A 95,418-nucleotide genomic window follows, 5' to 3' on the forward strand; every position below is an offset into this window, starting at 1 on the left:
TCGTAGTCGGAGAGCGCGGTGCCGTCCTCGACCCGCCCCGCCCTGTTCACCGCGCCCGTCGTCAGCGCGAGCGCCTCCACCAGCGTCGTCTTGCCGGAACCGCTGTGGCCGACCAGTACCACGTTGCGTACCGACGCGGGGTGGTCGGCCGTCCGCGCCCTGCCCGCGGCCCCGGACTGTGTGTGCGTCTTGTCGCCCATGCCCTGCCTCCCGGTCGCACTCGGGTTCTGAGTGGCTCTCGATGGCGCAGGCACGCTGGGCCGCGTTCCGTGGCGGCTACGGCGACGCCCGCGGTTCGCTTTCGAGCTTTGCACTCGCGCCATGCTGCGTCCATACGTCGTACGGGAACCCGACGGCCTCGGGTGCCCGTCGGCCGCCCGGCGGCGGCCGTGGCTACGATGGGCCATCCGGCGGCCGCGAAAGGGCCGCCAAGGGCTGTCCCGTGATCCACGGCGGATCAGCGCGCGGCGTCAGATGCGGTGCATCGCAAGGCGGAGGAACGTCCGCATACTGCTGGTATGCGGGCGTTGCGGCAACGCGGCGAGGTGCCGTAGCTGGGGGTACCTCCCGGCCGAGGGCCGGGGGAGCGTCGCGCGCCCGCCGGGGACCGCGGAACAGCCCTAAGGGCTCACGAACCCCCGGGAAGGCCATGCTGAACAAGTACGCGCGTGCGTTTTTCACGCGTGTCCTCACACCGTTCGCCGCGTTTCTCATCCGCCGCGGGGTCAGCCCCGACACGGTCACGCTGCTGGGCACGGCGGGCGTGGTGGCGGGCGCGCTGGTCTTCTACCCCCGGGGCGAGTTCTTCTGGGGCACCGTCGTCATCACCCTCTTCGTCTTCTCCGACCTGGTCGACGGCAACATGGCCCGCCAGCTCGGCCGCTCCAGCCGCTGGGGCGCCTTCCTCGACTCCACCCTCGACCGGGTCGCCGACGGCGCCGTCTTCGGCGGCCTCGCGCTCTGGTACGCGGGCCGCGGCGACGACAACATGCTCTGCGCCGTCACCCTGTTCTGCCTGGCCAGCGGCCAGGTCGTGTCCTACACCAAGGCGCGCGGCGAGGCCATCGGGCTGCCCGTCGCCGTGAACGGCCTGGTGGAGCGCGCGGAGCGGCTGGTGATCTCGCTGGTCGCCGCCGGGTTCTCCGGGCTGCACAAGTTCGGCGTGCCCGGCATCCAGGTGCTGCTGCCGATCGCGCTGTGGATCGTCGCCGTGGGCAGCCTCGTCACCCTGGTGCAGCGCGTCGTCACGATCCGCAGGGAGGCCGCCGAGGCCGAGGCGGCGGCGGAGACCTCCCCGCAGGGCACCGGGGCCGCCTCGTGAGCGAGCCGGAGCACTCGGGGGACCCGACCCCCGACGCGCCCACGGAACGGGCAGCGGCCGCCACCGGCGCCGACACGGCGCGGGACACGCCCGGGGCGCCGCCGTCTGCGCCGCAGCCGGAGCCGCGGCCGCAGCAGGGCGATCCTGGCGCCGGCAAGGCCGACCCGGATGCTCCGGAGGCCGATCCGGGCGCCTCCGAGGCAGTGCCGGGCCCTCCCAAGGCCGCCTCGGATACTCAGGAGGCCGCTCCGGAGGCTCCCAAGGCGGCCCAGGGCGCGCCCAAGCCCGCCGGGAAAGACGCCCCCGCCGCCGACGGCGGGGGAGTGGGCGAGCGGGTCACCGACGTCCTCTACGGGCTCGGCTGGGGCACCGTGAAACGCCTCCCGGAACCCGTCGCCGCCGGCCTCGGCCGCACCATCGCCGACACCGTGTGGCGCCGCCGCGGCAAGGGCGTCCTGCGCCTTGAGGGCAACCTCGCGCGCGTGGTGCCCGACGCCGGCCCGCGCCGCCTCACCGAACTCTCCAGGGCCGGCATGCGCTCGTACATGCGCTACTGGATGGAGTCCTTCAGGCTGCCCGCCTGGCGCGAGGACCGCGTCAGGACCGGCTTCGACCCCGCGGGCCTGCACCACCTCACCGACGGCCTCGAATCCGGCCGTGGCGTCATCCTCGCCCTGCCCCACCTCGCCAACTGGGACCTCGCGGGCGCCTGGGTCACCACCAGGCTCGGCGTGCCCTTCACCACCGTCATGGAACGCCTCAAGCCGGAGTCGCTCTACGACCGCTTCGTCGCCTACCGCGCGGGACTCGGCATGGAGGTCCTGCCGCACACCGGCGGCACCGCCTTCGGCATACTCGCACGCAGACTCCGCGACGGCGGCCTCGTCTGCCTCGTCGCGGACCGCGACCTGTCCGCCTCCGGCGTCGGCGTCACCTTCTTCGGCGAGGAGGCCAGGATGCCCGCGGGCCCCGCGCTCCTCGCCCAGCGCACCGGGGCGCTCCTGCTGCCCGTCACCCTCTGGTACGACGACTCACCGGTGATGCAGGGCCGCGTACACCCCCCCATCGAGGTCCCCCGCACAGGCGACCGCGCGGAAAAGACGTCTGTCATGACACAGGCGCTGGCAGACGCCTTCGCCACCGGCATCGCCGACCACCCGGAGGACTGGCACATGCTCCAGCGCCTGTGGCTCGCCGACCTCGACCCGGCACGCCGACCCGCGCCACCCGAAGCCGGAGGCACCACGTGAGGATCGGCATCGTCTGCCCCTACTCCTGGGACGTCCCCGGCGGCGTCCAGTTCCACGTACGCGACCTCGCCGAGAACCTGATCGCCCGCGGCCACCACGTCTCCGTCCTCGCCCCCGCCGACGACGACACCCCCCTGCCCGACTACGCCGTCTCCGCAGGACGCGCCGTGCCCGTGCCCTACAACGGCTCCGTCGCCCGCCTCAACTTCGGCTTCCTGTCCGCCGCGCGAGTACGGCGCTGGCTGCACGAGGGCACCTTCGACGTCGTCCACATCCACGAACCCACCACCCCCTCACTGGGGCTGCTGACCTGCTGGGCCGCGCAGGGCCCCATCATCGCCACCTTCCACACGTCCAACCCGCGATCCCGCGCCATGATCGCCGCGTACCCGATCCTCCAGCACGCCCTGGAGAAGATCAGCGCCCGCATCGCCGTCAGCGAGTACGCCCGCCGCACCCTCGTCGAACACCTCGGCGGCGACGCCGTCGTCATCCCCAACGGCGTCGACGTCGGCTTCTTCGCCCGCGCCGAGGTACGCCCCGAGTGGCAGACCCCGCCACAGGAACGGGAACGCGGCGGCACCATCGGGTTCATAGGGCGCATCGACGAGCCCCGCAAGGGACTCCCCGTGCTCATGCGCGCCCTGCCGAAGATCCTCGCGGAACGCCCCGCCGCCCGGCTCCTCGTCGCCGGCCGCGGCGACGAGAAGGAAGCCGTCGCCGGCCTGCCCGCCGACATGCGCCCACGCGTCGAGTTCCTCGGCATGGTCAGCGACGAGGACAAGGCACGGCTGCTGCGCAGCGTCGACCTCTACGTGGCACCCAACACCGGCGGCGAGAGCTTCGGCATCATCCTCGTGGAAGCCATGTCGGCGGGCGCCCCCGTACTCGCCTCCGACCTCGACGCCTTCACCCAGGTCCTGGACCAGGGAGCGGCCGGCGAACTCTTCGCCAACGAGGACGCCGACGCCCTCGCCGCCGCCGCGCTGCGCCTCCTCGGCGACCCGGCACGCCTCGCGGAACTCACCCGGCGCGGGAGCGCCCATGTGCGGCGCTTCGACTGGTCCACCGTCGGCGCCGACATCCTCGCCGTCTACGAGACGGTCACCGACGGCACCTCGTCCGTCGCCGCCGACGACCGCCCAGGGGGCCTCCTCTCCAGACTCGGCCTCGCCAGGGACTGACACCGCGCCCACCCCACCGCGCCACACCCACCCCTTAAAGTGAGGCCGCGTGACCCTCACCCTCATCTGGATCGCGGTCGTCCTCATCGCCGTCGCCCTCTACCTGAGTTGGACCGCGGGCCGCCTCGACCGCCTCCACACCCGGATCGACGCCACCCGCGCCGCGCTCGACGCCCAACTGGTGCGCCGCGCCTCGGTGGCACAGGAACTGGCCACCTCGGGCGTCCTCGACCCGGCCGCCTCGATCGTGCTCTACGAGGCCGCCCACGCCGCACGCCAGGCCCCCAAGGAGGGCCGCGAGGTCGCCGAGAGCGAACTCAGCCAGGCGCTGCGGGCCGTCTTCGACAGCACCGCCCAGGTCGCGGCCGTACGCGAAGCGCCGGGCGGCGAGGCCGCCGTCGGCGAACTCGCCCAGGCCGTACGGCGCGTACCGATGGCACGCCGCTTCCACAACGACGCCGTCGGCGCGGCGAGGGCGCTGCGCAGGCACCGCAAGGTGCGGTGGTTCCGGCTGGCGGGGCACGCGGAGTTCCCGCTGATGTTCGAAATGGATGATGAGGGGCCGCCCTTTTTTTAAGGCTCGTTCGCCTCCGGGCCCGCTGAGTCGGTGTCCCGGGCCACCCGTGCTCACTCCGTTCCTTCGTCACTGCGCTCCGCGCGGGCGACCCGGGACACCGACGGGGCCCTTCGGCTCACTCGCCCTGCGAGGCGCCTTGCGAACAGCCATGCGTTGGGATTTCCCTGTGCCACAGGCAGGCCGCCCTGTGCCACAGGCAGGCACGAACCCCCCCCGGGCTATCGGGAGTACGGGTTTGGGGTGACCCGGGACCTCGGGCTGCCGGGAGTGCAGGTTGGGGGGGCAACCCCGGGGGCCTCCCGGGGCTGCGAAAAGTTCCACCCTCTTACCATTGGCCCTTTTCTCCTCACCGGTACCGGGGGTTTCCTCAGGGTGTCCAGGGCCGTGGATACGTCATGAGAGAGGCGTCGAGCATGTCCAGTGCAGCCGAGTCCGGTTCGTCAGTCGAGGGTTCCGCCACCGGGACCGCCCGGGTGAAGCGCGGCATGGCGGAGCAGTTGAAGGGTGGGGTGATCATGGACGTGGTCACCCCGGAGCAGGCCAAGATCGCGGAGGACGCGGGGGCCGTGGCCGTGATGGCGCTGGAGCGGGTGCCCGCGGACATCCGCAAGCACGGTGGCGTGGCCCGGATGTCCGACCCGGACATGATCGAGGGCATCATCTCCGCCGTGTCCATCCCGGTGATGGCCAAGTCCCGTATCGGACACTTCGTCGAGGCCCAGGTGCTCCAGGCGCTCGGCGTCGACTACATCGACGAGTCCGAGGTGCTGACCCCGGCCGACGAGGTCAACCACTCCGACAAGTGGGCCTTCACCACCCCCTTCGTCTGCGGCGCCACCAACCTCGGCGAGGCGCTGCGCCGGATCGCCGAGGGCGCCGCCATGATCCGCTCCAAGGGCGAGGCGGGCACGGGCAACGTCGTCGAGGCGGTGCGGCACCTGCGTCAGATCAAGGGCGAGATCGGGCGCCTGCGCTCCCTCGACAACCACGAGCTGTACGCCGCGGCCAAGGAACTGCGCGCCCCGTACGAACTGGTCAAGGAGGTCGCCGCGCTCGGCAAGCTGCCCGTCGTGCTGTTCTCCGCCGGCGGTGTCGCCACCCCCGCGGACGCCGCCCTGATGCGGCAGCTCGGCGCCGAGGGCGTCTTCGTCGGCTCCGGGATCTTCAAGTCGGGCGACCCGGCCAAGCGCGCCGCGGCGATCGTGCGGGCCACCACCTTCCACGACGACCCGAAGACCGTCGCGGACGCCTCCCGCAACCTCGGCGAGGCCATGGTCGGCATCAACATCGACACGCTCCCCGACGCCGAGCACTACGCCGACCGCGGCTGGTAGGCGGCGCCCGGACATGACCACAGGCACCACCCCCGCAGGCGCCGCACCGCTCGTCGGCGTGCTCGCCCTCCAGGGCGACACCCGGGAGCACCTGGCGGCGCTCACCGCCTGCGGCGCGCGCGCCACCGCGGTGCGCCGCCCGGAGGAACTGGCCGCCGTGGACGGCCTCGTACTGCCCGGCGGCGAGTCCACCACCATCTCCAAGCTCGCCGTGCTCTTCGGGCTGATGGAGCCGCTGCGCGCCCGGGTGCGCGAGGGCATGCCCGTCTACGGCACCTGCGCGGGCATGATCCTGCTCGCCGACAAGATCCTCGACCCGCGCTCGGGTCAGCAGACCGTCGGCGGCATCGACATGATCGTGCGCCGCAACGCCTTCGGACGGCAGAACGAGTCCTTCGAGGCGGCCGTCGGGGTCGCGGGGCTCGCGGAGCCGGTGCACGGCGTCTTCATCAGGGCGCCGTGGGCGGAGTCCGTGGGCGCCGGGGCCGACGTGCTCGCCGAGCACGACGGGCACATCGTCGCGGTCCGCCAGGGCAACGCGCTGGCCACCGCCTTCCACCCCGAGCTGACCGGCGACCACCGGCTGCACGCCCGCTTCACCGCCATGGTCCGCGCGGCCGGGTGAGCGGACGTACCCGGCGGCGCAGGACCGGCACCAGTGCGGGTCCTTGTAGGATCTCTGGCGTTCAGGCAGAGATGGGTTACGCGAAGGAGACAGGCAGATGTCCGGCCACTCTAAATGGGCCACGACGAAGCACAAGAAGGCCGTGATCGACGCCAAGCGCGGCAAGCTCTTCGCGAAGCTGATCAAGAACATCGAGGTCGCGGCCCGGATGGGCGGTGCCGACGTGGAGGGCAACCCCACGCTCTTCGACGCCATCCAGAAGGCGAAGAAGCAGTCGGTTCCGAACAAGAACATCGACTCGGCCGTCAAGCGCGGCGCGGGACTCGAAGCCGGCGGCGCCGAGTACGAGACGATCATGTACGAGGGCTACGGGCCCAACGGCGTCGCGGTGCTGATCGAGTGCCTCACCGACAACCGCAACCGCGCCGCCTCCGACGTCCGCGTCGCCATGACGCGCAACGGCGGCTCCATGGCCGACCCGGGCTCCGTGTCGTACCTCTTCAACCGCAAGGGCGTCGTGATCGTCCCCAAGGGCGAGCTGGGCGAGGACGACGTCCTCGGCGCCGTCCTCGACGCGGGCGCCGAGGAGGTCAACGACCTCGGCGAGACCTTCGAGGTGCTGAGCGAGGCGTCCGACCTGGTCGCCGTGCGCACCTCGCTCCAGGAGTCCGGCATCGACTACGACTCCGCCGAGGCCAACTTCGTCCCGACCATGCAGGTCGAGCTGGACGAGGAGGGCGCCAGGAAGATCTTCAAGCTGATCGACGCCCTGGAGGACAGCGACGACGTGCAGAACGTCTTCGCCAACTTCGACGTATCCGACGAGATCATGGAGAAGGTCGACGCCTGAGCGCCGCCGCCCGCGCCGCGGGGAGCGGCCCGCAGACCCGTGACGGACCGGAGGGGGAGACCCCGCCGGTCCGTCGTCGTACCCGCCCCGTGCCCGGTGCCGGCGGGCGCGCCCGCCCCGGCCGTGTCGTCCCCGCGATGTCGGTGGCCACCGCTAATCTGCACGAACAGGTGAACACGAGGGGCGTACGGGTGACGGCCCGACCGAGGAGGGGACGATGCGGGTACTGGGTGTCGACCCGGGGCTCACACGCTGCGGCATCGGCGTGGTCCAGGGAGCCGCAGGACGCCCGCTCGCCATGATCGGCGTCGGCGTCGTGCGCACACCCCCCGACGCCGACCTCGGCGCCCGACTCCTCGGCATCGAGCGCGGCATCGAGGGCTGGCTCGACGAGCACAGCCCCGACTGCGTCGCCGTCGAACGCGTCTTCAGCCAGCACAACGTACGCACGGTCATGGGCACCGCCCAGGCCAGCGCCGTCGCCCTGCTGTGCGCCACCCGCCGCGGCCTGCCCGTCGCCCTGCACACCCCGAGCGAGGTCAAGGCCGCCGTCACCGGCAGCGGACGCGCGGGCAAGGACCAGGTCGGCGCCATGGTCGCCCGGGTCCTGCGGCTCACGGAGCCCCCGAAGCCCGCCGACGCCGCCGACGCCCTCGCCCTCGCCATCTGCCACCTGTGGCGCGCCCCCGCGCTGAACCGACTCCAGCAGGCGCACGCCGCCGCCCGCACCGCCCGAAAGGCCCCCCGATGATCGCGTTCGTCAGCGGCCGGGTCGCCGCGCTCGCCCCCGACACCGCGGTGGTCGAGGTCGGCGGCGTGGGACTCGCCCTCCAGTGCACCCCCGACACCCTCTCCGCGCTGCGCGTCGGCGCCGAGGCCAGGCTCGCCACCTCCCTCGTCGTACGGGAGGACTCCCTCACGCTCTACGGCTTCGCCGACGACGACGAGCGCGCCACCTTCGAACTGCTCCAGACCGCGAGCGGCGTCGGCCCCCGCCTCGCCCAGGCCATGCTCGCCGTGCACAGCCCCGACGCACTGCGCCGCGCCTTCTCCACCGGCGACGAGAAGGCCCTCACCGCGGTCCCCGGCATCGGCAAGAAGGGCGCCCAGAAGCTGCTCCTCGAACTGAAGGACCGCATCGGCACCCCGCTCGGCACCGGCACCCCCCCGCCCGCCGCCGCCCCCGCGAGCTGGCGCGAACAACTGCACACCGCCCTCGTCGGTCTCGGCTACGCGCCACGCGAGGCGGACGAGGCCGTGGCCGCCGTCGCCCCCGGCGCCGAGGCCGCGGGCACCGTGCCGCAGGTGGGCCAGCTCCTCAAGGCCGCGCTCCAGACCCTGAACCGCACCCGGTGACCCCCCGGCCGCACCCGCCCCACGCCACCAGCCCGCACGACACCCCGAGGCACATCTCATGAACTGGGACGACAGCTCCCGAGCCCCCGAAGGCGCCGCGGGCGAAGGCGGCGACCCCGCGGGCGGGCGCCTCGTCGGCGCCGTCGCCGACGGCGAGGACCAGGCCGTCGAGGCCGCCCTGCGCCCCCGCGACCTCGGCGAGTTCATCGGCCAGGAGCGGGTGCGCGAACAGCTCGACCTGGTGCTGCGCGCCGCGCGCGCCCGCGGCGCCACCGCCGACCACGTCCTGCTCTCCGGCGCCCCAGGACTCGGCAAGACCACCCTCTCCATGATCATCGCCGCCGAGATGGGCGCCCCCATCCGCATCACGAGCGGCCCCGCCATCCAGCACGCGGGCGACCTAGCCGCGATCCTCTCCTCGCTCCAGGAGGGCGAGGTGCTGTTCCTCGACGAGATCCACCGGATGTCGCGGCCCGCCGAGGAGATGCTGTACATGGCCATGGAGGACTTCCGCGTCGACGTCGTCGTCGGCAAGGGCCCCGGCGCCACCGCCATCCCCCTCGAACTGCCCCCGTTCACCCTCGTCGGCGCCACCACCAGGGCCGGGCTGCTGCCGCCCCCGCTGCGCGACCGCTTCGGCTTCACCGCCCACATGGAGTTCTACGAGCCCGCCGAGCTGGAGCGCGTCGTGCACCGCTCGGCCCACCTGCTCGACGTGCCCGTGGAGGGCGAGGGCGCCGCCGAGATCGCGGGCCGCTCCCGCGGCACCCCCCGTATCGCCAACCGGCTGCTGCGCCGGGTGCGCGACTACGCCCAGGTCAAGGCGGACGGCCTCGTCACCCGGGAGATCGCGAAGGCCGCCCTGAAGGTGTACGAGGTCGACGCCCGCGGCCTCGACCGGCTCGACCGCGCCGTCCTCGGCGCCCTGCTGAAACTCTTCGGCGGCGGCCCCGTCGGCCTCTCCACGCTCTCCGTCGCGGTGGGGGAGGAGCGCGAGACCGTCGAGGAGGTCGCCGAGCCCTTCCTCGTCCGCGAGGGCCTGCTCGCGCGCACCCCGCGCGGCCGCGTCGCCACCCCCGCGGCCTGGGCACATCTCGGCCTCACCCCGCCCCAGGGCGTCCCGGGCGGCGCCGGGCAGCAGGGCCTGTTCGGATCGTGACGGCGCGGGCCCTCGCGCGGTCAGGAACTGCGGTGGGATGCTGAGCGTTGTTCCATCACAGCGGACTCGCCTAGACTCCGCCGATGCCGCCCCTCATGGACGGCTCGACCACCCCCGCCGATCAGGCCGCTCGCTCCGTGCGGTCCTATGAAGGAAGTTCCGACCCGTGAGTCTCGTCACCCTCCTCCCGTTCATCGTGCTCATCGGGGCCATGTTCCTGATGACCCGGTCTGCCAAGCGCAAGCAGTCGCAGGCCGCACAGATGCGGGACCAGATGCAGCCCGGTTCCGGCGTCCGCACGATCGGTGGCATGTACGCCACCGTCAAGGAGGTCCACGAGGACTCGGTCCTCCTTGAGGTGGCTCCGGGCACCCACGCGATCTTCGCGAAGAACGCCATCGGCACCGTCCTCGACGACGCCGAGTACAACCGCATCGTGCACGGCAGCGAGGACCCCCTGGGCCTCGACGGCCCGATCGTGCCCGACGACGCCTCCTCCCTCACCGACGACCATGTCGACCTCGACAAGTCCGAGCCGGCCGTCGACCTCGGCAAGAAGGACACCGAGCCCGAGGACGCCGCCCCCGAGCCCGGCACCGACGCCTCCGGGAAGGCCGCGGGCGCCAAGGGCGAGGACGCCGCGGAGAAGCCCGCCGCGGACAAGGCCGAGGCCGACGACGCTCCCTCCGCGGAGGCCGACGAGGCCGGGGCCACCAAGGCCGAGGGCGACACCGGGGCGAAGTGACCCCCGACCGGGCCCGCGCCGCCGCTCCGGCGCGGTGATCCCGGCGGCACCCGCACGTCGCACGGTTTCTTGAGGCCAGTCATGGCCGCCCGGCCGCATCCCGCGCCGGACGGTCGGAGAGGGAGAACGAGAAGGTGGCAGCACCCAAGAAGGGCCGCGGTCAGGGCGCGTCGGGCAGCAGGCCGGGCCGCCCGCTGGCCCTGATCCTGATCGTCCTGGTGGCGCTGGCCGGGGGAATGTTCCTTTCCGGGAACGACACCCCCCGGCTGGGGATCGACCTGGCGGGCGGTACGAGCATCACGCTCAAGGCGCAGAACCAGCCCGGCCAGAAGAACGCGATCAACAAGACCAACATGGACACCGCGGTCAACATCATCGAGCGCCGTGTCAACGGCCTCGGTGTCTCCGAGGCGGAAGTCCAGACCCAGGGCTCCAACCACATCATCGTCAACATCCCCCGCGGCACCAACGAGAAGCAGGCGCGCCAGCAGGTCGGCACGACGGCCCAGCTCTTCTTCCGCCCGGTGCTCACCCTCGCGGCCGGCGCCCCCACCCCCCAGCAGTCGGGCAGCCCCAGCCCCTCCAGCTCGGGCAGCCCGTCGGACAAGCCGTCCGCCGGCACCGACAAGCCGTCGAGCGACGCCGACAAGAGCGGTGACGAGCAGGCGACGTCCTCCGGTTCCCCGGACAGCGCCTCCTCGTCGGAGAGCCCCCAGGGCCGCGCCGTCACCGACGCGCTGAAGGCCGACGCGCCCAGCGGGGCCCCGAAGGCCGACGACAAGGCCACCACGCCGCCGCCGTCCCCGTCCCCCAGCGACAACGGCGACGCCCAGGCCGCCGCCCTCCAGGCCAAGTTCGAGAAGCTGGACTGCACCGACAAGGCCGTACGCGCCAAGACCGGCACCGGCGTCAAGCCCTCCGACACCACCCTGGCCTGCGGCAAGAACTCCGACGGCCAGTGGCAGAAGTACATCCTCGGCCCCGCCGCGGTCTCCGGCACCGACGTCGACAGCGCCAAGGCGCTCTTCGACACCCAGGGCGCCTCGGGCTGGAAGGTCACCATGGACTTCACCGGCAAGGGGTCCAAGAAGTTCGCCGACATCACCGGCCAGCTCGCCACCAAGCAGAGCCCCCAGAACCAGTTCGCGATCGTCCTCGACAACGAGGTCGTCTCCGACCCGTACGTCAAGGAGTCGCTGACCGGCGGCAGCGCCGAGATCTCCGGCAACTTCAACCAGCAGTCCGCCCAGGACCTGTCCAACATGCTCTCCTACGGCGCCCTGCCGCTCTCCTTCAAGGAGGACACGGTCACCACGGTCACCGCGGCGCTCGGCGGCGAGCAGCTACGGGCCGGGCTCATCGCGGGCGCCATCGGGCTCGCCCTGGTCATCATCTACCTGGTGGTCTACTACCGCGGCCTCGCGCTGATCGCCATCGCCTCGCTGCTGGTCTCCGCGGCCCTGGCCTACACGATCATGGCGCTGCTCGGCCCGACCATCGGCTTCGCGCTGAACCTGCCGGCGGTCTGCGGTGCGATCGTCGCCATCGGTATCACCGCGGACTCGTTCATCGTGTTCTTCGAGCGCATCAGGGACGAGATCAGAGAGGGCCGCTCGCTGCGCCCCGCCGTCGAGCGCGGCTGGCCGCGGGCCCGGCGCACCATCCTGGTCTCCGACTTCGTGTCGTTCCTCGCCGCCGCCGTGCTCTACATCGTCACTGTCGGCAAGGTGCAGGGCTTCGCGTTCACGCTGGGTCTGACCACTCTCCTCGACGTCGTCGTGGTGTTCCTCTTCACCAAGCCGCTGATGACGCTGGTGGCCCGCCGCCGCTTCTTCCACAGCGGCCACTCCTGGTCAGGACTCGACCCCAAACGCCTCGGCATGCAGCCACCCCTGCGCCGCTCGCGCCGCTCCAGCGCCCCCATCGACCCGAAGGAGGCGTGAGATGTCGAAACTCGGCACTCTCGGCGCCCGGCTCCACCGCGGCGAGATCGGCTACGACTTCGTCGCCAAGCGCCGTATCTGGTACGGCGTCTCGATCCTCGTCACCATCACGGCCATCGTCGGCCTGGTGGTACGCGGGCTCAACATGGGCATCGAGTTCGAGGGCGGCGCGGTCTTCACCACCAGCAAGACCAGCGTCTCCGCCGCCGATGCGGAGGGGTACGCCGAGGACGCCTCGGGCAAGGACGCCATCGTCCAGAAACTCGGCAACGGCACCCTGCGCATCCAGGTCAGCGGCATCGACACCGGCGAGTCCGACAGGATCAAGGACGACCTGGCCAAGGACCTCAAGGCCGACCCCGACTCGATCAACGCCGACCTGGTGGGCCCGAGTTGGGGCGAGACCATCGCCAACAAGGCGTGGACCGGCCTCGCGATCTTCATGGTCCTCGTGGTGATCTACCTGGCCATCGCCTTCGAGTGGCGGATGGCGCTCGCGGCCCTCGTCGCGCTGATCCACGACATCACCATCACCGTCGGCATCTACGCCCTGGTGGGCTTCGAGGTCACCCCCGGCACCGTCATCGGCCTGCTGACCATCCTCGGTTACTCGCTGTACGACACGGTGGTCGTCTTCGACAGCCTCAAGGAAAGCTCGAAGAACATCACCAAACAGACCCGCTTCACCTACGCCGAGATCGCCAACAGGTCGATCAACGGCACCCTGGTGCGCTCCATCAACACCACCGTCGTCGCCCTGCTGCCGGTCGCGGGCCTGCTCTTCATCGGCGGCGGCGTCCTCGGCGCCGGCACCCTGAACGACATCTCCCTCTCGCTGTTCGTCGGCCTCGCGGCCGGCGCCTACTCCTCGATCTTCATCGCCACCCCGCTGGTGGCCGACCTGAAGGAGCGGGAGCCGCAGATGAAGGCCCTCAAGCGGCGGGTGCTCGCCAAGCGCGCCCAGGCCGCGGCCAAGAACGAGGTGGGGCAGCCCGTCCCCGCCTCCGAAGGCGAGCCGGACGGCCAGGAATCCGACGAGGACGGGCCCGAGGACGCCGCACCCGCCGTGGTCGGCCCCCGCGGCAGGACCGGCTCCCGGGCCGCGGGCCCCCGCAACCAGCCCACGTCGCGGGGCCGCGGCCGGGGCCGCCCCTCGGGGAAGCGCCGATGAGCGACACCGGAGAGGCGACCGGGCTCGCCGACCTGCTGCGCGCCCGCATCCGCGACGTCCCCGACTACCCCGAGCCCGGGGTGATGTTCAAGGACATCACCCCGCTGCTCGCCGACCCGGTGGCGTTCGCCGCGCTCACCGAGGCGCTGGCGGAGACCACCACGCGGCTCGGCGCCACCAAGGTCCTCGGCCTCGAAGCGCGCGGCTTCATCCTCGGCGCGCCCGTCGCGGTCAGGGCCGGGCTCGGCTTCGTCCCCGTCCGCAAGGCGGGCAAGCTGCCAGGAGCCACCCTCACCCAGCGCTACGACCTGGAGTACGGCTCCGCCGAGATCGAGGTGCACGCGGAGGACCTCGCCCCCGACGACCGCGTCATGGTCATCGACGACGTCCTCGCCACCGGCGGCACCGCGGAGGCGTCCCTGCGCCTCGTGGGGCGCACGGGCGCGCGCGTCGTCGGCGTCGCCGTCCTCATGGAGCTGGGCTTCCTCGGCGGCAGGGCCCGGCTCGCCGGGTCCCTGGACGGCGCCCCCCTGGAGGCACTGGTCACGGTCTGAACGCCGGGCGCGCGGCCCCTGGAGGCGGCGCGCGGGGGAGCGTGAGAGGGCGCTCACCCACGGTGCGTAAGCGAGGCGGGCGGGCCCGGAGGAATCCGGCGCCCGCCCCACGCGTTACAGGGGCCACGGAGCCCGTACCCGTCGCCCGGGAGGAGCGAGCGCGGCGGGATGGCTACCATGGTCTTTCCGGCCCCATCCAGGCGGCCGGACAAGCGCACGAGGAGCGCCCTTGCCAGACGAGGCCCAGCCAGTCGCCGCCAAGCCCGATCAGCAGGACGACCGGGCGGTGGCGCCCGCCGCTCCCGTACGGCTCGCGAAGGGCGCCCCGGGCGCCCCCTCGGAGGCCGGCGCCTCCGGCGGACCCGCGCGGCAGCACCAGGCGCCCTCGTCCGCCCCGGCCCCCGCCGCGCCCGGCACGGCGCCCGAGCGCGCCACCACGGCCCCCGCGACCCGCCACACCGGCGGCCAGCCCACGCGCTCCGGCTCCTCCAACCGCGTGCGCGCCCGGCTCGCGCGCCTCGGCGTGCAACGGTCCACCCCGTACAACCCGGTCCTCGAACCCCTGCTGCGCATAGTGCGGGGCAACGACCCGAAGACCGAGACCGCCACCCTGCGCCAGGTCGAGCGGGCGTACCAGGTCGCCGAGCGCTGGCACCGCGGCCAGAAGCGCAAGAGCGGCGACCCGTACATCACCCACCCCCTCGCCGTCACCACCATCCTCGCCGAGCTGGGCATGGACCCGGCCACCCTGATGGCGGGGCTGCTGCACGACACCGTCGAGGACACCGAGTACGGGCTCGACACCCTCCGCAAGGACTTCGGCGACCAGGTCGCGTTGCTCGTGGACGGCGTGACCAAGCTGGACAAGGTCAAGTTCGGCGAGGCCGCGCAGGCCGAGACGGTGCGCAAGATGGTCGTCGCCATGGCCAAGGACCCCAGGGTCCTGGTCATCAAGCTCGCCGACCGCCTCCACAACATGCGCACGATGCGCTACCTCAAGCGGGAGAAGCAGGAGAAGAAGGCCCGCGAGACGCTGGAGATCTACGCCCCGCTCGCCCACCGGCTCGGCATGAACACCATCAAGTGGGAGCTTGAGGACCTGGCCTTCGCGATCCTCTACCCCAAGATGTACGACGAGATCGTCCGTCTCGTGGCCGAGCGCGCTCCGAAGCGGGACGAGTACCTGGCCATAGTGACCGACGAGGTGCAGTCCGACCTGCGCTCCGCGCGTATCAAGGCCACCGTCACCGGACGCCCCAAGCACTACTACAGCGTCTACCAGAAGATGATCGTCCGCGGCCGGGACTTCGCGGAGATCTACGACCTGGTGGGCATCCGCGTCCTGGTGGACACGGTGCGCGACTGCTACGCGGCCCTCGGCACGGTGCACGCGCGGTGGAACCCGGTGCCCGGCCGGTTCAAGGACTACATCGCGATGCCGAAGTTCAACATGTACCAGTCCCTGCACACCACGGTGATCGGCCCCAACGGCAAGCCCGTCGAGTTGCAGATCCGCACCTTCGACATGCACCGCAGGGCCGAGTACGGCATCGCCGCGCACTGGAAGTACAAGCAGGAGGCCGTCGCGGGCGCCTCCAAGGTGCGCACCGAGAGCACGGGCCGCGGCAGGGGCACCGGCCGCTCCGGGCGGGACGCCGACGCCGTCAACGACATGGCGTGGCTGCGCCAGCTCCTGGACTGGCAGAAGGAGACCGAGGACCCGGGCGAGTTCCTCGAATCCCTCCGCTTCGACCTCTCCCGCAACGAGGTTTTCGTCTTCACGCCCAAGGGCGATGTGATAGCGCTGCCCGCGGGCGCCACCCCCGTGGACTTCGCGTACGCGGTCCATACCGAGGTCGGCCACCGCACCATAGGGGCCCGGGTCAACGGCAGGCTGGTGCCGCTGGAGTCCACCCTGGACAATGGCGACCTGGTGGAGGTCTTCACCTCCAAGGCCGCGGGCGCGGGGCCCTCCCGGGACTGGCTGAGCTTCGTCAAGTCGCCCCGCGCCAGGAACAAGATCAGGGCCTGGTTCTCCAAGGAGCGCAGGGACGAGGCGATCGAGCAGGGCAAGGACGCCATCGTCCGGGCCATGCGCAAGCAGAACCTGCCGATCCAGCGCATCCTGACCGGGGACTCCCTGGTCACGCTGGCCCACGAGATGCGCTATCCCGACATCTCGTCGCTGTACGCGGCCATCGGCGAGGGCCATGTCGCCGCGCAGGGCGTCGTCCAGAAGCTGGTGCAGGCGCTCGGCGGCGAGGAGGCGGCCACCGAGGACATCGCGGAGAGCGCGCCCCCGTCCCGCGGCAGGTCCCGCAAGCGCAGGTCCAACGACCCCGGGGTGGTCGTCAAGGGCATGGGCTCCGACAGCGTGTGGGTGAAGCTCGCCCGCTGCTGTACCCCCGTGCCGGGCGATCCGATCATCGGCTTCGTGACCCGTGGCAACGGTGTGTCGGTCCACCGCGCCGACTGCGTCAACGTCGACTCCCTCTCCAAGCAGCCCGAGCGCATGCTGGACGTGGAGTGGGCGCCCACCCAGTCCTCGGTGTTCCTCGTCGCCATCCAGGTGGAGGCCCTCGACCGCTCCCGGCTGCTGTCCGACGTCACCCGGGTCCTCTCCGACCAGCATGTGAACATCCTCTCCGCGGCCGTACAGACCTCCCGGGACCGCGTCGCCACCTCCCGCTTCACCTTCGAGATGGGCGACCCGAAGCACCTGGGGCACGTACTGAAGGCGGTACGGGGCGTGGAGGGCGTGTACGACGTGTACCGGGTGACGTCGGCGCGCAGGCCGTAACCGCCCCGCGTCAGTCCCGGGCGGGCTGCAACTCCCCACGGGCCGCGGCCCGCCGGGTCCCCGCCCCGGGCGCCGAACGCGGCAGCACGGTGAGGGCGATCACCACGGCGGCCAGCAGCAGCGCGGCGCCGAGCAGCAGCCCGAGCGCGTACCCGGAGGTGAGGGCGCCCGGTGTCGCCGCCCCGCCGGTCCTGTGCTCCGCGGCGGTGCCGAGCGCGGCGAGCCCCAGCGAGGCGCCGATCTGCCGCGAGCTGTTCAGCAGCCCCGAGGCCGTGCCGCTCTCATGGGGCGCGACGCCCGCGGTGGCCGTGGACACGACCGGGCCGAGGCAGAGCCCGAAGCCGACGCTGGCCACGACCGAGGGGCCGAGGACGTCGGTGGCGAACGTCCCCTCGGGGCTGATCAGCCCGAACCAGGCGAAGCCCGCCGCGGTCATGAGCCCCCCGGCGGCCATCAGCGTCCGGGGCGCGAACCGGTAGCCGAGCCTGACCGCGAGCACGGAGCCCGCGACCACCCCGAGGGCGAACGGCAGGAACATGACGCCGGTCAGCGCGGGCCCCTTCCCCAGCACCCGCTGGAGGTAGAGCGAGCAGAAGTAGAAGGACCCGGCCATCGCGCCGCCGACCAGCAGGTTGTAGGCGTTGGCCGCGACCACCGAGCGGTTGGCGAACAGCCCCGGCCTGACCAGGGGCTCCCTGGCGGTGGTCCGCTCCACGTGCAGGAACGCGGCGAGCAGCGCGGCGGCCGCGGCGAGGGTCGCCAGGGTGACCGCCGACGTCCAGGCGTACTGGTCGGTGCGGACCACCCCGAACACCAGCAGGGCCGTGCCCCCCGTCCCCAGGACGGCGCCGAGCACATCGGGGCGGCCCCCGCGCGCCCCGCGTGCCGCCGGCCGGTCGACGGCGGTGCCGCGCCACGCGAGGGCCAGCGCCACGGCGGCCATCGGCACGTTCACGAACATCACCCCGCGCCAGCTCACGTACTGGGTGAGGACACCGCCCGCGAGGACGCCGAGCGCGCCGCCCGCGGCGTTCATCGCGCTCCACACCCCGAAGGCCCGTACGCGCTCCCTGCCCGTGGGGAACGCCGCCGTCAGCAGCGCGAGCGCGGCCGGGGCGAGCGCCGCGGCGCCGACCCCCTGCACGGCCCGTGCGGCGATCAGTTGGCCGGGCTCCCCGGCGAAGCCCCCCGCGAACGAGGCGAGGCCGAAGAGGCCGAGCCCGCACAGCAGGACGCGCCTGCGGCCGTATCGGTCGGCGGCCTTGCCGCCCAACAGCAGCAGTCCGCCGAAGGCGAGGGCGTACGCGTGGATCACCCAGGTCAGGCCCGCCGTGTCGAAGCCGAGGGCACCGGCGACGCGGGGGAGTCCCACGTTCACGACCGACAGGTCGAGGGACACCATGAACTGCACGACGGCCACCACGGCGAGGGTGCGCGCCGCAGGGGCGGCGGAACTCGCGGACATGGTCGACTCCCTTCCCGGCACCACGGCCGGCTACTTTAGGAACGTGTTCCGAAAGTAGCACCGGCGTCGGCCGCTGTCGACACGGGAAGGGGGAGCCCGCTGCCGAAGGGCCGGACGCGGGCGCGGCATGATGGGACGATGCCCCGACCGCACGCACCGCGGCGCCGCACCGGCCGGCCGCCCCTGACCTCACGCCCCGAGATCGTGGCCGCCGCCAGGCGGCTCATCGACCGCGAGGGCTGGGAGAAGCTGACCGTCCGCCGTCTCGCCGCGGAACTCGGCATCGGCGCCACCACGCTCTACCACCACATCCGCGACAAGGACGACCTGGCGGTCCTGCTCCTCAACGACTACGTCGCCCGGCGCGAACGCCCCGCGCTCCCCGAGGAGCCCGGGGAACGCGTCATCGCGGCCGCCACCGCGCTGCACGACGCCCTCGCCGCCTGGCCGTGGGCCGCCGAGGTCGTCACCGTGGACGGCTTCGTGGGGCTGCTGGACGAACCCGCGCTGTGGATGGTCGAGGCCATCGTCGCCGCGGCCCACGACCACGGCTGCACCCGCGACGAGGCCGTCGACGTCTTCCGCGGCATCTGGTACTACACCGTCGGGGAGATCCTGGTACGGGCACGTACGGCCCGCGGGCAGGGCGAGCCCGACCGCTCCGCCCACCGCGCCCCCGCCTTCGGGCGCTTCGACCCGTCCCAGGTGCCGCACCTGGCCGCCATCGGAGACCGGTGGCCGCTGCTCGCGGCGCGCGACACCTACCCCGAGGGGCTACGGGCCCTCACCGAGGGACTGCTCGCCGGAAAAGGCCGATGACGGCCCGAGCGGTACGACACCGATGTGCCGCACCGCCCGAACCGTCATCGAAGAACACCCCCACGCCCACCGTGGCGGGGGGCACACCCGGGGGTCAGCCGCCGAACTCCCGCAGCCCCTTCAGCGCCTGGTCCAACAGCGCCTGACGGCCCGCCAGTTCCTGCTGGAGCTTGTCGGCGCGCGCGGTGTTGCCCGCCGTGCGCGCCGTCTCGATCTGCTGGTGGAGCTTGTCGACCGCCGCCTGGAGCTGCCCGGTCAGACCCTCGGCGCGGGCCCTCGCCTCCGGGTTGGTGCGGCGCCACTCGGTCTCCTCGGAGTCCTGGAGCGCACGCTCCACCGCGTGCATCCGGCCCTCCACCTTGGGACGCGCGTCCCGCGGTACGTGGCCGATGGCCTCCCACCGCTCGTTGATGGCGCGGAACGCGGCCCGCGCCGCCTTCAGATCGCCCACCGGAAGCAGCTTCTCGGCCTCCCCGGCAAGCTCCTCCTTCAGCTTCAGGTTCTCCGTCTGCTCGGCGTCACGCTCCGCGAACACCGAGCTGCGGGCCGCGAAGAACACGTCCTGGGCGCCGCGGAAGCGGTTCCACAGATCGTCCTCGTGCTCCCGCTGGGCGCGGCCCGCCGCCTTCCAGTCCGCCATCAGCTCGCGGTAGCGGGCCGCCGTACCGCCCCAGTCCGTGGACCCCGACAGCGACTCCGCCTCCGTGACAAGCCGCTCCTTGATCCTGCGGGCCTCCTCGCGCTGCGCGTCGAGCTGCGCGAAGTGCGCCTTGCGGCGCTTGGAGAAGGACGACCTGGCGTGCGAGAAGCGGTGCCACAGCTCGTCGTCCGACTTCCGGTCGAGACGGGGCAGCCCCTTCCAGGTGTCCACGAGCGCCCGCAGCCGCTCGCCCGCCACCCGCCACTGCTCGCTGCGCGCCAGCTCCTCGGCCTCCGCGACCAGCGACTCCTTGGCCGACCTCGCCTCGTCGGACTGCCGGGCGCGCTGCGCCTTGCGCTCCTCGCGGCGGGCGTCCACCGTCTCGACGAGCTTGTCGAGACGGGTCCGCAGCGCATCCAGGTCGCCGACCGCGTGATGGGCGTCCACCTGCTCCCGCAGGTGCCCGATCGCGGTCTGCGCGTCCTTGGCGGAGAGGTCGGTGGTGCGCACCCGGCGCTCCAGCAGACCGATCTCCACGACCAGGCCCTCGTACTTCCGCTCGAAGTAGGCCAGTGCCTCGTCAGGAGAGCCCGCCTGCCAGGAGCCGACGACCCGCTCGCCGTCGGCCGTACGCACGTACACGGTGCCCGTCTCGTCGACTCGGCCCCACGGGTCGCTGCTCACAGCGCGCCTCCTCCACATGATGCGCGCGAAGGCCCCCACGGCCCCCGGGCACCGTCCACAGGTTCGTCACGGTCAATCTAGGCGAACGGCGGTTGGCTGTCCGCATCCAGCACCAGGGAACTTTCACCGGCTCCCGTTCAGGACTTCTTCACCGTCGCCTTGTCGATGACGACCGTCGCGTTCGGCGGGCCGTCGCCCTGGCCGGTGGCCTCCCCCGCCTTGGCGATCTTCGTCAGCACCTTCATCCCGTCCTTCGAGATGCTGCCGAACGGCGTGTAGTAGGGCGGCAACTGGCTGTCCTGGTAGACCAGGAAGAACTGGCTCCCCCCGGAGTTCTTGCCCTCCTTGGTCTGCGGATTGTAGGCGTTGGCCATCGCGACCGTGCCCGCCGGATACACGTTCCCCTTCAGGCGCTTGTCCTTCAGGTTCTCGTCCGGGATGGTGTAGCCGGGCCCGCCGCTGCCGTCGCCCTTCGGGTCGCCGCACTGGAGCACGTAGATGCCGTTGGTGGTGAGCCGGTGGCACTTCGTGTGGTCGAAGAAGCCCTTGTTCGCCAGGTAGTCGAACGAGTTCACCGTGTGCGGCGCCTTCGAGGCGTCCATGGTGATCGGCATGCTGCCGCAGGTGGTGTCCAGGTCGAGCGTGTAACTGGCCGACTTGTCGATCGTGACCGCCGGCTCCTTCTTGAAGCTCAGGCTCTTCGCCTTGCCCTTGGCGGGCTTGTCGCACGGGTCGGGGGCCTTGCTCGGGGAGGGCGGCGCGCTGGTGGCCTCGGCGCCTGCCGAGTCGTCCGTCTTGTCGTCCGAGCCGAACCCGCCGGTCGCCCAGGCGCTCGCGCTGCCGCCGATGACCACCACCAGGGCCGCGGCGATCGCCACGTTACGGTTGCGCGCCTTTCGCCGGGCGGACTCGCGCCGCTGCTGCTGCCGCAGGAACTTCTCCCGTGCGAGCTGGCGCTTCCGCTGCTCGTTGCTGACCACCGGGTGTCTCCTCGTACGTCTCGAATATCTGACCGCGTCCGTGTGCCCCGTACCGTATCCGGCTTCGCTGTGTAAGCGGCACCGAACACCGCACGGATTCGCCGGACGATCGGCGCCGCCGGTAGGCTCGGGGCACCGCGGCCGCTCTCCCCGGGTCTCCCGGTCCGCCGCGGGACCGCCGCGGACCCCTCCGCGAGGCGCGGAAAGCCGAGACACCGAAGGACGAACGTGCTCATTGCCGGGTTTCCCGCCGGAGCCCTCGCCGCCAACTGCTACCTGGTCGCCCCCGCCGCGGGCGAGGAGTGCGTCATCATCGACCCCGGCCAGGATGCCGCACAGGGCGTCGAGGACACCATCGCCAGGCACCGGCTCAAGCCCGTCGCCGTCCTGCTCACCCACGGCCACTTCGACCACGTCGCCTCCGTCGTCCCCGTGTGCGGCGCCCACGGCGTGCCCGCGTGGGTCCACCCCGACGACCGGGAGATGATGCGCGACCCGGAGAAGGCGTTCGGCCGCGCCCTCGGCACCCCCCTCCTCGGCGGCCTCACCGTGGGCGAGCCCGACGACGTGCGCGAGCTGTCCGACGGCGCCGCGCTCCGGCTCGCAGGACTCGACTTCACCGTCTCCCACGCCCCCGGCCATACCAAGGGGTCGGTGACGTTCGGGACACCGGAGAACAGCGGGAACGGCACCCCCGTGCCCCCCGTCCTCTTCTCCGGCGACCTGCTCTTCGCCGGCTCCATCGGCCGCACCGACCTGCCCGGCGGCAGCCACGAGGAGATCCTCAGGTCCCTGACCCGGGTCTGCCTGCCGCTCGACGACGCGACCGTGGTCCTCTCAGGACACGGCCCCCAGACGACCATCGGCCAGGAGCGCACGGCCAACCCCTTCCTGCGGCAGCTCGCCGCGGGCGGGGGCGGCACGCCGCAGGACGCTCCCCGGCGAGGAATGTGACGGGAACGAGAACTCCGTGAGCACCTTCAAGGCCCCCAAGGGCACCTACGACCTGCTGCCGCCCGCGAGCCGGCAGCACCTCGCCGTCCGCGAGGCCATCGCCGCGCCGCTCAGGACCGCCGGCTACGGCTACATCGAGACCCCCGGCTTCGAGAGCGTCGAACTGTTCGCCCGCGGCGTCGGCGAGTCCACCGACATCGTCACCAAGGAGATGTACGCCTTCGAGACCAAGGGCGGCGACCGGCTCGCCCTGCGCCCCGAGGGCACCGCCTCCGTCCTGCGCGCCGCCCTGGAGGGCGGGCTCCACAAGGCGGGCAACCTCCCCGTGAAGCTCTGGTACTCGGGCTCCTACTACCGCTACGAGCGCCCCCAGAAGGGCCGTTACCGGCACTTCGCCCAGGTCGGAGCCGAAGCGCTCGGCATCGAGGACCCGGCGGTCGACGCGGAGCTGATCATCCTCGCCGACCAGGCGTACCGCTCCCTCGGCCTGCGCACCTACCGCATCCTCCTCAACAGCCTCGGCGACCAGCGCTGCCGCCCCGCCTACCGCGCCACCCTCCAGGACTTCCTGCGCGGCCTCGACCTCGACGAGGAGACCCGCCGCCGCATCGACATCAACCCCCTGCGCGTCCTCGACGACAAGCGGGAGTCCGTGCGGCGCCAGCTCACCGGCGCCCCCCTGATCGTCGACCACCTCTGCGACGACTGCCGCGCCTACCACGACCAGGTACGCGAACTGCTCACCGCGGAGGGCGTCGCCTTCGAGGACGACCCCCGCCTCGTGCGCGGCCTCGACTACTACACCCGCACCACCTTCGAGTTCGTCCACGACGGCCTCGGCTCCCAGTCCGCGGTCGGCGGCGGCGGCCGCTACGACGGCCTCTCCGAGATGCTGGGCGGCCCCGCACTCCCCTCCGTCGGCTGGGCCCTCGGCGTCGACCGCACGGTGCTGGCCCTGGAGGCCGAGGGCGTGGAACTCCCGCTCCCCCCCACCACGAGCGTCTACGCGATCCCCCTCGGCGAGAAGGCACGCACCACGCTGTTCTCCCTGGTCACCACCCTGCGCAAGGCAGGCGTCGCGGCCGACTTCTCCTACGGCGGCCGCGGCCTCAAGGGCGCCATGAAGGCCGCCAACCGCTCCGGAGCCGCGTACACGGTGGTCGCGGGGGAACGGGACCTCGCCGAGGGCGTGGTCCAACTCAAGGACATGGAATCGGGCGAACAGGTACCGGTGCCGGTGGCAGAGGCGGCGGAGGAACTGGAGCGGAGACTCAGGGGGTGACCCGGGGCCCCACAGGGGCGGCTCCCTCTCGGAAACCCCGTGCTCTTGCGCCTGCTGACGCCTGAATGCCGGATGGCACTCCCAACGCAGTGCTGTTCGCAGGGCGCGTCGCAGGGCGAGTGAGCCGAAGGGCCCCGTCGGTGTCCCGGGTCGCCCGCGCGGAGCGCAGTGACGAAGGAGCGGAGTGAGCACGGGTGGCCCGGGACACCGACTCAGCGGGCCCGGAGGCGAACGAGCCTCCAAAAAAGAAGGCACAATTGTCCCGCCAGTCTCCCACCCCCTACACATGGAAGCGGCGTGATGAGCGAGACGACCGAAGTGAGCAGTGACGCGCCCACCTCGCCCGAGCCGTCCGGCACCCCGGCACGCCTCGGCGGGAGCAGGGCCTTCGGGATACTCCTGGTGCTCACCGGCGCGGCAGGGCTGCTCGCCGCCTGGGTGATCACGCTCGACAAGTTCCACATCCTGGAAGCCAAGGTCGCCGGCACCACGTTCACGCCCGGGTGCAGCCTGAACCCCGTGGTGTCCTGCGGCAGCGTGATGGAGAGCGACCAGGCCGCCGCCATGGGCTTCCCGAACCCGATGCTCGGGCTCGCCGCCTACGCCGTGGTGATCTGTGTGGGCATGAGCCTGCTCGCCCGGGCCAGGTACCCCCGCTGGTACTGGCTGACGTTCAACTTCGGCACCCTCTTCGGCGTCGGCTTCTGCACCTGGCTCCAGTTCCAGTCCCTGTACCGGATCAACGCGCTCTGCCTGTGGTGCTGCCTGGCCTGGGTCGCGACGATCATCATGTTCTGGTACGTGACCTCGTTCAACGTCCGTAGCGGCTTCCTCCCGGCCCCGAACTGGCTGCGCGGCTTCGCGTCGGAGTTCACCTGGGTGGTACCGGTCCTGCACATCGGCATCATCGGCATGCTGGTACTGACCCGCTGGTGGGATTTCTGGACTTCGTGATTATCTGAGGCTCGTTCGCCTCCGGGGCCGCCGAACCGGTGTCCCTTCGGCTCACTCGCCCTACGAGGCGCTTCGCAAACAGCACAGCGTGGGGAGTGCCACGGGCCTGAGGCTTTGAACCCCGGTGGCGTCCCCACCCCCGGAACCGATGGTCACCGGTGTCAGACCGGTGACATAGGCTCGGCGACGTGGAGGAGCCAGACCTGTTCACCGCTGCCGCGGAGGAGCGCCAGGAGAAGGACCCGGCGGCCAGTCCGCTGGCCGTCCGCATGCGGCCGCGCACGCTCGAAGAGGTGGTGGGGCAGCGGCACCTGCTGAAGCCGGGATCGCCGCTGCGGCGCCTGGTGGGGGAGGGCGGCGGCGGGCCCGCGGGGCCCTCCTCGGTGATCCTGTGGGGGCCGCCGGGCACCGGCAAGACCACCCTCGCGCACGTGGTGTCCAAGGCCACCAACAAGCGGTTCGTGGAGCTGTCCGCGATCACCGCGGGGGTGAAGGAGGTACGGGCCGTCATCGAGGGCGCGCGCCGCGCCACCGGCGGCTTCGGCAGGGAGACCGTCCTCTTCCTCGACGAGATCCACCGCTTCAGCAAGGCCCAGCAGGACTCCCTGCTGCCTGCGGTGGAGAACCGCTGGGTGACCCTCGTGGCCGCCACCACGGAGAACCCGTACTTCTCGGTGATCTCCCCGCTGCTCTCCCGCTCCCTGCTGCTCACCCTCGAACCGCTCACCGACGACGACATCCGCGGCCTGCTGACCCGCGCCCTCACCGAGGAGCGCGGGCTGGACGGCGCGGTGACCCTCCCCCCTGACGCCGAGGCCCACCTGCTGCGCATCGCGGGCGGCGACGCCCGCCGCGCCCTCACCGCCCTGGAGGCGGGCGCGGGCGCCGCGCTCGCCAAGAGCGAGGACACCCTCACCCTCCAGACCCTGGAGGAGGCGGTCGACCGGGCAGCCGTCAGCTACGACCGGCAGGGCGACCAGCACTACGACGTCGCCAGCGCCCTCATCAAGTCGATCCGCGGCTCCGACGTCGACGCGGCCCTGCACTACCTCGCCCGCATGATCGAGGCGGGCGAGGACCCCCGCTTCATCGCCCGCCGCCTGATGATCTCCGCCAGCGAGGACATCGGCCTCGCCGACCCCACGGCGCTGCCCACGGCCGTCGCCGCCGCCCAGGCCGTCGCCCTGATCGGCTTCCCGGAGGCCGCCCTCACCCTCGGGCACGCCACCATCGCGCTCGCCCTCGCCCCGAAGTCCAACTCGGCCACCCTCGCCATCGGCGCCGCCATGGACGACGTGCGCGCGGGCCTCGCGGGCCCCGTACCGCCGCATCTGCGCGACGGGCACTACCAGGGCGCCGCCAAGCTCGGCCACGCCCAGGGCTATGTGTACCCGCACGATGTGCCGGGCGGCATCGCCACCCAGGAGTACGCGCCCGAGGCGGTCAGCGAGAAGCGGTACTACCAGCCCACCCGCTACGGCGCCGAGGCCCGCTACGCCGACGTCGTCGAGCGGGTACGGGCCCGGCTGAAGGGGGAGCGGCCGCCCGCGGGGGAGGAGTAGCACCCTCGCCTCCGGGAGCCCCCGCCACCGGGGGGCTTGCGGTCCTTACGGGCGTGGTGGGGCGGTCCTGAGCACCTGTGGGGACCCGGTAGACTCCTCTGAGCGCTGCGTCCCGTCGTCCGGCACCGCCGGCACCACCAGAGCGGGACTGTCAGCCGGAGCCCTCCGCCCAGGCGGAAGGCCCCAGGAGCGTCGCGCACCGGCGAACGGTGTCGCGGGCAGCCCACCACCAGGCAGCACCGGTCGGTGGGCCACTCGCGTACTGCACGTATGTGCCCAGACCAGGGAAGCGGCTGCCCGCCCACGGCCCCTCGCGGCCACGGCGGGATTCCCCGGCTGCGGAGGCGACCTCCCCCAACCCTGGTGAGCCGTATCCGCGAAAGACAAGAGAGGTTCGGTTCGTGACGAACCAGTCCCGCCCCAAGGTCAAGAAGTCCCGTGCCCTCGGCATCGCGCTGACCCCGAAGGCCGTCAAGTACTTCGAGGCCCGTCCCTACCCGCCGGGCGAGCACGGCCGCGGCCGCAAGCAGAACTCGGACTACAAGGTCCGGCTGCTGGAGAAGCAGCGGCTGCGCGCCCAGTACGACGTGTCCGAGCGCCAGCTCGTGCGCGCCTACGAGCGCGCCTCGAAGGTCCAGGGCAAGACCGGCGAGGCCCTGATCATCGAGCTGGAGCGGCGCCTCGACGCGCTCGTGCTGCGCTCCGGCATCGCCAAGACGATCTACCAGGCCCGCCAGATGGTCGTCCACGGCCACATCGAGGTCAACGGCAAGAAGGTCGACAAGCCCTCCTACCGGGTCCGCCCCGACGACGTCGTGATGGTCCGCGAGCGCTCGCGCCAGAAGCCGCTGTTCGAGATCTCCCGCGCGGGCGGCTTCGCCCCCGACGGCGAGACCCCGCGCTACCTCCAGGTCAACCTCCAGGCGCTCGCCTTCCGCCTGGACCGGGACCCCAACCGCAAGGAGATCCCGGTGATCTGCGACGAGCAGCTCGTCGTCGAGTACTACGCCCGCTGATCCACCGCCGGGTGCGCCACCCGCACCCGGCACCGGCAGGCACCGCTCAGCCCTGCGGCCCGCCGTCCCCGCGTCGCACCCGTGCGCCGGAGGCGGCGGGCCGCAGGTCTTTCCCGGCACCCGCGCCGAGCGCCCGCTCCACCGCGGCGTCCGTGGGCAGCCGCGCGCCCGCCCCCAGCAGCTCCGCGTACCTGCGCTCCCCGATGCGCTCGCGCACCAGCCGCGCACACAGCCGGTGCGGCGCCCCGTAGCTGTCGGAACCGAACAGCGGCAGCCCCACCGACGGCCACATCCGGCCCGCCGCGCCCTGGAGCAGCGCCGCCTCCTCCGCGTCCCCCTCGGCCACCGTGACCAGCGCGAGCAGTTCGATCGCCAGCACCGAGCCCAGCATGTCGTGGAAGGCGTGGTCGATCGCCAGGCACTCCCCGAGCAGCCGCCGCGCCCCGGCCGTGTCGCCGCTCGCCCACGCCACGTACGCCAGCACGAACAGCGCGTACGCCAGCGTCCACCGCTCCCCGTGGTCCTCGCACACCCGCCGCACGTCACGGCACAGCTCGGCCGCCGTCGGCAGGTCGCCCTGGAACGCCACCGCCATCGCCAGCTCCACCTGCGCCATCAGCACGTTGCTGTTCAGCTCCCCGGCCTCCCGGTAGCGCCGCAGCGCCGCCCGCAGCAGCCTCTCGGCCCGCGGCAGGTCGTCCCCGACCAGCGCCACACAGCCGGTGCGGTGCACCGCGTAGGCGACGGCCGCGGTGTGCCCGCCGCGCTCCGCCGCCGACCTGCACTCGCCGAGCGCCCGCAGCGCGGGTCCCGTGTCGCCCTGGAGGACCGCCACATAGCCGAGCACCCACAGTGCCTTCAGCCATGCCTGGGTACGGCCGCGCACCGGGCCGTCCGCGCCCGGCGGCGCCCCGGTGACGGCGGCCTCCGGCACCAGCCGGGCGCACCGTTCGAGCCAGTGCCTGCCCTCCGCGAGCCGCCCGCAGCCGACCCAGTAGAACCAGAGCGTCCCCGCCAGATAGTGCCCGAGATGGGTCTCGCCCGGCTCGGAGAGGCAGTAGTCGAGCGCCGCCCGCAGATTCGGCAGCTCCGCCTCGATCCGCTCGGCCACCTCCGCCTGCCGGGGCGAGAACCAGTCCAGCTCGCCCGAGGTCGCGAGGCCCGTGTACCAGTCCCGGTGCCTGCGCCGCAGCCGCCCCGACTCGCCCGCCGCGTCGAGCCAGCCCGCCCCGTAGTCCCGTACGGCCGCCAGCATCCGGTACCGCACCGCCCCCGCGTACTCCTCGCGGGCCACGACCGACTGCGCGATCAGCTCGTCGAGCAGGTCGAGCACCGCGCCGGGCTCCAGACCCGCGCCGCCGCACACGTACTCGGCCGCCTCCAGCTCGAACGGGCCGCTGAACACCGAGAGCCTGGCCCACAGCAGCCGCTCCTCCAGGGTGCACAGCTCATGGCTCCAGCCGATGGTGGTGCGCAGCGCCCGGTGCCGGGCGGGCGCCCCCTGCCCGCCGCCGGTGAGCACCCCGAGGCCCCCGGCGTCCCGGTCGAGCCGCCCGAGCAACTGCCCGGGCGACAGCGCCCGCAGCCGCCCCGCGGCCAGCTCCACCGCCAGCGGTACGCCGTCGAGCCGCCCGCACAGCTCGTCGAGCACCCCCGGAGCGGCCTCGGGCGGGAAACCGGCGGCCGTAGCCCGCTCGCACAGCAGCGCCACCGCCTCCCGCACCGGCAGCGGCCCCAGCGGCAGCACCCGCTCGCCCTCCACCCCGAGCGGTCTGCGGCCCGCCGCGAGCACCCGGAGGCCGGGCGCCGCCCGCAGCAACTCGCCCACCAGGCAGGCGCACTCGTCCACCACGTGCTCGTAGCCGTCGAGCAGGAGCAGCGGCCGCCGCCCGGCCAGGTGCTCGCGCAGCATCTGCCGCGGCGGGCGCGACATGCGGTCCGTCAGGGCCAGCGCCTCAAGCACCGCGTACGCCACGAGGCCCGGCTCCCGCAGCCCCGACAGGTCCACCCGCCACACCCCGTCGGGCGCCGCGCGGCCGGCCGCGGCCCGCGCCGCCGTGCGGGACTTCCCGATCCCGCCGGGACCCGTCACCGTCACCAGGCGGGCCCGCGCCAGCAGCGCGGCCAGCCGCCCGAGATCGGCCTCGCGCCCCACGAAGGAGTCGAGTTCGAGGGGGAGATTGCCGCCGCCCGCGGTGGCGGTGGGGCAGCCGGAACGCCGTCCGCGGCGCAGGGACCGTCGCATGGGGCACAGAGCGTACTCACGCGTGAGCAGCCCGTAAAATCCCCTTCCGAGACACTTGCGGCTCCCGCGGAGGCCGGTGTAGCGACCGCCGCCGCGGGCCGCCAGGGCCGCGGCCCGCCCCGTCCGGGGCGCGCCAAATGCGGTACGGGCCGCCCCCGGCGGCGCGATAGGCTCGGTGCGACTTCCCGAAGTGCAGACGCGAGTCAGAAGGCGGTGGGACTGTGTCCGGAGGCGAGGTGGCCGGCATCCTCGTGGCCGTCTTCTGGGCGATCCTGGTCTCCTTCCTCGCCGTGGCCCTGGTGAGGGTGGCGCAGACGCTCAAAGCGACCACCAAGCTCGTCACGGAGGTGACGGAGCGCGCGGTGCCGCTGCTCGGGGACGCCTCGGAGGCGGTCCGCGCCGCCCAGACCCAGCTCGACCGGGTCGACGCGATCGCCACCGACGTCCAGGAGGTCACGTCGAACGCGTCGGCGCTGTCCACCACCGTCGCGTCCACCTTCGGCGGCCCCCTGGTCAAGGTCGCGGCCTTCGGATACGGCGTGCGCCGCGCCCTCGGCCGCAAGGCCACCGCACCCGAGCCCGCCGCGGCCCCCCGCACCACCGTGATCGCCGGGCGTCCCGCGCCCGCCGGGCGCCGGGGCAAGCGGCAGAAGGACTGACACCGATGTTCCGCCGTACGTTCTGGTTCACCGCGGGCGCCGCCGCCGGTGTCTGGGCCACCACCAAGGCCCAGCGCAAGCTGCGGCAGCTCGCCCCCGACTCCCTCGCGGCGCAGGCCGCGCACCGCACCATCGGCGCGGGCCGGCGGATGCGGGACTTCGCGCTCGACGTCCGCGACGGCATGCACGCGCGCGAGAACGAGCTGGGCGAGGCGCTCGGCATCGCGCCCGCGCCCCGCGAGGCGCCCGGGACCGAGGCGCCCGGGCGGCTCACGGCCGCCCCCCGCCAGGACCCGTACAGGCACGGGACGAACGACAGGCCCGCAGGACCTGGGGACAACCACCCGGGTCCGTACAACCGGAATGAGGACCACTGATGGAGTCGGCTGAAATCCGCCGCCGCTGGTTGCGCTTCTTCGAAGAGCGTGGGCACACCGTCGTGCCGTCGGCGTCGCTGATCGCGGACGACCCGACGCTGCTGCTGGTCCCCGCGGGCATGGTCCCCTTCAAGCCGTACTTCCTCGGCGAGGTCAAGCCCCCGTTCGAGCGCGCCACCAGCGTGCAGAAGTGCGTACGCACCCCGGACATCGAAGAGGTCGGCAAGACCACCAGGCACGGCACGTTCTTCCAGATGTGCGGCAACTTCTCCTTCGGCGACTACTTCAAGGAAGGCGCCATCCGCTACGCCTGGGAGCTGCTGACGACGCCCCAGGACCAGGGCGGCTACGGGCTCGACCCCGAGCGCCTGTGGGCCACCGTCTACCTCGACGACGACGAGGCCGAGCGGATCTGGCGCGAGGTGGTCGGGCTGCCGGCCGAGCGCATCCAGCGCCTCGGCAAGAAGGACAACTACTGGTCCATGGGCGTCCCCGGACCCTGCGGCCCCTGCTCCGAGATCTACTACGACCGGGGCCCAGGACTCGGCGTCGAGGGCGGCCCCGCCGTCAACGACGAGCGCTACGTGGAGATCTGGAACCTGGTCTTCATGCAGTACGAGCGCGGCGAGGGCACCGGCAAGGAGGACTTCGAGATCCTCGGGGACCTCCCCAGCCAGAACATCGACACCGGACTCGGCCTCGAACGGCTCGCCATGGTCCTCCAGGACGTGCCGAACATGTACGAGATCGACACCTCGCGCGCGGTCATCGAGAAGGCCACCGAGCTGACCGGCGTCGCGTACGGCAGCGCCCACGAAAGCGACGTCTCGCTGCGCGTCGTCTCCGACCACATGCGCACCGCCGTCATGCTCATCGGCGACGGCGTCACCCCGGGCAACGAGGGCCGCGGCTACGTGCTGCGCCGCATCATGCGCCGCGCCATCCGCAACATGCGCCTGCTCGGCGCCACCGGGCCCGTGGTCGCCGACCTGGTGGACACCGTCATCGCCACCATGGGCGAGCAGTACCCCGAACTGCGCACCGAGCGCGGCAGGATCGAGACCGTCGCACTCGCCGAGGAGGCCGCCTTCCTCAAGACCCTGAAGGCCGGCACCAACATCCTGGACACCGCCGTCTCCGAGACCAGGGCCGCGGGCTCCGCCGTGCTCTCCGGCGAGAAGGCGTTCCTGCTCCACGACACCTGGGGCTTCCCCATCGACCTCACCCTGGAGATGGCCGCGGAACAGGGCCTCTCCGTCGACGAGGACGGCTTCAGGCGGCTCATGAAGGAGCAGCGCCGGCGCGCCAAGGCCGACGCCCAGGCCAAGAAGACCGGCCATGTCGACCTCGGCGCCTACCGGGAGATCGCCGACGCCTCGGGCGCCACCGACTTCACCGGCTACACCGGCTACGAGGGCGAGGCCACCGTCGTCGGGCTGCTCGTCGACGGGGTGCCCTCGCCCGCCGCCACCGAGGGCGACGAGGTCGAGGTCGTCCTCGACCGCACCCCCTTCTACGCCGAGGGCGGCGGCCAGATCGCCGACACCGGGCGCCTCAGGCTCGACAACGGCGCCGTCGTCGAGGTCCGCGACGTGCAGAAGCCGGTGCCGGGCGTCCATGTCCACAAGGGCGTCGTCCAGGTCGGCGAGGTCACCGTGGGCGCCCCGGTGTGGGCCGCCATCGACGTGAACCGCAGGCGCGCCATCGCCCGCGCCCACTCCGCCACCCACCTCACCCACCAGGCGCTGCGCGACGCCCTCGGCCCGACGGCCGCCCAGGCGGGTTCCGAGAACCAGCCGGGCCGCTTCCGCTTCGACTTCGGCTCCCCTTCCGCCGTGCCCGGCGCGGTCCTCACCGACGTCGAGCAGAAGATCAACGAGGTGCTGGCCCGCGACCTGGACGTGCAGGCCGAGGTCATGGGCATCGACGAGGCCAAGAAGCAGGGCGCCATCGCCGAGTTCGGCGAGAAGTACGGCGAGCGGGTCCGCGTCGTCACCATCGGCGACTTCTCCAAGGAGCTGTGCGGCGGCACCCACGTCCACAACACCGCCCAGCTCGGCCTGGTGAAGCTGCTCGGCGAGTCCTCCATCGGCTCGGGGGTGCGCCGCATCGAGGCCCTGGTGGGCGTGGACGCGTACAGCTTCCTCGCCCGCGAGCACACCGTCGTCGCCCAGCTCCAGGAGCTGGTCAAGGGCCGCTCCGAGGAACTGCCCGAGAAGATCGCGGGGGTGCTCGCCCGGCTGAAGGACGCCGAGAAGGAGATCGAGAAGTTCCGCGCGGAGAAGGTGCTCCAGGCCGCCGCCGGGCTCGCCTCCGGCGCCCGGGACGTGGGCGGCGTCGCCGTGGTCACCGGGCAGGTGCCCGACGGCACGGGCGCCGACGACCTGCGCCGCCTCGTCCTCGACGTCCGCGGCCGCATCCCGGGCGACAGGCCCGCCGTGGTCGCCCTGTTCACCACGGTGAACGGCAAGCCGCTCACCGTCATCGCCACCAACGAGGCCGCGCGGGAGCGCGGGCTCAAGGCGGGCGACCTGGTGCGGGCCGCCGCCAAGACGCTCGGCGGCGGTGGCGGCGGCAAGCCGGACGTCGCCCAGGGCGGCGGCCAGAACCCGTCCGCCGTCCCGGAGGCCGCAGCCGCGGTGGAACGGCTCGTCGGTGAGCGCGCTTAGAGCCCGGAGGGCCCACGTGGCCGGGGGCTCCTGGGGGGCCGGGCACCGGCCCCCCCTCCCCGCCGCGACGGCGAGGACCGCGGCGGACCTGTCCGGTCCGCACCTGCCTCAGGGGCCGGGGAGGCCGGGTGCGAGGCCGTCGTCGATGTCGCCGGACCGGGTACGCGCTGGTTCCTCGCCGTTGCGGCGATCCGCAGGGGCGCAGCCCCTCCGCCACGCCACCGCCCACCGTGGAGCCCCCGCGTGAGCGGCGGGATCAGGCGCGGGCGCAGGCTCGCCGTCGACGTCGGGGACGCGAGGATCGGGGTCGCCTCCTGCGACCCGGACGGCATGCTCGCCACCCCGGTGGAGACCGTCCCGGGGCGTGACGTGCCCGCCGCGCACCGCAGGCTCGGCGCGCTCGTCGCGGAGTACGAGCCGCTTGAGGTGGTGGTCGGGCTGCCCCGCTCCCTCGGCGGGAAGGAGGGCCCGGCCGCCATCAAGGTGCGGGCCTTCGCCAGGCGGCTCGCGGCGGATGTCGCCCCGGTGCCGGTGCGCCTCGTCGACGAGCGGATGAGCACCGTCACCGCGGGCCGCGGCCTGCGCGCGGCGGGCGTCACGTCGAAGAAGGGCCGCTCCTTCATCGACCAGGCGGCGGCCGTCGTCATCCTCCAGAGCGCCCTGGACACCGAGCGCTCCACGGGGCGGCCGCCGGGCGAAGCCGTCGAAGTGGGCGCCTGATCGCGATACGGTAACGTTCCGCGCGATGCGGCTCGTTCGAACACCTGCCGCATGACTCAGAGACGGACGCGTCGCCGCACGAGCTGCGGCCGGGGCGGCACCCGACTCGCGGCTCTAGGGGATTGATGACTGAGTATGGCCGGGGCCCAGGTCCCGAACCCTGGAATCCGGAGGACCCCTACGGGGACTACGGATACGACGGGCAGCAGGCCCCCCAGGCACCGAGCGGCTACGACGGCCGGCCCCGGTACCAGACCCAGCCGCAGGAAGCCCCCCAGCAGTACGACGCGTGGGGCAACCCCGTGAGCAGACCCGGCGGTTACCCCCAGCAGGGCGCCGCCGACCCGTACGCGACGCAGTACCCGCCCCAGCCCGCCCCCGGCCACTACCAGGCGCCCGAGGACGGCGGGTACTACCAGGACCAGGGGGGCACCGGGCAGTACCCGGCGCAGGGCGCCGACCCCTACTACGGCCAGGGCGGAACCGGGCAGTACCCCGCCATGGGCGGCTACGCGGGGCAGGGCGCCCCGTACCAGCAGGGCGCGGGCGGCCAGGGCCCGTACGACAGCGGGCAGTACCAGGTCCCGGACGGCGGCAGCGGCCAGTACCCGGTCCAGGACACGGGCCAGTACCCCGTACAGGGGCCGCCGGGCGGCTGGGCCCCCCAGGGCCACCCCCCGCACGACACCTCGGGGCAGTACCCGATGCCCGGCCATCCCCAGGCCCCCGGCGCCTACGCCCCGGGCGGCCCCCTGGACCCCGGCTGGGAGACCGGCCCCCACCAGGGCCCTTACGACCCCTACCAGACGGCACCCGGCGGCTACGCCGACCCCACGCCCCCCGGCGGCTACGGCGCCCCCGGCCCGCCCCAGGACCCGTACGCGAACCCGGGCGCGCCCCAGGGCGGCGGCATGCCCCAGGGCGGCGAGCCGTACGACGACCCCGAGCTGCCGAGGCCGGTGCGCGGCAGGCGCGGCAGGCCGGAACCCGAGGGCGGCCCCGACCAGGACACCGGCTGGGACCCGGGCCCCGACCAGGGCGAGCACGCCTTCTTCGCGGACGGGGACGACGACTACGACGACGGCGCGGCCGACGACGGCGGGCGCCGCGGCCGCAGGGGCCGCGGCGGCGGTTCGGGCGGCGGCGGCAAGAAGCGCCGCAGCGGCGCCGCCTGCCTCGTGGTGACCCTGGTCCTCGGCGGCGGCATCGGCATCGTCGGCTACTTCGGCTACCAGTTCTACGAGGACAGGTTCGGGCCGCCGCCGGACTTCGCGGGCGCCGGCTCGGGCCCTGTGGTCACCGTGGTCATCCCCGAGGGCGCGAGCGGCTACGTCATAGGCCAGAGGCTGAAGGACGCCGGGGTGGTCAAGAGCGTCGACGCCTTCGTGGCCGCCCAGAAGAAGAACCCCAAGGGCCAGACCATCCAGGACGGCGCCTACACCCTCCACAAGGAGATGTCGGGCGACAGCGTCGTCAGCCTGATGCTGGAGCCCAAGAGCCGCAACACCCTCATCGTCGCCGAGGGCCGCCGCAACTCCTGGGTGTACGACCAGATCGACAAGCGGCTCGGGCTCAAGGCGGGCACCACCAAGGACACCGCCGTCAAGAACGCCTCCGACTACGGCCTGCCCGACTGGGCGAAGAACCACAAGGACGTCAAGGACCCCCTCGAAGGCTTCCTCTTCCCCTCCAGCTACGCCGTCGCCAAGGGCATGAAACCCGAGGACGTCCTCCAGCAGATGGTCAACAGGGCCAAGTCCGCCTACACCAAGGCCGACCTCACCGGCGAGGCCAAGAAGCTCCACCTCGACGGGCCCTGGGAACTCATCACCGTCGCCAGCCTCGTCCAGGCGGAGGGGAAGACCGACGACGACTTCCGCAAGATGGCCGAGGTCGTCTACAACCGCCTCGACTCCCAGAACACCGAGACCAACGGCCTCCTACAGTTCGACTCGACGTACAACTACCTGATGGGCAAGAGCGAGATCCACATCAGCGAGTCGGAGGTCAACAGCAACCACGACCCCTACAACACGTACACGAGGAAGGGCCTCACCCCGGGGCCCATCGGCAACCCGGGCGACACCGCGCTCCAGGCCGCCCTGAACCCCACCCACGACGGCTGGATCTACTTCGTGGCGACCGACGGCCAGGACAAGACCGAGTTCGCCAAGACCTACGCGGACTTCAAGAAGCTCAGGGACAAGTTCAATGCCGCCGACTGACGCCCGGCGCGCCGCCGTGCTCGGATCGCCCATCGCCCACTCGCTCTCCCCGGTGCTGCACCGCGCCGCCTACGCGGCGCTCGGCCTCGACACCTGGACGTACGACCGCTTCGAGACCGACGAGGCCGCGCTGCCCGGCTTCCTCGACGGGCTAGGGCCCGAGTGGGCCGGGCTCTCCCTCACCATGCCGCTCAAGCGGGCCGTGCTGCCGCTGCTCGACACCGTCAGCGAGACCGCGGCCGCCGTGGCTGCCGTCAACACCGTCGTCCTCGGCGCCGACGGCCGCCGGCACGGCGACAACACCGACATCCCGGGGCTGCGCGCCGCGCTGCGCGAACGCGGCGTCGAGCGGGTGCCGTCCGCCACCGTGCTCGGCGCGGGCGCCACCGCCTCCTCCGCGCTCGCCGCGCTCGCCACCGTCTGCACCGGGGAGGTCACCGCGTACGTGCGCGGCGAGCGGCGCGCCGATGAGATGCGGCAGTGGGGCAGGCGCCTCGGCGTCCCGGTGCGCGCCGCCGACTGGTCGAGGGCCGCCGAAGGGCTCGGGGCGCCGCTCGTCGTCGCCACCACCCCCGCGGGCGCCACCGACGCGCTCGCCGAGGCGGTGCCCGAGCGGCCCGGCACCCTCTTCGACGTGCTCTACGAGCCCTGGCCCACGGTGCTCGGCGCCCGCTGGCTCGGGCGCGGCGGTGCCGTCCTCGGCGGCCTCGACCTGCTGGTGCACCAGGCCGTGCTTCAGGTCGAGCAGATGACGGGACGCGCGCCCGCGCCGCTCGACGCCATGCGGGCGGCGGGCGAGCGCGCCCTCGCCGCCCGCGGCTGACCCGCCACGCGCGGCGCCCCGCGGGCACCCGGGAGGCCACCGCGGCGTACGTTCCGCTCCGTGGACCGGCAACCCCGGTGCCATACGGCCGTGGGAGGATCGACGGCGGGGGCACCCCGGACCGCGCACCCGGGCGTGCCGCCGCCATGCAGGGCGCGAGCTAAGGAGCACCGTTGAGCAGAATGCGCTGGCTGACCGCGGGGGAGTCGCACGGCCCGGCTCTCGTGGCGACGCTCGAAGGGCTGCCCGCGGGCGTCCCCGTCACCACGGAACTCGTCGCGGGGCACCTGGCCAGGCGGCGGCTCGGCTACGGGCGCGGCGCCCGGATGAAGTTCGAGCAGGACGAGATCACCTTCCTCGGCGGGGTGCGGCACGGGCTCAGCCTCGGCTCCCCGGTGGCGGTCATGGTCGGCAACACCGAGTGGCCGAAGTGGGAGCAGGTGATGGCGGCCGACCCGGTCGACCCCGAGATCCTCGCGGGCCTCGCCCGCAACGCCCCGCTCACCCGCCCACGCCCCGGCCACGCCGACCTCGCAGGGATGCAGAAGTACGGCTTCGACGAGGCCAGGCCGGTGCTCGAACGCGCCTCCGCGAGGGAGACCGCGGCCAGGGTCGCGCTCGGCGCGATCGCCAGGTCGTATCTGAAGGAGAGCGCCGGGATCGAGATCGTCTCGCACGTGGTGGAGCTGGCCCGCGCCAGGGCCCCGCACGGCGTGCTGCCCGTCCCGTCCGACGTGGAGCGCCTCGACGCGGACCCGGTGCGCTGCCTCGACGCCGACGCGTCGAAGGCGATGGTCGCGGAGATCGACCAGGCGCACAAGGACGGCGACACCCTCGGCGGCGTCGTCGAGGTGCTGGCGTACGGGGTGCCCGTCGGGCTCGGCTCGCATGTGCACTGGGACCGCAAGCTCGACGCCAGGCTCGCCGCGGCGCTGATGAGCATCCAGGCCATCAAGGGCGTCGAACTCGGCGACGGCTTCGACCTCGCCCGGGTGCCGGGCTCCCAGGCGCACGACGAGATCGTGCTCACGGGCGACGGCATCAGGCGCGCCACCGGCCGCTCCGGCGGCACCGAGGGCGGTCTGAGCACCGGGGAGCTGCTGCGGGTGCGCGCCGCGATGAAGCCGATCGCGACCGTGCCGAAGGCGCTGGCCACCGTCGACGTCACCACCGGCGAGGCCACGAAGGCCCACCACCAGCGCTCCGACGTGTGCGCGGTGCCCGCCGCGGGCATCGTCGCCGAGGCGATGGTGGCGCTGGTGCTCGCCGACGCCGTCGCCGAGAAGTTCGGCGGCGACAGCGTCGCGGAGACCCGCCGCAACGTCGCCTCCTACCTCGACAACCTCGGGATCAGGTGAGCGCCGTGACCGGACCCGTGATCGTGCTGGTCGGGCCGATGGGCGTCGGCAAGACCACCGTGGGCGCGCTGCTCGCGGAACGCCTCGGCGTCCCCTACCGCGACGCCGACGACGACATCGTGGCCGCCGAGGGCCGCGAGATCTCCGACATCTTCGTGGACGACGGCGAGGAGTACTTCCGCGAGGCGGAGAAGCGCGCCGTGCGCACCGCCCTCGCCGAGCACCCAGGCGTCCTCGCGCTCGGCGGCGGCGCGATCCTCGCCGAGACCACCCGCGCGCTCCTCGCCGGGCTCCCCGTCGTCTACCTCTCCATGGACGTCGACGAGGCCGTCAGGCGCACCGGGCTCGGTGTGGGGCGCCCGCTGCTCGCGGTCAACCCGCGCCGCCAGTGGCGGGAGCTGATGGACGCGCGCCGCCATCTGTACACCGAGGTCGCGCGCGCCGTCGTCGCCACCGACGGCAGGACACCCGAGGACGTCGCCGCCGCCGTACTCGACGCACTGGAGCTGAAGCCCGCATGACCGACTCCCACGCCACCCGCGTCACCGTCTCCGACTCCGCGGGGGCCGAGCCGTACGACGTCATCATCGGGCGGGGGCTGCTCGGCGATCTCGGCGCCCTCGTCGGCGAGCGCGCCCGCCGGGTCGCCGTGATCCACCCGGCCGCGCTCGCCGCCACCGCCGCCGCGCTCCGCGACGACCTCGCCGACCTCGGCCGCGAGGCCGTCACCATCGAGGTGCCGAACGCCGAGGAGGCCAAGGCGGCCGAGGTCGCCGCCTACTGCTGGAAGGTGCTCGGCACCTCGGGCTTCACCCGCTCCGACGTCGTCGTCGGGGTCGGCGGCGGCGCGAGCACCGACCTCGCCGGGTTCGTCGCGGCGACCTGGCTGCGCGGGGTGCGCTGGATCGCGGTGCCCACCACCGTGCTCGGCATGGTGGACGCCGCCGTGGGCGGCAAGACCGGCATCAACACCGCCGAGGGCAAGAACCTCGTCGGTGCCTTCCACCCGCCCGCCGGGGTGCTGTGCGACCTCGGCGCCCTCGACACCCTCCCGGTCAACGACTACGTCTCGGGGCTCGCGGAGATCATCAAGGCCGGGTTCATCGCCGACCCCGTCATCCTCGACCTGATCGAGGCCGACCCGGAGGCCGCCCGCACCCCGGCGGGCCCGCACACCGTCGAGCTGATCGAGCGGTCGGTGCGGGTGAAGGCCGACGTCGTCTCCGGCGACCTGAGGGAGTCGGGCCGCAGGGAGATCCTCAACTACGGGCACACCCTCGGGCACGCCATCGAGAAGAACGAGCGCTACACCTGGCGGCACGGCGCCGCGGTCGCCGTCGGCATGCGCTTCGCCGCGGAGCTGGCCAGGCTCGCGGGCCGCCTCGACGACGCCACCGCCGACCGGCACCGCGCCGTCCTCGAATCCGTCGGACTGCCGCTGACCTACCGCCAGGACCAGTGGCAGGCACTGCACGCCACCATGAAGGTCGACAAGAAGTCCCGCGGTGACCTGCTGCGGTTCATCGTCCTCGACGGGCTCGCCAAGCCGTCCGTCTTGGAGGGCCCCGACCCGGCCGTGCTGCTCGCCGCCTACGGCGAACTCGCCGGCTGACGCCGGGCGGGCCCGGCCTCCCGCCCCGGGCACTCGGCAGGTACCCGGGCCGTTCACACAACGGCGGCCCGGGAAGGTACCGTTCGGTACCGGCGGGTCGTCGGCCCTGCCCGCGCAGAGTTCTGTCCCCCCGCTCACCGCGAGCGGTCGGGCACCTGTACGAGACGGAGTGCCAGCGGATGCAGCACCCAGCGGGACCCCCGCTGCCGCCCCCTCACCCGGGGCAGGGCCCCACCGGGGAAGCGACACCCCCGGCGGGCCCCGCCGTACCCCACGGCCCCGCGGTCGAGGGGCCCCCGCCCGGCTACCCCGCCGGGCCCCCCGCGCCGCCCGGGGCACCGCTCGGCCACCCCGCGCCGCCCCCGCCGCTGCCGGGGCCGCCCGCGCCCGCGCCCGGGCACCACGGCGGCTCGGGTCCGGTACCGCCGCGCCCCGCCGCCGACACCACCGGCCATGTCCAGCTCCCGCCCGGCGGCCCCGTCGCGGCGCCCGAGCAGCCGCCTGCGCCCGGCTCCGTCGACCCCGCCACGGCCACCCTCGCGGTGCTGCTGATCGGGCCCGCGGGCGCGGGCAAGACCAGCGTCGCGCAGTACTGGGCCGAGCGGCGCCGGGTGCCGACCGCGCACATCAGCCTCGACGACGTGCGCGAGTGGGTGCGCTCCGGCTTCGCCGACCCCCAGACCGGCTGGAACGACAACTCCGAGGCGCAGTACCGCCTCGCCCGGCGCACCTGCGGCTTCGCCGCCCGCAACTTCCTCGCCAACGGCATCTCCTGCATCCTCGACGACGCCGTCTTCCCCGACCGCCCCGTCGTCGGGCTCGGCGGCTGGAAGCGCCACGTGGGCCCCGGGCTGCTGCCCGTCGTGCTGCTGCCGGGGCTGGAGATCGTCCTGGAGCGCAACGCCGAGCGGCACGGCAACCGCCGGCTGACCGACGAGGAAGTGGCCCGTATCCACGGCAGGATGGCGGGCTGGTACGGCTCTGGGCTGCCCATCATCGACAACAGCCAGCTCTCGGTGCCCGACACCGCCGCCGCCCTGGACCGCGCCCTCGCCCAGTCGATCGCGAGCCCGCCGCCCTGGTAGCCGCGCCCCTGCGGGCGCCCCGCGCCGTGTCAGGCGACGGCGGCACGGCGGCCGGGTGGCGGCTGCCACGGTCGGCCGTACCCGGCGGGCCCGTGGCGGCGCCCGAGCCTACGCTCGGGATCATGGCTGAGGTGCACGCGAACCGCAGGGACCGGCTCCGTGAGCGCTGCGCGGCGATGGGCGGCGCCGCGGCGCTGGTGTCGCGCCCCTCCAACGTCCGCTATCTCTCCGGGGCGGCGCCCGCGGGCGCCGTCGTCCTCGTCCTCGGGGCCTCCGGCGGCTCAGGCGGCTCCAGTGGGGAGGACCTGCTGCTGTGCCCCGCGCCGCTCAGCGGCCGTCCCGACGAGGGGCAGCCCGACGACGCGCTGCGCACCCGGGTGCTGCCGCCGGGCAGCGCCGACCCCGCGGTCGCGGCGGCCGAGCACATGGCGGCCGTCGGGGGCGCCGACAGCCTCGCGGTCGAGGAGCACGACCTCACGGTGGCCAGGCACCGGGCGCTCGGCGCCGCGGCGCCCGGGCTGCGCCTCGCCGACCTCGGGGGAGCGGTGGAGCAACTGCGGTACGTCAAGGACGAGGAGGAGATCTCCTGTCTGCGGATCGCCGCCGAGATCGCCGATCACGCCCTCGGCGAACTCCTCGAATCCATCCTGGTCGGCCGCACGGAACGCCATCTCGCGCTGGAGCTGGAACGCCGCCTCGTCGACCACGGCGCCGACGGCCGCGCCTTCCCCACCAGCGTCGCCACCGGGCCCGACGCGGGCCGCCCAGGACACCGGCCCACCGACCGGCGGGTCGAGGAGGGCGACTTCCTCTCGGTGTGCCTCGGCGCCGTCTACCGCGGCTACCGCTGCGAGATCGGCCGCACCTTCGTCATCGGCACCTCACCGGCCGCATGGCAGATCGAGCTGTACGACCTGGTGTTCGCCGCCCAGCGGGCCGGCCGCGAGGCGCTGGTGCCCGGCGTGCTCTGCGGCGAGGTGGACCGCGTCGCGCGCCAGGTGCTGGGCGCCGCGGGCTTCACGGAGGGGCAGCCGACGCTCACTGGTCACGGCGTCGGACTCGAAATCGACGAGGACCCGAAGCTGGCCCCCTCGGCCATGGGTAAACTGGACGCTTGTGTGCCGGTCACCGTCGAACCGGGGGTCCACCTCCCGGGCCGGGGCGGGGTCCGGATCGATGACACGCTCGTCGTCCGCCCCGAAGCGGACGGCGGACCCGAGCTACTCACCATCACGACCAAGGAACTGCTCGCGCTCTAGGGGCTGCCTGGTCATTCGCGTCGCGACCCCGGCGGGAATGGCCACGACAGGCCCTGGCGCACACTCCGGGGTCGTCCACAGTCAGTCCAGGAGATTCCGCAACCGTGGCTTCCACGAACGACCTCAAGAACGGCCTGGTGCTCAAGCTCGACAGCGGCCAGCTCTGGTCCGTCGTCGAGTTCCAGCACGTCAAGCCCGGCAAGGGCCCCGCCTTCGTGCGCACCAAGCTGAAGAACGTGCTCTCCGGGAAGGTCGTCGACAAGACCTTCAACGCAGGCGTCAAGGTCGAAACGGCCACCGTCGACAAGCGCGGCATGCAGTTCTCGTACATGGACGGCGACTACTTCGTCTTCATGGACATGGAGACGTACGACCAACTCCCCGTCAGCCGGGAGTCGGTCGGTGACGCCGCCCACTTCCTCATCGAGGGCTTCGAGGCCGTGGTCGCCCAGCACGAGGGCGAGGTGCTCTACGTGGAGCTGCCCGCCGCCGTCGAGCTGAACGTCAAGGAGACCGAGCCCGGCATCCAGGGCGACCGCTCCACCGGCGGCACCAAGCCCGCCACCCTGGAGACCGGCCACCAGATCCAGGTCCCGCTGTTCATCACCACCGGTGAGAAGATCAAGGTCGACACCCGGACGAGCGATTACCTCGGCCGGGTGAACGGCTGAGTGGCCGCCCGCAACACGGCCCGCAAGCGCGCCTTCCAGATCCTCTTCGAGGGCGACCAGCGCGGCGCGGGCGTCGAGACCGTCCTCGCGGACTGGATACGCCACGCCAGGAGCGACACGCGCCAGCCGCCGGTAAGCGAGTACACGATGGAGCTGGTCGAGGGCTACGCCCGGCACGCGAAGCGGATCGACGAGCTGATCGCCCAGTACGCCGTCGGCTGGACGCTCGACCGGATGCCGGTCGTCGACCGGAACATCCTGCGGCTCGGCGCCTACGAGCTGATCTGGGTGGACGGGACGCCCGACGCGGTGGTGCTCGACGAGGCCGTCCAGCTCGCCAGGGAGTTCTCCACGGACGAGTCCCCGGCCTTCGTCAACGGGCTGCTCGGCCGCCTCGGGGACCTCAAGGCGACCCTGCGGCGCGAGGACGCGTGACGGTGGGGGCCCCGGCCCCCGCCACCCCGTCCGCCCCGCCGGTCCGGTCCGTCCGCCCGGGGGTCGAATTATTTTCCTCCGATTACGCCAGAGGGGTGACACCGGTGTGGTGTCACCCCTCTGGCGAGACGTTTTCGCGGGTCACCGCCCGAGGCGGCGGGCCCTGCCCGGGTCAGTTGTCCTCGTGGGCCACGGCGCGGCGCGCGTCCGCGTCCAGCACACCCCAGCTGATGAGCTGCTCCGTCAGCACCGAGGGGGACTGGTCGTAGATCACGGCGAGCGTGCGCAGGTCGTCCTGGCGGATCGAGAGCACCTTGCCGTTGTAGTCGCCGCGCTGAGACTGGATCGTGGCCGCGTACCGCTGCAACGGGCCCGCCTTCTCGACCGGGACGTGCGCCAGGCGCTCCAGGTCGAGCACCAGCTTCGGCGGCGGCTCCGCGGCCCCGCCGGGCGTCGTGCCCGGCAGCAGCTCCTGCACCGGCACCCCGTAGAAGTCCGCCAGCTCGGCCAGCCGCTGCACGGTCACGGCGCGGTCGCCACGCTCGTACGACCCGACCACGACCGCCTTCCAGCGTCCCTGGGACTTCTCCTCGACGCCGTGGAGGGACAGCCCCTGCTGGGTCCGGATGGCCCGGAGCTTGGCCCCGAGCTGTTTGGCGTATTCGCTGGACATATGGCTCCCAGGACGAAGGACGGTGACTCACTGTGAGGTTACGCAGCGTGACTTGGCTCCGTCAAGCCGAACGGGTCCCACCGGGGCCCACGGCACCTTTCAGCCCCCGCCCGCGCCCCGCGCCCACCCCCGTACCCACGGCGCCTCTCCAGGTCAGGGCCCCGCGCCCGGCGCCGCCCCCGGCGGACGGCGCCCACCCCCGCCCCCGGACGGCCGCCCGCACCCTGGTACCGTGGCCGGGAACAGTCCGACGTCCTTTAATGTCCGTCCCGTGAGGCGGAGAAGGGGGTCCTTTCCTTATGGCCGCACACCCAGGCGACGCCCCGAGGTCCGTCCTCGAAGGCCCCGACATCGCCCGCGTCCTGACCCGCATAGCCCACGAGATCGTCGAACGCGCCAAGGGCGCCGACGACGTGGTGCTCCTCGGCATCCCCACCAGGGGCGTCCACCTCGCCCAGCGGCTCGCCGCCAAGCTCGACGGCATCACGGGCGGCGGCGTCCCCGTCGGCTCGCTCGACATCACGATGTACCGCGACGACCTGCGGATGCGCCCGCCGCGCGCGCTGGCGCGCACCGACATCCCCGCGGCGGGCGTCGACGGCAGACTCGTCGTCCTCGTCGACGACGTGCTGTTCTCCGGCCGCACCATCCGCGCCGCCCTCGACGCCCTCGGCGACATCGGCAGGCCGCGCGCCGTGCAGCTCGCCGTCCTCGTCGACCGCGGCCACCGCGAGCTGCCCATCCGCGCCGACTACGTCGGCAAGAACCTCCCCACGTCGCTGCGCGAGACGGTACGGGTCCAGCTCACCGAGGAGGACGGCCGCGACGCCGTGCTGCTCGGGCTCGCCGACGGCGCGGACACCGCCTCCCGCGGCACCCCGTCCGGCCGGTCGTAGCCCGCGCCCACCGGGCCGCCGCCCCGCCGCGGGCAAGGCCGCCCCCGCCTGCCCGAAAACCACTGAACTGCACCGTGGAGCCTGAAAGATGCAGCGCCATCTGATCTCGGCCGCCGACCTCACCCGCGACGACGCCGTTCTCATCCTCGACACCGCCGAGGAAATGGCCAGGGTCGCCGACCGGCCCATCAAGAAACTGCCGACCCTGCGCGGCCGCACCGTCGTCAACCTCTTCTTCGAGGACTCGACCCGCACCCGGATCTCCTTCGAGGCCGCCGAGAAGCGGCTGTCGGCCGACGTCATCAACTTCACCGCCAAGGGCTCCTCGGTCTCCAAGGGCGAGTCCCTGAAGGACACCGCCCAGACCCTGGAGGCCATGGGCATCGACGCCGTCGTCATCCGCCACCACGCCTCGGGCGCCCCCGCGCGCCTCGCCGGCTCCGGCTGGATCGACGCCGCCGTCATCAACGCGGGCGACGGCACCCACCAGCACCCCACCCAGGCGCTCCTCGACGCCTTCACGCTGCGCCGCAGACTCGTGGGCAAGGACGCGGGCATCGGCCGCGACCTCACGGGCCGCCACGTCACCCTCGTCGGCGACATCCTGCACAGCCGCGTCGCCCGCTCCAACGTGGACCTGCTGCACACCCTCGGCGCCGAGATCACCCTCGTCGCACCGCCCACCCTGCTCCCGGTCGGCATAGGGAACTGGCCCTGCGAGATCTCCTACGACCTCGACCGGGTCCTGCCCCAGTCCGACGCGGTGATGATGCTCAGGGTGCAGCGCGAGCGCATGAACGCCGCCTTCTTCCCCACCGAGCGCGAGTACGCCCGCCGGTACGGGCTCAACGGCGACCGCATGGACCGCATGCCGAAGGACGCGGTCGTGATGCACCCGGGCCCCATGGTCCGCGGCATGGAGATCACCGCCGAGGTCGCCGACTCCCCGCGCTGCACCGTCGTCGAGCAGGTCACCAACGGGGTCTCGATCCGGATGGCCGTGCTCTACCTGCTGCTCGGCGGCAACGAGCCCCCCGCCGCCACGGGCGCGCCCGCCACCGCCGCCCGCCCCGCGTCCGGCACCGAGACAAGCCAACAAGTTCGGGAGAGCTGACCCATGAGCAAGACCCTGATCACCGGTGCCCGGGTGCTCGGCGGCGAGCCGCGCGACGTCCTGATCGACGGCGGGACCATCGCGGCCGTCGGCACCGGACTCGACGCCGACGGCGCCACCACCGTCGCCGCCGAGGGCCGCGTGCTGCTGCCGGGCCTCGTCGACCTCCACACCCACCTGCGCGAGCCGGGACGCGAGGACTCCGAGACCGTCCTCACCGGCACCAGGGCCGCGGCCGCCGGCGGCTTCACCGCCGTACACGCCATGGCCAACACCTTCCCCGTCGCCGACAGCGCCGGCGTCGTCGAACAGGTCTGGCGCCTCGGCAGGCAGCACGGCTACTGCGACGTCCAGCCCGTCGGCGCCGTCACCGTGGGCCTCGAAGGCAAGCAGCTCGCCGAGCTGGGCGCCATGCACGACAGCGCCGCCGGGGTCACCGTCTTCTCCGACGACGGCAAGTGCGTCGACGACGCCGTGATCATGCGCCGCGCCCTGGAGTACGTGAAGGCGTTCGGCGGCGTCGTCGCCCAGCACGCCCAGGAGCCCAGGCTCACCGAGGGCGCGCAGATGAACGAGGGCGTGGTCTCCGCGGAACTCGGCCTCGGCGGCTGGCCCGCCGTCGCCGAGGAGTCCGTCATCGCCCGCGACATACTGCTCGCCGCCCACGTCGGCTCCCGCGTCCACATCTGCCACCTGTCCACCGCCGGCTCCGTCGAGCTGGTGCGCTGGGCCAAGGCCAAGGGCTGGGACGTCACCGCCGAGGTCACCCCGCACCACCTCCTGCTCACCGACGAACTCGTCCGCAGCTACGACCCCGTCTACAAGGTCAACCCGCCGCTGCGCACCGAGACCGACGTGCTGGCGCTGCGCGAGGCGCTGGCCGACGGCACCATCGACTGCGTCGCCACCGACCACGCCCCGCACCCCCAGGAGGACAAGGACTGCGAGTGGGCCGCCGCCGCCATGGGCATGGTCGGCCTGGAGACCGCCCTGTCCGTGGTGCAGCAGACCATGGTCGAGCCCGGCCTCATGGACTGGGCGGGCGTCGCCGAGCGCATGTCGGCCAGGCCCGCCGCCATCGGCCGCCTCGAAGGCCACGGCAGGCCCGTCGCCGCGGGCGAGCCCGCCAACCTCACCCTCGTCGACCCCGCGCACCGCGCCCCCGTCGACCCGGCCGCACTGGTCTCCCGCAGCCGCAACACCCCCTACGCGGGCCGCGAGCTGCCGGGACGCGTCACCCACACCTGGCTGCGCGGCCGCGCCACCCTCGCCGACGGGACGCTCGTATGACGCCCATGACCGCGGCGGCGCCGCACTCGGCCGAGGTCACCGACCTCTCCGCGCGCATCGCCTGGCTCGTCGCCCTGCTGCTGCTCGTCGCCCTCGTGTACTGGCTGATGCGGCAGGGCTGGAAGTGGCGCGCAACCCTCCAGGGCGACCTGCCCCCGCTGCCCGCCGCCCCCGCGGAGCCCGGGGACGCGCTGCGCACCCTCACCGGCCGCTACCACGGCTCCACCACCGCGGGGCAGTGGCTCGACCGCATCGTCGCCCACGGCCTCGGCAGCCGCAGCCGCGCCGCCCTCACCCTCACCGACGCGGGCCTCGACGTCCGCCGCCCAGGCGCCGCCGACTTCTTCGTCCCCGCGGAGCGGCTGCGCGGCGCCCGCGTCGGCGCGGGCATCGCGGGCAAGGTCCTCACCGGCGGCGGACTGCTCATCGTCACCTGGGCGCACGGCGACCGGCTGCTCGACTCCGGCTTCCGCGCCGACCACGCCGCCCGGCAGCCCGAGTGGGCCGAGGCCGTACGCGACGTGGCGGCCCGGGCCCGCCGGGCCGACGCCCCCAGCACAGACCGGAAGGAAGGCGCGCGACCATGACCGCAGCGACCGGCACGACCCCCTGGAGCCCCGGCGCGACCGCCCCGCGCGGGGGCGAGCCGCCCGCCGTCCTCGTCCTTGAGGACGGCAGGACCTTCCACGGCCGCGCCTACGGGGCCACCGGCGAGACCTTCGGCGAGGCGGTCTTCTCCACCGGCATGACCGGCTACCAGGAGACCCTGACCGACCCCTCGTACCACCGCCAGGTCGTCGTGATGACCGCCCCGCACATCGGCAACACCGGGGCGAACGACGAGGACCCCGAGTCCGCGCGCATCTGGGTCGCCGGCTACGTCGTACGCGACCCCGCCCGCCGCCACTCCAACTGGCGCGCCCGCCGCTCCCTCGGCGAGGAGCTGGCCGCCCAGGGCGTCGTCGGCATCAGCGGAGTCGACACCCGCGCCCTCACCCGGCACCTGCGCGAGCGCGGCGCCATGCGCGTCGGCATCTTCTCCGGCAACGCCCTGCCCGAGCAGGCCGCCATGCTGGACCGGGTGCGCTCCGCCGCCGAGATGACCGGCGCCGACCTCTACGACGAGGTCGCCACCGACCGCCCCTACACCGTCCCCGCGCTCGGCCCCGACGGCGCCCCGCTGCCCCCGGGCCAGGCGCGCCTCACCGTCGCCGCCGTCGACCTCGGCATCAAGGGCATGACCCCGCACCGGATGGCCGAGCGCGGCATCGAGGTGCACGTCGTGCCCCCGACCACCACCGCCGACGAACTGTTCGCGCTCGCCCCCGACGGGGTGTTCTTCTCCAACGGCCCCGGCGACCCCGCCACCGCCGACCACCCCGTCGCGCTGATGCGGGCCGTGCTGGAGCGCGGCATCCCGCTGTTCGGCATCTGCTTCGGCAACCAGATCCTCGGCCGCGCACTCGGCTTCGGCACCTTCAAGCTGAAGTACGGCCACCGCGGCATCAACCAGCCGGTGCAGGACCGCACCACAGGCAAGGTCGAGGTCACCGCGCACAACCACGGCTTCGCCGTCGACGCCCCGCTCGACCGGGTCAGCGACACCCCCTACGGCCGCGCCGAGGTCTCCCACGTCTGCCTGAACGACCAGGTCGTCGAGGGCCTGCGGCTGCTCGACCGGCCCGCGTTCAGCGTCCAGTACCACCCCGAGGCGGCCGCGGGTCCCCATGACGCCGCGTACCTGTTCGACCGCTTCACGTCCCTGATGGAGGACCAGCGTGCCTAAGCGCACCGACATCCAGTCCGTCCTGGTCATCGGCTCGGGACCGATCGTCATCGGCCAGGCCGCCGAGTTCGACTACTCGGGCACCCAGGCATGCCGCGTGCTGCGCGCCGAGGGCCTGCGCGTCATCCTCGTCAACTCCAACCCGGCCACGATCATGACCGACCCGGAGATCGCCGACGCCACCTACGTCGAGCCGATCACCCCCGAGTTCGTCGAGCGCATCATCGCCAAGGAGCGGCCCGACGCGCTGCTGCCCACCCTCGGCGGCCAGACCGCGCTCAACACCGCCATCGCCCTGCACGGCTCGGGCGCCCTCGACCGCTACGGCGTCGAACTGATCGGCGCCAACGTCGACGCGATCAACAAGGGCGAGGACCGCGACCAGTTCAAGCACGTCGTCGAGGCCGTACGCACCACCGTCGGACACGGCGAGTCCGCCCGCTCCGTGATCTGCCACACCATGGACGACGTCCTCACGGGCGCCGACACCCTCGGCGGCTACCCGGTCGTGGTGCGCCCCTCCTTCACCATGGGCGGCGCCGGCTCCGGCTTCGCCCACGACGAGGAGGAGCTGCGCCGTATCGCGGGCACCGGGCTCGCGCTCTCCCCGACCACCGAGGTGCTCCTGGAGGAGTCCATCCTCGGCTGGAAGGAGTACGAGCTGGAGCTGATGCGGGACAAGAACGACAACGTGGTCGTCGTCTGCTCCATCGAGAACTTCGACCCGATGGGCGTGCACACCGGGGACTCCATCACCGTCGCTCCCGCGATGACCCTCACCGACCGCGAGTACCAGATACTGCGCGACATCGGCATCGCCGTCATCCGCGAGGTCGGTGTCGACACCGGCGGCTGCAACATCCAGTTCGCCGTCAACCCGGCCGACGGCCGGGTCATCGTCATCGAGATGAACCCCCGGGTCTCCCGCTCCTCCGCGCTCGCCTCCAAGGCCACCGGCTTCCCCATCGCGAAGATCGCCGCCCGGCTCGCCGTCGGCTACACCCTCGACGAGATCCCCAACGACATCACCGAGCAGACCCCGGCGTCCTTCGAGCCCACCCTCGACTACGTCGTCGTCAAGGCGCCCCGCTTCGCCTTCGAGAAGTTCCCCTCGGCGGACTCCACCCTCACCACCACCATGAAGTCCGTCGGCGAGGCCATGGCCATCGGCCGCAACTTCACCGAGGCGCTCCAGAAGGCGCTGCGCTCCCTGGAGAAGAAGGGCAGCCAGTTCGCGTTCACGGGGCCGGTGGGCGACCGCACGGAGCTGCTGCGGGAGGCCGCACGGCCCACCGACGGGCGTATCAACACCGTGATGGCCGCGATCAGGGCCGGAGCCACCCAGGAGGAGGTGTCGGCGGCCACCGGGATCGACCCCTGGTTCACCGACCAGCTCTTCCTGATCAAGGAGATCGCCGACGAACTCGCCGCGGCGCCCAGGCTGGACGCGGCGCTGCTCGCCGAGGCCAAGCGGCACGGCTTCTCCGACGCCCAGATCGCCGCCGTGCGCGGGCTGCGCGAGGACGTCGTGCGCGAGGTCAGGCACGCCCTCGGGGTGCGCCCCGTCTACAAGACGGTGGACACCTGCGCCGCCGAGTTCGCCGCGAAGACCCCGTACTTCTACTCGTCCTACGACGAGGAGAGCGAGGTCGCGCCGCGCGAGCGGCCCGCGGTGATCATCCTCGGCTCCGGGCCCAACCGCATCGGCCAGGGCATCGAGTTCGACTACTCCTGTGTGCACGCCTCCTTCGCGCTCGGCGACGCGGGCTACGAGACCGTCATGGTCAACTGCAACCCGGAGACCGTCTCCACCGACTACGACACCTCCTCGCGCCTCTACTTCGAGCCGCTGACCCTGGAGGACGTGCTGGAGATCGTGCACGCCGAGACCGCGGCAGGACCCGTCGCGGGCGTCGTCGTCCAGCTCGGCGGGCAGACCCCGCTCGGCCTCGCGCAGGCCCTCAAGGACAACGGCGTGCCCGTCGTCGGCACCCCGCCCGAGGCCATCCACGCCGCCGAGGACCGCGGCGCCTTCGGCCGGGTGCTCGCGGAGGCCGGGCTCCCCGCGCCCAAGCACGGCACCGCCACCACCTTCGCCCAGGCCAAGGCCATCGCCGACGAGATCGGCTACCCCGTCCTCGTACGGCCCTCGTACGTGCTCGGCGGGCGCGGCATGGAGATCGTCTACGACGAGGCACGGCTCGCCGCGTACATCGAGGAGTCCACCGAGATCTCCCCGTCAAGGCCCGTCCTCGTCGACCGCTTCCTCGACGACGCCATCGAGATCGACGTCGACGCCCTCTACGACGGCGAGGAGCTGTACCTCGGCGGCGTCATGGAGCACATCGAGGAGGCCGGCATCCACTCGGGGGACTCCGCGTGCGCGCTGCCCCCCATCACCCTCGGCGGCCACGACATCAAGCGGCTGCGCGCCTCCACCGAGGCCATCGCCCGCGGCGTCGGCGTTCGCGGTCTCATCAACATCCAGTTCGCCCTGGCCGGGGACATCCTCTACGTGCTGGAGGCCAACCCCCGCGCCTCCCGCACCGTCCCCTTCACCTCCAAGGCCACCGCCGTGCCGCTGGCCAAGGCCGCCGCGCGCATCTCCCTGGGCGCCACCGTCGCCGAGCTGCGTGCCGAGGGCCTGCTGCCCGCCCAGGGCGACGGCGGCACTCTGCCGCTCGACGCGCCGATCTCCGTCAAGGAGGCCGTGCTGCCCTGGTCCCGCTTCCGGGACACCCGCGGGCACGGCGTCGACACCGTCCTCGGCCCCGAGATGCGCTCCACGGGCGAGGTCATGGGCATCGACTCCGTCTTCGGCACCGCCTACGCCAAGTCCCAGGCCGGGGCGTACGGGCCGCTGCCCACCAAGGGCCGGGCGTTCATCTCCGTCGCCAACCGCGACAAGCGCTCCATGGTCTTCCCCGCCAGGGCGCTGGCCGCGCACGGCTTCGAACTCCTCGCCACCGCGGGCACCGCCGAGGTGCTGCGGCGCAACGGCATCGGCGCCACCACCGTGCGCAAGCACTTCGAGGGCGAGGGCCCGGGCGGCGAGAAGACCATCGTCCAGCTCATCCACGAGGGCGCCGTCGACCTCATCGTGAACACGCCCTACGGCACCGGCGGCCGCCTCGACGGCTACGACATCCGCACCGCCGCCGTCGCCCGCGGCGTGCCCTGCCTGACCACCGTGCAGGCGCTCGCCGCCGCCGTCCAGGGCATCGACGCCCTCGCCCACGGCGACGTCGGCGTCCGCTCCCTCCAGGAGCACGCCGCCCACCTGATCGCCGCCCGCGACTGAACGAGGGGCGCCCGGCACCGGTCGGGCGCCCCCGCCGCCCGGCACCCGTCGGGCGCCCCTCCGCCCCCTCCCGTGAACGGCACCGCCATGTACCCCCTCCTCTTCCGCCTCGTGCTGCGGCGGCTCGATGCCGAGCGCGCGCACCGGCTCGCCTTCGCGCTGATCAGGCTCGCCGCCGCGGTGCCCGTGCTGCGCACCCTCGCCGCCGCCGTCCTCGCGCCCCGCTACCGTGAGCTGCGCACGGAGGCCCTGGGGCTGCGGATGCACGGCCCCTTCGGGCTCGCCGCGGGCTTCGACAAGAACGCCCACGGCGTCGACGGGCTCGCCCTGCTCGGCTTCGACCACGTGGAGATCGGCACCGTCACCGCACGGCCCCAGCCCGGCAACCCGGCGCCCCGCCTCTTCCGGCTGCCCGCCGACCGCGCCCTGATCAACCGCATGGGCTTCAACAACGAGGGCTCCGCCGCCGTCGCCGCCCGCCTCGCGTCCCGGCGGCCCGTCTTCCGGGTGCCGGTCGGCGTCAACATCGGCAAGAACAAGACCACCCCGGAGAGCGAGGCCACCGCGGACTACGTCACCTCGGCGGAACGCCTCGCCCGGCACGCCGCCTACCTGGTCGTCAACGTCTCCTCGCCCAACACGCCGGGGCTGCGCGACCTCCAGGCCGCCGAGCGGCTGCGCCCGCTGCTCACCGCCGTGCGCGCCGCCGCCGACCGGGGCGCCCCCGGGCGCCGGGTGCCGCTCCTGGTGAAGATCGCGCCCGACCTCGCGGACGCCGACATCGACGCCGTCGCCGACCTCGCGCTCGACCTCGGCCTCGACGGCATCATCGCCACCAACACCACCGTCGCCCGCGAAGGCGCCCGGGGCCCCCGGGGACACGCCCTCGCCTCGGACCCCGGGCTCACCGCCGAGACCGGCGGCCTGTCGGGCGCGCCCCTCGCCGACCGCTCCCTGGCCGTGCTGCGCCGTCTGTACGGGCGCGTGGGCGACCGGCTCACCCTCGTCGGGGTCGGCGGCGTCGAGACCGCGGAGGACGCCTGGCAGCGCATCCTGGCGGGCGCCACCCTGGTCCAGGGCTACACCGGCTTCATCTACCGGGGCCCCTTCTTCACCCGCGCCGTCCACAAGGGCCTGGCGGCCCGGCTGCGCGCCTCCCCGTACACCGGCCTGGCCGAGGCGGTCGGCGCCCACGCGAAGAACGGCGCCTGACCCCCGCGCCCCCGACCCCGTAGCGACCCAGCCATCGACAAGGAGCAGCACCATGACCCATGACGCCCCCTTCGGCACCCGGCTGCGCCGCGCCATGGACGAGCGGGGGCCGCTGTGCGTCGGCATCGACCCGCACGCCTCGCTGCTGGCGGCCTGGGGCCTCGACGACTCCGTCACCGGTCTCGAACGCTTCAGCCGCACCGTCGTCGAGGCGCTGGCCGACCGGGTCGCCGTCCTCAAGCCGCAGAGCGCCTTCTACGAGCGCTTCGGCTCCCGCGGCGTCGCCGTGCTGGAACGCACCGTGGCCGACGCCAGGGCGGCGGGCGCGCTCGTCGTCACCGACGCCAAGCGCGGCGACATCGGCTCCACCATGGCCGCGTACGCCGAGTCCTTCCTGCACCGGGACGCGCCGCTGTTCAGCGACGCGCTCACGGTCTCGCCCTACCTCGGCTACGGGGCGCTGCGCCCCGCGTTCGACACGGCCCGCGAGCACGGCGCCGGCCTCTTCGTCCTCGCCCTCACCTCGAACCCGGAGGGCGCCGAGGTGCAGGGGGCACGGCGCGCGGACGGCCGCACGGTGGCGGCCGGGGTCCTCGACGACCTCGCGGCCGAGAACCGGGGCGCGGACGGGCTCGGCAGCTTCGGCGCCGTGGTCGGCGCCACCCTCGCCGGGCTCGCGGACGCGCCGCTCGACTTCGGCGGCCCCCTCCTGGCACCCGGCATCGGCGCCCAGGGCGCGACCCCCGCGGACCTCCCCGCGCTCTTCGGCCCCGCGGTGCGCCGGGTGGTGCCGAACGTGAGCCGCGGCGTGTTGCGGCACGGGCCCGCCCCCGCGGCCCTCCGCGGCGCCGCGGAGCGGTACGCGGAGGAAATCGGGCGCGCCGTGACGGGCTCCTGAGCCCTCCGCGGCCCGAAGAAGTCGCCGTATTGACAGGAAAACTACGGCTATTCGCGGCAAATGTCCGGCTCGGCAAAGGCTGACCAGGACTTTTCCGCTGTTCTCGCTGACTGCGGCCGTCTTGGCCGCTAGTCTCCGTCGAGAGCGCACGGGCAAGGCGTTGCTCGTTGCTCCCCAGGTGAGGGGCGACTAGGTTCCTCACCGGTCCGTATCCGACAAGTTCGACATCCGAGGTGACGTAGGCGTGGCTCTTCCGCCCCTTACCCCTGAACAGCGCGCAGCCGCGCTCGAAAAGGCCGCCGCGGCTCGCCGGGAGCGGGCCGAGGTGAAGAATCGACTCAAGCACTCCGGCGCCTCCCTTCACGAGGTCATCAAGCAGGGCCAGGAGAACGACGTCATCGGAAAGATGAAGGTCTCCGCCCTCCTTGAGTCCCTGCCGGGCGTGGGCAAAGTCCGCGCCAAGCAGATCATGGAGCGACTCGGCATCTCCGAGAGCCGCCGCGTGCGCGGCCTCGGCTCCAACCAGATCGCCTCCCTGGAACGCGAGTTCGGCGGCAACGCCGCCTGACGTTCCAGGGCACCCCCGGGAACCTGGATAATCGCCCCATGCCTGCAACATCCAGGGGGACGACCCCTAAGCCCCCGGGCGCACGCCAGCGGCTGACCGTGCTCTCCGGCCCCTCAGGGGTCGGCAAGAGCACGGTCGTCGCGCATATGCGCAAGCAGCACCCCGAGGTCTGGCTCTCGGTGTCGGCCACCACCCGGCCGCCCCGTCCCGGCGAGCGCGACGGGGTGCAGTACTTCTTCGTCTCCGACGAGGAGTTCGACAAGCTCGTCGCCAACGGCGAGCTGCTCGAATGGGCCGAGTTCGCCGGCAACCGCTACGGCACGCCCCGTGCCGCCGTCATGGAGCGGCTCGCCGCCGGCGAACCGGTCCTGCTGGAGATCGACCTCCAGGGCGCCCGGCTGGTGCGCACGTCCATGCCGGACGCGCTGCTCGTGTTCCTCGCCCCGCCCTCCTGGGAGGAGCTGGTGCGTCGGCTCACCGGCCGCGGCACGGAGCGCCCCGAGGTCATCGAGCGCCGCCTCGACGCCGCCCGGGTCGAGCTGGCCGCCGAGTCGGAGTTCGACACCACCCTGGTCAACACCTCCGTCGAGGACGTTTCCCAGGAGCTGCTAGCCTTGATGAACGTTGTGTGATCGTGGTACGGGAACCCGGACCGGCCGCCAGTACTGCCGGTACTGCCAGTACCGCGGGGCGACGGCCCGCACCGGCACGGCACACAGGCACCAAAGGCTGTGAAGCACCATGAACCCTTTTGATCCCTTTTCCGGAAGGCAGAGCGTGTCCTCTTCCACCACCACGCCCGAGGGCATCATCAACCCGCCCATCGACGAGTTGCTTGAGGCCACGGACTCCAAGTACAGCCTCGTGATCTACGCGGCCAAGCGCGCCCGCCAGATCAACGCCTACTACTCCCAGCTCGGCGAGGGCCTGCTGGAGTACGTCGGCCCGCTGGTCGACACCCACGTCCACGAGAAGCCGCTCTCCATCGCGCTGCGCGAGATCAACGCGGGCCTGCTGACGTCGGAGGCCGTGGAAGGCACCCCCGGCCAGTAGCGCCCCGCGACCGGGAGGGACAAGGGTGAGCAAGCCTCGGGTGGTGCTCGGTGTGGGCGGCGGCATCGCCGCCTACAAGGCGTGTGAGCTGCTGCGGCGGCTCACCGAGTCGGGGCACGAGGTCCGCGTCGTGCCCACGGCGTCGGCCCTGCGCTTCGTGGGCGCCGCCACCTGGGCGGCGCTGTCCGGGCAGCCCGTCGCCACCGAGGTCTGGGACTCCGTCGACGAGGTCCCGCACGTCCGCATCGGCAAGGCCGCCGACCTCGTCGTCGTCGCCCCCGCCACCGCCGACCTGCTCGCCAGGGCCGCCCACGGCCTCGCGGACGACCTCCTCACCAACACGCTCCTCACGGCGCGCTGCCCCGTCCTGTTCGCCCCCGCGATGCACACCGAGATGTGGGAGCACCCCGCGACCAGGGAGAACGTCACCACGCTCCGCAGCAGGGGCGCCGTGGTGCTCGAACCGGCGAGCGGCCGGCTCACCGGCGCCGACACCGGCAGGGGGCGGCTGCCAGAACCCGCCGAGATCTTCGACGCCTGCCGTCGGCTGCTGGCCCGCGGCGCGCGCGAGCCCGACCTCGCGGGGCGGCACGTCGTCGTCAGCGCCGGTGGTACCCGGGAGCCCCTGGACCCCGTGCGCTACCTCGGCAACCGCTCCTCGGGCAAGCAGGGCTACGCCCTCGCCCGCACCGCCGCGGCCCGCGGCGCCCGCGTCACCCTGCTCGCCGCCAACACCGCGCTGCCCGACCCGGCGGGCGTGGACGTGGTGCCCGTCGGCACCGCCGTGCAACTGCGCGAGGCCCTGCTCAAAGCGGCCACCGACGCCGACGCCGTGGTCATGGCCGCAGCGGTGGCCGACTTCAGGCCCGCCGTCTACGCCCCCGCGAAGATCAAGAAGCGGGACGGTCAGGAGCCCGAGCCGCTGGCCCTCGTCCGCAACCCCGACATCCTCGCGGAGGCCGCGGCCGACCGCGCACGCCCGGGACAGGTCGTCGTCGGCTTCGCCGCGGAGACCGACGACGTCCTCGCCAACGGCCGCGCCAAGCTCCGCCGCAAGGGCTGCGACCTGCTCGTGGTCAACGAGGTGGGGGAGCGCAGGACCTTCGGCGCGGAGGACAACGAGGCCGTGATCCTCGGCTCCGACGGCAGTGAGACCCCGGTGCCGCACGGGCCGAAGGAGGCGCTGGCCGACGCCGTCTGGGACCTGGTGGCCGCCCGCCTCGGCTGAGCAGCGCGGCCCGCCCGCCGCCGCTCCCGTGGCGGACATCCGGGTGAAATGGCGGTGAAATCTTTGTCACGCCCCGCCCGGGACCCGGCGGCTCCACGGGCCGCCCACCCTGCGGGTACGCCGGGCGCACACGGCCCGTACGGGCCCCGCCGCCCGCGGCACGCCCGCCCCGTACCTCACGACAGCACCTTCACGCCCCTGGCAGCGGGCCCGTTCCTGCCGCAGAATGCGCGTACGCCCGAACCCTCGGCGGCTCCCAAGTGGCGAGACGCCGGGGCGGCGCCGCAGGGCGACCGATAAACTAGGGCGAGGCCGGTTCCGGGCGCAGCTCCCGGGCCGACCGCACAGATCAGTCAGCAGCCGCTGCGACCCCAGGGAGCGATGTGTCCCGCCGCCTGTTCACCTCGGAGTCCGTCACCGAGGGACATCCTGACAAGATCGCTGACCAGATCAGCGACACCATTCTCGACGCCCTCCTCAGCGAGGACCCCACTTCCCGGGTCGCCGTGGAGACCCTGATCACCACCGGCCTCGTGCACGTCGCCGGAGAGGTCACCACGAAGGCGTACGCCCCGATCGCCCAGCTCGTGCGCGAGAAGATCCTGGAGATCGGCTACGACTCGTCGAAGAAGGGCTTCGACGGGGCGTCCTGCGGGGTGTCCGTCTCTATCGGAGCCCAGTCGCCCGACATCGCCCAGGGCGTCGACACGGCGTACGAGACCAGGCAGGACGGCGGCACGGAGCGCGACGCGCTCGACCAGCAGGGCGCGGGCGACCAGGGCCTGATGTTCGGCTACGCCTGCGACGAGACCCCCGAGCTGATGCCGCTGCCCATCCGGCTCGCGCACCGGCTCTCCGAGCGGCTGTCCGAGGTCCGCAAGAACGGCACCATCCCCTACCTGCGCCCCGACGGGAAGACCCAGGTCACCATCGAGTACGACGGCGACAAGGCGGTGCGCCTCGACACCGTGGTGGTCTCCTCGCAGCACGCGAGCGACATCGACCTGGAGTCGCTGCTCGCGCCCGACATCCGCGAGTTCGTGGTCGAGCCCGAGCTGAAGGCCCTCGTCGAGGACGGCATCAAGCTGGAGACCGACGGCTACCGGCTGCTGGTCAACCCCACGGGGCGCTTCGAGATCGGCGGCCCGATGGGAGACGCAGGACTCACCGGCCGCAAGATCATCATCGACACCTACGGCGGCATGGCCCGCCACGGCGGCGGCGCCTTCTCCGGCAAGGACCCGTCCAAGGTCGACCGCTCCGCCGCCTACGCGATGCGCTGGGTCGCCAAGAACGTGGTCGCCGCCGGGCTCGCCACCCGCTGCGAGGTCCAGGTCGCCTACGCCATCGGCAAGGCGGAGCCGGTCGGCCTCTTCGTGGAGACCTTCGGCACCAACGCCGTCGACACCGCCAGGATCGAGGCGGCCATCTCCGAGGTCTTCGACCTGCGCCCGGCCGCGATCATCCGCGACCTGCACCTGCTGCGCCCGATCTACGCCAACACCGCGGCGTACGGGCACTTCGGGCGTGAGCTGCCCGAGTTCACCTGGGAGCGCACCGACCGGGTGGACGCCCTGCGCCAGGCCGCCGGCATCTGATCGACGCGGACGCGTCCGGGCCCTTCGGGGTCCGGGCGCGTTCTCAGTTTCCGGCGTCCTCGAAGACGACGGTGGGGGCGGCGTCGTACGGCAGTGTGGCGAGCGCTTCGGCGTAGCCCCGCTCCACGGCGTGCCGTTGGCGCGCGGTGTGGGGGCCTGCGGGGCGCGCGGCCAGCCGGTCCGTCAGGTGCCGGTGCGCCTCGCTGAGACCGGCGGCGCTCGCCCGCCACGCGGCGTCGTCCGGGACCCGCACCAGCTCCACACAGGCCGGCGGCGCCCCCTCGGCGAGCGCGGCGGCGGCCCTGTCGTGCCCGTCGAGGAGCACCCAGCCGTCGAGGAACGACACCCACCACAGCAGTACGGGCGCCAGGGTCCCCTCCCTGGCGTGCTTGCGGCACGCCTTCACATGCCCGGAGTCCGGTTCCGGCAGCGGACGCAGCGGCAGCACGCCGTGCCAGCCGCCCCCGCACAGCAGCTCGATGGTGGTCTCCGGCCACTCCCGCACCAGGTCGGGGCCCCAGATGCCCGGCGCGAACACCTCGCGCGGTGCGAGCCGCCAGCGCCCCCGGTGCAACGGGCCGTACGCCGTCTCCTCAAGCCATCGCGCGTAGCGGTGCGGCCAGCTCCCACCGGCCCGCATCGCGGCGGCGGACAGCGGCGGCAGCGGCGAGCGGTGTCCGGGCAGCCGCCGCACCCGCAGGTCACGACAGCACCCACCGCCCTCCAACCGCCCCTCGACCACCACCCGTTCCCCCTGCCGCAACACCCACCCGCGCTCCAGTTCCCCCACAAAACACAACGGCGGCACCCGCACCCCACTCCCCGCCACCTCCAGCACGAGCCCCCCGTCGGGGAGGGTTTCTCGGGGCGCCCTGGCAGTTCGGGAGGTCATGGGGCAGTGTCAGCATGCGGGGCCCGCGGACGGCAAGTGGCTTTCAACGCCGTTCGTCTCCGTCCCCGTCCTCCCGGGGCTCGTCGGCGCGTGGGGGCTCGTTGTATGTGTTGCCGATTCCGCCGTGGTTCTCGCCGTTCACATACGGGCCCCCGTAGCTGTCGCGCGCGACGTATGTGCCGTGGGAGCCGTGGAAGTGGGGGGCCGAGTGGTGGATGTCGCCGCGGCCGGTGTGGACGGGGCCGGTGTTCTCCCTGATCACGGTGCCTCCGATGGCGCCCCCTACGTCGCCGCCCACGGGGCCCGTCTGGATGACGGTGCCGTGGATGCCGCCGGAGACGGAGTTGTTGGTTCCGGGGCCGCCGGGGGCGGAGGGGGGCTCCTTCGGGACGTTCAGTTCCGGGATGAGTTCGAGGAGTTCCGCCGCGATGCGGTCGAGATCGGTCTCGCTGGTCCGGGTGGTGTAGCTGAGGTACTGGCGCTCGGTGAGGTGGGCGAGCGAGGTCGGGAGCTGGTCCCTGCGCGGCAGCGCGGTGCCCTTGCCGTTGAGGACGGGCAGGATCGGGATCTCGCAGGTCGCGGCCTCCTCGATCTCCCGGCGCACCCAGTCGGCCGGGTCGTGCAGCAGCGCCGACGCGGCCCAGTTGGGGCCGATCAGCGCGAGCAGCACACGGCTGCGACGTACGTTCCTGATCAGTTCCTGGGGGAAGCGCGTACTTGGCCTGATCGATTTGCTATCGCGGAAGACGATGTTTCTTCCGAAGCGTTGGGTGAGCACGCTGTCGAGATGGGCGGCGAGCTGGTCGCCGTCGCCCGTGCGGAAGTTGAGGAAGACATCGGGCATGGCTGTGCTCCGATCCGGTCTGCTGTCCTGGGCCCGCCGCCGGTGCGTGGCGGCCCTTCCCGGTGCCCGGTGGGCCCCGGGGTCAGGGGCCTTCTGACGGAGAGGCCCTAGCTTTGGCGGGCGTGGAGGGCTCCGGCGAGTCCCGGGGCCAGGTCGCGTACGGCCGGGTGGGTGCGGTAGCGGGTAAGGGTCCGCGACAGTCGGCGCACGTCCGCGCGCACGGTCGCGGAGCCGGTGGTGGCCACGGTGCCGAGCAGCGGGCGCGCCACCTCGCAGGCGTGCGGGACCTCGCCCGCGACGGCGTGGGCGAGGGCGCGTCTGACGCCGTAGCGGGCGATGGTGCGCAGCGCGTGCCCGGGGATGAGGGCGCACTGCTCGTCGAGCACCGCCGCGGCCTCCCGGGGCCTGCCGAGGTCGAAGAGGGACCAGCCCGCGGTCATCTCGGCGGGGTCGGCGACATGGGTGGTGCCGAGCATGGGGCCTTCGGCGCCGTCCGTGTCGCCGTCGGCCGCGAACCTGCGGCGGGCGTTGTCGAGGCTGCGCTCGTACGCGGCGCGGTCGCCGCCGAGTGCGTGGCCCTGCGCCTCCAACTGGGCGGCGAGGCCCCTGATCCTGGCGGGCAGCGCCGTCGACTGGGCGCCCCTGCACAGTGCCACCGTGCCCTCGCCGTCGCCCTGGTAGTACGCCATGAGGGCCCTGCGCACCAGCGCGTACGAGGCGAGGTGGCGGTCGCCCGCGGCCTCGGCGAGCCGTACCGCCTCGTCGGTGAGGCGGCCTGCCGCCCCGTCGTCCCCGGCCTCCTGGGCCATCCAGCCGGCGAACTCGGCGTGCCGCGAGGCCAGCACAAGCAGGCCCCTGGCGGTCCTCGGCCCGGTGCGTGAGGCGAGGCCCCTCAGCAGGTGGGTCTGCTGCCGCAGCGAGGGCAGCAGCGCCTCCGGGGGCGCTATCTGGCCGAGGGTCCTGAACTGGTCGAACAGGGCCCTGGTGACGTCGAGGAGGGTGCCGCCGGGGCCTTCGAGGGGGAGGGCGCTCGCCGCCGCGGGGGCCTGGGCGAGCACGGAGGCCGCGCCGAGGGCGACCATCTGGCGGCGGCTGGGGCTCCCGGCCTGCGCGTCGCCGCCACCTGGCACCAGGGCGCCCAGCGCGCCCGCTGCTCCCAGCGCCTCGTCGCAGAGGCGGGCGAACTCGGGAGTGGGGCGCTTGTGCCCCGTCTCGATCTTGCTGATCTGTGCCTTGCTGTAGTGGACCTCGGCCGCGAGGTGCGCGATGGTGCGCCCCGCGGCGAGTCGGCGGCGGCGTAACTCCGCGCCGAAAGAAGGTGACTGGTGCCGCACACGAACCCCCTGAGAGCCCCCGGAATGACGGACGTCGCGCTGCCGCGACGCATGCCAGAATCGGCCCGTCCCCCGGGGAGGGCAAGGTGGTTCCCGGAGTTTCCCGTTTCCTTTTGGCCAGTGCTCCGGGGGCGGCTGTGGCGGGCGTGGCGGGGGAGCGCGGGCCCGCGGCGGCGGGGGCCGCGAGGGGGGATCATGGGAGGTGGGCCGGCGGCGGCGGGTGAGAGGACTTCCGGGTGAGCGGTGAGGACGAGGAGCCGGAGCAACTGGCGCTGATCAGGGACACCGTGCGCAAGGCCGCGGCTCCCCGGGCCAAGCCGCGCACCTGGCGCGGCGCCGAGCTGGCGCCCGAGCTTCCGGTGGCCAGGGTCGTCGTCGACAAGGGCGTCCTGCACCTCGACCGCTACTTCGACTACGCGGTGCCCCGCGACCTCGACGAGCAGGCCAGGCCGGGGGTGCGGGTGCGGGTGCGGTTCGGCGCGGGGCGCCACCATGTGCGCGGGGGCCGCAGGGAGGGCGGCGGGCTCGTCGACGGCTTCCTGGTGGAGCGCGTCGCCCGGTCCGATTACGCGGGCCCGCTCGCCGCGCTCGCGCAGGTCGTCTCGCCCGAGCCGGTGCTCGATGACGGCCTGCTCGGTCTCGCCAGGGCCGTCGCTGACCGCTACGCGGGCAGCCTCGCCGACGTGCTGCAACTCGCGATCCCGCCGCGCAGCGCCCGCGCCGAGTCCCGCGCCTCCCCGCCGCCGCCCGGGCCGCCCCCGGCGCCCGAGCCCGGCCCCTGGGCCGACTATCCGCAGGGCCCGGCGTTCCTCGGCGCCCTCGCCTCCGGTGCCGCGCCCCGCGCCGTGTGGACCGCGCTGCCCGGGCCGCAGTGGGCCGAGGCCGTGGCCAGGGCGGTGGCGGCGACGCTCGCGGGGGGCCGCGGCGCCCTGGTGGTGGTGCCGGACGGGCGGACGCTCTCGCGGGTGGACGCCGCGCTGACCGCGCTCCTCGGGCCCGGGCACCACGCGGCGCTGGCCGCGGAGGCAGGTCCCGAGCGGCGTTACGCGCAGTGGCTCGCGGTGCGCCGCGGCTCGGTGCGTGCGGTGGTCGGGACCCGGGCCGCGATGTTCGCGCCGGTGCGCGACCTGGGCCTGGTCGCGGTGTGGGACGACGGCGACACCAGCCACAGCGACCCCAGGTCGCCGATGCCGCACACCCGCGAGGTGCTGCTGCTGCGTGCCGCGCACCAGGGCTGTGCGTTCCTGCTGGGCGACGTGGGCTGCACGGTGGAGGCGGCGCAGCTCGTCGAGTCGGGCTGGGCGGGGCCGCTGGTGCCCGGCAGGGAGCGGGTGCGTGCGCTGGCGCCGCTGGTGCGTACGGTCGGCGACACCGACCTCGCCAGGGACGAGGCGGCGCGGGCGGCCCGGCTGCCCAGCATCGCCTGGCAGGCGGCGCGCGAGGGGCTGCGGCACGGGCCCGTCCTGGTGCAGGTGCCGCGGCGCGGCTATGTGCCCAGGCTGGCGTGTGAGCGGTGCCGTGAGCCCGCGCGCTGCCGGCACTGCGCGGGCCCGCTCCAGGCGCCGGACGCGGCGCGGCTGCGGTGTGCCTGGTGCGGGCGCGACGAGTTGGCGTGGCACTGCCTTGAGTGCGGCTCCGTGCGGCTGCGGGCGCAGGTCGTGGGGGCGCGGCGGACGGCGGAGGAGCTGGGGCGGGTGTTCCCGTCGGTGCCGGTGCGCACGTCGGGCCGCGAGCAGGTGCTCGACACGGTGCCGGGGGAGCCCGCGCTCGTGGTGAGCACGCCGGGCGCGGAGCCGGTCGCGGAGGGCGGCTATGCGGCGGCGCTGTTGCTGGACGGCTGGGCGCTGCTGAACCGTCCTGACCTGCGGGCGGGCGAGGAGGCGCTGCGTGCCTGGCTGGGCGCGGCGGCGCTGGTGCGCAGCCAGGCGGCGGGGGGCACGGTGGTGCTGGTAGCGGAGGCCACGCTGCGTCCCGCGCAGGCCCTGGTGCGCTGGGACCCGGTGGGGCACGCGGTGCGTGAGCTGTCGGAGCGGGCCCAGCTCGGGCTGCCCCCGGTGTCCAGGATGGCCGCGGTGTCGGGCCCCGCGGGGGCGGTGGGCCCGTTCCTCGACGCGGCGGAGCTGCCGCCTGAGGCGGAGGTGCTGGGGCCTGTGCCCGCGGTGCGCGGGGAGCGTCCCGGGCCGCAGGGCGGGCCCGAGGAGCGCGCCCTGATCAGGGTGCCGACGGGCGGCGGCGCGGCCCTGGCGGCGGCGCTGAAGGCGGCGCAGGCGGCCCGTATGGCGCGCGGGGGCCGCGCGGACGCGGAGGCGGTACGGGTGCGGGTGGACCCGCCCGACATCGGCTGAGGCGGGCGCGGCGGGCCCCCGCCCCGGGGTGTATGGGGCAGGGGGCGGGGGAGCGCGCGGTGCGGCTCAGCCGTTCCTCGGCCCGGGCAGCGCGCCGGGCCGCGCCTCGTCGCGCAGGCCCTGGCTGCCCGGGGTCGGCTGTGTCGGCAGGCCGCGGGCGGCGGGCAAGGAGGGCAGTGCGGGGGCGAGCGGCAGCGGGTGCGGCCCGGTGGCCGTGTCGGCGGGGCGCTCGGTCTCGCTCGCGGGGCGGTCGGCGGCGGCGCGCCTGGTGCCGTAGCGGCGGTGCACCGCCTGCTTGGTGACGCCGAGCGCGGAGCCGACCGCGTCCCAGGAGAAGCCGAGCGAGCGGTCGAAGTCGACGGCGGCGGTGACCAGGGTCTCCACGCTGTCCCGCAGCTCCTGGGCGAGCCGCACGGTCGGGGCCGGGGCCCGGCCGTAGACGACGAACCCGGTGGTGGGGCCCGAGCGCCGGGGGCGGTATACGTTGCCAAGCTGGGCGGTGAGGGTGCGCAGCGCGTCCACCTGCCGTCGGACCCGCTCGATGTCCCGGACCAGCAGGTGGAGGCTGGCCCGTGCCTGGGCGTCGTGGGTTGCGTGGTCGGCCATGAACAAGCCTCTCGAACCGGCGTGGGAAGGGAATCGTGCCTCTGGTCCGGCGCCCCCGGCCCGGGGACTGCCCTGGACGGCCGCTACCAGATACCAGAACTGAATGGGTTCTCCATGGAGCTGGGGCCGTGGCCCGCAGTGGTCAACTCCGTCTTGACCAACGCGCCACGCCTGGTGTGGTCACGGTCCCGGGGCGCGCTGGCATATGCCCGGGCCGCCCTGTTCTGCGCGCGCCCCCGGCCGCTCCCGCACAAGCCGGGCGCGCGCCGGTACAGGTGGGGGCCGTACGGGAGGGCGCCCTCGCGGTACGGGCGGGTACGGGCGGGCGTGGGGGCGCGCGGTGTTGGGGGTGCCGGGGTGCGCGGTGCCGCGGCGGCCTCCGGGGTGGCGGGGCGCGCGTGTAGCAGGCGGCGGCGGTTCATGAGCGTACGAATGCGACAATCTTGCTTTTTTTGGTCGGGGGTCGGGGGTCGGAGGCCGAGGGGTCGTGGGCGAGGCACGGGGGCGCGGCGGTGGCCGCGTGTTACTGCCACGTTGCCTGCCGCCTGCCGCCTGCCGCCTGCCGCCTGCCGCCTGCCGCCTGCCGCCTGCCGCCTGCCGCCTGCCGCCTGCCGCCTGCCGCGGCCCGCGGTACGGGCGCCGGAACCACAGGGGCGGCCCGCACGCACCGGTGGGCGGCCCCCGCGTACCGGCGCCCGAGCCGCAGGGCGCCCGGCCCGTAGACCGGCCCATAGACTGGTGCGCCGCCCCTGAAGGATCACGCCCGAGAGGCCCGAAGCCACCCATGATGCTCGTCTTCGCAGGCACCCCCGAGGTCGCCGTACCCGCCCTTGACGCCCTGATCGCCTCCGGGCGGCACGAGGTGGCGGCGGTCGTCACCCGCCCCGACGCGCCGGGGCGCAGGGGCAGGGCGCTGGTGGCGAGCCCGGTGGCGCGGCACGCGGAGGAGGCCGGCATCGAGGTGCTGAAGCCCGGGCGGCCCCGGGACGAGGCGTTCCTCGCCCGGCTCGGCGAGATCGGCCCCGACTGCTGCCCCGTGGTCGCCTACGGGGCGCTGCTGCCCAGGGTCGCGCTCGACGTGCCCGTCCACGGCTGGGTCAACCTGCACTTCTCCCTGCTGCCCGCCTGGCGCGGCGCCGCCCCGGTGCAGCACGCGGTGCTCGCGGGCGACGAGATCACCGGCGCCTCCACCTTCCTCATCGAGGAGGGCCTCGACTCAGGGCCGGTCTACGGCACCGTCACCGAGGCCGTAAGGCCCACCGACACCAGCGGCGACCTGCTGACCCGGCTCTCCCTCGCGGGCGCGGGGCTGCTCGCCGCCACCCTCGACGGCATCGAGGACGGCACCCTGGAGGCCGTGCCGCAGCCCGCCGAGGGCGTCAGCCTCGCGCCCAAGATCACCGTCGAGGACGCCCGCGTCGACTGGCGCGCCCCCGCCCTCCGCGTCGACCGCGTGGTGCGCTCCTGCACCCCCGCCCCCGGCGCCTGGACCGGCTTCCGCGGCGAGCGCCTCAAGCTGGTCGCCGCCACCCTCGCCCCCGCCGTCACAGGGCTCGCCCCCGGGGAGCTGTCCGCGGGCAAGAACACCGTGCACGTGGGCACCGGGTCGCACGCCGTCGAGCTGCTGTGGGTGCAGGCCCAGGGCAAGAAGCCGATGCGCGCGGCCGACTGGGCACGCGGCGCCCGCCTCGCCCCGGGGGAGCGGCTCGGCGACGGCGACGTAGGCTGACGTGGCCCACACAGGAGGCCGCGGGTCGGCCCCACGGCCGCACCACACCACAGCCGGAGCACCTTGTTGAACGCCCCACCCCAGGCACCCCCCGAGCACGACGCCCGCCCCCGCCGCGCGGAGCGCCCGTGAGCGGCGAGCGGGGCGGCGCGCGCCCCGCACCGGGCGGCAGGCCCCCCGGCGGCAGACCCCGCGGCGGCAAGCCCTACCGCAGGCCGCAGCGCGACCCCGTGCGCATCCTCGCCTTCGACGCGCTGCGCGCCGTGGACGAGCGGGACGCCTACGCCAACCTCGTCCTGCCTCCCCTGCTGCGGGCCGCACGCGAGAAGGGCGGCTTCGACGCCAGGGACGCCGCCCTCGCCACCGAGCTGGTCTACGGCACGCTGCGCCGCCAGGGCACGTACGACGCCGTGATCGCCGAGTGCGCCGACCGGCCGCTGCGCGAGGTCGACCCGCCCGTGCTCGACGTGCTCAGCCTCGGCGCGCACCAGCTCCTCGGCACCCGCATCCCCTCCCACGCCGCGGTCTCCTCCACGGTGGAGCTGGCCAGGGTGGTGCTCGGCGACGGCCGGGCCAAGTTCGTCAACGCCGTCCTGCGCAGGATCGCCCGCCACGACCTCGACGGTTGGCTCGACCTGGTGGCCCCGCCGTACGACGAGGACCCCGAGGACCACCTCGCCGTCGTCCACGCCCACCCCCGCTGGGTGGTCTCCGCGCTCTGGGACGCGCTCGGCGGCGGCCGGGGCGGCATCGAGGAACTGCTCGCCGCCGACAACGAGCGCCCCGCGGTCACCCTCGCCGCACGCCCCGGCAGGTCCACCGCGGCCGAACTGCGCGGGACGCTCGACCGGGAGGGCCAGGAGGCCGAGCCCGGGCGCTGGTCGCCGTACGCGGTCAGGCTCACCGAGGGCGGCGAGCCCGGCGCGCTCGACGCGGTACGCGAGGGCCGCGCGGGCGTGCAGGACGAGGGCAGCCAACTCGTCGCGCTCGCGCTGGCCGCCGCCCCGCTCGACGGGCCCGACCGGCTCTGGCTCGACGGCTGCGCGGGCCCCGGCGGCAAGGCGGCACTGCTCGCCGGGCTCGCCGCAGAACGCGGCGCCGCGCTGCTCGCCGCCGAGAAGCAGCCGCACCGCGCCGGGCTCGTCGCCGCCGCCCTCGCGGGCAACCCGGGCCCCGCGCTGACGGTCGCCGCCGACGGCACCCGCCCCGCGTGGCGCCCCGGCACCTTCGACCGGGTCCTCGTCGACGTCCCCTGCACCGGGCTCGGCGCGCTGCGCCGCCGCCCCGAGGCGCGCTGGCGGCGCCGCCCCGAGGACCTGGAGGGCTTCGGGCCGCTCCAGCGCGGCCTGCTCGGCACGGCGCTCGCCTCGGTGCGGCCCGGCGGCGTCGTCGGCTACGCGACCTGCTCCCCGCACCTGGCGGAGACCCGCGCGGTCGTGGACGACGCCGTACGGCGCCACGGCGCGGTGGAACACGTCGACGCGAGGCCCCTGCTGCCCGGCGTGCCGCACCTCGGGGACGGCCCCGACGTCCAGCTCTGGCCGCACCTGCACGGCACGGACGCGATGTACCTGGCCCTGCTGCGCAGGACCGCCTGAGCCCGGCGCGGGCCCGCAGGTGCGCTGCGGCGCCCCACGCCGCGGCCCGCGCCCGCGGCGTGGCAGGCTGGACCCATGGCCCCGCAGATCAGCCCCAGCATCCTCTCCGCCGACTTCGCACGCCTCGCCGACGAGGCCGAGGCCGTGCGGGGCGCCGACTGGCTCCATGTCGACGTGATGGACAACCACTTCGTGCCCAATCTGACGCTGGGCGTCCCCGTCGTGGAGTCCCTGGCGCGGGCGACCGGCACCCCGCTCGACTGCCATCTGATGATCGCGGACGTCGACCGCTGGGCGCCCCGGTACGTGGAGGCCGGGGCGTCGTCCGTGACCTTCCACGTGGAGGCCGCGGCCGCGCCCGTGCGCCTCGCCAGGGAGATCAGGGCCAAGGGCGCGCGCGCCTCGATGGCGCTCAAGCCCGCCACCCCCGTGGAGCCGTACGAGGACCTGCTGCCCGAGCTGGACATGCTGCTGATCATGACGGTGGAGCCCGGCTTCGGCGGCCAGGCGTTCCTCGACATCATGCTGCCGAAGATCCGCCGTACCAGAGAGCTGATCGGCAAGCACGGGCTCGACCTCTGGCTCCAGGTCGACGGCGGGGTCTCCGCCGAGACGATCGAGCGGTGCGCCGAGGCCGGCGCCGACGTCTTCGTCGCGGGCTCCGCCGTGTACGGCGCAAAGGACCCGGCGGCCGCGGTGCGCGCGCTGCGCGAGCAGGCGGCCGGGGCGACGTCCGCGGCGGCCTGGGCAGCCGGTCACTGACCGGCCACGCCGCGCACCGGCTGTGCGGCGACTCGGCCACAGGTACGTGAACGGCGCCCTTCGGGGCTCGACGCCCGCGCCGCATCTGCGAGGATGAACGGCGAATCCAGAATGTGAACAGCAGTGAGGAGAACGCCGTGTCTGGCATGTCGGCGGGGCGACCGACTCTGCGGATGGGACCCGCGGAGCTGGTGCAGGCGGCCGCCATGGCCCGCCGGTTCTATCTGGAGGGCAAATCGAAGATCCAGATCGCCGAGGAGTTCGGGGTGAGCCGCTTCAAGGTCGCCCGGGTCCTTGAGACCGCCCTCGAACGTGACCTCGTACGCATCGAGATCCGGGTCCCCGCCGAGCTGGACGCCGAGCGCTCCGACGCCCTGCGCGCCCGCTACGGCCTGCGGCACGCCGTCGTCGTGGAGTCGCCTGCCGAGGCCGACGAGTCCCCCGACCCGGAGAACCTGGGCGCCGTCGCCGCCGACCTGCTGGGGGAGCTGGTCGCCGAGGGCGACGTGCTCGGGCTCGCCTGGGGCAGGTCCACCATCCACATGGCCGCCGCGCTCGACCGGCTGCCGCCGTGCACCGTCGTCCAGCTCACCGGCGTGTACGACGCGGGCACCGCGGCCCGCGGCTCGGTGGAGGCGGTGCGGCGGGCCGCGCAGGTCTCCGGCGGCGAGGCGCACCCGATCTACGCGCCGATGCTGCTGCCCGACGCGGCCACCGCCGACGCGCTGCGCCACCAGACCGGGATCGCCCGCGCCTTCGAGTACTTCGACAAGGTGACCGTGGCCTGTGTCTCCATCGGCTCCTGGGAGCCGGGCATCTCCACCGTGCACGACATGCTCGGCGACGACGACCGGGCGCACTACGCCACGCTCGGGGCCGCCGCCGAGATGTCCGCGCACCTCTTCGACGCGCAGGGCCGCCGGGTCGGGCGGGACCTGGGGGAGCGGTGCATCACCGTGGAGGCGGACAGGCTCCGCAGGATTCCCGAGGTCATCGCCATCGCGGGCGGCCACCGCAAGGCCCCCGCGATCGACGCCGTCCTCAGGTCGGGCCTGGTGACAAGCCTGGTCACGGACACCGTCGCGGCGGACTTCCTGATGGCGGGCAAGCCGCTGCCGCACCCGGCACTCGACCGCGCCGACCCCGACGCGGCCTGACAAGCCCCGGGGACCGCGCGGCGGGCCCTTCGGCCCGGGACCCGCATGCCGCGGCCCCGCCGGGGAACACCGCACCGTGGGACGCGTCCGCGCGCCCCGCCCGTCCGAGGGCGGCGCGGGAGCCGGGCGGGACGCGGCCGGACCGGAGCACGAGCGCGCGAGGGGAGCCCCCATGCAGGCCACGGAGAACGGCGAGACGGGCGAGGGCGGCGCCTTCGCCCCCGTCCTGGAGGCGGTCAGGTCGACCGGCTGGACAAGCACCGTGCTCGACCTCGACGGCGTCGGGGACAAGGCCGCCTTCCTCGGCCGCTGCGCCGACGCGCTCGCACTGCCCGGCTGGACGGGCCGCAACTGGGACGCGCTCGCCGACAGCCTCAAGGACCTCTCCTGGCTCCCCGTCGCCCGCGGGCGGCTGCTGCTCGTGGCCCGCTGGCGCGGCTTCGCCGACGCCGCCCCCGCCGACTGGCGCGCCGCCCAGGACGTCTTCGCCTCGGCCGAGGCGCACTGGCGGGGCCGCGCCGAGGGCTTCGCGGTACTGCTCTCCGTCGACACCGGCCGCTGAAGGGCGGCCGGGACGGCCCAGGACCGCCTCGGAGGAACCCACCACGCCGCCCCCGCCCGCCTCGGCGAATCCGCTGAGCGGCGCCGGGACGTGGGAGAATGAAGTACGTGCTCTTCCCCCGGGCTGTCCTGTCCTGGGGCCACCTCTGAACCTCCGGGATGTGCAGCACGTGCGTTTCCTCAACGACACCCAGCCCGCGTACGACCTCACGTACGACGACGTCTTCATGGTGCCGAGCCGCTCCGCGGTCGGCTCACGGCAGGGCGTCGACCTCACCTCGCCCGACGGCACCGGAACCACGATCCCGCTGGTCGTCGCGAACATGACGGCCGTCGCGGGGCGCCGGATGGCGGAGACCGTGGCCCGCAGGGGCGGCCTCGTCGTCATCCCGCAGGACATCCCCATCGAGGTCGTCGCCGAGGTCACCGCCTGGGTGAAGAAGCGCCACCTGGTCCTCGACACCCCCATCGTGCTCGCCCCCACCCAGACCGTCGCCGACGCGCTCGCGCTGCTGCCCAAGCGCGCCCACAACGCGGGCGTCGTCGTCGACGAGGAGCACCGCCCCGTCGGCGTCGTCACCGACAGCGACCTCACCGGCGTCGACCGCTTCACCCAGCTCTCCGAGGTGATGTCGCGCGACCTGCTGCTGCTCGACGCCGCCATAGACCCCCGCGCCGCGTTCAACAGGCTGGACGCCGCCAACCGCCGCTACGCCCCCGCCGTCGACGCCGAGGGCCGACTCGCGGGCATCCTCACCCGCAAGGGCGCCCTGCGCGCCACCCTCTACACCCCCGCCACCGACGACAGCGGCCGCCTCAGGATCGCCGCCGCCCTCGGCATCAACGGCGACGTCACAGGCAAGGCCAAGCAGCTCCTCGACGCGGGCATCGACACCCTCGTCGTGGACACCGCCCACGGCCACCAGGAGTCCATGCTCGGCGCGGTGCGCGCGGTGCGCGCGCTCGGCCCCTCCGTGCCGGTTGCCGCGGGCAACGTCGTCTCCGCCGAGGGCGTGCGCGACCTGATCGAGGCGGGCGCCGACATCGTCAAGGTGGGCGTGGGCCCCGGCGCCATGTGCACCACCCGCATGATGACCGGCGTCGGCCGCCCGCAGTTCTCCGCCGTGCTGGAGTGCGCCGCCGAGGCGCGCAGGCTGGGGGGCCACGTCTGGGCCGACGGCGGTGTGCGCCACCCGCGCGACGTCGCCATGGCGCTGGCCGCGGGCGCGTCCAACGTGATGATCGGCTCCTGGTTCGCCGGCACCTACGAGTCGCCGGGCGACCTCCAGCAGAGCGCGGACGGCCGCCTCTACAAGGAGTCGTTCGGCATGGCGTCGGCGCGCGCCGTGCGCAGCAGGACCTCAGAGGAGTCCGCGTACGACCGCGCGCGCAAGGGCCTGTTCGAGGAGGGCATCTCGACCTCCCGGATGTTCCTCGACCCGGCGAGGCCGGGCGTCGAGGACCTGATGGACTCGGTCATCGCGGGCGTGCGCTCCTCCTGCACCTACGCGGGCGCGGGCTCCCTCGGCGAGTTCGCCGAGCGCGCCGTCGTGGGCATACAGAGCGCCGCGGGATACGCCGAGGGCCAGCCGCTGCACGCCAGTTGGACCTGACGCCTCCCGCCACGGATCACCCCAGCCGACCGGCAGCACCCCCCACCGAACGATCCGAGGCACCGTGCGCCACCCCGACGCCGCCCCCGCACCGGGCGCCGCCCTGCTGCGCCGCAAACCCGTGGAGCGCCTGGTCGCGGAGGGTGGCCACGGCGCCGGCGGGCACCTGCGGCGCACCCTCGGCCTCTGGCAGCTCACCACCCTCGGCATCGGCGCCACCCTCGGCACCGGCATCTTCGTGGTGCTCGGCGAGGCGGTGCCGAAGGCCGGGCCCGCGGTCACCGTGTCGTTCCTGCTCGCGGGCGTCACCGCGCTGTTCTCCGCGCTCTCCTACGCCGAACTCGCGGGCGCGGTGCCCATGGCCGGCTCCTCGTACTCGTACGCCTACGCCACCCTCGGGGAGCTGGTGGCCTGGGTCTGCGGCTGGTGCCTGATCCTTGAGTACGGCGTGTCGGTAGCCGCCGTCGCCGTCGGCTGGGGCCAGTACCTGGGGGAACTGCTCGACGGCCTCTTCGGCGCCGCCCTGCCCGCCGCGCTCTCCGCGCCGCCGGGCGAGGGCGGCCTGGTGAACCTGCCCGCCCTCGCCGTGGTGCTGCTCGCGCTCGCCCTGCTGCTGGGCGGCGCGCGGGAGTCGGCCCGGGTCAACACCGTGCTGGTCGCCGTGAAGGTGGCCGCGCTGCTGCTGTTCTGCGCCGTCGCCGCCACCGGTGTGCGCGCCGGGAACTACACGCCGTTCGCACCGCTGGGCGCCTCGGGGGTGAGCGCCGCGGGCGCCACCCTGTTCTTCTCGTACATCGGCTTCGACGCCGCCTCCACCGCGGGCGAGGAGGCCCGTGACGCCCGGCGCGACCTGCCGCGCGCCATCATGCTCTCGCTCGCCGTGGTGACCGCGCTGTACGTGCTGGTGGCGGCGGTCGCGATCGGGGCGCGGCCCTGGCGGCGGTTCTCCGGGACCGACGCCGCGCTCGCCGCCATCCTGCGGGACACCACGGGGCGGGCCGTCTGGTCGACGCTGCTGTCCGCGGGCGCCCTGGTCGCGATCGCGAGCGTGGTGCTGACCGTGACGTACGGCCAGACCCGCATCCTGTTCGCGATGGCGCGCGACGGCCTCGTCCCCCCGGTGTTCTCCCGGGTGCACCCACGCACCGGGGTGCCGCGCGCGGGCACGGTGCTGGTGGCCGCGTTCTGCGGGCTGCTCGCGGCCGTCGTGCCGCTCGGCGCGCTCGCGGACGCCACCAGCATCGGCACCCTGTTCGCGTTCGCGGTGGTGAACGTGGCGGTCGTGGTGCTGCGCAGGACGAGCCCCGCGCTGCCGCGCGGCTTCCGGGTGCCGCTGTCCCCGCTGCCGCCCGCCGCGGGACTCGGCTGCTGTCTGTGGCTGATGGCGGGCCTCTCCGGGGTGACCTGGGCGGCCTTCGGCTGCTGGATGGCCTTGGGGCTCGTGGTCTACTTCCTCTACGGGCAGCGCCGCTCCCGGCTCGCCACCGGTGCCACGCGGGCACCGCGCCCGTAGCCCCGCCACGCAGCCGAGGAGAAGCGAGCGAATCCCCGTGCACCTTGACGACCTCGACGAACGCATCGTGCACGCCCTCGCCCAGGACGCCCGCCGCTCCTTCGCCGATATCGGCCAGCTCGTCGGGCTCTCGGCGCCCGCCGTCAAGCGCCGCGTCGACCGGCTGCGCGCCACCGGCGCCATCACCGGATTCACGGTACGGGTCGACCCGGCGGCGCTCGGCTGGGGCACCGAGGGCTACGTCGAGATCTACTGCCGCGGCAAGACCTCGCCCGACGCCATCCGCCGCGGCCTTGAGCGCTACCCCGAGATCGTGTCCGCGTCCACCGTCACCGGCGACGCCGACGCGCTCGTGCAGGTGCTCGCCGCCGACATGCGCCACTTCGAGGGCGTACTGGAGCGCATAGCGGGCGAGCCGTTCGTCGAACGCACCAGGTCCGTCCTCGTCCTCTCGCCGCTGCTGCGGCGCGACGGCACCCCCGGCTGACCCCCGCCCGGGACCCGGGGAAGAGCACCGGGGGAAGCGGCCGGGGAACGGGGGCGGGTACGGCGGGCGCGACGGGGACGGCGGACCCTTCCGCGTGCCCGCAACAAACCGTCGCGCCCCGCCCCGACCACGCAACGAACCGCCCGTCGCCGCGCAATCGAGGCGCCTTGTCGCGGGTGCCGCGGCGCCCGTACCGTCAAAGGCGAGACCGCCGTCACCGGGGGCGACACCCCCGTACCACCACCGAGGTCGCCCCATGCCGACGCTGCGTGCCGCCCTGCTCCAGAGCCAGGGGCGGCCGGGCTCCGTGCCCGCGAACCTGGAACTGCTCGACGCCGAGGCCGCGAGGGCCGCCGCCGCGGGCGCCGGACTCCTCGTCGCCCCCGAACTGTTCCTCACCGGCTACGGCGTCGGCGAGGCGCTGCCCCGGCTGGCCCGCGAGGCCAGGGACGCCGAGGCCGAGGTGGACCGGATCGCCGCCAGGCACCGTATCGCCCTCGCCTGCGGGCTGCCCGAGGAGGACGGCGGCGCGCTGTACAACGCGGCGCGGCTCACCGGGCCCGACGGCCGCCCGCTCGCCCGCTACCGCAAGACCCACCTCTGGGGCCCCTACGAGCACACCTGGTTCACCCCGGGCGACACGGCGCTCGTCCAGGCGCGTCTGCACGGCCTCACCGTCGGCCTGCTGATCTGCTACGACGTCGAGTTCCCCGAGATGGTGCGGGCGCACGCGCTCGCCGGTACCGACCTGCTGCTCGTGCCCACCGCGCTGCCCGCGCCCGGCCGGTTCATCGCCGAGACCCTGGTCCCCGCGCGCGCCTTCGAGAGCCAGCTCCACATCGCCTACGCCAACCGCACGGGGCACGAGGGCGGCTTCGACTTCGTGGGCCTCAGCACCCTGGCGGGGCCCGCGGGACACCCGGGCCCCCGCGCGGGCGCCGCGCCCGAACTGCTCGTCGGCGACGTCGACACCGACGCCCTCGCCGCCTCCCGCACCGCCAACACCTACCTCGCCGACCGCCGCCCCGGGCTCTACCCCGCGGACCGGCAGGACGCCCTTCCCGGACAGGAGGCCCCCGCGCCATGACCGCCACGGTGCCCACCGCCGTACCGCACCCGGGGGAGCGGCCCCCGGTCACCATGTTCGGCCCCGACTTCCCCTTCGCCTACGACGACTTCCTGCGCCACCCCGCCGGGCTCGGCCAGGTACCGGCGACCGAGCACGGCACCGAGGTCGCCGTCGTGGGCGGCGGCCTCTCCGGGCTCGTCACCGCCTACGAGCTGATGAAGATGGGCCTGCGGCCCGTGGTGTACGAGGCCGACCGGCTCGGCGGCAGGCTGCGCACCGTCGGCTTCGACGGCTGCGACCCCGAACTCACCGCGGAACTCGGCGCGATGCGCTTCCCGCCGTCCGCCACCGCCCTCCAGCACTACGTCGACCTGGTGGGCCTGGCCACGGAGCCGTTCCCCAACCCGCTCTCCCCGGCGACCCCCTCCACCGTCGTCGACCTCAAGGGCGTCCCGCACTACGCCCGCACCCTGGACGACCTGCCGCCCGTGTACCGGCGCGTCGCCCGCGCCTGGCAGAGCTGCCTGGAGGAGGGTGCCGACTTCACCGCCATGAACAGGGCGATCCGCGAGCGCGACGCGCCGCGCGTGCGCGACCTCTGGGTGCGCCTCGTGGCCCGCCTCGACAACCAGACGTTCTACGGGTTCCTCTGCGAGAGCGAGGCGTTCGCGTCCTTCCGGGACCGCGAGCTGTTCGGGCAGGTCGGTTTCGGCACCGGCGGCTGGGACACCGACTTCCCCAACTCGGTCCTCGAAATACTCCGCGTCGTCTACACCGAGGCCGACGACGACCACCGTGGCATCGTCGGCGGCAGCTCCCGGCTGCCCCTCGGGCTGTGGGAGCACGCCCCCGACAAGCCCGTCCACTGGCCCCGCGGCGTCACCCTCGCCGAGCTGCACGGCGGCGCCCCGAGACCGGCCGTGACCGCGCTGCACCGCACCGCGGGCAACAGGATCACGGTGACCGACGCGGACGGCGGCATACGCTCGTACCGCGCGGTGGTCTTCACGGCCCAGTCCTGGATGCTGCTCTCCAAGATCAACTGCGCGGACGAGCTGCTGCCCATCGACCACTGGACCGCCGTCGAGCGGACCCACTACATGGAGTCGAGCAAGCTGTTCGTGCCGGTGGACCGGCCGTTCTGGCGCGACCAGGACCCGGTGACGGGCCGCGACACGCTGTCGATGACCCTCACCGACCGGATGACCAGGGGCACCTACCTGCTGGAGAACGGCCCCGACCGCCCCGCCGCCATCTGCCTCTCCTACACCTGGGCCGACGACAGCCTGAAGTGGCTGCCGCTGTCCGCGAACGAGCGCCTTGAGGTGATGCTCGCCTCGCTCGGCGAGATCTACCCGGGCGTCGACATCCGCCGCCACCTCATCGGCGGCCCGGTCACGGTCTCCTGGGAGAACGAGCCGTACTTCATGGGCGCCTTCAAGGCCAACCTGCCCGGCCACTACCGCTACCAGCGGCGCCTTTTCACCCACTTCATGCAGGACCGGCTCCCCGCGGACAAGCGCGGCATCTTCCTCGCCGGTGACGACGTCTCCTGGACCGCGGGCTGGGCGGAGGGCGCCGTGCAGACGGCGCTGAACGCGGTGTGGGGCGTGATGCGCCAGCTCGGCGGCGCCTGCGACCCGACCAACCCGGGGCCGGGGGACGTCTTCGACGCCATCGCGCCGGTCGAGCTGCCGGAGGACTGACCCCGCCCGCCCCGCCCGCGCGGGGAGGCGGCGCGGACGGGGCGGGGACAACGGGGGTCGCCGGTCAGTGCCGGGCGGGGCCCGGGTCGCTGGTGCCGGGGGCGCCGGTCTCGACATGGCCGGCGAGCCGCCGCAGATAGCGGGGGTCCCCGGGGACCCGCAGCGTCACGTCGTACCAGCGGTGGCCGCGCGCCGGGCGCACCCGGTGGCCGAGACTGCCGTGCGCGGGCACCACGAGGCGGGTGCCCGCGGCCCCGTAGGCGTCGTCGAGGACCACGGTGACGGGGGAGCGGCCGTGGTTGGTGAGCGTCAGCCGCAGGCTGCCGCCGCCCGCCGCGTCATGGCGCGCCGTCACCTCGGGCGACCCGGCCGACACGGTGCCGGAGAAGGCGCGCAGGAAGCCTGCCGGGCCGTGCACGGTGAGCGCGTAGCGCCCGCCCGTCGCTTCGGTGCCCCAGGAGCCCTCGACGGTACGGCCCGCGGCGGTGGTGTAGCTGCGCGGCCCCACCCCGGCGTCGTCCGACGTGACCAGGTAGCAGGCGCCCGCGCGCGGGCCCGCCCCGAAGGACAGCGTGACCTTCCCGGTGGCCGCGTCCACGGACCCGTCCACGTGCGGCACGTACGGCAGCGGCCTGGCCGGGCGGGTGCCCGGCTCCTGGCGGGGCATCGCGGGCGTGGCGGGCGGCACCGGCGTGTAGGTGCGGTACTCCTCGGGGTTGGGCGGCCGGTAGCCGTCGGTCGGGGGCAGCGCCGCGGGGTGCCCGCCGCCCTTGCCGAAGTCGAACGTCGAGGTCAGATCGCCGCAGATGGCCCGCCGCCAGGGCGAGATGTGCGGCTCGTGCACCCCGAAGCGGCGCTCCATGAAGCGGATGACCGAGGTGTGGTCGAAGGTCTCCGAGCACACGTAGCCGCCGGTGCTCCACGGGCTGACCACGATCATCGGCACCCGCGCGCCGAGCCCGTAGGGGCCGGTCCTGTGGTCGGCGTCGCCCGGGTACCAGTCGAGGGAGGCGTCCACGTTCGACGCGCCCAGGTCCGGGGTGCCGGGCGGGAACGGCGGCACCACGTGGTCGAAGTAGCCGTCGTTCTCGTCGTACGTCACGAACAGCGCGGTACGGCTCCACACCTCCGGTTCTGAGGTGAGTGCGTCGAGGACCTGGGAGATGTACCAGGCGCCGTGGTTGGCGGGCCAGTTGGGGTGCTCGGAGAACGCCTCGGGCGCGGCGATCCAGGAGATCTGCGGCAGCTTCCCGGCCTTGACGTCGGCGCGCAGCACGTCGAAGAAGCCGTCGCCTGCCTTCGCGTCGGTGCCGGTGCGCGCCTTGTCGTACAGCGGGTCGCCGGGCTTCGCGTCGCGGTACCGGTTGAAGTAGAGGAGCGAGTTGTCGCCGTAGTTGCCGCGCTGCGGGTCGTCGCTGAGCCAGCCCCAGTTGCCGTCGGCGTCGAGGCCGTCGCCGGTGTCCTGGTAGATCTTCCAGGAGACGCCCGCACGCTCAAGGCGCTCCGGGTACGTGGTCCAGTCGTAGCCCGCCTCGTCGTTGCCGAGGACCGGGCCGCCGCCCTTGCCGTCGTTGCCGACGTGGCCCGTCCACAGGTAGTAGCGGTTGGGGTCGGTGGCGCCGAGGAACGAGCAGTGGTACGCGTCGCAGACGGTGAACGCGTCGGCCAGCGCGTAGTGGAACGGGATGTCGGCGCGGGTGACATGGGCCATGGTGCCTGCCCCCTTGGCCGGTATCCACTGGTCCCAGCGCCCGTCGTGCCACGCCTGGTGGCCGCCCTCCCAGTCGTGGTCGAGCCCCGCGATGAACTCCCCGCCGAGGTCGTCGCGGTCGGGGCGGAACGGCAGGATGTCGCGGGTGCCGTCGCTCTGGTGCCAGACCGTTCTGCCGCCGGGGAGGGTGACGGGGCGCGGGTCGCCGAAGCCCCGTACGCCGCGCAGCGAACCGAAGTAGTGGTCGAAGGAGCGGTTCTCCTGCATCAGGACCACGATGTGCTCGACGTCGCGCAGGGAGCCCGTCCGGCGCTGTGCCGGGATGGACGCGGCGCGGGCGATGCTCTGGGAGAGGGCGGAGAAACCGGCGGTCGCCCCTGCGACCCCCAGGAAGCGCCGGCGGTTGAGTTCAGGCACGGAGTACGTCCCTCCAGATCCGGAAGTGGGAACTTCAACGTTCATCGCGCACCCCACCGGCACATGGACCGGCCGCGAACGGCCACCCGACGGCTCACGAACAACGGGCGGCCCCCGCGTGCCACCGGCCCGGTGCCACGGGCGCGGTCTGCCGAAGCGGCAACACGGCTCGCACGGCCGCGGCGGCCCGCGCAGGATCGCGGTACGGCCCGCACACGCACCGCACCGCGGCCCCGGCGGACCGGCACGTACGCCGAACCATGAGCACCAGGAGTACTCATGCCCCGGCGAGCCCCCGAAGGCACCCGCACACCCGTGGCCACTGCCGCAGCGCCGTGGACCCGCCGCCTCGTCCCGCCGCCCGCGGCCGCGTCCACCGGGACGCCGCCTCAACCACCTGGCTCGCCGCGCTGCCCGGCCGGGCGGCCGACCGCACCGGCGCCCCGGCGGAAAACCACGGGAAGCGGCCGCGGGAGCGCTGACATACTCCCCGGATGACGGACCAAGGACCCAAGGACGACCTGCTGCGCTATCTGCGCGCCGGCCGCGACGCCCTGCTGTGGAAGCTCGAAGGACTGGGCGAGTACGACATCAGACGGCCCCTGACCCCGACGGGCACCAATCTGCTGGGGCTCGTGAAGCACTGCGCGGGCGTCGAGGCCGGCTACTTCGGCCATGTCTTCGGACGGCCCTTCCCCGAGCCCCTGCCCTGGATGGAGGACGGCGCCGACGACAACGCCGACATGTGGGCCGCCCCCGAGGAGACCCGCGCGGACATCACCGCCCTCTACGGGCGCGTCGCCGCGCACGCCGACGCCACCGTCGTGGCGCTGCCGCTCGACGCCGAGGGCGAGGTGCCCTGGTGGCGGCCCGAGTCCCGCCGGGTGACGCTGCACCGCATCCTGGTGCACGTGACGGCCGAGACCCACCGGCACGCGGGGCACGCCGACATCGTCAGGGAACTCGTCGACGGCGCCGCGGGCATGACCAAGGGCAACGACAACCTGCCGTCCGGCGGCGAGGACTGGTGGCACGGCTACCGTGACCGCGTCGAGGACGCGGCCCGCCGCGCCGCCGGGAGCTGAACGGCGCGCCCGCGCCCCCGCACTCCCGAGCCCCGCTTCCCCGCGCCCCCGCGCCTCGCGCCCGGCCCCGCCGCCCGGGTCGGCGTCACTCGCCGTCGGCCCGTACGGGCACCGCGGCGCCCGTGGGCGCGGGGTGCGCGCTGCCCGCCTGCCGCAGCACCCGCGCGCCGAAAACGAGGCCGAGCGACAGCACCGTGACGAGGCCGAAGGACACCACGAGGCTGGTCGCCTGGGCGAGATTGCCGATCGCGGAGGGCGCCACGAGGCCCGAGGTGTACGTGATGGTGGCGACGCCCGCGATGGCCTGGCTCGGATTGGGCCCGCTGCGGGCCGCCGCCGCGAACGTCAGCGGCACCACCACCGCGATGCCCAGGCCCATCAGCGCGAACCCGGCCATCGCCACCGGCGGCCCTGGCGCCACCACCACGAGCAGCCCGCCCGCGGTCGCCAGCACCCCGCCCGTCCCCACCGTGCGCACCGCCCCGAAGCGGTCCACGACCCCGTCGCCCGCGATCCTCGCCACCGCCATGGTCAGCGTGAAGCCGGTGGTGGTCGCCGCCGCCAGGGTCTCGGAGCCGTGCAGCACATCGCCCAGGTACACCGCGGACCAGTCGAGGCTGGCGCCCTCCGCGAACACCGCGCAGAAGCCGACGGCACCGATCAGCAGCGCCGAGCGCGGCGGCAGCGCGAAACGCGGCGGCGCCTCCTCGTCCTCGGCGGGGCGCACGTCGAGCACCCAGTGGCAGCACACGAAACCGAGCACCGTCAGCACCGCCGCCGCCAGCATGTGGTGCAGCCGCGCGTCCGAGCCGAGGTTGGTGGCGAGGGTGCCGCCCGCGGAGCCGAGCACCGCCCCCGTGCTCCACATGCCGTGCAGCCCCGACATGATCGACTTGCCCATGCGGTTCTCGGTCTCGACGCCGAGCGCGTTCATCGCCACGTCGGCCATGCCCGAGCACGAGCCGTAGACCAGCAGCCCGGCGCAGAGCGTCAGCATGTTCGGTGCGAGCGACGGCAGTACGAGCGCCAGCGTCCACAGCGCCATCAGGCCGCGCAGCGCGGTGCGCGAGCCGAAGCGGTGGCTCACCCGCCCGGCGAGCGGCATCGCGAGCGCGGCGCCGAGCGCGGCGAACGCCAGCGCCAGGCCGAGCTGCCCCGCGCTCACCCCCGCGTGGTCCTGAATCCACGGCACCCGGGTCGCGAACGAGCCCGTCACCGAGCCGTGCACACAGAACACGGCCGCTATCGCGAACCGCCCCTTCCGCAGCACGCGCCGCCCACCGTCCGGAGGCCCGCCCCTGTCCGACACGCCACTCATCCTCGCCGTCCCTCCCCGTGCACCCCGTCTGCGGTCCGGTGTAAATTATCAGGAAGCCTGCCTGATAGATAGTAGATAAAAAGCCCGCCCCGCGCCGCCGGGTGGAAGGTCCCCGAGGAGGCCGGGGGCCGCTCTGGGAGGATTCCGGCATGCCCGCATCACCGAGCACGGCCCGCGTCATCAACGACCGCCTCGCGCTGAGCCTGCTGGAACGTGAGGGCCCCCTCACGGCGGGGCAGCTCAAGACGCTCACGGGTCTGTCCAGGCCGAGCGTCGCCGACCTGGTCGAGCGCCTCCAGGACTCGGGCCTCGTCACCGTGGTCGGCGAGAGCGGCGCGGCCCGCAGGGGGCCCAACGCCAAGGTGTACGGCATCGTCGCGGACCGCGTCCACCTCGCCGCCCTCGACGTGCGGACCACCGGCGTCACCGCGGTCGTCACCGACCTGCTCGGCGTCCACCTCGCCGAGGCGTCGGTGCCCATGGCCGACGAGATCGGCACCGCGCCCGCCGTGGACCGCGCCGTACGGCTGCTGGAGCGCACCGCACGCAAGGCGGGGCCGCCGCCGCTGCACTGCGTCGGCATCGGCGCGCCGGGGCTCATCGACCCCGCCACCGGGGAGCTGCGCGACACCACCGGGCTGCCCGCCTGGCACCGGCGCCTGGTCGGCGCCCTCCAGCAGCGCGGCCAGGCCCGGATCATCGTCGAGAACGAGACCAACCTCGCCGCGCTCGCCGAGCAGCGCGACGGCGCCGCCCGCGGCCGCGACAGCTTCGTGCTGCTCTGGCTCGGGCACGGGATCGGCGCCGCGCTCGTGCTCGACGGGCGGCTGCGCAGGGGGGCGTCCGGCGGCGCGGGGGAGATCGGCTTCCTGCCGGTGCCCGGCACCGCGGCGGCGCCCCCGGCGACGCTGTGCGACGGCGGCTTCCACTCGCTCGCCGCCTCCGCCGCGATCGTCGAACTCGGCGCCGCGCACGGCCTCACCCCACCGCCGGGGCCCGAGCCCCGGGGCGCCGCGGTCGTCGCGCGGGCCGTCGCCGCGGGAGAGGACCGTTTCCTTGACGCGCTGGCCGAGCGGCTGGCCGTCGGCGTCGCCGCCGTGGCCGCGGTGCTCGACCCCGGCTGCGTGGTACTCGGCGGCGAGACCGGGCTCGCCGGAGGACCGGAACTCGCCGCCCGGGTCGCCCGGCGGCTCGGCGCCATGTCCCCCCTGGCCACCGACGTCAGATCCGGCGAACTCGGCGGCTCGGCCGTGCTCCGCGGCGCCCTGCTCACCGCCAGGGACGCCGCACAGGACGACCTCTTCGGCTCCGTCCCCGCGCTGTCCATGGGCGGCGCCGTCCGGTAGCGGGCACGCCCGCGCGCCCCGGCCCTCGGGACCACTCGGCGCACCGCGGCACGCCGCGGGTACGGCCCCGTACGCTCCGCCCGGCGTGCCAGAGGCCCCGCCCGCGCTGTGAGCGACCCCACATCCGCCCGGCGGGAGGGCGTGGCACACTGATCTCGTAACAGAAGCAGCGCACTCCGGGGTCGGTGAAAGTCCGAACCGGCGGTTAAAGTCCGCGACCCGACCGCAGCCGGCGGCCGGTTGACCAGGTGAAACTCCTGGACCGACGGTGAAAGTCCGGATGGGAGGCAGTGCGCGGCGGGTGGGCGTCCGAGCACGCCGCCGACGAGTGGGCCCCGTGGGGCCGCCGTGGGCGGTGCCGTCCCGGGAGCGCCGTCCGTGACCTCTGTCGTTTCCGACAGGCCCCGGAGTCCATGCCAGCAGGCAGGAGGACCCGGTGGCCACCGCAGCCGAAACAGCCGCGATGCGACGCGCGATCACGCTCGCGTCCCGCGGCCTCGGCCACACCAGCCCCAACCCCGTCGTCGGCTGCGTCATCCTCGACGCCACGGGCGCCACCGCGGGCGAGGGCCACCACCAGCGCGCGGGCGGACCGCACGCCGAGGTCCACGCCCTGCGCGCCGCCGGGGACGCCGCCCGCGGCGGCACCGCCGTCGTCACCCTCGAACCCTGCAACCACACCGGCAGGACGGGCCCCTGCGCCCGGGCCCTGATCGCCGCGGGTGTGGCCCGGGTGGTGTACGCGGTCCCCGACCCCAGCCCGCAGGCCACCGGCGGCGCCGCCACCCTGCGCGCCGCCGGGATCGACGTCGCACAGGGACTGCTCGCCGCCGAGGCCGAGGCGGGCAACGCCGCCTGGCTCACCCACGCCCGCCACGGCCGCCCCCACGTCACCTGGAAGTACGCGGCCACCCTCGACGGCCGCACCGCCGCCGCCGACGGCAGCAGCCGCTGGATCACCTCGGCCGAGGCACGCGCCGACGTCCACCGGCTGCGCGCCGAGAGCGACGCCGTCCTCGTCGGCGCGGGAACCCAGCGCGCCGACGACCCCCACCTCGCCGTCCGCGGCGTCGAAGGCGCCCGGCAGCCGCTGCGCGTCATCGTCGACAGCGCCGCCGGTGCCGCCAGCTCCGTACGGCCGGGGGCGCGCGTCCTCGACGACGCCGCCCCGACCCTGATCGCCGTGGCCGAAGACGGCCCGCGGCCGCCCGCGGGCGCCGACGTACTCCGGCTGCCCAGGGCGGGCCGCGGCCTCGACCTCGCCGCCCTGCTCACCGCGCTCGGCGCCCGCGGCGTCCGCTCCGTCCTGCTGGAGGGCGGCGCCACCCTCGCGGGCGCCTTCGTCGCGGCGGGCGTCGTCGACCGCGTCGTCGGCTACCTCGCGCCCGCCCTGCTCGGCGCCGGGCCCGCCGCCCTCGCGGGAAGCGGCGTCACCACCCTCGCCGACGCGCTCCGCCTCGACCTCACGGACGCCGTACGCATCGGCCCCGACCTGCGCCTCACCGCCACCGTCCCCGTATGCGCCCCCGCGAAGGAGAACGCCTGATGTTCACCGGAATCGTCGAAGAACTGGGCGAGGTCACCGCCGTCGAGACCCTGGGCGACGCCTCCCGCTACCGGCTGCGCGGCCCCCTGGTCACCCAGGGCGCGCGGCACGGCGACTCCATCGCGGTCAACGGCGTCTGCCTCACCGTCGTCGACGTCGAGGGCGACGAGTTCACCGCCGACGTCATGGCCGAGACCCTGAACAGGTCGAGCCTCGCCGCCCTCGCCGTCGGCTCCCCGGTCAACCTGGAGCGCCCCACCCCCGTCGGCGGGCGGCTCGGCGGGCACATCGTCCAGGGCCACGTGGACTCGGTCGGCACCGTCCTGGAGCGTAAGACCTCCGAGCACTGGGAGATCGTCAGGATCGGGCTGCCCGTGCCCGCCGCCCGCTACGTCGTGGAGAAGGGCTCCATCACCGTCGACGGCATCAGCCTCACCGTCGTCGACGCCGGGCCCGATTACTTCACCGTCAGCCTCATCCCCACCACCCTGGCGCTCACCACCCTCGGCACCAAACAGCCGGGCGACCCGGTCAACCTGGAGGTGGACGTCATCGCCAAGTACGTCGAACGCCTCCTCGCCACCCGGGACACCGCCACCCGGGACACCGCCCCCCTCACCGCAGCGGGTGCACAGGACGGCGCCCCGCGCCCCGAGGGGAGTACCAGGTGAACCCCCTGCACTGGCTGAACTCCGAGGCGTTCACCGCCTTCGGCCAGCACATCATCTGGTCCGACATGATCGGCAACACCGTCGGCCTCGTCGCGCTCGCGCTCGGCTGGCTGCGCTCCCTGTGGACCTGGCCCGCCCAACTCCTCTCCGGGGTGGTGCTGGTCGCCGCCAACGTCTCCGTGCACCAGTCCGGCAGCGTCGGCAAGCAGCTCGTCATCATCGTCACCGCCGTGTGGGGCTGGCGGCAGTGGACAAGCGGCCGCCGCCGCGCCGCCGACGGCAGCCTCGCCATCGGCTTCGCCACCTGGCGCGAGCGCGGACTGCTGCTGCTCGCCGCCGCCGTCGGCACCGCGGCCGTCGGCGGCCTCTTCACCGCCTACCCCTCGCTGTCCTGGAACCCCTGGCCCGACGCGTACGTCTTCGTCGGCACCCTCGTCGCGATGGTCGCCCAGGCCCGCGGCCTCGTCGAGTTCTGGTTCGCCTGGCTGCTCGTCGACGCCGTCGGGGTGCCGCTCAACTTCACCAGCGGCCTCGCGTTCTCCGGCCTCATCTACCTCCTCTACGGCGCCCTCGTCCTGTGGGGCATGCGCGACTGGTGGCTCCGCTCGCGCCAAAGCGGCCGTACCGCCCTGGAAGGAGCACCCGCATGACACCCTCCGTCACGGCAGCCCCCGCCCCCCGCCCCACCGGCCCCGAGGGCCGAGGCGGCACCGGCGGCACCGCTCTCGATTCCGTCGAGCGCGCGGTCGCCGACATCGCGGCGGGCCTGCCCGTCGTCGTCGTGGACGACGAGGACCGCGAGAACGAGGGCGACCTCGTCATCGCCGCCGAGAAGATCACCCCCGCCACCGTCGCCTTCATGATGTCCGAGTGCCGCGGCCTGATCTGCGCCCCCATGACCGGCGCGGAACTCGACCGGCTGCGGCTGCCGCAGATGGTCGAGGACAACACCGAGGCGATGCGCACCGCGTTCACCGTCTCCGTCGACGCCGCCCCGGAACACGGCGTCACCACCGGCATCTCCGCCGCCGACCGCGCCACCACCCTGCGGCTGCTCGCGGGCGGCACCGCGCAGCCCGCCGACCTGGTGCGCCCAGGACATGTCTTCCCGCTGCGCGCCAGGGACGGCGGCGTGCTCGTCAGGCCGGGCCACACCGAGGCCGCCGTCGACCTCGCACGCCTCGCCGGACTGCGGCCCGCCGGCGCCATCGTGGAGATCGCCGACGAGGACGGCACCATGCTCAGGCTGCCCCAGCTCCTCGCCTTCGCCAGGCGGCACGGCCTCGCGATCATCTCCATAGCGGCCCTGATCGCCCACCTCGGCGCCCGGCAGACCACCCCCGCGCCCACCGCCCCCGCCCAGGGCAGGGCGCCCCTCCCGCCGCGCGAGCAGGCCGCGCCCGCCGAGGCGCCCACCGTGCTGCGCGAGGCCGAGGTGCGACTGCCCACCGCCGCGGGCGACTTCACCGCGTACGGCTACCGCTCCACCGAGGACGGCGTCGAGCACATCGCCCTGGTCCACGGCGACATCGGCGACGGAGATGACGTCCTCGCGCGGGTCCACTCCGAGTGCCTGACCGGCGACGTCTTCGGCTCCCAGCGCTGCGACTGCGGCCCGCAACTGCGCGCCGCCATGGACCGCGTGGTCGCCGAGGGCCGCGGCGTCGTCGTCTACCTGCGCGGCCACGAGGGCCGCGGCATCGGACTGCTGTCCAAACTGCGCGCGTACGAACTCCAGGAGCACGGCCGCGACACCCTCGACGCCAACCTCGAACTCGGACTGCCCGCCGACGCCCGTGACTACGGCGCGGGCGCCCGTATCCTGCGCGACCTCGCGGTGCGCTCCGTACGCCTGCTGACCAACAACCCCGACAAGGCCGCCGCGCTCGCCGCCCACGGCATCCGGGTCACGGCCCGCGAACCCGCCCCGGTGCGCGCGGGCGAGCACAACCTCCGCTACCTGCGCACCAAGCGCGACCGCATGGGCCACGACCTGCCCTGGCTCGACAGCCCCGCGCTCACCGGCTGCGCCTCCCAGTGAACCCCCGCCGCCCGAGCACACCCCCGCCCCACCACGGAACACCCCACCCCAGGAGCAGCGCATGAGCGGCAAGGGAGCACCCGAGATCCAGGTCACCGCGGAGAGCGGCCTCAGCGTCGCCGTCGTCGCCGCCCAGTGGCACGCCCCGGTGATGGAGGGGCTCCTCGCAGGCGCCCAGCGCGCCCTCGACGCGCTCGGCATCGAGGAGCGCACCGTGGTGCGGGTCCCCGGCTGCTTCGAACTGCCCGTGGCCGCCGCGGCCCTGGCCCCCGCCCACCACGCCGTCGTCGCGCTCGGCGTCGTCATCCGCGGCGGCACCCCCCACTTCGACTACGTGTGCCAGGGCGTCACCCAGGGCCTCACCCAGGTCTCCGTGCAGACCCGGGTGCCCGTCGGCTTCGGCGTCCTCACCTGCGACACCGAGCAGCAGGCCCGCGACCGCGCCGGGCTCGAAGGCTCCGCCGAGGACAAGGGCCACGAGGCCGTCACCGCCGCCGTCGCCACCGCCACCGTGCTGCGTTCCGCCCTTCGGACCTGACGACCGGGGGCGGCACCGGCCGCGTAGAGTGGCGTCATCATGTCCAAGAAGACGTTCGAGGAGCTCTTCTCCGAGCTTCAGCACAAGGCCGTCCACGGCGACCCCGCCACCTCCCGCACCGCGGAACTCGTCGGCAAGGGTGTGCACGCCATCGGCAAGAAAGTCGTCGAGGAGGCCGCCGAGGTCTGGATGGCCGCGGAGCACGAGGGCAAGGCAGCCGCGGCCGAGGAGATCTCCCAGCTCCTCTACCACGTCCAGGTGATGATGGTCGCCCGCGGCATCTCCCTCGACGACGTCTACGCCCACCTCTGACCCGGGCCCCCGGCACCACAGAATCCACCCCGCACCGTCCTCGCACGAAGGAAGACGACCCATGCTGCGCATCGCCGTCCCCAACAAGGGTTCCCTGTCAGGCCCCGCGGCGGAGATGCTCCATGAGGCCGGGTACCAGCAGCGCAGGGAGAGCAAGGAACTCGTCGTCATCGACCCGGTCAACGAGGTCGAGTTCTTCTACCTGCGCCCGCGCGACATCGCCATCTACGTCTCCTCGGGGCGCCTCGACATCGGCGTCACCGGACGCGACCTGCTGATCGACTCGGGCGCCGACGCCGAGGAGATCCTGCCGCTCGGCTTCGCCCGCTCCACCTTCCACTTCGCCGCCAGGCCCGGCACCGTCACCGGCGTCGCCGACCTCTCCGGCAGGACCATCGCCACCTCCTACGAGGGCATCGTCGCGAAGTACCTGGCCGACGAGGGCGTCGACGCCGCCGTGGTGCACCTCGACGGCGCCGTCGAGACCGCCGTCCAGCTCGGCGTCGCCGAGGTCATCGCCGACGTCGTCGAAACCGGCACCTCGCTGCGCAACGCCGGTCTTGAGGTCGTCGGCGAGCCCATCATGCGCTCCGAGGCCGTCGTCGTCCGCAGCACGGGCGCCGACACCGAGCAGCCCAAGGTCCAGCAGTTCCTGCGCCGCCTCCAGGGCGTCCTGGTGGCCCGCACCTACGTGATGATGGACTACGACTGCCGCGCCGAGCACCTGGAGCGCGCCGTCGCCCTCACCCCGGGCCTTGAGTCCCCCACCGTCTCCCCGCTGCACAACGAGGGCTGGGTCGCGGTGCGCGCCATGGTCCCCACCAAGGAGGCCCAGCGGATCATGGACGACCTGTACGAACTCGGCGCCCGCGCCATCCTGACCACCGCGATCCACGCCTGCCGCCTGTGACCGCCGCCCCCACGCCGGCCGCGCCGCCCGAGCTGCCCGTCACCTTCAGGCCCGCCGCCACCCGCGCGGTCCTGCTGGCGGGCGGCGCCGCGGTGTTCGCCGCCCTCACCGTCATCGGGGCGCTGCTGCCCGGCATCGGGCCGGGGGAGCGGGCCAGCTTCGCGGTCTCCGGGCTGCTGATACTCGCCGTGCTCGTGCTGCTCAGCAGGCCCCGGATCAGCGCCGACACCGAAGGCGTCACCGTGGTGAACATCGCCAGCAGCCGACGGGTCGCCTGGCCGGAAATCGTCCGGGTCAATCTGCGCGCGGGCGACTCCTGGGTCTTCCTGGACCTGTCCGACGGCACGAGCCTGCCCGCCCTCGGCATCCAGACCGGCCTGGCCGGGCAGCGCGCCGTGCGCGACGCCCGGGCCCTGCGCGCCCTCGCGGCGGCGCACTCCCCGGCGGGGGCAGGGGACGGCACGACGGCCGAAAACCGCCACGGGGCGTGAGAGCGGGTGCGCCCAGTGTCACCCGGCGCGCGCCGGGAGGCGGATCGGGGACGGTTCGGGGTGTCCGCCCTGCCGCCATTGGCGCACTCTTGACTAATCTGGACGGTGGAGGCGCCGGGTGCGCCTCCGCCCCCTTGGGCGCCGGCCGGCGCGGGGGCTTCCACCTAACCGAGGAGTGACACCCCCCGGCGATGGACGGTTCGTCCTGTAGTACCCGCGCCACCCCCCGACATCCCGCGGAACGCCTCCGCCAGGACGTCCGGGTGGCGGCATGACCATCCCCCTGCTGCTCCTCGGAGCGGCCTTCCTGCTGATTCTCGCCAACGGCTTCTTCGTGGCGGCCGAGTTCGGCCTCGTCACCGTGGAGCGCGCCGACGCCGAGGAGGCCGCGGCGGCCGGCGACCGCCGCGCCCGCACCGTGCTGAAGGCGCTGCGGGAGCTGTCCTTCCAGCTCTCCGGCACCCAGCTCGGCATCACCATCACCTCCCTCGTCGTCGGCATGCTCGCCGAACCGGCCCTCGCCGGTCTCCTGGAGGGCCCGGCCGCCGCGACCGGGCTGCCGGAGGGCGCCGCGTCCGGGGCCGCCGTGGTCGTCGGCATGCTGCTGGCGTCCGCCGCCCAGATGGTGATCGGCGAGCTGGTCCCGAAGAACTGGGCCGTCTCCAGGCCCCTCCAGGTCGCCCGCTTCGTGGTCGGCCCCCAGTACGTCTTCGCGAGAGCGTTCAGCCCGGTGATCTCCGCGCTGAACACCGTCGCCAACCGGCTGGTGCGCGCCCTCGGCGTGGAGCCCGCGGACGAGCTGGCGTCCGCCCGCACCCCCGGCGAACTGGTCTCGCTCGCCCGGCACTCCGCGCAGGCCGGCACGCTGGAACAGGACACCGCGGACCTCTTCGTCCGCACCCTCTCGCTCGGCGGACTGACCGCCCAGCACGTCATGACCCCCCGGGTGAAGGTCAGCGCCCTCCAGTCCACCGCCACCGCGGAGGACGTGATCAACCTCACCAGGGCCACCGGGCTCTCCCGCTTCCCGGTCTACCGCGAGCGCATCGACGAGATCGTCGGCGTGGTCTACCTGAAGGACGCCCTCGCGGTCCCCGGGGAGCGCAGGCTGCGTACGGTCGCCGCCGAGATCGCCCAGCCCCCGCTGCTCGTCCCCGAGACCCTTCCGGTACGGCCGCTGCTCACCAGGCTCCGCAGCGAGCAGCCCATCGCGGTCGTCGTCGACGAGTACGGCGGCACGGCGGGCGTCGTCACCCTGGAGGACATCGTCGAGGAGCTGGTCGGCGAGGTCCGCGACGAGCACGACGGGCACGGCCTGCCCGAGCTGGCCGCCGCGCCGCCCGAGGACGGCCGCCCGACCTGGGAGGCCGACGGGAGCTGCCGGGTGGACACCCTGCGCCGCATCGGCCTCGAAGCGCCCGAGGGCCCGTACGAGACCGTGGCGGGGCTCGTCGCCGACCTCCTCGGCCGCATCCCGGCCCCGGGGGACCGCGCCGAGCTGCCCGGCTGGCGGCTCGTCGTGCGCCGGGTCGAGCACTACCGCGCCGAGCGGGTGCGCCTGGTCAGGTCGGCAGCGGCCGACGGGTCAGGCGAGCAGCCGGGCGGCGCCGCGGGCGCCGCGGCGCCGCAGCGGGCGGAGGCGGCCCGATGACCGTGCTGCGTCTCGTCCTCGCCGCCCTGCTGGTGCTCGTCAACGGCTTCTTCGTCGGCGCCGAGTTCTCCCTGGTGTCCGTGCGCCGCAGCCAGATCGAGCCGCTGGGCACCGCACGCGCCCGGCAGGTGCTGCACGGCCTCGAACACCTGCCGCAGATGATGGCCGCCGCCCAGTTCGGCATCACCGTCTGCTCGCTCACCCTGGGCGCGGTCGCCGAGCCGACCGTCGCCCATGTACTGGAACCGCTGTTCGAGGCGGTCCGGCTGCCCGACGGCCTCGTCCACCCGGTGGGCTATGTCATCGCGCTGGTGCTGGTGGTCTTCCTGCACCTGGTGATCGGCGAGATGGTCCCGAAGAACCTGGCCATGGCCGCCCCCGAGCGCGCCGCGCTCTGGCTGAGCCCCGGGCTCGTGGCCTTCGAGAAGGTCTGCCGCCCGGTCACGGTGGCGCTCGGCGCCTGCGCGCGCGGGGTGCTCAGGCTGTTCCGGGTCGAGCCCAAGGACGAGGTGGAGGCCGTCTTCACCAGCGAGCAGTTGAACCGCCTGGTGGAGGACTCGGGCCAGGCGGGTCTTCTCGACCCCGAGGAGCAGGAGCGCCTTGAGGACGCGCTCGAACTCGGTTCGAGGCCCGTCACCGACGTGCTGCTGGGCCGGGACGCGCTGGTCACCGTGGACCCCTCGGTCACCCCGGCCCGCATCGTGGAGCTGAGCGCCCGCACCGGCTACTCCCGCTTCCCGGTGAGCGGCGAGGGCGGCGCGTTCATGGGCTACCTCCACGTCAAGGACGTCCTGGACCTGGAGGACGGCGAGCGTGCCGTGCCGCAGCGCGTCTGGCGGCCCATGGCCACGCTCTCCGCGGAACTGCCCCTGGACGACGCCCTGACGGTGATGCGCCGCGCCGCGACCCATCTCGCCCAGGTCGCCGACGCCTCGGGGCGGGTACTGGGCCTGGTCGCCCTGGAGGACGTGCTGGAGCTGCTGGTGGGCGAGGTCAGCGACCCGGCCCACCGCGACGAGGCGCCGTCCGCCGCGGTGCCCCGCCCCGACCGCCCGGAGGACGCGATGGCGGGGTGAGCGGCGAACCGCCCCGGGCGCGCCGCGACGGCCGCCCGGGGCGGGGGCGCTTCAGCCTCCCGTCGGCCCCCCGCGCCCGGAGAGCACTTCTCCGTACGCCTGCATCAGGTCGGGCAGCCGCAGGGTCGCGAGGTCGTCGCGGCTCGGGAAGCCGGGGTAGCCGGAGAGCCGCAGGTCGCGGTAGGCGCAGCTCTTCTCGTAGAGGGTGCGCAGAAAGCGGCCGTTGCCCAGCTCGTCGATCCAGCCCTGGTCCACGACGTGCCCGCTGATGGAGCGCAGCTCCTCCAGCGCCTCCTCGTCCCACACGTCGCCGTTCTCCCCGGCAAGCACCTCGCCGATGGCGGTCAGTTCGAGGGGGCGGTACGAGGGGAAGTCGACGCGCGTCGTGAAGCGCGAGGAGAGCCCGGGGTTGGCGGCGAGCAGCCGGTCCATGCCCTCGGGGTAGCCCGCGAGGATCACCACCAGGTGGTCGCGGTTGTCCTCGGCGCGCTTCAGCAGCACCTGGAGCGCCTCGTCCCCGTACGCGTCGCCCTTGCCGTAGCCGGTGTTGGAGAGGGCGTACGCCTCGTCGACGAACAGCACGCCGCCGATGGCCGAGTCGATCAGCTCGTTGGCCTTGACCGCGGTCTGGCCCAGGTACTCGCCCACCAGGTCGGCGCGCTGCGCCTCCACCAGGTGGTCGCCGCCGAGCAGCCCGAGCGCGTAGAAGACCCGGCCCAGGATGCGGGCGACGGTGGTCTTGCCGGTGCCCGAGGGGCCCGAGAAGACGAAGTGCCGCTTGGGCGGCTGCACCGGCAGGCCCTGGCCCGCCCTGAGGCGCGCCATGTTCAGCTGTGCGGACAGCGCACGCACCTGCCGCTTGACCGGTTCGAGGCCCACCATGCGCTCCAGCTCGGCGAGTGCGTCGGCGAGCAGCCCGGGGTCGGCGGGGCCCGCGGGCAGCTCCGCGGGGACCGGCGGCGGGGGCGGCACCTGCGCCTTCTCACGGACCTCGCCGCTCTCCTCCGGTGGCGCGGCCGCGGGGGGCTCCGGCTCGCCGAGCCACAGCTCCCGGCCCTCGATCGCGCCGAACAGCGGGTCGGGGACCTCGGTGGTGTCGGTGGCGCCCGCGAGGTCCTGGCCGACCCCGGCGAGGGCGATCGACGCGAGGTCGGCGCCGTCGTAGCCGTCGCCCTCGGCTATCGCGGCAAGACGCGCCGTGGTGTCCATGAAGGCGGGGTCGACACGGTGCACCGCCCGGTAGAGCGGCAGCGCCGCCGCGCTGCGCCCGGTGCCCTCGTGCGCCCTCGCGAGCCAGTACCGCAGCTCCTTGCGCTGCGGCTGCTCGCTGCGGCAGCGCATCAGGGCCGCCGAGAGCAGCGGCTCCGCCTGCCCGTACATGTCGAGCCTGACGCGGGCCATGCCGCCGAAGAGGCCCGCCTCGATGCCGAGCATGGGATCGTCGAGCAGCGGGTCGGTGTGCCGCACCAACTGCTCCCAGTCCTTGACGAGATAGGCGCGGCAGGCGTGCAGGAACCGCACCTGCCCGTCGGCCTCCACGGGCGGCAGGCCGATCAACGCCCGGTCCAGCTCGGGCACATGGCGGCCGTCGAGCCAGTGGGAGGCGTGCGCGAGCAGCAGGTCGCGCGGCGCTTCGAGCACCGGCTGGACCCACCAGCCCAGCCAGTACCAGGAGTTGAGGGTACGTCGGTGTCTGGCGCGCTGCTCGCCGAAGCGCTCGCGGTGGCGGAACATGTACAGCAGCGCGGTGGCCGTCTCGACGCGCAGCGCGTGCAGCCCGAGCCAGCCGTCGGCCATCCCCGGGTCCATCCGCACCGCGGTCCTGAACTCCTCCTCCGCCTGCGGATAGGCCCCCATGGTGTAGGCGTCGACCCCGCGCAGCCACGCGAGGTCGGCGGGGCCGGGTACGCCCTGCGAGCCGAAGTCCATCACGTCCCCCACAAACCGTGCCCCCGTGGTGTGCCCGGCGGACCGATGCCCGCCGATGTCCGCGCCGAACCGTTGTGCCATGGACGGAAGTTGACGCTCCGCCAGGAAGCGGCGGCCGTCCCTCGGCCGTGCCGAAAGGCATCGTACCTGCGTGACCATGCCCGGCCGTAGGGTGCCGTACGCCCCGAACGGGCCCCGGGAAATCGGCACGGGGACCGGCGGCGGTTACGGTGCGTGATAAGAATCGGATAAAAGGCACCGGGGAAACGGGCGCAAACGGGCAGAACGAAGCCCCCGATCACGGGGGAACAACCGGGGGCTTCGCGTCCTGGAGATCCCTGGGGATCTCGCACTGAGAACGTAAGACCTGGACGCCCCCCGGGTCAAGCCGGTCGGAGGGCACTCACAGGAGCGAGCCCGCGCCCCCTTGTCGCCTCTTGCGCTCGACCTCACTCTCAGTGATGCGTTGGGTGTCTCCCGGGGGGTGCGCGGGCGGGAAATCGGGTCCGGAAAATACGTCGTATCCCCCTGATTCCCCATGGCCGCCCGCCCGACGGCGGATCAGCAGCCGGGCGTACGGGCGCGAGGGGTCCGCGGCGAAGTGCCGCCGCTCCGCCGCCTCCCAGCCGTCCCAGAACGCGTCGAGTGCCGGGCCGTCGCGGCGCCGGCCGCACCGCCACGCCTCGGCCGCTGGCACGTCCATCCACAACTGGCAGGCGAGCGAGGGGCGTAGCGCGCGGCGCCCGGCGCCCACGCCCTCCACGAGCACCACCGGAGCCGCCGGGAGGGGGAGGGGCGTGCGGTAGCGGCGCTCGATCCAGTCGTAGGGCGCGTAGTGCGCGGTGCGCCCCCGCTCGAAGGGTTCGAGCACCTGGCGCCGCAGCCGTCCCGTCCAGCCGAAGGGCTCGGCGTGGGACGCGAGGGAGTCGAGGGGCAGGACGGGGGCGCCGCCGAGCGCCTCGGCGAGCCGCCCGGCGAAGGTGGACTTCCCCGAGCCCGCGTGGCCGTCGACCGCGACGAGGCGCACGGGACCCACGGAGGGCGGCAGCGCGGCGAGTTCCCCCGCCAGGCGGGTCAGGGTGTCCATCGCCTCCCAGGCTACGGCCGCGGGGCGGGGCGCCCCCGCGGGCCCGGCCCCGCGGCCCCGCGCCCCCCCCCCGCAAAAACCCTGGGGGGGCCC

Annotated in this window: 84 protein-coding genes and 1 riboswitch (1 of these 85 only partly in view); of the genes, 70 read left to right on the top strand and 14 right to left on the bottom strand. The window is 73.8% G+C overall.

The annotated features are described in order from the left end of the window. Positions 1 to 200 carry the 5' portion of an elongation factor G-like protein EF-G2 gene (locus ACIBIW_RS29640; RefSeq protein WP_399340375.1) on the bottom strand. The gene continues 2,014 nt to the left of window position 1, outside the view, so only the first 200 of its 2,214 coding nucleotides appear in the window; its start codon is at positions 198 to 200; its stop codon lies off the left edge, out of view. A gap of 449 nt (positions 201 to 649) precedes the next feature. On the opposite strand from ACIBIW_RS29640, the gene pgsA reads away from it, so the two are divergent. From pgsA to ACIBIW_RS29715, 15 genes are all read left to right on the top strand, one after another. Further along, positions 650 to 1,321 (top strand): phosphatidylinositol phosphate synthase, encoded by a 672-nt coding sequence (gene pgsA, locus ACIBIW_RS29645; protein ID WP_399340376.1) that lies wholly within the window; start codon positions 650 to 652, stop codon positions 1,319 to 1,321. 323 nt (positions 1,322 to 1,644) lie between these two features. Beyond that, positions 1,645 to 2,571, top strand: a complete 927-nt coding sequence (locus ACIBIW_RS29650) for a phosphatidylinositol mannoside acyltransferase (protein ID WP_399340604.1) — start codon at positions 1,645 to 1,647, stop codon at positions 2,569 to 2,571. Further along, complete coding sequence (locus ACIBIW_RS29655) at positions 2,568 to 3,755, top strand: glycosyltransferase family 4 protein (protein ID WP_399340378.1); 1,188 nt, start codon at positions 2,568 to 2,570, stop codon at positions 3,753 to 3,755. Before ACIBIW_RS29650 ends, ACIBIW_RS29655 begins: the two co-directional genes overlap by 4 nt. A gap of 49 nt (positions 3,756 to 3,804) precedes the next feature. Beyond that, positions 3,805 to 4,332 carry a hypothetical protein gene (locus ACIBIW_RS29660; RefSeq protein ID WP_399340380.1) on the top strand — a complete coding sequence of 176 codons (528 nt, stop codon included), beginning with the start codon at positions 3,805 to 3,807 and terminating at the stop codon, positions 4,330 to 4,332. Between the two features lie 413 nt (positions 4,333 to 4,745). Further along, positions 4,746 to 5,666, top strand: coding sequence for a pyridoxal 5'-phosphate synthase lyase subunit PdxS (gene pdxS, locus ACIBIW_RS29665; RefSeq protein WP_399340381.1), 921 nt, complete (start codon positions 4,746 to 4,748; stop codon positions 5,664 to 5,666). Between the two features lie 13 nt (positions 5,667 to 5,679). Further along, positions 5,680 to 6,291, top strand: coding sequence for a pyridoxal 5'-phosphate synthase glutaminase subunit PdxT (pdxT, locus tag ACIBIW_RS29670; protein ID WP_399340383.1), 612 nt, complete (start codon positions 5,680 to 5,682; stop codon positions 6,289 to 6,291). Between the two features lie 97 nt (positions 6,292 to 6,388). Continuing rightward, the gene (locus ACIBIW_RS29675; protein WP_399340386.1) at positions 6,389 to 7,141 is read left to right on the top strand and encodes a YebC/PmpR family DNA-binding transcriptional regulator; all 753 of its coding nucleotides are present in this window, start codon (positions 6,389 to 6,391) and stop codon (positions 7,139 to 7,141) included. 217 nt (positions 7,142 to 7,358) lie between these two features. Next, positions 7,359 to 7,892 (top strand): crossover junction endodeoxyribonuclease RuvC, encoded by a 534-nt coding sequence (ruvC, locus tag ACIBIW_RS29680; RefSeq protein ID WP_399340388.1) that lies wholly within the window; start codon positions 7,359 to 7,361, stop codon positions 7,890 to 7,892. Further along, complete coding sequence (gene ruvA, locus ACIBIW_RS29685) at positions 7,889 to 8,497, top strand: Holliday junction branch migration protein RuvA (protein WP_399340390.1); 609 nt, start codon at positions 7,889 to 7,891, stop codon at positions 8,495 to 8,497. Before ruvC ends, ruvA begins: the two co-directional genes overlap by 4 nt. A 58-nt stretch (positions 8,498 to 8,555) precedes the next feature. Beyond that, positions 8,556 to 9,656, top strand: coding sequence for a Holliday junction branch migration DNA helicase RuvB (gene ruvB / locus ACIBIW_RS29690; RefSeq protein WP_399340392.1), 1,101 nt, complete (start codon positions 8,556 to 8,558; stop codon positions 9,654 to 9,656). A gap of 166 nt (positions 9,657 to 9,822) precedes the next feature. Next, positions 9,823 to 10,401 carry a preprotein translocase subunit YajC gene (gene yajC, locus ACIBIW_RS29695; RefSeq protein ID WP_399340393.1) on the top strand — a complete coding sequence of 193 codons (579 nt, stop codon included), beginning with the start codon at positions 9,823 to 9,825 and terminating at the stop codon, positions 10,399 to 10,401. A 134-nt stretch (positions 10,402 to 10,535) separates the two neighbouring features. Then, positions 10,536 to 12,344, top strand: coding sequence for a protein translocase subunit SecD (gene secD, locus ACIBIW_RS29700; protein WP_399340395.1), 1,809 nt, complete (start codon positions 10,536 to 10,538; stop codon positions 12,342 to 12,344). Position 12,345: 1 nt separating this feature from the next. Beyond that, the gene (secF, locus tag ACIBIW_RS29705) at positions 12,346 to 13,515 is read left to right on the top strand and encodes a protein translocase subunit SecF (RefSeq protein ID WP_399340396.1); all 1,170 of its coding nucleotides are present in this window, start codon (positions 12,346 to 12,348) and stop codon (positions 13,513 to 13,515) included. Then, the gene (locus tag ACIBIW_RS29710) at positions 13,512 to 14,069 is read left to right on the top strand and encodes an adenine phosphoribosyltransferase (RefSeq protein WP_399340398.1); all 558 of its coding nucleotides are present in this window, start codon (positions 13,512 to 13,514) and stop codon (positions 14,067 to 14,069) included. Before secF ends, ACIBIW_RS29710 begins: the two co-directional genes overlap by 4 nt. A 229-nt stretch (positions 14,070 to 14,298) precedes the next feature. Then, complete coding sequence (locus ACIBIW_RS29715; protein WP_399340400.1) at positions 14,299 to 16,869, top strand: RelA/SpoT family protein; 2,571 nt, start codon at positions 14,299 to 14,301, stop codon at positions 16,867 to 16,869. Positions 16,870 to 16,879: 10 nt separating this feature from the next. On the opposite strand, the gene ACIBIW_RS29720 is transcribed toward ACIBIW_RS29715, so the two are convergent. Continuing rightward, on the bottom strand, positions 16,880 to 18,334 hold the full coding sequence (locus tag ACIBIW_RS29720) for an MFS transporter (protein ID WP_399340401.1): 1,455 nt from the start codon (positions 18,332 to 18,334) through the stop codon (positions 16,880 to 16,882). Between the two features lie 138 nt (positions 18,335 to 18,472). Here ACIBIW_RS29720 and ACIBIW_RS29725 point away from each other — a divergent pair, with 138 nt between their 5' ends. Beyond that, positions 18,473 to 19,153 (top strand): TetR/AcrR family transcriptional regulator, encoded by a 681-nt coding sequence (locus ACIBIW_RS29725; protein ID WP_399340403.1) that lies wholly within the window; start codon positions 18,473 to 18,475, stop codon positions 19,151 to 19,153. Positions 19,154 to 19,247: 94 nt separating this feature from the next. On the opposite strand, the gene ACIBIW_RS29730 is transcribed toward ACIBIW_RS29725, so the two are convergent. Continuing rightward, positions 19,248 to 20,477 carry a DUF349 domain-containing protein gene (locus ACIBIW_RS29730; RefSeq protein ID WP_399340405.1) on the bottom strand — a complete coding sequence of 410 codons (1,230 nt, stop codon included), beginning with the start codon at positions 20,475 to 20,477 and terminating at the stop codon, positions 19,248 to 19,250. A gap of 137 nt (positions 20,478 to 20,614) precedes the next feature. Next, on the bottom strand, positions 20,615 to 21,457 hold the full coding sequence (locus ACIBIW_RS29735) for a peptidylprolyl isomerase (RefSeq protein WP_399340407.1): 843 nt from the start codon (positions 21,455 to 21,457) through the stop codon (positions 20,615 to 20,617). 228 nt (positions 21,458 to 21,685) lie between these two features. Here ACIBIW_RS29735 and ACIBIW_RS29740 point away from each other — a divergent pair, with 228 nt between their 5' ends. The 5 genes from ACIBIW_RS29740 to rpsD all read left to right on the top strand — a co-directional run bounded on the left by ACIBIW_RS29740 (position 21,686) and on the right by rpsD (position 27,225). Next, complete coding sequence (locus tag ACIBIW_RS29740) at positions 21,686 to 22,411, top strand: MBL fold metallo-hydrolase (protein ID WP_399340409.1); 726 nt, start codon at positions 21,686 to 21,688, stop codon at positions 22,409 to 22,411. Positions 22,412 to 22,427: 16 nt separating this feature from the next. Beyond that, the gene (hisS, locus tag ACIBIW_RS29745; protein WP_399340411.1) at positions 22,428 to 23,693 is read left to right on the top strand and encodes a histidine--tRNA ligase; all 1,266 of its coding nucleotides are present in this window, start codon (positions 22,428 to 22,430) and stop codon (positions 23,691 to 23,693) included. 300 nt (positions 23,694 to 23,993) lie between these two features. Continuing rightward, positions 23,994 to 24,647: a vitamin K epoxide reductase family protein gene (locus ACIBIW_RS29750; protein WP_399340413.1), complete on the top strand. Its 654-nt coding sequence runs from the start codon at positions 23,994 to 23,996 to the stop codon at positions 24,645 to 24,647. A gap of 188 nt (positions 24,648 to 24,835) precedes the next feature. Further along, entirely contained in the window at positions 24,836 to 26,209 is a 1,374-nt protein-coding gene (locus ACIBIW_RS29755) for a replication-associated recombination protein A (protein WP_399340415.1), read from the top strand. A gap of 401 nt (positions 26,210 to 26,610) precedes the next feature. After that, positions 26,611 to 27,225, top strand: coding sequence for a 30S ribosomal protein S4 (gene rpsD / locus ACIBIW_RS29760; protein ID WP_399340417.1), 615 nt, complete (start codon positions 26,611 to 26,613; stop codon positions 27,223 to 27,225). 46 nt (positions 27,226 to 27,271) lie between these two features. Here the strand turns inward: rpsD and ACIBIW_RS29765 are convergent, their stop codons facing one another. After that, positions 27,272 to 29,470: an ATP-binding protein gene (locus ACIBIW_RS29765; RefSeq protein WP_399340419.1), complete on the bottom strand. Its 2,199-nt coding sequence runs from the start codon at positions 29,468 to 29,470 to the stop codon at positions 27,272 to 27,274. A 221-nt stretch (positions 29,471 to 29,691) separates the two neighbouring features. Here ACIBIW_RS29765 and ACIBIW_RS29770 point away from each other — a divergent pair, with 221 nt between their 5' ends. The 13 genes from ACIBIW_RS29770 (at position 29,692) to nusB (ending at position 43,363) form a co-directional block, all read left to right on the top strand. Continuing rightward, the gene (locus ACIBIW_RS29770; RefSeq protein ID WP_399340421.1) at positions 29,692 to 30,129 is read left to right on the top strand and encodes a DUF948 domain-containing protein; all 438 of its coding nucleotides are present in this window, start codon (positions 29,692 to 29,694) and stop codon (positions 30,127 to 30,129) included. Between the two features lie 5 nt (positions 30,130 to 30,134). Then, on the top strand, positions 30,135 to 30,506 hold the full coding sequence (locus ACIBIW_RS29775) for a DUF6167 family protein (RefSeq protein ID WP_399340422.1): 372 nt from the start codon (positions 30,135 to 30,137) through the stop codon (positions 30,504 to 30,506). Then, positions 30,506 to 33,175 carry an alanine--tRNA ligase gene (gene alaS / locus ACIBIW_RS29780; RefSeq protein WP_399340423.1) on the top strand — a complete coding sequence of 890 codons (2,670 nt, stop codon included), beginning with the start codon at positions 30,506 to 30,508 and terminating at the stop codon, positions 33,173 to 33,175. Before ACIBIW_RS29775 ends, alaS begins: the two co-directional genes overlap by 1 nt. A 243-nt stretch (positions 33,176 to 33,418) precedes the next feature. Further along, a complete protein-coding gene (ruvX, locus tag ACIBIW_RS29785; protein WP_399340425.1) occupies positions 33,419 to 33,895 on the top strand; it encodes a Holliday junction resolvase RuvX in 477 nt (158 codons plus the stop codon). A gap of 500 nt (positions 33,896 to 34,395) precedes the next feature. Then, positions 34,396 to 36,120 (top strand): endolytic transglycosylase MltG, encoded by a 1,725-nt coding sequence (gene mltG / locus ACIBIW_RS29790; protein WP_399340605.1) that lies wholly within the window; start codon positions 34,396 to 34,398, stop codon positions 36,118 to 36,120. Beyond that, the gene (locus tag ACIBIW_RS29795) at positions 36,107 to 36,943 is read left to right on the top strand and encodes a shikimate dehydrogenase (RefSeq protein ID WP_399340428.1); all 837 of its coding nucleotides are present in this window, start codon (positions 36,107 to 36,109) and stop codon (positions 36,941 to 36,943) included. Before mltG ends, ACIBIW_RS29795 begins: the two co-directional genes overlap by 14 nt. 173 nt (positions 36,944 to 37,116) lie before the next feature. Then, entirely contained in the window at positions 37,117 to 38,301 is a 1,185-nt protein-coding gene (aroC, locus tag ACIBIW_RS29800; RefSeq protein ID WP_399340429.1) for a chorismate synthase, read from the top strand. A 38-nt stretch (positions 38,302 to 38,339) separates the two neighbouring features. Beyond that, on the top strand, positions 38,340 to 38,822 hold the full coding sequence (locus tag ACIBIW_RS29805) for a shikimate kinase (protein ID WP_399340607.1): 483 nt from the start codon (positions 38,340 to 38,342) through the stop codon (positions 38,820 to 38,822). Continuing rightward, positions 38,819 to 39,913 carry a 3-dehydroquinate synthase gene (aroB, locus tag ACIBIW_RS29810; RefSeq protein WP_399340431.1) on the top strand — a complete coding sequence of 365 codons (1,095 nt, stop codon included), beginning with the start codon at positions 38,819 to 38,821 and terminating at the stop codon, positions 39,911 to 39,913. Before ACIBIW_RS29805 ends, aroB begins: the two co-directional genes overlap by 4 nt. Before the next feature lie 179 nt (positions 39,914 to 40,092). Continuing rightward, positions 40,093 to 40,998, top strand: coding sequence for an AAA family ATPase (locus ACIBIW_RS29815; protein WP_399340433.1), 906 nt, complete (start codon positions 40,093 to 40,095; stop codon positions 40,996 to 40,998). A gap of 122 nt (positions 40,999 to 41,120) precedes the next feature. Then, positions 41,121 to 42,257: an aminopeptidase P family protein gene (locus tag ACIBIW_RS29820; RefSeq protein WP_399340435.1), complete on the top strand. Its 1,137-nt coding sequence runs from the start codon at positions 41,121 to 41,123 to the stop codon at positions 42,255 to 42,257. A gap of 104 nt (positions 42,258 to 42,361) precedes the next feature. Next, the gene (gene efp, locus ACIBIW_RS29825) at positions 42,362 to 42,928 is read left to right on the top strand and encodes an elongation factor P (protein ID WP_399340437.1); all 567 of its coding nucleotides are present in this window, start codon (positions 42,362 to 42,364) and stop codon (positions 42,926 to 42,928) included. Beyond that, on the top strand, positions 42,929 to 43,363 hold the full coding sequence (gene nusB / locus ACIBIW_RS29830) for a transcription antitermination factor NusB (protein ID WP_399340439.1): 435 nt from the start codon (positions 42,929 to 42,931) through the stop codon (positions 43,361 to 43,363). It abuts the gene before it with no gap. A 172-nt stretch (positions 43,364 to 43,535) separates the two neighbouring features. On the opposite strand, the gene bldD is transcribed toward nusB, so the two are convergent. Further along, on the bottom strand, positions 43,536 to 44,036 hold the full coding sequence (bldD, locus tag ACIBIW_RS29835; RefSeq protein WP_399340441.1) for a transcriptional regulator BldD: 501 nt from the start codon (positions 44,034 to 44,036) through the stop codon (positions 43,536 to 43,538). A 299-nt stretch (positions 44,037 to 44,335) separates the two neighbouring features. On the opposite strand from bldD, the gene pyrR reads away from it, so the two are divergent. The 13 genes from pyrR (at position 44,336) to metK (ending at position 58,980) form a co-directional block, all read left to right on the top strand. Continuing rightward, positions 44,336 to 44,932 (top strand): bifunctional pyr operon transcriptional regulator/uracil phosphoribosyltransferase PyrR, encoded by a 597-nt coding sequence (gene pyrR / locus ACIBIW_RS29840; protein ID WP_399340444.1) that lies wholly within the window; start codon positions 44,336 to 44,338, stop codon positions 44,930 to 44,932. 88 nt (positions 44,933 to 45,020) lie between these two features. Continuing rightward, positions 45,021 to 46,046, top strand: coding sequence for an aspartate carbamoyltransferase catalytic subunit (locus ACIBIW_RS29845; protein ID WP_399340446.1), 1,026 nt, complete (start codon positions 45,021 to 45,023; stop codon positions 46,044 to 46,046). Positions 46,047 to 46,049: 3 nt separating this feature from the next. After that, the gene (locus ACIBIW_RS29850; protein ID WP_399340448.1) at positions 46,050 to 47,336 is read left to right on the top strand and encodes a dihydroorotase; all 1,287 of its coding nucleotides are present in this window, start codon (positions 46,050 to 46,052) and stop codon (positions 47,334 to 47,336) included. Next, positions 47,333 to 47,923: a hypothetical protein gene (locus ACIBIW_RS29855; protein ID WP_399340450.1), complete on the top strand. Its 591-nt coding sequence runs from the start codon at positions 47,333 to 47,335 to the stop codon at positions 47,921 to 47,923. The genes ACIBIW_RS29850 and ACIBIW_RS29855 overlap by 4 nt, the downstream gene beginning before the upstream one ends. Next, positions 47,920 to 49,122: a glutamine-hydrolyzing carbamoyl-phosphate synthase small subunit gene (gene carA, locus ACIBIW_RS29860; protein WP_399340452.1), complete on the top strand. Its 1,203-nt coding sequence runs from the start codon at positions 47,920 to 47,922 to the stop codon at positions 49,120 to 49,122. Before ACIBIW_RS29855 ends, carA begins: the two co-directional genes overlap by 4 nt. Then, positions 49,115 to 52,423: a carbamoyl-phosphate synthase large subunit gene (carB, locus tag ACIBIW_RS29865; RefSeq protein ID WP_399340455.1), complete on the top strand. Its 3,309-nt coding sequence runs from the start codon at positions 49,115 to 49,117 to the stop codon at positions 52,421 to 52,423. Before carA ends, carB begins: the two co-directional genes overlap by 8 nt. 87 nt (positions 52,424 to 52,510) lie before the next feature. Further along, positions 52,511 to 53,635 (top strand): quinone-dependent dihydroorotate dehydrogenase, encoded by a 1,125-nt coding sequence (locus tag ACIBIW_RS29870; RefSeq protein ID WP_399340609.1) that lies wholly within the window; start codon positions 52,511 to 52,513, stop codon positions 53,633 to 53,635. A gap of 52 nt (positions 53,636 to 53,687) precedes the next feature. Further along, the gene (gene pyrF, locus ACIBIW_RS29875; protein ID WP_399340457.1) at positions 53,688 to 54,533 is read left to right on the top strand and encodes an orotidine-5'-phosphate decarboxylase; all 846 of its coding nucleotides are present in this window, start codon (positions 53,688 to 53,690) and stop codon (positions 54,531 to 54,533) included. A gap of 244 nt (positions 54,534 to 54,777) precedes the next feature. Then, on the top strand, positions 54,778 to 55,101 hold the full coding sequence (locus tag ACIBIW_RS29880; RefSeq protein ID WP_069814075.1) for an integration host factor: 324 nt from the start codon (positions 54,778 to 54,780) through the stop codon (positions 55,099 to 55,101). Between the two features lie 38 nt (positions 55,102 to 55,139). Then, the gene (gene gmk / locus ACIBIW_RS29885; RefSeq protein ID WP_399340460.1) at positions 55,140 to 55,733 is read left to right on the top strand and encodes a guanylate kinase; all 594 of its coding nucleotides are present in this window, start codon (positions 55,140 to 55,142) and stop codon (positions 55,731 to 55,733) included. A gap of 145 nt (positions 55,734 to 55,878) precedes the next feature. Then, the gene (gene rpoZ / locus ACIBIW_RS29890; RefSeq protein ID WP_399340461.1) at positions 55,879 to 56,154 is read left to right on the top strand and encodes a DNA-directed RNA polymerase subunit omega; all 276 of its coding nucleotides are present in this window, start codon (positions 55,879 to 55,881) and stop codon (positions 56,152 to 56,154) included. Positions 56,155 to 56,179: 25 nt separating this feature from the next. After that, entirely contained in the window at positions 56,180 to 57,382 is a 1,203-nt protein-coding gene (gene coaBC / locus ACIBIW_RS29895; RefSeq protein WP_399340464.1) for a bifunctional phosphopantothenoylcysteine decarboxylase/phosphopantothenate--cysteine ligase CoaBC, read from the top strand. A gap of 383 nt (positions 57,383 to 57,765) precedes the next feature. Beyond that, the gene (metK, locus tag ACIBIW_RS29900; RefSeq protein WP_399340466.1) at positions 57,766 to 58,980 is read left to right on the top strand and encodes a methionine adenosyltransferase; all 1,215 of its coding nucleotides are present in this window, start codon (positions 57,766 to 57,768) and stop codon (positions 58,978 to 58,980) included. Positions 58,981 to 59,023: 43 nt separating this feature from the next. Here the strand turns inward: metK and ACIBIW_RS29905 are convergent, their stop codons facing one another. From ACIBIW_RS29905 to ACIBIW_RS29915, 3 genes are all read right to left on the bottom strand, one after another. Next, positions 59,024 to 59,872: a hypothetical protein gene (locus ACIBIW_RS29905; protein WP_399340467.1), complete on the bottom strand. Its 849-nt coding sequence runs from the start codon at positions 59,870 to 59,872 to the stop codon at positions 59,024 to 59,026. A 43-nt stretch (positions 59,873 to 59,915) separates the two neighbouring features. Further along, positions 59,916 to 60,716: a TIR domain-containing protein gene (locus ACIBIW_RS29910; protein WP_399340469.1), complete on the bottom strand. Its 801-nt coding sequence runs from the start codon at positions 60,714 to 60,716 to the stop codon at positions 59,916 to 59,918. 107 nt (positions 60,717 to 60,823) lie between these two features. After that, positions 60,824 to 62,050, bottom strand: coding sequence for a helix-turn-helix domain-containing protein (locus ACIBIW_RS29915; protein WP_399340470.1), 1,227 nt, complete (start codon positions 62,048 to 62,050; stop codon positions 60,824 to 60,826). A 236-nt stretch (positions 62,051 to 62,286) separates the two neighbouring features. Between ACIBIW_RS29915 and ACIBIW_RS29920 the strand changes: the two genes are divergently transcribed. Then, positions 62,287 to 64,395, top strand: a complete 2,109-nt coding sequence (locus ACIBIW_RS29920) for a primosomal protein N' (protein ID WP_399340472.1) — start codon at positions 62,287 to 62,289, stop codon at positions 64,393 to 64,395. A gap of 66 nt (positions 64,396 to 64,461) precedes the next feature. Here the strand turns inward: ACIBIW_RS29920 and ACIBIW_RS29925 are convergent, their stop codons facing one another. Beyond that, entirely contained in the window at positions 64,462 to 65,001 is a 540-nt protein-coding gene (locus ACIBIW_RS29925; RefSeq protein ID WP_399340473.1) for a hypothetical protein, read from the bottom strand. Between the two features lie 784 nt (positions 65,002 to 65,785). Between ACIBIW_RS29925 and fmt the strand changes: the two genes are divergently transcribed. From fmt to ACIBIW_RS29975, 10 genes are all read left to right on the top strand, one after another. Further along, positions 65,786 to 66,730 (top strand): methionyl-tRNA formyltransferase, encoded by a 945-nt coding sequence (gene fmt / locus ACIBIW_RS29930; protein WP_399340476.1) that lies wholly within the window; start codon positions 65,786 to 65,788, stop codon positions 66,728 to 66,730. Positions 66,731 to 66,960: 230 nt separating this feature from the next. After that, positions 66,961 to 68,328, top strand: a complete 1,368-nt coding sequence (locus ACIBIW_RS29935) for an RsmB/NOP family class I SAM-dependent RNA methyltransferase (protein ID WP_399340612.1) — start codon at positions 66,961 to 66,963, stop codon at positions 68,326 to 68,328. Positions 68,329 to 68,403: 75 nt separating this feature from the next. After that, positions 68,404 to 69,090 carry a ribulose-phosphate 3-epimerase gene (rpe, locus tag ACIBIW_RS29940; RefSeq protein WP_399340477.1) on the top strand — a complete coding sequence of 229 codons (687 nt, stop codon included), beginning with the start codon at positions 68,404 to 68,406 and terminating at the stop codon, positions 69,088 to 69,090. A gap of 113 nt (positions 69,091 to 69,203) precedes the next feature. Further along, positions 69,204 to 70,247 (top strand): sugar-binding transcriptional regulator, encoded by a 1,044-nt coding sequence (locus ACIBIW_RS29945; RefSeq protein ID WP_399340478.1) that lies wholly within the window; start codon positions 69,204 to 69,206, stop codon positions 70,245 to 70,247. A gap of 172 nt (positions 70,248 to 70,419) precedes the next feature. Further along, positions 70,420 to 70,809 (top strand): barstar family protein, encoded by a 390-nt coding sequence (locus ACIBIW_RS29950; protein ID WP_399340479.1) that lies wholly within the window; start codon positions 70,420 to 70,422, stop codon positions 70,807 to 70,809. Positions 70,810 to 70,969: 160 nt separating this feature from the next. Continuing rightward, positions 70,970 to 72,421 carry a GuaB1 family IMP dehydrogenase-related protein gene (locus tag ACIBIW_RS29955; protein WP_399340480.1) on the top strand — a complete coding sequence of 484 codons (1,452 nt, stop codon included), beginning with the start codon at positions 70,970 to 70,972 and terminating at the stop codon, positions 72,419 to 72,421. Between the two features lie 64 nt (positions 72,422 to 72,485). Further along, positions 72,486 to 73,934, top strand: coding sequence for an amino acid permease (locus ACIBIW_RS29960; protein WP_399340481.1), 1,449 nt, complete (start codon positions 72,486 to 72,488; stop codon positions 73,932 to 73,934). Between the two features lie 37 nt (positions 73,935 to 73,971). After that, entirely contained in the window at positions 73,972 to 74,421 is a 450-nt protein-coding gene (locus ACIBIW_RS29965) for an Lrp/AsnC family transcriptional regulator (RefSeq protein WP_399340482.1), read from the top strand. A 256-nt stretch (positions 74,422 to 74,677) separates the two neighbouring features. Next, positions 74,678 to 75,508 (top strand): carbon-nitrogen hydrolase family protein, encoded by an 831-nt coding sequence (locus ACIBIW_RS29970; protein ID WP_399340484.1) that lies wholly within the window; start codon positions 74,678 to 74,680, stop codon positions 75,506 to 75,508. Beyond that, positions 75,505 to 77,196, top strand: coding sequence for a flavin monoamine oxidase family protein (locus ACIBIW_RS29975; protein WP_399340486.1), 1,692 nt, complete (start codon positions 75,505 to 75,507; stop codon positions 77,194 to 77,196). The genes ACIBIW_RS29970 and ACIBIW_RS29975 overlap by 4 nt, the downstream gene beginning before the upstream one ends. Before the next feature lie 64 nt (positions 77,197 to 77,260). Here the strand turns inward: ACIBIW_RS29975 and ACIBIW_RS29980 are convergent, their stop codons facing one another. After that, entirely contained in the window at positions 77,261 to 79,324 is a 2,064-nt protein-coding gene (locus ACIBIW_RS29980) for a phosphocholine-specific phospholipase C (RefSeq protein ID WP_399340487.1), read from the bottom strand. 494 nt (positions 79,325 to 79,818) lie between these two features. On the opposite strand from ACIBIW_RS29980, the gene ACIBIW_RS29985 reads away from it, so the two are divergent. After that, positions 79,819 to 80,409, top strand: a complete 591-nt coding sequence (locus ACIBIW_RS29985; RefSeq protein WP_399340489.1) for a DinB family protein — start codon at positions 79,819 to 79,821, stop codon at positions 80,407 to 80,409. Between the two features lie 85 nt (positions 80,410 to 80,494). Here ACIBIW_RS29985 and ACIBIW_RS29990 read toward each other — a convergent pair whose 3' ends face one another. Beyond that, positions 80,495 to 81,727 (bottom strand): MFS transporter, encoded by a 1,233-nt coding sequence (locus ACIBIW_RS29990; protein WP_399340491.1) that lies wholly within the window; start codon positions 81,725 to 81,727, stop codon positions 80,495 to 80,497. Between the two features lie 149 nt (positions 81,728 to 81,876). Between ACIBIW_RS29990 and ACIBIW_RS29995 the strand changes: the two genes are divergently transcribed. The 11 genes from ACIBIW_RS29995 (at position 81,877) to ACIBIW_RS30045 (ending at position 92,309) form a co-directional block, all read left to right on the top strand. Further along, a complete protein-coding gene (locus ACIBIW_RS29995; protein WP_399340494.1) occupies positions 81,877 to 83,073 on the top strand; it encodes an ROK family transcriptional regulator in 1,197 nt (398 codons plus the stop codon). 167 nt (positions 83,074 to 83,240) lie between these two features. Then, positions 83,241 to 83,371, top strand: a riboswitch (FMN riboswitch). Between the two features lie 138 nt (positions 83,372 to 83,509). After that, positions 83,510 to 84,619 carry a bifunctional diaminohydroxyphosphoribosylaminopyrimidine deaminase/5-amino-6-(5-phosphoribosylamino)uracil reductase RibD gene (gene ribD, locus ACIBIW_RS30000; protein WP_399340496.1) on the top strand — a complete coding sequence of 370 codons (1,110 nt, stop codon included), beginning with the start codon at positions 83,510 to 83,512 and terminating at the stop codon, positions 84,617 to 84,619. Further along, on the top strand, positions 84,619 to 85,290 hold the full coding sequence (locus ACIBIW_RS30005) for a riboflavin synthase (RefSeq protein WP_399340498.1): 672 nt from the start codon (positions 84,619 to 84,621) through the stop codon (positions 85,288 to 85,290). The genes ribD and ACIBIW_RS30005 overlap by 1 nt, the downstream gene beginning before the upstream one ends. Continuing rightward, the gene (locus ACIBIW_RS30010; RefSeq protein WP_399340500.1) at positions 85,287 to 85,940 is read left to right on the top strand and encodes a nicotinamide riboside transporter PnuC; all 654 of its coding nucleotides are present in this window, start codon (positions 85,287 to 85,289) and stop codon (positions 85,938 to 85,940) included. Before ACIBIW_RS30005 ends, ACIBIW_RS30010 begins: the two co-directional genes overlap by 4 nt. After that, positions 85,937 to 87,331 carry a bifunctional 3,4-dihydroxy-2-butanone-4-phosphate synthase/GTP cyclohydrolase II gene (locus tag ACIBIW_RS30015; RefSeq protein WP_399340502.1) on the top strand — a complete coding sequence of 465 codons (1,395 nt, stop codon included), beginning with the start codon at positions 85,937 to 85,939 and terminating at the stop codon, positions 87,329 to 87,331. The genes ACIBIW_RS30010 and ACIBIW_RS30015 overlap by 4 nt, the downstream gene beginning before the upstream one ends. Positions 87,332 to 87,392: 61 nt before the next feature. Then, positions 87,393 to 87,869, top strand: a complete 477-nt coding sequence (ribH, locus tag ACIBIW_RS30020; RefSeq protein WP_399340504.1) for a 6,7-dimethyl-8-ribityllumazine synthase — start codon at positions 87,393 to 87,395, stop codon at positions 87,867 to 87,869. Between the two features lie 39 nt (positions 87,870 to 87,908). Continuing rightward, on the top strand, positions 87,909 to 88,181 hold the full coding sequence (locus ACIBIW_RS30025) for a phosphoribosyl-ATP diphosphatase (RefSeq protein ID WP_399340506.1): 273 nt from the start codon (positions 87,909 to 87,911) through the stop codon (positions 88,179 to 88,181). Between the two features lie 61 nt (positions 88,182 to 88,242). Beyond that, positions 88,243 to 89,091 carry an ATP phosphoribosyltransferase gene (hisG, locus tag ACIBIW_RS30030; protein ID WP_399340508.1) on the top strand — a complete coding sequence of 283 codons (849 nt, stop codon included), beginning with the start codon at positions 88,243 to 88,245 and terminating at the stop codon, positions 89,089 to 89,091. Further along, positions 89,088 to 89,582 carry a PH domain-containing protein gene (locus tag ACIBIW_RS30035; RefSeq protein WP_399340510.1) on the top strand — a complete coding sequence of 165 codons (495 nt, stop codon included), beginning with the start codon at positions 89,088 to 89,090 and terminating at the stop codon, positions 89,580 to 89,582. Before hisG ends, ACIBIW_RS30035 begins: the two co-directional genes overlap by 4 nt. A gap of 271 nt (positions 89,583 to 89,853) precedes the next feature. Beyond that, on the top strand, positions 89,854 to 91,233 hold the full coding sequence (locus ACIBIW_RS30040; RefSeq protein ID WP_399340512.1) for a hemolysin family protein: 1,380 nt from the start codon (positions 89,854 to 89,856) through the stop codon (positions 91,231 to 91,233). Further along, entirely contained in the window at positions 91,230 to 92,309 is a 1,080-nt protein-coding gene (locus tag ACIBIW_RS30045; protein WP_399340514.1) for a hemolysin family protein, read from the top strand. The genes ACIBIW_RS30040 and ACIBIW_RS30045 overlap by 4 nt, the downstream gene beginning before the upstream one ends. Before the next feature lie 51 nt (positions 92,310 to 92,360). Here ACIBIW_RS30045 and ACIBIW_RS30050 read toward each other — a convergent pair whose 3' ends face one another. Together ACIBIW_RS30050 and ACIBIW_RS30055 are read right to left on the bottom strand one after the other, a co-directional pair. Beyond that, a complete protein-coding gene (locus ACIBIW_RS30050; protein ID WP_399340614.1) occupies positions 92,361 to 94,238 on the bottom strand; it encodes an AAA family ATPase in 1,878 nt (625 codons plus the stop codon). Positions 94,239 to 94,641: 403 nt separating this feature from the next. Next, positions 94,642 to 95,325: a uridine kinase gene (locus ACIBIW_RS30055; RefSeq protein ID WP_399340516.1), complete on the bottom strand. Its 684-nt coding sequence runs from the start codon at positions 95,323 to 95,325 to the stop codon at positions 94,642 to 94,644. Positions 95,326 to 95,418: the final 93 nt, after the last annotated feature.

Source organism: Streptomyces sp. NPDC050560 (assembly GCF_044457285.1).
In the GTDB taxonomy this organism is placed as follows: Bacteria; Actinomycetota; Actinomycetes; order Streptomycetales; family Streptomycetaceae; genus Streptomyces.

What these genes read in the sequence shown, in the direction of transcription:
- pgsA (WP_399340376.1), top strand. Translation starts at nt 650, where the DNA reads ATGCTGAACAAGTACGCGCGTGCGTTTTTCACGCGTGTCCTCACACCG.
- pdxS (WP_399340381.1), top strand. Translation starts at nt 4,746, where the DNA reads ATGTCCAGTGCAGCCGAGTCCGGTTCGTCAGTCGAGGGTTCCGCCACC.
- pdxT (WP_399340383.1), top strand. Translation starts at nt 5,680, where the DNA reads ATGACCACAGGCACCACCCCCGCAGGCGCCGCACCGCTCGTCGGCGTG.
- ACIBIW_RS29675 (WP_399340386.1), top strand. Translation starts at nt 6,389, where the DNA reads ATGTCCGGCCACTCTAAATGGGCCACGACGAAGCACAAGAAGGCCGTG.
- ruvC (WP_399340388.1), top strand. Translation starts at nt 7,359, where the DNA reads ATGCGGGTACTGGGTGTCGACCCGGGGCTCACACGCTGCGGCATCGGC.
- ruvA (WP_399340390.1), top strand. Translation starts at nt 7,889, where the DNA reads ATGATCGCGTTCGTCAGCGGCCGGGTCGCCGCGCTCGCCCCCGACACC.
- ruvB (WP_399340392.1), top strand. Translation starts at nt 8,556, where the DNA reads ATGAACTGGGACGACAGCTCCCGAGCCCCCGAAGGCGCCGCGGGCGAA.
- secF (WP_399340396.1), top strand. Translation starts at nt 12,346, where the DNA reads ATGTCGAAACTCGGCACTCTCGGCGCCCGGCTCCACCGCGGCGAGATC.
- ACIBIW_RS29710 (WP_399340398.1), top strand. Translation starts at nt 13,512, where the DNA reads ATGAGCGACACCGGAGAGGCGACCGGGCTCGCCGACCTGCTGCGCGCC.
- ACIBIW_RS29720 (WP_399340401.1), bottom strand. Translation starts at nt 18,334, where the DNA reads ATGTCCGCGAGTTCCGCCGCCCCTGCGGCGCGCACCCTCGCCGTGGTG.
- ACIBIW_RS29725 (WP_399340403.1), top strand. Translation starts at nt 18,473, where the DNA reads ATGCCCCGACCGCACGCACCGCGGCGCCGCACCGGCCGGCCGCCCCTG.
- ACIBIW_RS29750 (WP_399340413.1), top strand. Translation starts at nt 23,994, where the DNA reads ATGAGCGAGACGACCGAAGTGAGCAGTGACGCGCCCACCTCGCCCGAG.
- ACIBIW_RS29765 (WP_399340419.1), bottom strand. Translation starts at nt 29,470, where the DNA reads ATGCGACGGTCCCTGCGCCGCGGACGGCGTTCCGGCTGCCCCACCGCC.
- ACIBIW_RS29775 (WP_399340422.1), top strand. Translation starts at nt 30,135, where the DNA reads ATGTTCCGCCGTACGTTCTGGTTCACCGCGGGCGCCGCCGCCGGTGTC.
- alaS (WP_399340423.1), top strand. Translation starts at nt 30,506, where the DNA reads ATGGAGTCGGCTGAAATCCGCCGCCGCTGGTTGCGCTTCTTCGAAGAG.
- mltG (WP_399340605.1), top strand. Translation starts at nt 34,396, where the DNA reads ATGGGCGGCTACGCGGGGCAGGGCGCCCCGTACCAGCAGGGCGCGGGC.
- ACIBIW_RS29795 (WP_399340428.1), top strand. Translation starts at nt 36,107, where the DNA reads ATGCCGCCGACTGACGCCCGGCGCGCCGCCGTGCTCGGATCGCCCATC.
- ACIBIW_RS29805 (WP_399340607.1), top strand. Translation starts at nt 38,340, where the DNA reads ATGGGCGTCGGCAAGACCACCGTGGGCGCGCTGCTCGCGGAACGCCTC.
- aroB (WP_399340431.1), top strand. Translation starts at nt 38,819, where the DNA reads ATGACCGACTCCCACGCCACCCGCGTCACCGTCTCCGACTCCGCGGGG.
- ACIBIW_RS29815 (WP_399340433.1), top strand. Translation starts at nt 40,093, where the DNA reads ATGCAGCACCCAGCGGGACCCCCGCTGCCGCCCCCTCACCCGGGGCAG.
- ACIBIW_RS29820 (WP_399340435.1), top strand. Translation starts at nt 41,121, where the DNA reads ATGGCTGAGGTGCACGCGAACCGCAGGGACCGGCTCCGTGAGCGCTGC.
- bldD (WP_399340441.1), bottom strand. Translation starts at nt 44,036, where the DNA reads ATGTCCAGCGAATACGCCAAACAGCTCGGGGCCAAGCTCCGGGCCATC.
- pyrR (WP_399340444.1), top strand. Translation starts at nt 44,336, where the DNA reads ATGGCCGCACACCCAGGCGACGCCCCGAGGTCCGTCCTCGAAGGCCCC.
- ACIBIW_RS29845 (WP_399340446.1), top strand. Translation starts at nt 45,021, where the DNA reads ATGCAGCGCCATCTGATCTCGGCCGCCGACCTCACCCGCGACGACGCC.
- ACIBIW_RS29850 (WP_399340448.1), top strand. Translation starts at nt 46,050, where the DNA reads ATGAGCAAGACCCTGATCACCGGTGCCCGGGTGCTCGGCGGCGAGCCG.
- ACIBIW_RS29855 (WP_399340450.1), top strand. Translation starts at nt 47,333, where the DNA reads ATGACGCCCATGACCGCGGCGGCGCCGCACTCGGCCGAGGTCACCGAC.
- carA (WP_399340452.1), top strand. Translation starts at nt 47,920, where the DNA reads ATGACCGCAGCGACCGGCACGACCCCCTGGAGCCCCGGCGCGACCGCC.
- ACIBIW_RS29870 (WP_399340609.1), top strand. Translation starts at nt 52,511, where the DNA reads ATGTACCCCCTCCTCTTCCGCCTCGTGCTGCGGCGGCTCGATGCCGAG.
- pyrF (WP_399340457.1), top strand. Translation starts at nt 53,688, where the DNA reads ATGACCCATGACGCCCCCTTCGGCACCCGGCTGCGCCGCGCCATGGAC.
- gmk (WP_399340460.1), top strand. Translation starts at nt 55,140, where the DNA reads ATGCCTGCAACATCCAGGGGGACGACCCCTAAGCCCCCGGGCGCACGC.
- ACIBIW_RS29905 (WP_399340467.1), bottom strand. Translation starts at nt 59,872, where the DNA reads ATGACCTCCCGAACTGCCAGGGCGCCCCGAGAAACCCTCCCCGACGGG.
- ACIBIW_RS29910 (WP_399340469.1), bottom strand. Translation starts at nt 60,716, where the DNA reads ATGCCCGATGTCTTCCTCAACTTCCGCACGGGCGACGGCGACCAGCTC.
- ACIBIW_RS29925 (WP_399340473.1), bottom strand. Translation starts at nt 65,001, where the DNA reads ATGGCCGACCACGCAACCCACGACGCCCAGGCACGGGCCAGCCTCCAC.
- fmt (WP_399340476.1), top strand. Translation starts at nt 65,786, where the DNA reads ATGATGCTCGTCTTCGCAGGCACCCCCGAGGTCGCCGTACCCGCCCTT.
- rpe (WP_399340477.1), top strand. Translation starts at nt 68,404, where the DNA reads ATGGCCCCGCAGATCAGCCCCAGCATCCTCTCCGCCGACTTCGCACGC.
- ACIBIW_RS29950 (WP_399340479.1), top strand. Translation starts at nt 70,420, where the DNA reads ATGCAGGCCACGGAGAACGGCGAGACGGGCGAGGGCGGCGCCTTCGCC.
- ACIBIW_RS29970 (WP_399340484.1), top strand. Translation starts at nt 74,678, where the DNA reads ATGCCGACGCTGCGTGCCGCCCTGCTCCAGAGCCAGGGGCGGCCGGGC.
- ACIBIW_RS29975 (WP_399340486.1), top strand. Translation starts at nt 75,505, where the DNA reads ATGACCGCCACGGTGCCCACCGCCGTACCGCACCCGGGGGAGCGGCCC.
- ACIBIW_RS29985 (WP_399340489.1), top strand. Translation starts at nt 79,819, where the DNA reads ATGACGGACCAAGGACCCAAGGACGACCTGCTGCGCTATCTGCGCGCC.
- ACIBIW_RS29990 (WP_399340491.1), bottom strand. Translation starts at nt 81,727, where the DNA reads ATGAGTGGCGTGTCGGACAGGGGCGGGCCTCCGGACGGTGGGCGGCGC.
- ACIBIW_RS29995 (WP_399340494.1), top strand. Translation starts at nt 81,877, where the DNA reads ATGCCCGCATCACCGAGCACGGCCCGCGTCATCAACGACCGCCTCGCG.
- ACIBIW_RS30005 (WP_399340498.1), top strand. Translation starts at nt 84,619, where the DNA reads ATGTTCACCGGAATCGTCGAAGAACTGGGCGAGGTCACCGCCGTCGAG.
- ACIBIW_RS30015 (WP_399340502.1), top strand. Translation starts at nt 85,937, where the DNA reads ATGACACCCTCCGTCACGGCAGCCCCCGCCCCCCGCCCCACCGGCCCC.
- ribH (WP_399340504.1), top strand. Translation starts at nt 87,393, where the DNA reads ATGAGCGGCAAGGGAGCACCCGAGATCCAGGTCACCGCGGAGAGCGGC.
- ACIBIW_RS30025 (WP_399340506.1), top strand. Translation starts at nt 87,909, where the DNA reads ATGTCCAAGAAGACGTTCGAGGAGCTCTTCTCCGAGCTTCAGCACAAG.
- hisG (WP_399340508.1), top strand. Translation starts at nt 88,243, where the DNA reads ATGCTGCGCATCGCCGTCCCCAACAAGGGTTCCCTGTCAGGCCCCGCG.
- ACIBIW_RS30040 (WP_399340512.1), top strand. Translation starts at nt 89,854, where the DNA reads ATGACCATCCCCCTGCTGCTCCTCGGAGCGGCCTTCCTGCTGATTCTC.
- ACIBIW_RS30045 (WP_399340514.1), top strand. Translation starts at nt 91,230, where the DNA reads ATGACCGTGCTGCGTCTCGTCCTCGCCGCCCTGCTGGTGCTCGTCAAC.
- ACIBIW_RS30050 (WP_399340614.1), bottom strand. Translation starts at nt 94,238, where the DNA reads ATGGACTTCGGCTCGCAGGGCGTACCCGGCCCCGCCGACCTCGCGTGG.
- ACIBIW_RS30055 (WP_399340516.1), bottom strand. Translation starts at nt 95,325, where the DNA reads ATGGACACCCTGACCCGCCTGGCGGGGGAACTCGCCGCGCTGCCGCCC.